This window comes from Pseudomonas sp. BNK-7 (assembly GCF_048072025.1).
Classification (GTDB): Bacteria; Pseudomonadota; Gammaproteobacteria; order Pseudomonadales; family Pseudomonadaceae; genus Aquipseudomonas; species Aquipseudomonas danubii.
In genome coordinates this window covers 5,351,285-5,464,288 of record NZ_CP182252.1, presented here as the reverse complement: position 1 = coordinate 5,464,288, position 113,004 = coordinate 5,351,285, and the positions used below count along the sequence as shown (strand labels likewise).

The following is a 113,004-nucleotide window of genomic DNA, read 5'->3' as shown; positions in this document are numbered from 1 at the left end:
CGTGGCGCTGTCGTCGCGGCTGCCGTTGCGCAGGGCCACCAGGCCTTCGAGCTTGGTCTGGATCAGCGGGGTAATGGTGTGCAGGTACTCGCGCATGCGCGTGTCGCGCACGTTGCGGTCCAGGCGTTGCAGGGCGGCTTCGATCTGCGGGCGGGCCTGGAGGTAGGCGGGCAGGAAGTCCTCGCTGCGGGTCAGCAGGTAGCCGCGCACGCTGGCCGCGGCCTCGGCCAGCAGGGTGTGCACGGTCTGGATGTCACCCTGCACCAGCAGCACCCGGCGCACGTCTTCTTCGGCGCGGGCGGTCTGGCGTTCGGCGCTGTAGATCAGCACCAGGGACAGCAGCAGGATCACCAGGGGCAGGGAGATCACCACCAGCGCCTTGCCCCGCAGCGGCAGGTCGGCCCAGCGCCGGGCGCTGCGCAGGTTCATGGCCACTGCCCGCTGGGCTGGGCCACCAGTCCCAGGGCGATCCCACGCACCGCCGCCTGGGTGCGGTCGGAGGCGCCGAGCTTGCCGATCACCCGCTCGACGTGGGCCTTGGCGGTGCCGGTGGTGATGCCAAGCTTTTCGCCGATCTCGCGGTTGCTGAAGCCGCCGGCCACCAGCCCCAGCACCTGGCGCTCGCGGGCGGTCAGGGCCTGGGCCTGGGGTATCTGGCCGCTGCCGCGTTCGGTCATGCGCCGCAGCAGGCGCGCACTGACCGCACTGTTGAGGGCTTCCTCGCCCTGGGCCACCCGCTGCAGGGCGCCGATCACTTCGTCGCGGCTGGCGTCCTTGAGCAGGTAGCCCACGGCGCCGGCGGTTATGGCCGCTTCCAGGTGATCGGGGCTGTCGTCCATGGTGAAGATCACCACCTTGACCTCGGGCTGGCGTTGCTGGAGAAGGCGCGCGGCCCCCAGGCCATTGAGCCGCGGCATGCGGATGTCGAGGATGGCGATGTCCGGGCGCAGTTGCTCGCACAGGGCCAGGGCTTCTTCACCGTCCCTGGCCTGGCCCACCACCTCGAACTCCGGGTTGCCCGCCAGCAGGGCGACGAAGCCGGTGCGGGTCACTTCATGGTCGTCCGCCAGGACCAGGCGTATCAGGCTACTCATGGCGCTTGCTCCAAGGGTTGCACGGGCACGCTGGCCAGCAGCCGGGTGCCGCTGCCGGGCCGGCTGTCGCAGCTGAAATGGCCGCCCAGCAGATGGGCGCGCTCATGCATGGCGACCTGACCCAACTGCTCGGCCACCGGGGCCGGCGAGCTGACGAATCCGCAACCGTCATCGTTGACCCCGAGCAGCGCCAGGCCGTCTTCCAGGGCCAGGCTCAGGTGCACCTGCGAGGCCCGGGCGTGCTTGAGGATGTTGTTGATGGCTTCCTGGGCGATGCGGAACAGGGCGATTTCCACCGCGTCGGGCAGGCGCTGCGGCGCGCGCTGCCCCCAGTACACCAGCAGACCGGCGTCGCGCAGGCGGTCGGCCTCGCGGTCGATGGCCCGCAGCAGGCCGAAGTCGTCGAGCACGTGGGGGCGCAAGCCGCCGATCAGTTGCCGGCCTTCGCCGACGCAGCCCTGGGCCAGTTGCAGGATGGTCTGCAGGTCCTGGTGCAGCTCGGCGGGCAACGGCGGACAACGCCCGGCGAAGCCCTGCAGGCGCTGGTGCAGCCCGGCCAGGGTTTGCGCCAGGCCGTCGTGCAGGTCATAGGCGACCCGCTTGCGTTCGTCTTCCTGGGCGCTGAACAGGCGTTGCACCAGCTCCGACATGCTGCGCTCCCGGGCTTGCAGGTCGCGCAGCAGACGATGGTTTTCCAGGTGCGCCGCCAGCAGGGTGGCCAGCAGTTGCAGGGATTCCAGGTCTTCGCTGTCCGGCGGGCTGATGGGCACGCTGTTGGCCAGCAGCAGGGCGCCGAAGGCGCGGCCGTCGGCGCGGTGCAAGAGTACGCGCAGCACGGCGCTGTCCGGGGTCGGCGGCGGCTCCGGCCATTGCGGGTGATCGGCCAGGGCGCGCAGGCCTTGCAGGCGTTCTTCATGACCCAGGGCGGCGCGGGTGTGGACCACGCCATCCTCGGCCCATTCCAGCAGCAGCCCGTGGTCCATGGCGGCAAAGGCGCAGGCCCGTTGCACCACCCGCTGGCGCATCTGCTCGGGGGGCAGTTGCAACAGTTCCTGGCCGGTGTCCACCAGCAGTCGCAGGCGCGCGGCGCGGCTCTGGGACTGTCGATACTGGCTGCGCAGGGCCAGGGCGCTGGCGGGGTCGAAGGATGGGGTGGACATGGCGTTGCTCCAGTGCGGCGGCGCTACGGTTGAACAAAAGCGGGCATTAGACCCGCTGCTGCACGTCACGCCTATCTGCCGAATGGCATAGGCCGAAAGCTCCAGTTGGCCGATGGCGCGGACGACGGCGATGGGCAAAGTGTGGCTCATTGAAACCCACTGGAGAAATCGTATGAAACTGAAAACCACTGCCCTGGCCCTGTTTTTCGCCTTCACCGCTCCACTGGCTGTGGCCGCCGAGGTCAAGCCCTATGTCTACAGCGCCGTTGCCGAGCAGCCGCAAGCGGCCCAGGACCGTGAGATCGCCGGCCTGTTCGATCGCTGGAACAGCGCCTTGCAGACCGGCAACCCGCAGTCGGTGGTGAGCCTGTATGCGCCGAACGCAGTGTTGCAGCCGACCGTGTCCAACCAGGTGCGCAGCACTCACGCACAGATCCAGGACTACTTCGAGCACTTCCTGGCGTCCAAGCCGGTAGGTCAGATCAACTACCGTGAAATCCGTCACCTGGGCCCGGATGCCGCCCTGGACAGCGGCGTCTACACCTTCACCCTGACCGACGCGTCCGGCAAGAGCGAGAAGGTCCAGGCGCGCTACACCTTCCTGTACGAGCGCATCGATGGCCAGTGGAAGATCCTCAACCATCACTCCTCGGCCATGCCGCAAGTCCAGCCGCAGCTGGCCGCTCACTGATCCACCTTGCGTTCCCTTCACGCCGAGCTTTCGCTCGGCGTTGTCGTTTCCCGCGGCTCACTGCTCGCGGTAGCGCCCCGGGGTCATGCCGAACCAGCGCAGGCAGGCCTTGTGAAAGCTGCTCTGGTCGCGAAAGCCCAATAGCGCACCGATGTACTTGACGCTGCGCATGGAGTTGCGCAGGAAGCTGTGGGCCAGCATCAAGCGGGCTTCGTCCAGCAAGGCCGAGAAATGCACGTCTTCGTGTCCCAGGCGGCGTTGCAGGCTGCGGGTGCTGACCCCGACGATCTGGGCGATGTTCGGCAGGTCGCTCGGTGCACCCTGGGCCAGGCGTTCGGACAACGCTCGACGGACCCGGGCGGTCATCGAACCGTTGTGCAGCAGGTTGAGGCGATTGCGCGCGTACTCCAGGTGCAGCACATCCAGGGCCGGGTCGGCGGTGGGCAGGGCAATGGCGCAATCCTGGCTGCTGAAGGACAGGCTGTTGTAGGGCGCGCAAAACTGCAGGTTGTCTCCCAGCAACTGGCGCAGGGACCCGGTGTCCAGCGGCTCCTCGTAGGTGAAGGTGGCCGCCAGGGGCTGCACTTTGTGCTGCGGCAACAGCCAGTGCAGCAGGCCCAGGGTCTGGGCCGCGCCGGCGTCGATAAAGGCCCGGGGCATCATCGAGGGTTCGCTGGCCACGTCGAAGCCGATCAGGGTCAGCATCTGCGGTTTGCGCTCCAGGCACATGCAGAAGCCGTTGCTGATCAGCGCGTGGTAATCCACCAGGCGTTGCAGCGCGATGCCCAGGGTGGCGCAGGACATCACCGCATAGCCCAATGCCTCCAGGTTGGCCGGATGGGCCTTGCTGTAGGCCAGCAGGCCCAGGTCCGGCTTGCCGGTGCGGCGCACCGCTTCCTGTATCACCTGATAGACCAGTTCCAGCCTCACGCCCTTGGGGTTTTCATACACATCCCGCAGGCTGCTGCCCAATTGCTTGAGCAAGGTTTCGACGTGGGCGCCGCCCTCATTCATGACATCGGCAAGCACCCGAAAGCTGGCGCTGGTCATTCTATGCATAGGTCTTCCTGGACTGATGGCTTAGTGATATCGGAGAGGCCGTTGGCATGATTGCAATAAACACGGGGCCACAGACGATTCGGCAGTGCCGCGCGTTTCCGAGGACAAGCGAAAGGTATCCAGGAACACTTCCTCAAGGCCTGTGCCGGGGTCGATCATGTTCGGCCAGGGCCCTTGGAAAGGGTGACGGCCAGCGCGTCGCATCCGGTTCGCCGCGAGGGTGCCGTTGTCTTGCCCGGGGAGTTGTCATGCAAAGCGTCAGAGACTTTTATCGTGAACTGGCCCAGGGCCGCCTGATGCTGGCGTTCCAGCCGGTGGTGTGGCTGCCCGACAGCAGCCGGGTGCTGTACCACGAAAGCTTGCTGCGCCACATCGATGCTCAGGGCGGCGAAGTCTATCCTCTGGCGCTGCTGGAAAAACACCAACTGATGCGCGAGCTCGATCAAAGCGTGGTGCGCTGCGTGATCGATGCGCTGCAGCGTGATGAACGCCTGCGCCTGGGGTGCAATATTTCCGCCCAGAGCGCGATCATCGACGGCTTCTGGTTGCCGATTCTGCAGGTGCTGCGCGACTCACCCTCAGTGGCCGCGCGCCTGGTGATCGAGATCACCGAAAGCGCCACGCCGCCGAGCATTGAGGCGGCCAGCGAGTTCGTCCTGTGCCTGCGGGAGCTGGGCTGCCGGGTGGCCATCGACGATTTCGGCGCGGGCCTGGGCACCCTGGAATTCATCCGTCAGACCCGGCCGGACATCGTCAAGATCGACAAGGGCTACATCCAGCGCGCCCGCGGTGAACTCAACAGCGCCCAGACCCTCAGCCACCTGGTGCAGCTGTGCAAGACCCTGGCGCCGTGCGTGATCATCGAAGGGGTGGAGACGGACAGCGACCAGAACCTGGCCACCGCCTGTGGTGGCGAGTGGGGGCAGGGCTATCTGTTCGGTCGCCCGCAGGTGGATCGGCTGGGGCGGCGCTGCTGCCTGGAGCAGCAGATGGCGCCGCGGTGTGCGCTGGATCAGGCCTAGCCCGGTGGCGCCATGACACGGCGCGAGCCCGCCTGACGGGGTTCAATCAACCTGCGGGGTGATGGGCGGGGTGTCGGCCGTCGGGTCTTGCACCTCGGCACTGATGGGCAATGCCGGCAGCTCTTCCTCGGGAATCTCCTTCATGTCCACGTGCCTGTTGCGCTGGGGCCGTTCCGGCTGGAACGCGTCGTAGGGCAGCAGCACGGTGTCGAGCGCCGCATCCAGGGGCAGGCTGGCCACCAGCAGGATCGGGCACACCACCGTCACCCAGCAGCCGCCGGTGATCATGCGTGCGTAGCCCATGTCATAGCCGGTGAGTACTTGGGCATTGGTCTTGACGCTGCGGTAGTAGCGGTCGTCGCGAAAGTCCAGGGCATTGCCGCGAGTCATGTAGGTGCCGCAGCCGGACAGCAGCAGGGTGTTGAGCAACAACAGGTAATGGAGGATTCGGATGATCGGGCTTCCACGCAGGGGCGAAACAGGGTCGGGCGCGAATCAGTGATTCATCGCGTCATAGGGCAGCAGCGCGGTGTCGGCCACGGCATCCACCGGCAGGCTGACGATGGCCACCACCGGGCAGACGATGCTGACCCAGCAGAAGACCGTGGCGTAGCCGTCGTAGCCACTGGAGCCACGCATGGTCAGCAGCTCGATATTGGCCTGGGTGCCTTTGTAGTAGTCGTAGCCGCTATGGGCGTTGGGCGTGCGGGCGATCAGGGTGCCGCAGCCCGTCAGGGATATTGCGGATAACAGAAGTACAGCGTTGAGGGCTTTGATGATGCCATTCCTTAGCGAGCAGATTTTTGCCGTGCGCATCGTCGCAGAAGCCTGGGGCGCACGCTAGATAGGCTCGAATAAATAGTCGGCACCCGATCAGAGCGCTGATGGAATCAACAGCAACAGATCGGTATCGCCGATGTCCACGCCGGCTTGGGTCAGCAGGGTGCTGGCCTGGCCCCGGTGATGGGTCTGATGATTGAAAAAATGCACCAGCAGGGCATACACATTGCGCTCGGCGACCACGCCCCGGGTGTTGGCGTAATGCAGGCTGCTGTCCAGGTCGGTCTCGCTCAGGGACTGGCTGAAGTCGAGGATCAACTGGTCCAGCCATTGGCGTTGTTGCCAGAGCCCGTCGAGGTTTGGGTACAGCAGGGTCTTGAGGTCCTGGGGCAGGGCCACCTGCTGCAGCGGGGCCAGCGCCGGATGCTGCGTCGGGTGTTGGGCAAAGCGCTTGAGCCAGATGGTGTCACCGGCCAGCAGGTGATTGAGGGTGCCGAGGATCGAGCCGAAAAACGCCTGGCGATCGAGGACGATCTGCCCCTCGGGCAGGCTCATGGCGGCGTTGTACAGCTTGGCGTTCATCCATTGGTTGTAGCGGGCCATCAGGCCCAGGTGCTCGGTGCGGTTCATGGCCGTTCCTGGTGGTGTGGGGCGCTCGATCAGGCGGTCGTCAGCTTCGCAAGGTGGATGGCCGGCGCGCAAGGGTGGCTTGAAAATCTCCGCGCGATGGGCGTTTTCCCGGTCGGCGAGGCATTAAAAAAACCGCCCCTTTGGCCCCGATAACATCGTTTCTCGGGGCTTGGGCTTTTCTCTATATTGGCCACCAGATCCAGCGCGGCAACAGGCCGCGCGCCCTCTATGGTGAGCCGTTGCAATGAATAAAAAACCTGAACGCACAGGGCTGGAAAATCCCGGGACCGCCACTCGAGTGGTCTGGGGCGGAGAGCAAGTCCGTCACCCCTACAACGCCACGCAAACCCCGATTGTCGCCAGCGCCGCCTACGGCTACGACGACATCGACCAGTGGTACGACGTGGCCCTGGGCAAGGCCCCGGGCTTCATCTACAGCCGCATGAGCAACCCCACGGTGGAAACCCTGGAAGCCAAATTGTGCGACCTGGAAAACGCCGAGTCGGCGGTGGCCTTCAGCAGCGGCATGGCGGCCATCAGCGGCGTGCTCTACAGCTTCCTGCGCCACGGCCAGCGGGTGGTGTCAACCAAGGACAGCTACGGCGGCACCAACAAGATTTTCGAAGAGTTCCTGCCGCGCATGGGCGTGGCCGTGACCCTCTGCGAAACCTTCGACCAGCAGCAGATCGAAGCCGAGATCGCCCAGGGTTGCGACCTGCTGTACCTGGAGACCCCGACCAACCCGACCCTGAAGATCGTCGACATCCAGCGTCTGGTCACCGCAGCGAAACAGGTCGGCGCCCTGGTGGTGGCGGACAACACCTTCGCCACGCCGCTGAACCAGAACCCCCTGGCCCTGGGCGTGGATGTGGTGATCCACAGCGCCACCAAGTTCCTCAGCGGTCACGGCGACGTGCTCGGTGGCGTGGCCTGCGGCAGCGAGGCGCTGATGAGCCAGGTGCGTCACTACCGGGAAATCAACGGTGCCAGCCTCGATCCGTTCTCGGCCTACCTGATCATCCGCGGGATCAAGACCCTGGCCCTGCGCATGCGCCAGCAACAGCACAGCGCGGCGCAGCTGGCGCAGTTCCTGCTCAACGAACCGCTGGTGGAGTCGGTGAACTACCCGGGCCTGCCGAGCCACCCGAATCACGCCGTGGCCTGTGCGCAGATGCGCGGTTTCGGCGCCATCGTCAGTTTTGTCCTGGTGGGCGGCATGGACAGCGTCAAGCTGCTGTTACCGCGCCTGCGCTACGCGCACTGCGCCGGCAACCTGGGGGCGGTGGAAACCATCTACGGCCCGGCGCGCACCACCAGCCATGTGGAGAACACCCTGGAAGAGCGCCAGGCCCTGGGCATTTCCGAAGGCCTGGTGCGGATCTCGGTGGGCATCGAAGACACCGATGATCTGCTGGCGGATCTGCAACAGGCCTTTGCCTGGCTGCGCCAATCCCTCAAGCACAATCCGGCGCCCGGCGCCGTCCCTTCCCTGAATGCCCGGGTCGAGGTGGCCCACTGAAAGAGCGTGCAATACCCCCACAGCAAGGCAGCCCGTGGGGGCTTCATGAAGAGGAATAACAATAAAAACCTGGCGGCATCCGATTTGTTTTCTGCCCATTTCCACAGTCGCAGAAATTGAGACTTGCCCTGACAACTTTCATGAGAACCATCATGTCCCTACAAGAACAACAGACCGACTTGCGCGGCGGCTTCAAGCAAGAAATGCAGACCCGGCACATCGTCATGCTCGCCCTTGGCGGGGTGATCGGCACCGGGCTGTTCCTCACCTCCGGCTACACGGTGAACCAGGCCGGCCCGCTGGGTGCGGTGATCGCCTACATCATCGGCGCGCTGATGGTGTACATGGTGATGATGTGCCTCGGCGAGCTGGCGGTGCAGATGCCCGAGACCGGCTCCTTCAGCACCTACGCCACGCGCTTTCTCGGCCCTGGCACCGGCTACACCGTGGCCTGGCTGTACTGGCTGACCTGGACCGTGGCCATTGGCTCGGAATTCACCGCCGCCGGTATCCTCATGACCCGCTGGTTTCCCGACACCCCGGTGTGGATCTGGAGCGCGCTGTTCGCCCTGGTGGTGTTTTTGTCCAACGTGGTCTCGGTGCGGTTGTTCGCCGAGACCGAGTTCTGGCTGTCGCTGGTCAAGGTGATCACCGTGCTGGTGTTCCTGGTGGTGGGTGGCGGGGCAATCCTGGGCCTGTTGAACATCGATCAGGCCCACAGCATCGGCTTGAGCAACTTCACCCGCGAGGGGTTGTTCCCCACCGGCTTCATGCCGATTGCCATGACCCTGCTGGCGGTGTCCTTCGCCTTCTCCGGCACTGAGCTGATCGGCATTGCTGCCGGTGAAACCCGCGACCCGCAACGCAATGTGCCACGGGCGATCCGCACCACGGTGCTGCGCCTGGCGATCTTCTTCGTCGGCACCATCTTCGTCCTCGCCACCCTGTTGCCCCGGGAGCAGGCCGGTTTGGTGGAAAGTCCGTTCGTCACGGTGTTCACCTACATCGGCATTCCGTACTCGGCCGACATCATGAACTTCGTGATCATCAGCGCGCTGCTGTCCGCCGCCAACTCCGGGTTGTACGCCGCCTCGCGGATGCTCTGGACCCTGAGCGACCAGGGCCATCTGCCCAAGCAGTTCTCGGCCCTGACCCGCATGGGCACGCCGCTCAACGCGATCATCGTGAGCATGGCCGGCGGTGCGGCCTCGCTGCTCAGTAGTGTGTTCGCGCCGGACACCATCTACCTGGCCCTGGTGTCGATTTCCGGGCTGGCGGTGGTGGTGGTGTGGATGAGCATCGCCGCCAGCCAGATCGCCTTCCGCCGTCACTACGTGGCCAATGGCGGTGATGTGCGCGAGCTCAAGTTCCGTGTCCGCGGCTACCCCTGGGTGCCGCTGGGGGCCTTGTTCTGCTGCGCCCTGGCCTGTGTCGGCATCGGCTTCGACCCCGAGCAGCGAGTGGCCCTGTACTTCGGTGTGCCCTTCATCGCCTGGTGCTACTTCGTGTATTACATTACCCGCAGTAGCCGCCAGCGGCGCCTGGCCCTGGCACCTCTGGCACGCTCGTCCGATGCCCTTCAGGGCTGAAGAACGGGAGCGGTCTCCAGGGTGTCCATGAGAGTCAGGCCATGAAGCAGAAAAGCTTGCCCCCGCTGAACTGGCTGCGCGCCTTCGAAGTGTCCGCCCGCTGCCTGAACTTCACCCACGCCGCCGAGGAACTGTTCCTCACCCAGGGGGCGGTGAGCCAGCAGATCCGCCAGCTGGAAAGCCACCTCGGGGTGGCGCTGTTCAAGCGCCTGCCCCGGGGCCTGGACCTGACCGAGGAGGGGCGCTCCTACCTGCCGGTGGTGCAGGACGCCATTACCCGGCTGGCGGTGGGCACCAACGAGATCTTCGGCCAGCACCAGCACCGGCCGATCAAGGTGCGCGGCAGCCTGGCGTTCTTCGTCCACTGGCTGGCGCCCAAGCTGGTGACCTTCCAGCAGGCCCAGCCCCAAGTGGACCTTCGCTACATCAGCAATATCTGGGTCAAGGAACTGGACGGCGAGGACGACATGGAGATCCGCTGGGGTCGCGGTCATTGGCCGGGGCTGGTGGCCCAGCGCCTGACCTGGGACAGCCTGTTCCCGGTCTGCGCCCCGGCCTTGCTGGCGCGCTTGCCGCTGCAGGTGCCGGACGATCTGGCTCGGCATCAACTGCTGCATGTACTGGGCTATGAGGAGGGCTGGGGCTACTGGCTCAAGCGCGCCGGCGCCAGAGGCGTGGACTCGTCCCGGGGCATGCAGTTCGACACCCTGATCTCGACCCTGCGCATGGCCGAACTGGGCCAGGGCGTGGCCCTGGCCCGTTCCTCGATGGTCGCTGAAATGCTGGCCGACGGGCGCCTGGTGGAGCCTTTCGAGCAGCGTATCGAGGCCAGCGAATCCTTTTATCTGGTGCGCGGCGCCGATGCCGAGCAACACCCCGATGCGCTGAAGTTCTCCACCTGGCTGGTGGAGCAGGCCCATCGCTATAAATGACTGGCCGGAGCCAAGCATGCGCTATGTGAGTACTCGCAGTGCCACCGAACAGGTGGATTTTGCATCCGTGGTTTTGTCCGGCGTGGCCGCCGATGGCGGGCTGTATGTGCCGCAGCGGCTGCCGTGTTTCAGCCCCCAGGAAATCGCCAACTGGTCGACCCTGGATTACCCCGAACTGGCCTTTCGCGTGCTCAGCCCCTTTGTCGGCGACAGCCTGCCCGAGGCTGACTTCAAGGCGTTGCTGCACCGGGCCTACAGCGGTTTTGGCCATCGTGCGGTGGCGCCTTTGCGGCAGATTGATCGCAACGAATGGCTGCTGGAGCTGTTTCACGGTCCCAGCGGTTCGGCCAAGGACTTTGCCGCACGCCTGCAGGCCCAGCTGGTGAGCTACTTTCTCCAGCGCCGGCAGCGTCGCGGGGTGCTGGTGGGCGCCAGCAACGGCGACACCGGGCTGGCGGCGATCGACGCCTTCAAGGATTGCCCGCAGACCCAGGTGCTGGTGTTCTACCCGCAGCACGGTGTGCCCGAGCAGCAGGGGCGGCAGTTGCAGGCGGCGCATCACCCGGGGTTGTGGCGCTTTGCGGTGCAGGGCAGTTTCGACGACTGCCAGACCCTGGTCAGCCGCCTGCTGCGCCAGTGGCCTTTGCCCGAGCACGAGGCGATCGGCTTCAACTCCAGCAACTGGGTAGGGGTCATGGCCCAGTTGGTGCTGTATTTCCATGCCGTGCTGCAACTGGGCGGCGGTCAGCGGCCCATCGGCTTCAGCGTGCCGGCGGCGAGTTTTGCCGAAGTCTATGCCGGCTACATCGTGCAGAAGATGGGCCTGCCGATCACCCAGATGATTGTCGCCACCAATAGCAATGACGCGCTGCATCAGCTGTTCCTGAAGAACCGCTACTCCCGCGGGCAGGCCCGCCAGAGCCTGTCGCCGGCCATGGACCTGTCGCTGTTCGCCAACCTGGAGCGCCTGGTCTGGGAGCTGTATGGCCAGGACCCGCAGGCGGTGGCGGCGCTGATGCGGGGGTTCGAGGACAGCGGCGAGATGAGCCTGAACAACGAGGCCTGGCTGCAGGCGCGGATGATCATCGACTCCTATTCGGTCAGCGACGAAGAGACCGGCAAGGAGATCGTCAGCCTGTACCGGGACACCGGCTACGTCATCGATCCCCACGCCGCCACCGGGGTGCTGGCGGCGCGCCTGTACCGCCGCAGTCTGGTGGCACCGATGGTCACCCTGGGGGAAATCGCACCGGCCAAGTCGGCGCGGCTGCTGGGCTCGCTGGGCATTCCCGGGGTGGTCCCGCCACCGGTGGCAGCGCCCTCGACGCAGCAGTGGCAGACCCTGGCGGCGGATGATTTTGCCGCATTGCTGCATTGCCTGAAGGCACTGTGATGGACCGGTTCAAGGGGGCTGTATGAAGCGGATTCTGGATCCTCTGGACGAGCGCATCCTGGCCGAGCTGAGCGTCAATGCCCGGGCGGCTCATGCCGAGCTGGCGGCCAAGGTCAACCTGTCGCGCAATGCCGTGCGCCAGCGCATCGAACGCCTGGAGCGCGACGGCGCGATCCAGGGCTACACCATTCGCGTGGGCGAAGGGCGCGGGGCGGATACCCGGATCAATGCGCTGATCTTCGTCTACCGCTACGACCGCATGCGCGGCGCCGAGGTGTTGCAGGCCCTGCGGGCGATGCCGGAGATCGTCCAGTGCGAAGTGCTCAGCGGCGAGTTCGATGTACTGGTGCGGGTCAGCGCCGCCACCGCGGAGCGGGTGCACCGGGTGTGGAATGACATCGCCGCCTTGCCCGGGGTGGAAAACACCGTGACTTCCTTTGTCTTGTCCTCCGTGGCCTGAGCGCAGAGCCGGATCTTCTGGCCTCCTGTAGCCGCTGGCGCAGCCTGCGAAAAGGCCCGAGGGGGCTTCAGCGTGGGTGGGGTCGCTGCGTGCCCAAGGCCCGTTCGCAGCCTTCGGCAGCGGCTACACGATCTAGAGCCCCAGCAATCCCTGTAGCCGCTGCCGAGCCTTTGGCGAGGCTGCGAAAAGGGCCGAAGGACCTTCCTGCGCCGTCAATCAGCATGTTGCGATGAATGGAACCCTGTGTGTTGTCCTGATGGACCGCACCGCCAGGTTTGGCGTCTCCTGCGGAGCCGATCGCAGCCTTCGGCAGCGGCTACAGGGGGCAGTCTTGGTTGCGGGTTTTGCGTAGCCAGTGCCTGTGAGCGCAGCCTTCGGCAGCTGTCACGGGCGCTGGGCAAAATGCTCAGCAAATACAGCAAAACGGCATATTTCACTGCCCGGGCCAGCCCCCTAACCTTGTCTCCATCAGCTTCTTCAACCCGGATGGAACACAACAAAAATGACTGAATACAACATCGCCCTGGTGGGCTTCGGCGGGGTCAATCGGGCCCTGGCGCAACTGATTGCCGAGCGCAATCAGGCATGGAAAAAACAGCTGGGTTTCAGTTTGAAAATCGTCGGCATCAGCGATCTGTTCCTCGGTTCCATCGTGGCTCCCCAGGGGCTGGATGCCGGTCTGCTGAGCAAGCTGCCGGCAACCAAAGGCGCGTTGGCGCAACTGCCGGGCGGTCAGGTGGAGGCGCTCAACGAACAGGTGATCAAGGACTCCGGCGCCGACATCATCGCCGAGGCCACCTTCACCAATCCGGTGGACGGCGAGCCGGCCAGCACCTTCTGTCGCTGGGCCCTGGAGCAGGGCAAGCACGTGGTGACCACCAACAAGGGGCCGATCGCACTGCACGGCGCCGAGCTCAAGGCCCTGGCCCAGCGCAATCAGGCGGCGTTCGAGTACGAAGGCGCGGTGATGAGCGGCACCCCGGTGATCCGCATGGCCAAGCAGTCCCTGGCCGGCAGCGAGCTGCTGGGTTTCGAGGGCATTCTCAATGGCACCTCGAATTTTGTGCTGACCCGCATGGACGCCGGCCTGGGCTTTGCCGAGGCGGTGGCCGAGGCTCAGGCACTGGGGTATGCCGAGGCTGATCCGACGGCGGATGTCGAAGGCTTTGATGTGCGCTTGAAGGTGGTGATCCTGGCCAATGAGCTGCTCGGTGCACAGCTGACCGTCAGCGATATCAGCTGCCGGGGCATCTCCGGCCTGACAGCGGCCGACCTGGAGCAGGCTCGGGCCGAGGGTGCGCGCTGGAAGCTGATCGGTTCGGCCCGGCGCCTGGCCGATGGCTCGCTGCAGGCCAGTGTCGAGCCGCGGTTGTTGCCCCTGGCTCATCCGCTGGCGGGTATTGGCGGGGCGATCAACGCGGTGTCGTTCAACACCGAACTGCTGGGCGCGGTGACGGTGTCCGGGCCGGGCGCCGGGCGCATCGAGACGGCCTTTGCCTTGCTCTCGGACATCATCCACATCCACCAGTCGCGCACCAGCCGCTAGGAGCCTGTCCATGAATCTGTCACGTCTGGCGCCGGTCGCCGATTCGATTGACGTCTACAGCCCCTTCGATGGTCGCCTGATCGGGACCGTGCCACGCCTTGACGCCTGTGCCGTGCCCTACCTGTTGCAGCAGGCGCGCCAGGGCGTGAACGACTGCGCCGCGTTGCCGCGCCATCAGCGGGCACGGATTCTGGAGCGGGCGGCCTTGAACATCGAGCGCGACGCCGAGCACTTTGCCCGGCTGATCGTCGATGAAGCGGGCAAGACCCTGAAACAGGCGCAGAAGGAGGTCAAGCGCTGCGTCAACACCCTCAAGCTCTCGGCCGAAGAGGCCAAGCGCAATGCCGGCGAGGTGCTGCCCTTCGATGCTTACGAAGGTTCGGAGAACCGCCAGGGCTGGTTCTCTCGCGAGCCTCTGGGGTTGATCCTGGCGATCACCCCCTACAACGATCCGCTGAACCTGGTGGCGCACAAGCTGGGCCCGGCCATTGCCGGGGGCAACGGGGTGATCCTCAAGCCGTCGGAGCTGGCGCCGCTGTCGGCCATCAAACTGGTGGACTACTTGCGTGATGCCGGGCTGCCGACTTCGGTGGTGACCCTGGCCACCGGCGGCGCGGAATTGGGCAAGGCCCTGGTGGCGGCCCGCGAGGTGCGGATGATTTCCTTCACCGGTGGCTTTGTCACCGGCGAGCAAATCGCCCGCAGCGCCGGCCTGAAGAAGCTGGCCATGGACCTGGGGGGCAACGCGCCGGTGATCGTCATGGCCGACTGTGACCTGGCGGCGACGGTGGAAAGCTGCGTGTCCGGGGCGTTCTGGGCGGCGGGGCAGAACTGCATCGGCACCCAGCGCCTGCTGGTCCAGGCCTCGATCTATGAGGCGTTTCGCGAGGCCTTTGTGCGCCTGGCCCGGGAGCAGGTCAGTGGCGATCCATCGGCCGACAGCACGGATATCGGGCCGATGATCAGCCTGCAGGCCGCGCAGAACGCGCAGAAGGTCGTGGATGAAGCACTGCAGCAGGGCGCACGGTTGCTCTGCGGGCATCAGCGCCGGGGTTCGTGCTACGCCGCCACGGTGCTGGAGAATGTCGACCATGGCAGCCGCCTGTGGCAGGACGAGGTCTTTGCGCCAGTGGTGGTGTTGCAGGCGTTCGACGATCTGGATCAGGCCATCGCCCTGGCCAACCAGCCCGAATACAGCCTGCATGCGGGGATCTTCACCAACGATCTGCGCACCGCCATGGACGCCGCGCGGCGGATCGAGGCGGGCGGGGTGATGATCAACGATTCGTCCGATTACCGTTTCGATGCCATGCCGTTTGGCGGCTTCAAGTACGGCAGCCTGGGCCGCGAAGGGGTGCGTTTCGCCTATGAGGAAATGACCCAGCCCAAGGTGGTGTGCCTCAACAGCCTGAGCTGAGGCCGATTGCAGCAACACGACAGGTCGTCGGGCACCGGGCAGGTTTGGTCACCTGCCCGGTGTTTTTTTGTCTGCGCGGCAGCGGATCGAATCGACCCAGGGAGCGGTGGTGGTAGAGTCCGCCCACCCAGGATGAAGGATGCAGGAAGCGCGAATGATCAAGCTGTTGTGGCAACAAGGGCGCGGGCTGTGGCTGGCGTTGTTTCTCGGGCTGCTGCTGCCGGCGCAGGGCTACGCCGAGCCGGTGCCACCGGGGTTGGCGAGGATTGAGCTGGACCGGCGGATCATCGATCTGAGCGGCACGCTGGACGCGGCGCAGCAGCAGCGCATGAGCGAGAAACTCGCGGCCCTGGAACAGCGCCGCGGTGCGCAGATCGCGGTGATGCTGGTGCCCAGCCTCGGCCAGCAAAGCATCGAGGTCCTGAGCAATCAGCTGTTTCGTGCCTGGAAGCTGGGGCGCAAGGGGGTCGATGACGGCCTCCTGCTGCTGGTGGCGAAGAACGATCGCCAGGTGCGCATCGAGGTGGGTTATGGCCTGGAGCCGGTGGTCACCGACCTGCTGGCCGGACAGATCATCGCCCGGGACCTGGCCCCGGCCTTTCGCCGGGGGGATTTCGCCGCAGGCATCGAACAGGCCCTGGATGACCTGATTGTGCTGGTGGACGGTGGCGAACTGGCGGAACCGGCGCCCTTGCAGATCCCCTTGCAGATCCCCCTCGAAGTCTATGCCTTGCTGCTGGCCTTCATCATCGGGGCGGTGGCGGGAGTGATGCTGGCCGCGGGCTGGAAGTGGCGCCGGGTCCTGGCCGCTCTGGTGCTGCTGGTGGCGTTGCTGGTGGCGTTGCTGGTGGGCGCGGTCGGCGGTCGCGAGTGGCTGGTGCAATTGTTCCTGGTGCCGCTGTGCATGCTGGTGGGTGGCGCGACGTTCGCCGGGCTGTGGCAGGCGCGCCGGGTGTTCTACGGGGTGCTGGGGCTGCTGCTGTACATCGCCGTGCTGACCCTGCTCAGTCGGTTCCTGGGCCGTTCGACCTTCCTCTACGGGCTGGCCTGGCCGGCCGGCGTGCTGCTGGTGCTGGGAGGGCATTGGCTGCTCTATCGCATGATGCGCAACCGCTGGCGCAAGAGCCCCAAGGGCTTTGCGTGGCGACTGGGGGCGCTGCTGGTGCTGATCCTGCTGATGGCCTGGGGTGTCGACGCCTGGAGTACGGCCCGGCAGTGGCTGACGCTGTTGCCGTTCGCCTACTTCCTCGGTTTCATGCTGTTTGCCAGTACCGGCGGTTTTCACTGGACCAGCGGCGGTGCCAGTGGTGGTGCCAGTAGTGGCGGCGGTAGTGCTGGCAGTTCGAGCTCGGGAGGCGGGTTCTCCGGAGGCGGCGGTTCCAGTGGCGGCGGTGGAGCGTCGGGCAGTTGGTGATGCGCCTGTTGGCCTTTCCCATGGCGGACGGACCGGCCCAGGCGCTGCCGTGTCCGTCCGAGTTTGTGGATCAGACGACTTCGTCGATCAACGAGGTTTTTGGCGCCGTGACCGGTGGCTGAGGCTGTTCCTTGGCCTTGTCTCTGAGTTTTTCCAGCGCCTCTTTCTGTTCCGCCGTCAGGGGCGGTGGGGTCAGCACCTTGCCCGAGTCAGGCAGCTTGATGCCGGGCTGAGAGCCGCCGGCGGTCAGGGGGGAAGGGGACGGTTGTTTATTTCCATGTCACTGCATCCTTGAGTGGGGTGAATAAAAGATAACGACCGCTTTGCGCTGATCTTTAGAGCCAATGCTCTAGGCCGCCAGCTGAACCTTCTTTCGAGGGGAGGGCTTGATTTGATGTTGATAATTATTCTTGTTTGCAAATAAGATATGTTATTACGTTTTGAAATCACCCCAAGGAGTCTCTCCCATGAAAGTCCTGTCCTCCCTCAAAGAAGCCAAGAACCGTCACCGCGACTGCCAGATCGTCAAGCGTCGCGGGCGGATCTACGTGATCTGCAAATCCAATCCTCGCTTCAAGGCGCGCCAGGGCGGGGCGAAAAACCGCAACAAGGGCTGATCCGCCGCTTGCTCCTGTCCAGGACAGGGCGCCCGATACGTGGCAAGCACCGTCGGGCGCGTTGGCGGCTTATCTGCCGAGGCGGGCGATCAGGGGCTCAAGCGTCGGGCGTTTGCTCTGCCACTCCGCTTTGGTGATGCCCAGCAGGACCACGTCCATGCGTTGGCCATCCTTGAGGATGTTCTGGCGCCGCAGCCCCTCCTGTTGGAAGCCGAATTTCAGGTGCATGTTGATCACCGCAGGGTTGCTGGCCAGTACCTCGCAGTTGAGTTTTTCAAGACCGGCTTCGGTGAAGGCGTAGTCCAGCATCCAGAACTCGATCAGGCTGCCCAGGCCCTTGCCTTGCTGCTTGGCGTCCAGGTAGAACGCCCAGTCGGCGGTCTTCTGTCGGGCATTGATGGCATTCAGCGAAACGATGCCCAAGGCCTGGCCTTCGTCCATGACGACAAACACCGCCTGGGCCGGATTGTCCTGCAAGGAACTCAGCCAGCGCTGGTGTTCCTGCTCACTGATTTCGTGGGAGGTGTACATGTACTGGCGCACCTCTTTCTGGTTGCGCAGCGTGCGTACATGGGCCTGGGTGGCGGGGTCGGCATCGACCAGGGGGATGAACTGCATCCTGATGTCCTTCTCGGATGGGTAAGCGGTGGTGGCGCATGATGGCATATCCACGGCCGTTGCATGGATTTGTCTCGCGGGACAAGAACCGGTAGAAAGAGCCCTCGCATTCAGAAAACAGATACCTGCATGAGCAACATCGAGAAACCCAATAGCCGCCTGTTCGACCTCGACTTGCTGCGGGCCATTGTCACGGTGGCCGATTGCGGCAGTTTCACCACGGCGGCCAGTCGCCTGCATTCGACTCAGTCCACCGTCAGCCAGAAGATCCGCCGCCTGGAGGAGATGGCCGGGCACCGCCTGCTGGAGCGTGGCAATCGCGATGTCCTGCCCACCGATGCCGGCGCCACGCTGCTGGGGTATGCCCGGCGCCTGCTGGCGCTGAACGACGAGATGCTTGAGGCGCTGTCCGGCGCCACGGTGGCGCTGACGGTGCGGATCGGCGTACCGGATGACTTTGCCGCGGGGCGCACCACCGAGCAGTTGGCCGCCTTCAATCGCCGCTATCCCCAGGTCAAGCTGGAAGTCACCAGCGGCATGAGTCGCGACCTGAGCGCCAGCTATGACCGCGGCGAACTGGACCTGGTGGTGCTCAAACAACTGCGCAACAGCCGCGAGGCCCTGGGCTGCTGGCCGGAGAAGACCCGCTGGGTGGACAGCGCGAAAAACCCCTGCATCGACCTCGACCCGCTGCCCATCGTCACCTTCCCGCCGCGTGGGGTGTACCGCGATGAAATGATCAATGCCCTGGAGTCCATCGGCCGGCGCTGGCACATCAGTTTCACCAGCTCCAGTCTCAGCGGCCTGCAGTCGGCGATTGCCGATGGCATGGGCATCGGCCTGCTGCCGCTGCGCGCGGTGACGGCGGGGCATCAGGTCCTGGCCCGCAGCAGCGGGTTGCCGTCGGTGGATGTGTTCGAGGTGGCGTTGCTGCACCGTCCGGCGGCGGATCCCATGGTCAAGGAGCTGGCCCGGGTATTGTCACGGGTGCTGGCCCAGGACACCCGTGGCTGAGTCTGTTTGCTATTTGATAAATGAATATACCGGATTCCGGTATTTAATTTGTGCATGAAGGCGGCGCTGGATATCGTGATGGCCAGCAGCGATCCGCAGCATTGCCTGGCGCGTCGCTCCGCAGATTTGTTCACCCCGGCGGCGCTGCTGCACGGGGTAGCAAAACAACAATGAGGAGAGTCTCGATGTCCAAAACCACTTATTACGCACCCCACGGCGGGCACCCGGCGCAGACCGAAATGCTCACCGACCGTGCCATGTTCACCGAAGCCTATGCCGTGATCCCCAAGGGCGTGATGCGTGACATCGTCACCAGTCACCTGCCGCACTGGGACAACATGCGCATGTGGGTGATTGCCCGTCCGCTGTCGGGTTTTGCCGAAACCTTTTCCCAGTACATCGTTGAAGTGGGCGCCAATGGCGGCAGCGACAAGCCCGAGCAGGACCCCAACGCCGAAGCGGTGCTGTTCGTCGTCGAAGGCGAAGTCAACCTGACCCTGCAGGGCCAGGAGCACGTCCTCAAGCCCGGTGGTTATGCCTTCATCCCGCCGGCGGCCGACTGGAAGCTGCGCAACACCAGCGGCACCGAGGCGCGTTTCCACTGGATCCGCAAGCACTACCAGAAAGTCGACGGCGTGCCGTACCCGGACGCGTTCGTCACCAACGAGCAGGACATCGAGCCGCGGGTGATGCCGGACACCGAAGGTCGCTGGAGCACCACCCGGTTTGTCGACATGAGCGACATGCGCCACGACATGCACGTCAACATCGTCAACTTCGAGCCGGGCGGCGTGATTCCGTTCGCCGAGACTCATGTCATGGAGCACGGCCTGTATGTTCTGGAAGGCAAGGCGGTGTATCGCCTGAACCAGGACTGGGTCGAAGTCGAGGCTGGCGACTTCATGTGGCTGCGCGCCTTCTGCCCGCAGGCCTGCTACTCCGGCGGCCCAGGTCGCTTCCGCTACCTGCTGTACAAGGATGTGAACCGCCAGATGCGCCTGACCCTGAACGCGCCGCATTGATACTAAGGTGGGGCAGGGGCGCTCAAGGCCTCTGCAGCAGCGAGGGATGAAAACCGGCGAATATTCGCCGGTTTTTTTTGCTTCGCAGCAAGGCAGGCACCGGATGGTCGCGCCAGGTTGTTTCGCGTCGAGGTTCACTTAGCGATTGATGATTAGCACGACCTGTCGAACTGAGGGCCGAAAGTGGGCTCGGACAAGTAAAGGGCTATTCAGGGGAGTTGCAACTTATCAACGTTGAGCCAAGGCCGCCGAAGGCAGCCTTGGCTGCTGTTAGTGCCTTAGGCGACCGGGTGAATAGTCTCACCGTGGTCTTTCACGGTGCTGCTATCAACTTCGATCTTGCTCGTGGCCTGGACATAGTAAGGCGCCTGGGTGCCGTTCCTTTTCAGGGACAGCACAAAGCCACGGTCGTCCGATCTGTCCCAGCTTTCCTGCTTGCCGCTGTCGATTCCAAAGAAGGTGGTGTCGCCGTCGCTGCCCCATTTGTTGACCGAGACTTCAATCTTTTTCGATGATTTGTTGGTAACGGTAATACCCATCTCTATATTCCTTTTAGATTGAGGTTTAGTTGATCTGGCTATTGACTGCTATCCAATGCTTACAGTCGTTATGTCGTTCCATACAACCTAACTAGAACTGCCAGTCAATGCAGGTGAAGCGCCTTGAAGTCTAGATACTATTTTGCTATCAGCAAGGCTGCACTCCTGGAGCTTCCTCAATGAATCGCCAATGCCCATCTCGCCTTGTCACAACGCCTCCAGCTGTGCCGGGCAACGACGATTTTGCTCCTCACCCACCTATTTGGCAGCAAGATCCGGACTTGCCGATCATGGGCAGCGCTGCATCGGCCATCATGGGGTTCTGCTTCTTGGTGCTTTGGTCCTTGCCGGTCTTGGTGCTGACGATATTGCTCCTTCTGGGGGCCGAAGCGATGCTAGGTGAACCGCGCAGCGATGGGTCGAGTTTCACAACGGCGCTTCTCATCCAGTTCCTGCTGGGCTTTATCGTGCTCATGGGACTGGTCTTCGCGTGGATTTTCTCTGTGCCCAGAGTGCTGGCCTTCACGTTCGACGAAAACCAGCAACTGCTGACCCTTACCGTCAGCCGGCGCGGCCGTAAGCCCACCGAAGTACGGGTGCCATATAGCGACATCATTGGCATCTACCCTTACGTGTTCGCCAGTTATGACCGCGATGGCCATTTCAGCGTTTTGTGTCAGGGGCCAAGAGGCAAGCAGTCGCTGTACCGATTGGCCGAGGGTACTTCTCTGGAAGAAATGGAGTTTCATTCGGCGTGGTTGCGAGGAGCGTTAGGCGAACGGATGCATAACCTGGCGGATCTGGACAAATGAACCAAGCGCGCCCATCCCGCCACTTCTTCGGGCGTTTATCCGCTCGAGGCATTGGGGGAGGTGGTACATGATCCTTGAATTCATGGCGCGTGGTTGATTGGGGTGAGGGTGTTATGGGGGACCTGATAGGGGAGGCGTTGTTTCATGCGACCTGTCTGGAGCGGCCGGCCAATAAGGGTGAAGCGCATTGGCGTCCAGACAGTTTCTTGCTGTCGGCAAGGCAGTGGACGGCAACCTGGCTGAGGTGTCGTCAGTTCAACTATGTGCAACTTGAGCCTTGAAGGAAAAGAGGACGCCACTTGTCGAACAGCCTGTGCGCGGCGTCTCTTGGTTGTTCAATGCACGCTGCGGGCGGCCTTCCAGAGGTCTTGCGCACCCAGGCCGGCCTGCCAGGCTTCGAAGCAGGATCGCCATTGTTCAAAAGCCGGGCCCAGGGGATGACGGGGGGCGCCGCTGAGTGAATAGGCCATACCCTCGATCAGCCCTGATGCCTGGCGTTGCCCGCCGGTGGTTGACCTTGAGCCAATGGTGATCTGGGCGAGGTGGTTGACCTTGCCAAGACCATCCGTGAAGTGTCGATGCGGTCGAGCATGGTCACCGGCAAGGTGAGGTGCTGTTCATTGGCGACGCCGGCAAGGCTTGGGAACTAGGTCAGATTCAACCCGCCGTCCGAGAGGAGTATCTCGCCGGTCAAGTAATCCGACTCGACCAGCATGATCACGGCGTGGGCGATGTCATCTGGGCTGGCGGCCCTGCGCATCGGGGCGCGAGTTCGCCACAACTCTTGGGCATCGGTCCACTCTGCGGTCATGGGCGTGTCGACCAAGCCTGGCGCCACAGCGTTTACGCGAATGTCTGGCCCCAGCGATAACGCGAGCAAGCGGGTCATGTGATTCAGCGCGGCTTTGCTGACCGCATAGGGAATCGATGCGCCTTTAGGACGGATACCGGCATGTGAACTGATGTTCACGACACAACCCGCTCGCCGCTGACGGGCGGCATCGCGCAATGCCGACTCGGCCAATGTGACGAGGTGGAACGGTGCCACGACATTCACCTCGTTCAATTCGTGCCACACCATCGAGTTGGCCGAGGCAAGGTCGCCGTGGGGAATGACTCTGCTAATACCAGCGTTATTGACCAATACATCGAGCTGCCCCCACGCGGCGATCGCCTCGTTAACAAGCCTGACTCTGTCAGCTTCGACAGCAAGATCGGCTTGTACATAAACAGCCTGCTTCATTTCAGCGGCCATAGCGCGTCCCGTATCCGCAGAAGTTCGCGAATGGAGCACCACCGCATAGCCTGCCTGGCTGAGTGCACGTGCAATGGCTGCACCGATGCCGGAAGTGGATCCTGTCACCAACGCGACGCGTAATCCGTTATCGATTGTCGGATTGGGGGTCATATGGACTTCTCTGAGGGGTTGCTGGAAAGCCGTTATCGGAGCACCAAGCGGGCAAGGTTGGAACGGGTCGGCGTAACCAGGCACGCGCCTTGTTCATCAGCGTCTATTTCCCTGAGGGCCGAGTAGAGCGCCGCATGATAAGGGCTGCCGATTCCAAGTCCAGCATTCTGTCCGTTGGGCAGGTCGACGGGAGCCCTGTATGCGCAAAGATGGGAGCAGGGTTGCCGTTGAATCCGACGCCTGTTAGACAGCCGGCCCAAAGTGTCGCCAAGGACTGCAATCAATGTTTCTGCTAATGATGGTTCTCTCGCTCTGGGCGGAGGATCCCGCCTATGTCGTCAACGAAGAACACTGCAAATTCGGGCATTTTGTTGAGTTACCGAAGGACAAGAGACAGGGGCGGCTGATCAAGGCGTGCATCTATCGAATGGAAGGTAAAACCCCGCCTCTTTTTGAACGCGTGCAGGCCAATCCTGTTCGGCCACTGACAGAACTCATGAAGGCGCCTGCTGAATTACGCTAACGCGGCTTGGCTAACCGTCCGCTGGAACTTGAGGAAAGTGCTGTGGGGAGGCTGATTTTATTTCAGGCATGACTTTGATGAAGTCCTGTGCCGCTGCACGTTATGCCAAGAGAACAGACTTCAGAGCGTAGTAGCGATTGCCAGGGCCAGTTGTTCGTCGGTCATGTACGGCGGGCCATAGGCCGAGTGGTAGTAGCGAACGGCTTGCTCGAATTGAGCGCCGCGAATCTCGCCATCTGAGCCTACGAATGCCAGTGCATCAGCCTTGGCAGGCTGGAATTGCTTCACCGCCAGCTCAGATAGTCCGGTTGTTCCTGAAAGAAGCAAGGTTGGAGCCAGCGTTATCATCATCATCGAGTTTTGATAGGAGCCCTTGTTTTCCGCCGCGGCTTGAGCACCGGTCAATGCCAGGATAACGAACACTAGAGTTTTCCATTTATGCATTCCTCACCGCTTCCTTGCTGCCTGCCGAATAGTGGTGCAACGATACCAAGGTGGGTCGCTGTATAGATAGAAGAATCCCGGTGCCGGGCCGGGCTCGATACGGAGGCCTGTCAATCATCAGCCGTTGTTCACCACATCGCCCCCGGCGGGTTTGGTCGTAGGCTCTATCAGTTCCGCCCCGTGGTTCCTGACGTTGCCGATGGCGGTGCTGACTTTGAACCATTCGAAGGCGTCGGCGGGCTCACCCTGGTGCAAGGCCATCTGTTCGGCGCGCTCCTTCGGCGTGGCCGGATCGAGCCATTCCCGGGCCTGCTCCGGCGCCAGGACCACCGGCCGGCGGTCGTGAATATCGACCATGCCACCTTGGGCGTCGGCAGTGATGATCACAAAGCCGTCGTGCTCTGCGCGGCCTCGCTTTGGATCCGGAAGTTGTCCGATCGAGGCACAGAGGATGGGGGAGCCGTCGCGGTGCCGGATCAGGTAGGGCTGCTTCTTCGCGCCGCCTTCATCCACCCACTCGAACCAGTTGTCGATCGGGCATAGGGCTCGTTGCGGCCAGATCTGGCGGAAGAACGGACCGTGGGCCACTTTTTCGACCCGGGCATTGACCGGGGTTGCGCGATCATCCGCCCAGTGCGGCCGCCAGCCCCAGCGCACGGCGTCGGCATGCAACGCTTCGCCGGCAACATGGAAGAGGGCAAGCTGCATTGTCGGCGCTGCGTTGTAGCGCCCCAGGGGCTGGTCGCCAACGCTGTTGACCAGTGCCCCTGGCATGCTCAGGGCAGCGACGAAGTCGTGGATACCGCGATACTGAGAAAGTCTTCCGCACATTGCTGTGCCCTCACGCTAGGAGCGTAAGCATAGCGCCGCCTGTGGGCTTCTATTCATCAGCGCGCTCAGTGGTGAAGAGATTTGGCATGGCGCAGTTTGGCTTGGACATCAATGGCGTTGAGGAAGTTGATGGGGCCCTCTATGCGCCAGCGTGGTGGTACCGCGTCGAGTAGCGATGTGGTGTGTTTTTTTGTTCGGCAGGACGCCGGAGGAGGGCTGGTTAGGGAACACGTCCACAATAGTGATGGAACGCTTTGAGTGGAATGGCACCAAACCTGGACGCCAGACACAAAAAAGCCCTGAAAAATCAGGGCTTTCTCGTTGAGATTTGGCGGAGGCGTAGAGATTCGAACTCTAGGACCTGTTACAGTCGGCGGTTTTCAAGACCGCTGCCTTAAACCACTCGGCCACACCTCCAGATCGCATTGCGGGCGCCATAATACCCGAATGAAACACACTGTCAAACTCTCTGCATCGCGAGTTACAGAGCCTCTGTTATCATCCTTGCCACTAAATGTTTCCCCCAACAGGAGTGTCGCCATGCGCGAACAGGATTACGCAGTTAACAACGGCGTGCAGGCCGAGCAGCTAGAGGTTAGCCGCGTCCTGCGCAACACTTATGGCTTGCTGGCCCTGACCCTCGCGTTCAGCGGTGTCATGGCTTATGTGGCGCAGCAGATGCGGGTCGGTTACCCGAACATCTTCGTGGTGCTGATCGGCTTTTACGGTCTGTTCTTCCTCACCAACAAACTCCGTGACTCGGCCTGGGGCCTGGTCTCGGCGTTCGCCCTGACCGGCTTCATGGGCTTTTTGCTCGGCCCGATCCTCAACCGTTACCTGGGCATGCAGGGCGGCGCTGAAGTCGTTAGCTCGGCCTTCGCCATGACGGCGCTGGTGTTTGGTGGTCTGTCGGCCTATGTGCTGATCACCCGCAAGGACATGAGCTTCCTCGGTGGTTTCATCACCGCCGGTTTCTTCGTGTTGATGGGCGCCGTGCTGGCCAGCCTGTTCTTCCAGATCAGCGGTCTGCAGTTGGCGATCAGCGCCGGTTTCGTGCTGTTCTCCTCGGTGTGCATCCTGTTCCAGACCAGCGCCATCATCCATGGCGGCGAACGCAACTACATCATGGCCACCATCAGCCTGTATGTATCGATCTACAACCTGTTCGTCAGCCTGCTGCAGCTGTTCGGCATCATGGGCCGCGATGACTGAATCCGGTTGTTGAGCCAATAAAAAAAGCCCGCTTCGGCGGGCTTTTTGTTGTCCAGGTTTCAAGCGTGACAAGGTTTCAAGGGCTGTGCAGCTGCAAGCGTGCGCTGGCCATGGCGTCCTTGTTGACCTCGATGGAGAACGACAGCACGGCGACTTGCTGCTGCTCCAACTGGTCGATCCAGGTGATCAGGCCGTTGAGAGGCCCCTCCAGACTGAGGTTGACCCGCCCTTCATCCTCCTGGTCCATGCGTTCCAGGTTGAGCCCGGCCTGGCTGCTGGAGCGTGCCAGCATGCCCGGCAGGGCATCACCGGAAATGACTGGGCCACGAAGTGCGGAAGTGCTGACGGGCAGCCGTTGTAGATCTAAAAGCAATTGCGTTTCCTCGGTATAGCGTTGCTCGGCCAGGGCCAGAGCCTGTTGTTGCGGTTGCCAGAGTAGATAGAGGCTGGTCAGGCCAGCGAAGACCACCAGGGCTTGTACCGCCCGTTGTTCGCGCTTTGCCAGACGCTGCCAGCGTTGTCGGAGTGGGTTCGCCAGGGCGGTTCTGGTCGGAGTCGTGGCGCTGGATGGATTCACGTCTTACTCCTTGATTTGAAAACGCGCGGAGACGCCTTGAGCGTCCCGCACGGATGAGTCGGTGCTGACGCTCAGGCCCTGGTTGATCAGGCCCTCGCGCAGCATTTGCAGATCGGCAAAGGCCGGGGCGCTCACTTGCAGGCTCCAGCCTTCCTCGGCCTGGTAATCCAGACGCTGGATCATCGACAGCGCGCCGCCACTGGCGACCCATTGCTCCGCCAGTTGCGACAGACGCAGGGCTACGCCCGGTGTTTCCTGCACCTGTTGGCGTTGCTTGAGCCGCACCTGACGCGCCAGATCGGCGGTAACCGGTTCATCGGCAAAGCGCTCTTGCCACAGACTCTGACTGGCGGCGTGCAACTGGTCGCTGCGTTGCTCCAGGTACAGCCGGTGCCCGATGTTCTGCAACAGATGGGCGCCGCCGGCAATCGCCAGCACCAGTAGCGTCAGGCGCCAGGGCTTCGCTTTACGGGTGCGGCGCTGGAATTGGCCCTGGCACAGGTCGATTGCCTGCAGGCTGCCCTGGCTGAGCACTTGCCAAGGCTGCTCTTCGACCTGCCAGTGCTGCGGTTCCAGGCCGTCGATGCCCGGGGCCTGGGCGCCTTGCCACAGTAGCCCGTCCGGCACCAACCGGCTCAGGTCGCCGAGCTCCTGGTCGCTGAGGGTCAGGCGCAGTGGGGCGCTGCCGCCCAACAGCCAGCGGCCGTCCCAGGTCAGGGCTCGTGGCCGGTCCTGGGGCAGGCAGTCGGCATCGATGTGCATGCGCGCCGGGTGCAGTCCGTGTTCGGCCAGGCGCTTGAGGCAACGCTGCAGGCGCTCGCGATTGATGACCAGCACCGAGCAGTGACGTCGCTCGCGCAATGGGCCATGGGCCATGTGCAAGTGCTCGACGTCGTCGATCAGGTGTTCTTCCAGGGCACTGTGCAGCGCCTGGCGCAACCAGCGACCGCTGCGGGCCGGGACGCTGACTTGATGAAAACTGGCCATTTCCATCGGCAGCAGCAGGACAAATCCATGCTCGCGAAGCTGTTCGGCGGCCTGTTCCAGGCTGCCTTGCTGGGGCGTGCTGCCGGCTGACCACCAGTGGCAACGCCACGGGGTGTCGCCGGTGGTATGGGGCGAAAGGTAAAGCCAATGGCTCATCAATGGTTACTCGGTAAGCAGATGGGCGTTGGACGGTCCGGGGAGCAGCGTGCGCTGTTGCACCCGGACCTGTTCAGCGTTCATGACGCGCAGGTCGCTGACCAGGCGTAGGCGTCGGCCATGCAGTTCAACGTCGATGGTGGCGCGGAACTGGCGACTGTTGACGCTCAGCCCGCGAGGGGTAATGTCCCGGCCCTGGAGCATGGGGTTGGCGAGGAACGCGGCGACCGTGGGATAGCCCTTGCTCGGGCGCGATTGGGCCAGGGTCTGGGCGGTCGGCAGGTCGATGCCTTCGATGCTGGCCAGCACCAGGGCGCTGGCGGTATTGAGGTTGATGTGGGCTTGTTCATAGGCCGCGACCAGTGGCGACAGGCGTTGCAGGGTGGCGCGATCGACTTCCGGCAATTGTCGCAGCTCGCTGATGTCGCTCAGGGGTAATGGGCGGCCCAGGCGATCAAGAGGGCGCGACAGCGCCGCCGGGTCGTGGGGCTTGATCTGGGCCAGGGCCAGCAGCCGCTGGTAGCGGGCACGGGGGATGACATCGTCCTGCACCAGCGCGCTGTTGAGGTTGAAGCGCGCGCCCAGATCGACGATCTGGATCGCCATCCTGCCCCCTTCGATCGGGAACGCCGGGGCCGGTCGGGCCCAATGCTGGCCCAGATGGGTCACCAGCAGGCCGCCTTCGCTGCGGGCATCTTCCTGCAACTGGCTACGGGCCCAGCTTTCGCCACTCAGGGCCAGTTGCCAGAGCTGCTGGTGTTGCACCAGGTGGCTGCTGCTGGCGAGGCTGAGCCGCTGGCGGGCGAGCATATTGCTCACCACCAGGGTCACCAGCGCGGTGATCAGCAACACGCTGAGCAAGGCAACGCCGCGCTGTGCACGAGGCTTATTCACGGGGGGCGTCCTCGTCCACTTCGGCGCCGCCGGGCAGCAGAATGACCCGGCGGATATGCGGGAAGCCGGGCGCGCTCAGCTCAATGTCCACGGCGGCCGGCAGGCTCAGGGCCTCGCTGCCGATGGGCCAGCTGTCATGGGGCAGGCCCAGGGCGTCGATGAAGCGCAAGTGGACCAGCTCGACCCCACTGAGCAAGGGTTGCACCTGGCTAGGGCTGCCTTGTTCCAGGCCCCGGGTTTCGCGAATCCACTCGCCGTCGCTCAAGCGATGGTTGACCTGCAACAGATCGCTGCGCGGAGCGTCCAGGGGGTTGCGCCAGCCGCCGCGCAGCAGGCGCAGCCCCTGGTGCTGGCTGATCAGCGCCTGGCTATGGCTGTGGTCGTCCTTGAGGGCGTGACGCTGTACTTGCACCAGATCACGCTCCAGCAGACTCAGGGCCCGTTGCAGGTGGCGCAACTGCTGTTCCTGGGTCTGGATGCGCTGGTCGCTGCGCATCACCCGATCCAGCAACTGATAGGTCGCCAACCCCAGGAGACTGAAGATGGCGATGGCCACCACCACTTCCAGCAAGGTGAAGCCGCGCTGGTTCATGGGTTGGCCTCGACGTAACCCAGCAGCTGCGCGCGGCTGTATTGCCGGGCCCGTTGCGGGTCTTGCTCGGCCGAGACCCGCAGGCTGACCTTGAGCAACCGCGAGTCCGGGGCCGCCTCAATCTCGCTGAACAGCCACCAGTTGCGCCCGCCAAACTCGACCTGCCGTTGCTGGCGCCCAAGGGTGCGCGGCTGCATGCCGCTGCGCAGTTCATTGAGGTAGTTGTCGGCAATCCAAGTGGCTTGGGTGCGTTCGGCCAGATTGCCGCTGTTGATGGCCACATGCTGGATCGCACTGAACAGCGCAATCGACACCGTGGCGAAAATCGCCAGTGCCACCATCACTTCCAGCAGGGTAAAACCCCGCTCAGTTCGCGGTTTCAAGTCGGGGCTCCTGTATGCCGTCGCTGGACAGGGTCAGCAACGGAGTGTTGCGGTGCTCGATCCACAGGGTGAAGGCGCTGGTTTCATCGCTGGACAGCACCAGCAGTTGGGGCAGGGCCCTGCGACTAACCGCCTGGCCCAGGGCCGGGTCGGCTTCGGCAACCTCAAGGCGCAGGCGCAGGTTGTCGGGCAGGCTCTGGGCCCGCCAGTCGCGGTCGGCCAGCCACTGTCCCTGTTCATCCAGGCGCAGCACGGAGTAGGCGTCGGGTTCGATGCGCAGGCCGTAGTCGCTGTTGCTCAACACCGCCTGCTGGCGCAGCAGTTGCAGCAGCGCCAGCAGACGATCGCCTTCACGGCGCGCCTGGCGGCTGGCGGAGTCGGGGTTGATCAGGCCGATCATGCCCGCGGACAGGGCGATGATTAGCACCACCACCAGTACTTCGACCAGAGTGAAGCCCTTGGCGTGGGAGCGTTGCACCGCTCAGCGGTCCCAGTTGCCGATCTCGGCGTTCAGGCCGTCACCGCCGAGCTTGCCGTCGGCGCCAAAGGAGAACAGGTCATAGCCCGTACCGCGGGCGCCTGGCACGCGGTATTGGTAGGCATTGCCCCAGGGATCGATGGGCAGGCGCTTGAGGTAGCCGTCGGGGTTCCAGTTGCGTGCCGGCGGGTTGCCGCTGGGCTTGCTGACCAGGGCTTCGAGCCCTTGCTGGCTGCTGGGGTACTGATGGTTGTCGAGCTTGTAGATGTCCAGGGCCATGGCAATGGCCTTGATATCGCTCTGGGCGGCGGCGCCCTTGGCCTGGTCGGGACGGCTCATGATCTGGGGCACCACCAGGGCCGCGAGGACCCCGAGAATGACCACCACCACCATGATTTCAATCAGGGTAAAACCGCGTTGTTTGTTCTGAGTCTGCACGTAGGGGGTTCCGCATTCAGGTAATCAATTGGTTCAGGCTGAGGATCGGCATCAGGATCGCCAGCACGATGATCAGCACCGAGGCGCCCATGAACACCAGCATCGCCGGTTCGAACAGGCCCACCAGCAAGGCAATGCGGTTGGCCAGTTGTTCTTCCTGCTGCTTGGCGGCGCGTTCGAGCATGCTGTCCAGCTCGCCGGAGCGTTCACCGCTGGCGATCATGTAGAGCATCATCGGCGGGAAACTGCCGTTGAGTTCCAGGGCTCGGGTGAGGCTGATACCTTCGCGCACCCCCCGGACGATGTCTTTCAGACCGGTACGAATTTTCTGATTGGCCACCACTTCGCTGGCGATGGACAGGGCGTCCAGCAGTGGCACGCCGCTGCGTCCAAGAATCGCCAGGGTGCTGACAAACCGCGTGCAGTTGCTGGCCCGGATCAGCCGGCCCAGCAGCGGCAGTTGCAGCACCAGGGCATGCCAGCGCTCGCGGGTGGCCGGGTTGCGGACGGCGGCGCGGGCGGCCAGTACCAGGGCCGCCACCAGCAGCAGCATGAGCAGGCCATAGTCCTGCAGGAAGGCGCTGCTGGCGATCAGGCCCCGGGTCAGCAGCGGCAGTTCCTGGCCACTGTCGATGAACACCTTGACCACGTCGGGCACCACGAAGCCCAGCAGGAAGCCGACGATGCTGACGGCCGCCAGCATCAGGATGCTCGGGTAGAGCATGGCCAGCTGGATCTGCTGACGGGCCGCTTGCTGGGCTTCGGTGTAGTCGGCCAGGTTCATCAGCACCTGACCCAGGTGTCCGGAGCGTTCGCCGGCGGCCACCGTGGCCCGGTACAGATCCGGGAAGGCCCGCGGGTAGGCCGCCAGGGCCACCGCCAGGCTATAGCCCTCCAGGACCCGGGAGCGGATGGCCAGGAGCATGCTCTTGATCCGCTGTTTCTCGCACTGCGCGGCGACCGCGGCCAGCACCTCCTCCAGGGGCAGGGCGGCTTGGACCAGGGTCGACAACTGGCGGGTGAGCAAGGCCAGTTCGGCGCTGCTCAAGCCGCCTCCGGACACCTGCAGCAAGCCTTTGCCACGCACGCGCTTGCTCTGCGCGGCGCTGACCTTGAGGATCACCAGCTGGCGCTCGCGCAACAGTTGCCGGGCATGGCGCGGGCTGTCGGCCTCCACCACGCCGGTGGATTTTTTGCCGGCGGCGCACATGGCCAGGTATTCGTAAGCGGCCATGATCAGTCCCTCTGGGTCACGCGTAGCAGTTCTTCCAGGCTGGTCTGCCCTTGCAACACCATGGCCTGGCCGTCGTCGAACAGGCTGGCGCTGTGCCGGCGCGCATGCTCCAGCAGTTGGTACTCGCCGGCGCCGGTGTGGATCAGCTGGCGCAAGGTGTCGTCGAACAGCACCAGTTCATAGATGCCCCGGCGCCCGCGATACCCCGAGTGCTGGCAGGCGCTGCAGCCCTTGGGCCGGTACAGCAGCGGCGCTACGTCGGCGCTCAGGCCCAGGCGTTCGCAGGCGGCGGCATCGGCGCTGTGGGGCTCCTTGCACTCCGGGCACAGCAGGCGCACCAGGCGCTGGGACAACACCCCCAGCAGCGAGGTACAGAGCAGGAAGGGTTCGATGCCCATGTCCACCAGGCGGGTCACCGCGCCGATGGCGCTGTTGGTGTGCAGGGTCGAGAGCACCAGGTGTCCGGTGAGGGAAGCCTGCACGGCGATTTCCGCGGTTTCGCGGTCGCGGATCTCGCCCACCATCACCACGTCCGGGTCCTGACGCAGGATGGCCCGCAAGCCCCGGGCGAAGGTCATGTCGACCTTGGCGTTGACCTGGGTCTGACCGATCCCGGTCAGGTGGTATTCCACCGGGTCCTCGATGGTCAGGATGTTGCGTTCCAGGCTGTTGAGGCTGGCCAGCCCGGCGTACAGCGTGGTGGTCTTGCCGGAACCGGTGGGGCCGGTGACCAGGAGAATACCGTGGGGTTTGTGCAGGGCGATTTCCAGGCGCTGGCGCACCGTCTCATTCATCCCCAGGTGGCTCAGGTCGAGGCGCCCGGCCTGTTTGTCCAGGAGGCGCATCACCACCCGTTCGCCATGACTGGAGGGCAGGGTCGAAACCCGCACATCCACCTCGTGGCCGGCGATGCGCAAGGCGATCCGGCCGTCCTGGGGAATACGCTTCTCGGCGATGTCCAGCTTGGCCATGACCTTGATCCGCGACACCAGCAGGGTCGCCAGCTCGCGGCGCGGGCGCAGCACTTCACGCAGCAGGCCGTCGACCCGCAGGCGCACCGACAGGTGTTCTTCGAAGGCTTCCAGGTGCACGTCGGAGGCCTTGCTCTTGACCGCCTCGCTGAGGATCGCGTTGATCAGGCGGATGATCGGCGCGTCATCCTCCTGTTCCAGCAGGTCAGTGGTCTTGGGCAGTTGCTCGGCCAGGCTGTTGAGATCGAACTCTTCGTCGAACTGCTCGCCCAGGCCGTCGGCCACCTGCTTGGCGCCGTTCTGTCCGTCGCGGTAGTGAGCGGCCAGGCGCTGGGCGAAGGCTTCGTCGTCCAGCACCTGGCTGCGCAGCAACGCGCCGTTGAAACGGCGCACTTCGGCCACCACCGACAGCGGCGTACTGGCGCGGCAATACAGCACCGCGCCGTCTGCCTGATGGTCCAGCACCACGCCGTGGCGGCGCGCGTAGGCAAAGGCCAGACGCGCGTCTTCGTGGGTGGCGATCATGGCTGGCGCTGGGCGCCGGGGGCGCGCATGTCGATCAGGCCTGCATCGCCATCGCGCTGGGCGTCGAACAGGCGGTGGGCGTCGGCAGGCAACTGGCCGCCGGTCTTGCCGTCCGGGCTGCGCAGCGAGCGCATGTTGTTGTACTTGTGCTGGCTCATCTGCTCGGTGCTGGCGGCGTTGCGCAGCAGGGTCGGACGCAGGAACACCATCAGGTTGGTCTTCTCGTTGACTTCCTTGCTGCTGCTGAACAGACGGCCGACCCAGGGAATGTCCCCCAGCAGCGGCACCTTGCTGACCTGGACCTTGACGTTGTCCTTGATCAGCCCGCCGAGGACGATGATCTGCCCGTCGTTGGCCAGGATGGTGCTCTTGACCGAGCGCTTGTTGGTGATCACGTCGCTGGTGTTGATGCCCGGCGGCGCGGCGGCCAGCTCGGAGCTTTCCTGCTCGACATTCAGGCGCAGGAAGTTGCCTTCATTGATATGCGGCGTGACCTTGAGGGTGATCCCCACATCCTTGCGCTCCACCGTGGTGAAGGGGTTGCTGGCGCCGGCGGTGTCGGTGGTGTAGGAGCCGGTCTGGAACGGCACGTTCTGGCCGACGAGGATTTCCGCCGCCTCGTTGTCCAGGGTCAGCAGGCTCGGGGTGGACAGCAGGTTGTTGTTGGAGTCGCTGGACAGGGCGGTGATCAGCGCGCCGAAGTTGCTGCCGCCGATGCCGATGATCGCGCCATCGGGCAGGTTCGGGCGCTTTTCGTCCTGCAGGCTGTTGAGCAGGGTGCCGATGGACAGTCCAGCGCTATTGAAGTTGGCGGCGGCGGACAGCTTGCCGCGGTTGCCGGCCCATTGCACGCCGAGGGCCTGGTTGATGTCGCCGCTGACTTCGACGATCGCCGCTTCCACCAGCACCTGGGCCCGGGGCCGATCCAGCTCGTTGATGATGCTTTCGAAGGTCGCCAGCTGGGCCGGCGAGGCCATCAGCACCAGGGCGTTCTGGCTGGTGTCGGCGCTGACCAGCACCGGGCTGTCGGGTTTCTGGCTGTCGCCGCCACGGTTGCCGGACTCCATGCGCTTGCCAATGCCGCTGAGCAGTTCTTCGAGCTTCTTCGCATCGCTGTGGTTGAGCCGACGCACCCGCGCGGTGTCGCCGACATTGGTCGGCACATCCAGGCTCTGCGCCAGACGCTGCATCTGCTGGCGGACCGGCGCCGGGCCCACCAGGATCAGGCGGTTGCTGCGCGAGTCGCCAATGGCCTTGGCGCTGGTCATGGCACTGTTGCTGTCGGCCAGGCTGTCGGTCAGGGTCTTGGCCACTTCGGTGGCCCAGGCGTGCTTGAGCTGCACGATGCTGAACTGCCGGCCACCGGCGTTATCCAGCTCGTTGATCACCAGGCGCACCCGCTCGACGTTGTTGGCGCTGTCGGAAATCACCAGGGCATTGGAGGTGGTGGAGGGCGCCATGTAGGCGTCCGCGGCCACCAGCGGGCGCACCGCGCTGGCCACTTCGCTGGCGTTGGCGTTGTTCAGTTCGATGACCTGGGTCACGAACTCTTCGCTGGCGCCGCTGGGCTCGGCGTGGGCCTTGGTCTTGGCTTCGGCCACCGGCAGGATCAACACCCGGTCGCCCTGGTCCATGGCGACAAAACCCTGGCTGCGCAGGGCGGTGAGAAACAGCGAGTAGATGCCCTGCTGATCCATGGCGGTGCTCGATTGCACCGTGACCTTGCCGTTCAGGCGCGGGTCCAGAATCATCGTCTTGCCGGTGATCTGGCCCACTTCGTTGACCAGGTCGCGCAGCTCGGCGTCCTTCATGTTCAGGGTCCATTGCTGGGCCGCGGCGGTTTTTTCCGTGGCGTACACGGGATTGATCAGGGTGCCCAGGGTCAGCAGGGACCCGGCGATAAAGGCTCGATTCATGATGCTCCAGGGGATTGCACAGACGGTTGCAGCAGGCTCCCGCTGCCTGGCTGTGGATGGGGTTGGGCCGCGGCGGCGTCCTCTGCCTGCGGGGTCAGCAACGGCGTTGCGTGCTGGGGCAGGCTCAGGATCAGTTCCTCGCCGAAGCGTTGCACCCGCACTTGGTCGGTGCCGATCTGACGCAGGCTGCCCCCGCCCGGCAGGGGCTCGCCGATGCCATAGAAGCGGCTGCCTTCCGGCGATTCGATCAGGGCCCGGGACTGCTCCGGGTGAGCGGCCACCAGGCTGGCCAGCAGGCTCAGCGGCACCCGGGGCAGGTCGCTTGGGTGCTCTTGCAACTGGACGCCGAACAGCCGGGCGATGGCTTGCGGGTCGGGCTGGGACCGGGGGGCCGCCGGCACCACGGCGGGCGCCTGCTGGCTCGCCGGGTTCAGGCTTTGCCGGAACTGCCAGCTGCCGTACGCCAGCCACGCCAGCCAGGCCGCCAGAAACGACAAGGCGCCGACCAGCAGGCCAGCGCGAAGCGAGGGGCGAAGGGCGCTCATAAGCACAGGCGCCTCGGCAGGTTTTCACCCTGCCGGAGCAGGGTTCTTGAATAGGGGGTTGAGCTCATGGGGGGCTTGACCGCTAACAAGGAGCGTGGCGCCGTGGCGCCACGCTCGGGTGGTTGACGCTATGGCTTACTTGGCGTTCCAGGCCGACTGCCAGGCGAAACCTACGCCCGGCTCGTAGGCGTTGGAGCCGCTGGTCCACTGGGTGCACCAGCCGGCGACGGCGCCAGGCTTGCACTCATAGGTCTTGCCGTCCTTGGGTTGCAGGACCACGGTGCCGGCCTTGTAGGATTTCAGGCCATTGGGGAACACGTAGTCGTACTTGGCGCCGCCTTCACCGCCGTTGCCGCCTTCGTTGCCACCTTCACCACTGCCGGCTTCGGCCTTGAGGGTGAAGCGGGCGGACTTTTGCAGTACTTCGCCTTTCTTCGAGGTGGCCACGACCACCAGGTCGTAGACCCCGGGGCTGACATTGTTCAGCGGCATGGAGAAGTGCGGGGTGTTGCCGGCCGGCGCTTGCTGGAAGGTCACGCTTTCGCCTTTGGCGTTGAACACGGTGGCCTTCACGGTGTAGTCGCCGTTCTTGGCGATGGCGTTGAAGTGCAGTTCGGTCTTGCCGTCTTTCAGGGTGTATTCGGACTGCATGCCGGTGATGGACAGCTCGCCCGGTTTGGCGGCCTGTTCCTTGTCGATCATCACGTTGACGATGTCGCTGCCTTTCTTGACCAGGATTTCGTTCCTGCCGAAGTTCGGCACCACTTCGTCCTTGTCGTTGAGCAGGCCCATCTGGTAGCCCTGCTTGGCGGCATTGACCTTCTTCGCCAGCTCGCGCGGCCAGACGTCGGCCTTGGCCAGTTCGGCGCTATCGATGTTCAGCACCACTTGCTTGGCGTGGAGCTCGCCCTGTGCGTTGAAGACGCGAGTCTTGACCTTGTCGCCGATGCTCAGGGCTTCAGGTTGTACCGCGCCCACGGTGTTCCAGTTCGACGGGATGACCGCGCCATTGTCGATGTTCAGGTCGACCACGCTGTAGAAGGTGGCGTCGGTGTCGTTGACTTTCCAGGTGGCCAGCAGCACGTGGTAACCGGAGCGATCAGACGGGATGTCCACGGTGTGATGGGTTTTGCCTTCGGACGGGGCCGGGACGGTGCCGGACGGCCATGGCTGATCCAGCAGCGGGGTCATTTCAAACGAGTCGCGGGTCAGTGGCTGGTTCGGGTTCCAGTCTTTTTTGGTGATGTAGAACTGCCAGTAGCGAGTGGCGTGACCGGCTTTGTAGTGCCAGGTGAAGTTCTGCGGGCCCGGCTTGATGGTGGTCTTGGCCCAGCGGGTAGCACTCTGCTCGTTGATCGGGGAGAAACGCACCAGGCCGCCGGCGGCGATGGTGCCGTTAGCCGGGCCGCATACCTTGAAGTCGCCGGTGCAGGCCTGGGCGTTGCTTGGAAAGTGCTCGAGATCGTTACGGCCGGGCACGCCGATGTACTCGGTGCTTTGTGGCTCGTACATCACTGGACCGCAGTTGACGTTCAGTCTGCCGCCATCGGAACTGCACATGAAGGCGCGGGACTTGGGGCTTTCGATGTAACCGTGGGCCGAGGCTTGCTGGGCGGCCAGTCCCGCCGTCGCCATGGCGATGACGATCGGCAGTTTGAGGAAGGAGCGAGTCCGGTTGGAGTTGATCATGCTGTATGCCTTGAGCAATTGAAAAATGAGTGTTGAAGCGCTGCGAGGAGCCGGTGATGGGAGAATGGGACACCTTGGAGGTCCGCTGTTCCGGCAGCCTTGCCAGCGAGCACAGGCTACGTGCTGCTTCCGGGTGTTCCCATGGGACGAGTACGAGAGTCAAAGGGCTCTAGAACAAGCTTTTGCTGGACTCTTGGCGGATCGGTGCGACCCGTCTGACGGGCCTTTGCAGGCGTGCAAAAGCGCGCCGGCCGGATAAAAAATGAGCGTGACGCTTGCGCGTCACGCCCCAAGGAGCAACTGGGGAGTTGCCGGGTTACTTGAGAATCCAGGCCATCTGCCAGTGAGAGCCGGTGCCGGGTTCGTACTGGGTCACGCCGGCCTTCCACTGCACGCAGTAGCCGCTGTACGGGAACGGCTTGCACTGGTAGGTCTTGCCGTTCTTGGGCTGCAGCACCAGGGTGCCGGCCTTGTAGGATTTCAGGCCTTCAGGGAACACGTGGTCGTACTTGGCCGGCGTCTCGGGAGTGGTGCCGCCCTCGTTGCCACCGCCGCCCGGGGTTTCCTCAACCTCTGGCTCGGCCTTGAGCTTGAAGCTGATGGTCTCTTGCAGCAGCTCGCCTTTCTTCGACTTGGCCACCACCACCAGATCGTATTGGCCCGCTGTCACGCCTTTGAGCGCGAGGCTGAAGTGCGGCGCATTGTTGCCACTGTCGGCTTGCTGGTGAGCAACGGTTTCGCCCTTGGCATTGACCACGCTGGCGGTGATGGTGAAGTCGCCGTTCAGAGCGATGGCGTTGAAGTGCAGGTCGACCTTGCCGTCCTTCAGGCTGTACTCGGACTGCATGCCGGAGACCTTGAGTTCAGCTGGCTTGGCGGCTTGTTCCTTGGCGATCAGCACGCTGTTGATATCGCTGTTCTTGTTGACAAAGATGCTGTTCTTGCCGAACTGCGGCACCACCTGGTCCTTGTCGTTGAGTTCGCCGATCTGGTAGCCGAGCTTGGCCTGGTTGACCTTTTCCGCCAGCGCCTTGGGCCAGTTGCTTTCCTTGGCCAGTTCCGCGCTGTCGATGTTCAGGGTGACCTGCTTGGCCGACTGTTCGCCCTGGTCGTTGAACACCCGGGTCATGACCTTGTCGCCGATGCTCAGGGCCTCGGGCTGAACGGCACCGATGTTCTTCCAGCTCGAAGGCGCGACTTCGCTGTTCTCGATGTTCACGTCCACCACCTGATAGAAGGTGTTGGTGTTGTCGCCCACCATCCAGGTGGCCAGGACGATGTGGTAGCCGCTGCGGTCGGCCGGAATGTTGACCTTGTGGCTGGTGAGGCCGCCGGTCTTGGTCGGCAGGGTGTTGTTCCAGTTGTCGGTCAGCAGCGGCGCCGCTTCGAACGAATCACGGGTCAGTGGCTGGTTGGGGTTCCAGTCTTTCTTGGTGATGTAGAACTGCCAGTTGCGCGTGGCGTGTACCGCGGTGTAGCGCCAGTCGAAGGTGTTCAGCCCGGGCTTGATGCTCATCTTGGTCCAGCGGCTGGCGGTCTGTTCGTTGAGTTTGGCGAAATGGCGCAGGCCACCGGCGGCAATGGTGCCGTTGGCTGGGCCGCAGCGGGTGAACTCACCGTGGCAGGCTTGGGCGGTGCTGGGGAAACCGTCGCGGCTGGCGTTGGCCAGGTATTCGACGCTCTGTGGCTCGTAGGCTACCGGGCCGCAGTTGGTGTTCAGGTTGCCGCCCTTGGCGCTACACATGTACGAGCGGGACTTGGGGTTTTCGATATAGCCGTGCGCGGCCGCTTGTTGTGCGCTGAGCGCGGCCATGCTGATGGCCATTGCCAGAGGAAGTTTGAGGAATGAACGGGCTTTGTGCAGCGTGATCATCGCTTAATCCTTGGTTGTGCGTTATTGGGGTCAACAGGCATCGATTGACAGTGCGGTTACTCGCAGTGAGCTCGGCGGGGGATGGTCAGTGCTCGATGGCCGTGGCCAGAGTAAGAGGCCGTCTTCGGCGCTTGAATGGGACCAGTACGAGAGTGTGCGGGCAGGACTGGGGCTACAGAGGGAGCAGAAAAACGTGGCGCCGGGGCGCCACGTTCAAGGGGTTGGCAATCAGTGTTTACTGGCGCGTCCAGCCCCATTCCCAGGCACTGCCGACGCCCGGCTCGAACACGTTCATGTTGCTCGTCCACTGCTTGCAGTAGCTGCTGGAAGGCAGCGGCTTGCATTCATAGACCTGGCCGTCCTTGGGTTGCAGAACCAGCGTTCCGGCCTGGTAGGACTGCAGTCCCTGAGGGAAGACGTAGTCATACTGGGCGCTGACATCCGCCGGATTTTCCGGCTTCTGCTCGACGACCTCAGGCGTGACCTTGAAGCTGGCGGTCTTCTGCAACAGGCGGCCTTTCTTGGAGCTGGCCACAATGACCAGGTCGTATTGGCCGGGCTGGATGTCCTTCAGCGTGGTGGCGAAGTGGGGGGCGAGGTTGCCGACATCGCCGTATGCCTGCTGGATACGCTTGCCTGCTGCGTCATAGATTTCCAGGGACACGAAGTAACTGTCGTTCGGGTCGGTGTGTTCGAGCACGGCATTGAGGTGCAGCTCGACCTGGCCGTTCTTGATCGGGTACTCCTTATGCAGGCTCAGAACGCTCAGTTCAGTGGTGCGCTCGGCAAGGGTGCGGTTCACCAGGACGCTGGTGATGCCGCTGTCTTTCTTGGCGAAGATGGTGTTCTTGCCCAGTACCGCAACCACCTGGTCCTTGGCGTTCAGATCACCCATCTGGTAGCCGAGGTTGGCGGCGTTGACCTTCTTCGCCAGTTCCCGGGTCCAGGTGTTCTTGTCCGCCATGGCGGGCGAGGTAATGTCCAGGGTCACCTGTTTGGCCAGTTGTTCGCCTTGCGCGGTAAAGACCCGGGTCCTGACCTTGTCGCCGACTCCCAGTGCTTCGGGCTGCACCGAACCGATATCGGTCCAGATCGACTTCGCGACTTCGGCCTCGGGCTTGGCAGGCGCGCCGGCGTTATCGATGTTCAGGTCCACCACTTGATAGAAGGTGTTGCTGTTGTCAGCCACCATCCAGGTAGCCAGGACGATGTGATAGCCGCTGCGATCAGCCGGGATGTTCACCTTGTGGCTGGTTTTACCCCCGGCCTTGGCCGGCATGGTGTTGTTCCAGGTATCGGTGAGCAACGGCGTTGACTCGAACGAGTCGCGAGTCAATGGCTGGTTGGGGTTCCAGTTCTTCTTGGTGATGTAGAACTGCCAGTTGCGCGTGGCGTGTGCCGCGGTGTAGCGCCAGTCGAAGGTGTTCAGCCCAGGCTTGACGGTGACTTTTTTCCAGCGCGTGGAGGTTTGTTCGTTGAGCTTGGCAAAGGCGGCCAGTCCACCCGCGGCGATGGTGCCGTTGGCTGGGCCGCATTGGGTAAAGGCGCCGTGGCAGGACTGCCCGGCGCGTGGGAAGTCCGCGCGGCTGCCGCCTGTCAGGTACTCGATGCTCTGCGGTTCATACGTTGCGCTGCCGCAGTCCTTGTTCAGGTTGCCACCGGCATTGCTGCACAGGAATGCCCGGGATTTCGGGCTTTCGATGTAGCCGTGTGCACCTGCCTGTTGCGAAGCCAGAGCCGCCATGCCCATGGCGATGACCAGAGGCAGTTTAAGGTGGGTGCGAGCTCTTTGTGAGGTAACCATCTGGTATTGATCCTTACCTTGAAATAGTGGGTGTCACTGGGTAGTCAAAAAGGGGAGAGGTTGCTGTGCTGCCGCCTGGCCTGAACACGAGTGTCAGTTCCCATTGCGTTGGCGGCCGCTACAGCCGGTCAAGAGCAGGTGGCGCTTGCGCGCCACGCTCAAGGCTTTGAAACACCGGGTTTAACGGCGTATCCAGCCCCATTCCCAGGAGCTGCCGACACCTGGTTCGAACACGTTCATGCCGGTCGTGAACTGCTTGCAGTAGCTGCTGAACGGCAGCGGCTTGCATTCATAGACCTGGCCGTCCTTGGGTTGCAGAACCAGCGTTCCGGCCTTGTAGGACTGCAGTCCCTGAGGGAAGACGTAGTCATACTGGGCGCTGACATCCTCCGGATTTTCCGGCTTCTGCTCGACGACCTCAGGCGTGACCTTGAAGCTGGCGGTCTTCTGCAACAGGTGGCCTTTCTTGGAGCTGGACACGATGACCAGGTCGTATTGGCCGGGGTTGATGTCTTTGAGCGTCGTCGAGAACTGCGGGTTGAGGCTGCCGACATCGCCGTATGCCACCTGGACGCGCTTGCCTGCTGCGTCATAGATCTCCATGGACAGGAAGTAGCTGTCGCTTGGGTCCGTGGCCTCAAGGCTGGCCTTCACTTGCAGCTCGACCTGGCCATCCTTGATCGGGTACTGCGCTTGCAGTCCGGCGATTTTCAGTTCGGTTGGGCTGACGGCCAGGGTCCTGTCGATCAGCACGCTGGTGATGCCGCTGTCTTTCTTGGCGAAGATGGTGTTCTTGCCCAGTACGGCAACCACTTGGTCCTTGGCGTTCAGATCACCCATCTGGTAGCCGAGGTTGGCGGCGTTGACCTTCTTCGCCAGTTCCCGGGTCCAGGTGTTCTTGTCCGCCATGGCGGCCGAGGTAATGTCCAGGGTCACCTGTTTGGCCAGTTGTTCGCCTTGCGCGGTAAAGACCCGGGTCCTGACCTTGTCGCCGACTCCCAGTGCTTCGGGCTGCACCGAACCGATATCGGTCCAGGCCGACTCCGCGACGGGGTCCGGCTGGCTAGCCGCCCCCGGGTTGTCGATGTTCAGGTCCACCACCTGGTAGAAGGAGTTGCGGTTGTCATCGACTTTCCAGACAGCGAGCAATACGTGATAGCCGCTACGGTCGGCAGGGATATTCACGGTGTGTCGGGTTTTTGCGTTCGGCATGCGACCGCCCCACGGTTCGTCGAGAAGAGGTGTCATCTCGAAGGAGTCGCGGGTCAGCGGCTGGTTCGGGTTCCAGTCCTTTTTGGTGATGTAGAACTGGTAATTGCGGGTCTTGTGATAGGCGGTGTAGTGCCAAGTGAAGGTGTTCGGGCCGGGTTTGATGGTGTTCTTCTTCCAGCGACTGGTGGTTTGCTCGTCCAGTTTGCCGAAGCTGCCCAGGCCGGCAGACGCGATTCGGCCGTTGGCCGGACCGCAGGTGCGGAAGTCGCCATCACAGGCTTGTGCGTTGCTCGGGTAGCTGGTGTGGCCGTACCCAGTGGAGGCGAAGTACTCGATGCCCTGAGGCACGTAGGTGGCAACGCCGCAACCCGTGTTTTGGCCTTTGTTGCACAGGAACACGCGCGATGCCGGACTCTCAATGTAGCCGTGAGCAGCGGCTTGCTGAGCCGTGATCGAGGCCAGGCCGATGGCTAGAGCCAGGGGCAGCTTGAGAAAGGTACGCGCACGCTGTAGCGAGATCATCTCTTGATCCTTAGTTGGTTTTTTAATGGATTCAACAGGCAATCAAGTGAGGGGGGAGCCACTTTCGGTCGTACTGGCGCCTCTGTCTGGCACCCCCCTCTCCGAAAGCAACGGGCAGGATAGGGTGCGCTGTGTCAGGGCTATATGGGACGGGTACTAGATTGCGTTTGGAGCGCCTCGGGCGGTGTATCGGTGGGCTGTGGCGGCGGCTCGCGCAGGCTGGCGAGCTGCTGCCTGGCTTGTTGGTAAACCTGCTCCATGGCGCTGAGCAGCGCTTGCTGGCAGTTGCGCACGGACGGCAGATGGGTCACGTCGACCTTTCTCAGGGCCTCACAGGTTCTGACCATTTCCTGGGCGTTGATCAGGCAGGCCACGCCGCTCAGGCGATGGGTCAGGTCGTTGATCAGATGCGGGGTATTGGCCAGGACGCAGGTGCGCAGTTCGGCGATTTCCTGCTGCAGGTTCTTGGTCAGTTCGTTGAGGATGCGCCGATGCAGGGTCGGACTGTTTTCCCCCAGGTCCCTGAGGTGGTCGATGTCGAAGGCGCGCACCCGCTCTTCGCCGGCACCGCTGTGACTGCCCAGGACTTCCTGCAGCCGGGCCAGGGTCACCGGCTTGATCATCAGATCGTTCATCCCGGCGTTGGAGCATTGGGTCGCTTCGTTGCTCAGGGCGCTGGCGGTATAGCCGACGATCAGCCGCGGCTTGGCACCGCTCTGTTGTTCGGCTTCACGCACCGCACGGGCCAGGCTGTAGCCGTCCATGCCCGGCATGTTGCAGTCGCTGATCAACACGTCGTAGTGGCGGTGGCGCAGCAGCTGCAGGGCTTCTTCGCCACTGCTGACGTGTTCGGCCACGTGACCGATGCGCTCCAGCTGCAGGGTCAGCACCAGGCCGTTGGTGGAGACGTCGTCCACCACCAGCACCCGCAAGGCTTTGCCGGTGATCGGCGGCACTTCCGGTTTTTCCGCCACTTCCGCGTTTGCTGTCTGCCAGCTCACCGGCAGTTCGACGTGGATGCAGCAGCCTTGTCCGGGTTCGCTTTCCAGCCAGATGCGGCCGCCCATCAGTTGCACCAGCTGGTGGCAGATGCTCAGGCCCAGGCCCGATCCGCCGTACAGGTGGGCGGTGCGCGCGGTGGCCTGGCGATAGGGCTCGAAAATCCCCGCCTGGTTGGCCAGGGGAATGCCGATGCCGGTATCGCGCACGCTCAGGGTCAGCAGGCTGTTGCTGTCCTGCACATGGGTTTCGCGCAGGGTGACCTGGATGTGGCCGCGGTCGGTGAACTTCAAGGCATTGCTCAAGAGGTTGTGCAGGATCTGCTGCAGGCGTAGCGAGTCGACCCAGTACAGCCGGTTGGGGCTGGCCTGATAGTCGAAGTTCAGTTGCAGGCGTTTCTCCCGGGCTTGCACGGCAAACAGTCCCAGGCCGTTGGCGAGCAGGGGTTCCAGGGCGGTGGGGTGGGGTGCCAGTTGCATCAGGCCACTCTCTATTTTGTCCAGATCCAGAATGTTGCCGATCAGGTCGATCATCGAGGTCGCCGATTGCTGGGCCACCCGCAGGTTGTGCGACGGCGCCTGGCTGGCGCTGGTCTCCAGTTCCAGCAGACCGACCAGGGCATTGAGCGGGGTGCGCAGTTCGTGGCTCATGGAGGCGAGGAACTCGCTTTTGGCGGCACTGGCTTTTTGCGCAACCTGCTTGGCTTCGCGCAATTTGAGTTCCAGGTTCTTGCGCTCGGAGATGTCCAGCCAGCCCCCCAGCAGCCCCTGCAGGACCCCGCGGGCGTTGTAGAACGGCACCAGCCACTGATAGAGGCAGTACTGCTGCTCCTTGATCCACAGGCTGGTGTCGAGAAAGCGTGGCCGGTGATTGGCCAGCAGCAGCTGATGCTCCTCTTGCAGCACCTCGGCGAAGTCGCGCGGCATGTTCGGCTGCTCGGTGGGCAGGCAGCCCTCGACCTGCTCCTGGGAGGTGGCGAAGAACTCCTCATAGGCGCGGTTGCAGGTGCTCAACCGGCCATTCAGGTCGCAGACATACAGCGGCGTCGGCAGGCCGTTGAGCAGGGAGAACTGGAAGGCCAGCTTGTCCTGCAGGCGGGTCTGCACGCAGATGGTTTCCCGCACCTGGATCTTCAGGCGCCAGTTCCAGATCAGCGACAGTACGAAGATGATCAGGATCACCACGCCCACATGCCAGGCCTGCTCGGCGACCCAGCTCCAGAGCGCGGCGCTGGAATGTTGTTCGGCGATCAGCTGGATGTCGCTTTGCGGGTTCCTGGCCATGGAGTCCAGCAGCTTGTCGAGCACGCTCAGCAACTCCCTGGCACCTGGGGCCGCGGCAAAGCGGTGGGGCGTGGGCAGGGCGTCGAAGGCCAGGCCGAACTGCAGTCCTGAACCGGACAGCGCCTCGGTGCCCACCGGGGTGTCCAGGGTCGCGTCGACCTGACGTTGCAGCACCAGGTTCAGGGCCTGGCGATGATCCTCGGTGAGCACCAGATGGATGTCCGGGTAGCGCTGTTTCAGGTGTTCGAGCAGCGGGTGGTTGCGCGGTAGCGCCAGGTGTCGCCCGAGCATGGCGTCCAGGGAACTGGGAGAACTGTCGCCATGGCGCACCACAAAGGCCCAGTTGCGAGTGCCGTAGCTCTGGCTCAGGCCGATGCCCCTGGCATTGCCGGGCAGACCCAGGTCGCGGGTGGTCAGATCGGCGTTGCCGGCGGCCAGTTGTTCCAGGTCATCGGTCCTGGAGCGACTGGGTTGAATGTTGAGCTGCAGACGGAACGAGTCGGCCAGGGTGCGCAGGATATCGATGCTCAGTCCGGCCCACTGGCCCTCGGCATTGCGGTAGATGTAGGGCGGCGCTTCCTCCGCCAGCAGATTGATCTGCCGGTGCGCGGTGAGCCAGTTCAGTTCGCTGGGGGTCAGGGAAAACGACTCGGTCGGCGCGAAGGGAAAGGGCTCCTGGCTCGACTGGTTCTGGATCCGCCGCTTGTGCTCCTCGGGAATGGCGTTGAGCACGTAGTCGATCAGCGCTCGCAGGGTGGCATCCTCGCGCCGCACGGCAAAGGCGAAGCCGGCGTCGGGCAACTGTGGATAGAACTTGCTGTGCAACCGCAGGTCGGGGCGGGCCTGCATGTACAGGGTGGTGCGGAAACGGTCGCTGATAAAGGCGTCGGCCTGTTTGCCGGCCAGTTGCTCAAGGGCCAGGGCGGTGGTGTGCACGCCGCTGACGTCGGCCCGTGGATAGGTCTTGCGGACGATCTTGAGGTCCAAGTAGTTGTCCAGCACCAGCACCCGCTTGTCTTCCAGGTCCGGTGGCAGGCTCTGGTCGTTGATGCGCCCGACGATGATCGGCTGGTTGTTCAGGTACGGACGGCTGAGGGACAGGCCGGGGGTCTGTGCTTCAAGCGCGGTGGCCCGGGGCAGCAGGTCGATACGGTGTTCGAGCAGGGCGCGGATCGCGTCCTGGGGCGAGGCCAGCTCGACGTACTCGAAGCGCAGGCCCAGCTGCTTGCCGATCAGCTTGAGGTATTCGTCGGAGATCACCTTGAGCACCTGGTTGCCGGCGCTTTCCAAGGGCCGCTCGGGGGGCACGATGGTCGCTACCCGCAGCACCTTGTGGGGCAGGGTGCTGCGCATGTCCAGCAGCCGGGCCAATGACGGATTACCCGGCTCTTGCGACTCGGCGCAGTGGGCGGGCAGGCTGAAAAACAGGCTGACCAGGACCATGAAGCTGAACAGCAGGCAGACACGGATCAGCCTCCAGAACTGGGGGGGGCGGGAAATCAGGGGCATAGGGGGGAAGCTCCGGAGTTTTGAGGACCGCTCAGCTCAGGCCGTGTTCCTGGATGTACAGGAACAGGCTGGCCGAGGTGTCCAGGCCAAGCTTGCGCATGGCGCTGCTCTTTTGCGTGCTGATGGTCTGTTTGCTGCGGCACAGGTGCTGGGCGATGGCGCCGATGCTCATGCCGGTGCCGTACAGACGCAGCACCTCGATCTCTCTGGCCGACAACTGCTCGGGCTGCAGCAGCGGCTTGCCATGCAAGGCGGTGCTGGTGTCCAGCAGATGCTGGATCGACGGCGACACGAAAGGTGCCCGCGAGTGGGCGGCAATCGCCTTGGGCAGGTCGTTGAGCAAGCCGCGCTTGCTCACCAGGCCCTGGATTCCGAGTTTGAGCAGGCTGCTGATCAGCGCCGGGTTGTCGAGCATGGTGATCACCACGATGGCCAGCTCCGGGTAGCGTGAGCGCAGGCGTCTGATCAGACGAATCCCATCCACCTGATCGCCACCGGGCATCATCAGGTCGGTCAGCAGCAGGTCGCAGGGCTGGCGCTGCAGGTTTTCCAACAAGGCTTCCACGCTGTGGGCCTGGGCAACGATTTCCAGTTCGGCGCGGTTTTCCAGCAGGGTATGAATCCCAATCAGGGTCAAGGGATGGTCATCGGCTATCTGCACGCGGATCGGCATGGGTTCTTGTACTCGGCTTTTCGACAGGCATGAGCCCACAACAATGCGCAGCTTCCGCAAAGGAGCAGGCATTTTGCTAGTGGGGTCGTCAGAGGATTCGCAGGGTATCACTGAAATTGACGCCAAAAAGACGTCTGGGGGATTTTAAGAATCGTCTTATGCCTAAGGGGAAACTTTCTGAAAAGAGCTCGAGAAGTCAGCTGGTTTTTTGTAAGAAACGCCTCTGGAACGGCCTTTTCACCCCTCAGTTGCAGGCCGTTTTCAGGGGCTTTTTCGACGGTGAAAAAGCCCATTTCACGGGGTCAATTCATGGGCGGCAACCGCCGCTTGATCGGCGATTTCTTGATGATCGCGGTGTTGGTTTCGGCGAAATGGTTGAGGTGGTCCAGCAGGCTGTCCAGCTGTTCCATGGAGCGCACTTGAAGGCGGGCGATAAAGCAGTCGTCACCGGTGACCTTGTCGCATTCGGTGAACTCGGCAATTGCCAGGATCTGCCGTTCCACTTCCTGCAGTTTGCCCGGCAAGGGGCGAATGCGGACGATGGCCTGCAACTGGTAGCCCAGAAGTCTTGCATCGATCTCCAGGGTATAAGCGCTGATCACGCCGCGTTCTTCCAATCTTTTCAAACGTTCGGCGACGCTGGGGGCGGACAGCCCACTGATCTGCGCCAGGGCCTTGAGGGAGCGGCGGGAGTCCTGCATCAGGGCACTGATCAGTGCCTGGTCGATGGCATCAAGCATGGTGATCTCGTTAGGTAGGATGGCTGTTTCGCCTTGATAAAAAAGGTCTTGATTGAGTCTAGCCTAGGTTTTGAACTGGCGATGGGCAGGTTGCGCTGGGCATAATTTGGCCACTGTTAGAGGAGATTGATGATGGATGCACTGACACGCCGCGGATCGCTGGAAATGACCGCCGCCATGCTGATTTCCGGAACCATCGGCTGGTTCGTCCTGGTGTCCGGGCAGCCGGTGCTGGACGTGGTGTTCTGGCGTTGCCTGTTCGGCGCCGGGACTTTGCTACTTATTTGTGGCTCTTTCGGTTTTCTTCGTAAGAACATTCTGACCAAGCGCGCGCTGATCCTGGCGGTGCTCAGCGGCGTGGCCATTGTCGGTAACTGGGTGCTGTTGTTCGGCTCCTATTCCCGAGCCTCGATCGCCATCGGCACCGCGGTGTACAACGTCCAGCCTTTTATCCTGGTGGCCCTGGGGGCGCTGTTCCTGGGGGAGAAGATCACCTCGCAGAAGCTGTTCTGGCTGTGCCTGTCCTTTGCCGGGATGCTGGCCATCGTCAGCGCCCACGGCACCCAGGGCGAAACCGGCAACGACTACCTGCTGGGCATCGCCCTGGCCCTGGGCGCGGCATTGCTCTATGCCTTCGCCGCGCTGCTGATCAAGCGCCTGAGCGGTACGCCGCCGCACCTGATCGCGCTGATCCAGGTCTGCACCGGGGTCCTGCTGCTGGCGCCCTGGGCCAACCTCGCCGAGCCACCCCAGCAGGCCACGGCCTGGGCCAGCCTGCTGACCCTGGGCATCGTGCATACCGGGGTGATGTATGTGCTGTTGTACGGGGCGATCCAGAAGCTGCCGACCGCGCTGACCGGCGCCTTGTCCTTCATCTATCCGATCGCGGCGATCTTCGTCGACTGGCTGGCCTTCGGGCATCGCCTGGGACTGCTGCAATGGGTGGGCGTCGGCGCGATTCTGCTGGCCGCCGCCGGCATGCAGCAGGGCTGGACCCTGAAGCGTCGGCGCAGCGTTTTGCAATGAGCGCGGGGGGGGGGCGCTGGGCGGGGACCTGCAAAGGGTTTCACGCCAGCCTTCCAGCGGCAGCAAGCGCCCTCGCCACGGCCACAATCTGCTATTTTCCTGTCGGTGATTTTTCCGACCGCAGCCTGTGGAAACCATAATGACCCAGCCTTACTCCCTGGCCGAGCGCAAGCCTGAGCCGCAAGCCATCTGCAACCCCATCACCCGTAGCGCCATCTTTATCGTCGCCACCCTGGCCCCCGGCGCCAGCGCGGCGAAAACCGTGCGTGAGTGGTGCGCCGATGTCGCCGCCCTGACCCGTTCGGTGGGCAAGCGCGTGCCGGGGGGCAATCTGTCCTGTGTCTGCGGTTTTGGCTCCAGTGCCTGGGACCGGCTGTTCGGCGGCCCGCGTCCGGCTTCGTTGCACGACTTTCGTGAAGTGGGCGTGGAAGGGCGCCGCGCGCCATCCACCCCGGGCGACCTGCTGCTGCACATCCGCGCCGAGCAGATGGACCTGTGCTTCGAGCTGGCCACGCAACTGCTCAAGCCCCTGGGCGATGCAGTCACGGTGGTGGACGAGGTCCAGGGCTTCCGCTATTTCGACATGCGCAGCATGGTCGGCTTCGTCGACGGCACCGAGAACCCGGAAGGTCGCGAGGCGGTGGATTTCACCCTGATCGGCGACGAAGACCCGTCGTTCTGCAACGGCAGCTACGTGCTGGTGCAGAAGTACCTGCACAACATGGCGGCCTGGAACGAGCTGACGGTGGAGGCTCAGGAACGCATCATCGGCCGCACCAAGCTGTCGGATATCGAGCTGGATGATTCAGTCAAACCCAGCTGTTCCCACAGCTCCCTGACCACCCTGGAAGAGAACGGCGAGGAGGTGAAGATCCTGCGCGACAACATGCCCTTTGGCCGTCCGGGCGCCGGGGAGTTCGGCACCTACTTCATTGGCTACGCCCGTTCGCCACGGCCGGTGGAGCAGATGCTGGAGAACATGTTCGTCGGTCGCCCGGCGGGCAACTACGATCGCCTGCTGGATTTCAGTACGGCGGTCACCGGCGGGCTGTTCTTCGTGCCATCTGCCGATCTGCTGGAGGACCTGGCCGAGCGCGCTGCCGCCGGCCCGTAAACGGCAAAACCCCGGCCCGCTGCTGCGGGCCGGGGTTCCAGGCGTTATACCCATCCTCAGTGGCTGTGCATTCCGGCGGCCTGCATCAGCAACCGCAACAGGCCGGCCACCAGTCCCAGACCGATCACACTGGCCAGCCAGATGCCGAGCATCCACAGCAGGCGCTGCCAGCCGGGTGCTGCTTGGGTCGTGACCTTATCCATGAGCCAGCTCCAGCATCTGTGCGCCGCTGCAGGCGAGCATCAGCAGCGCGCCGATGAACAGCAGGCTCAGGTGCGCCACTTGCCGGTGCCAGGGCTGGGGGGCCAGGGACTGCGCTCGATCAATGGTAGCCATCGCCAATCCTCACTTTGCCGCGGAACACGTAGTAGCTCCAGCAGGTGTACATCAGGATGATCGGCAGGATGAACAGGGTGCCGATCAGGATGAACAGCTGGCTGGTCAGAGGCGATGCCGCGTCCCACAGGCTGATGGACGGCGGCACGATGTTCGGCCAGATACTGAATGCCAGGCCGATGTAGCCGAGGAACACCAGCACCAGGGTGAACACGAACGGCCAGTGGGAATGATGCTGGCGCAAAGTGCCCAGCAGCCCGCACAACGCCAGCAGACCCAGCACCAGCAGCACACCGAAGATCACGATATGGGCATGGCTGAACCAGCGGGTGGCAATCTCCGGGTGCAGCAGCGGGGTCCAGACGCACAACACCGCCACCACCGCCATCAGCGCGAACGCCAGGGGCCGGGTGTAGTGGCGCATGCGCGCTTCGAGCATGCCCTCGGTCTTGACCAGCAGCCAGGTGCTGCCCAGCAGCGCGTAGGCCACGATCAGCCCCAGGCCGCAAAACAGCGGGAACGGCGCCAGCCAGTCCAGGGAGCCGCCGGCGAACTGCCGGTTGAGCACCGGGATGCCGGAAATGTAAGTGCCGATCACGATGCCCTGGCACAGGGTCGCCAGCAGCGAGCCGCCGATAAAGGCCCAGTCCCAGATGTGGCGCTGCTGCGGGCTGGCCTTGAAGCGGAACTCGAAGGCCACGCCGCGGAAGATCAGCCCCGCCAGCATGAAGATCAGCGGCAGGTACAGGGCTTCGAGAATCACCGAGTAGGCCAGGGGAAAGGCCCCGTACAGCGCTGCGCCGCCGAGGATCAGCCAGGTCTCGTTACCGTCCCAGACCGGGGCCACGGTGTTCATCATCACGTCCCGTTCCCGGGCATCGGGGATCAGCGGGAAGAGAATCCCCAGCCCCAGGTCGAAGCCGTCCATGATCACGTACATCATCACCCCGAAGGCAATGATCACGCCCCAGATCAACGACAGGTCTATGCCTTGAATCGTCATGTCGATATCCCTTGTTTCAGTGGTGGTGGTCGCTGGACGCAAAGGTCTCGGCGATGGCGGACAGAGGACGGCGCGGCGTTGGCTCCTGGCCGACAGGGTGGGTCGGCGGGTGCTCGTGGTGGGGCTGCGGGCCCTTGCGCACCAGCTTCATCATGTAGCCGATGCCCACCGCGAACACCGAGAAGTAGATCACCACGAACAGCGCCAGGGAGATGCTCAGTTGGGTCACGCTGTGGTTGGACGCGGCGTCGCTGGTGCGCAGCAGGCCGTACACCACCCAGGGCTGGCGCCCGACTTCGGTGGTGATCCAGCCCGCCAGCATGGCGATCAGGCCGGTGGGGCCCATCCACAGCACCAGGCGCAGGAACAGGCGGTTGCGGTACAGCGCGCCGTTACGCCGCAACAGCAGGCCCAGCACCCCGGTGAGGATCATCAACATGCCCAGCCCGGCCATGATGCGGAAACTGAAAAACACGATGGCCGAGTTGGGACGGTCTTCCTTGGGGAAGCTCTTGAGCGCAGGGATCTGCTTGTCCAGGCTGTGGGTCAGGATCAGGCTGCCCAGGTAGGGCACTTCCACGGCGTAGTCGGTTTTTTCGCCGTCCATGTTGGGAATGCCGAACAGCACCAGGGGCGAGGGTTCGCTGCCGTGGTTTTCCCAGTGGCCTTCGATGGCGGCGATTTTTGCCGGTTGATGTTCCAGGGTGTTGAGGCCGTGGGCGTCACCGACCACCGCCTGGATCGGCGCCACGATCAGCGCCATCCACAGCGCCATGGACAACATCTTGCGCACTGGCGGCGTGTTGTTGCCCCGCAGCAGGTGCCAGGCGGCGCTTGATCCGACGAAGAACGCCGTGGCGACGAACGCGGCAATCGCCATGTGCGCCAGGCGGAAGGGGAACGACGGGTTGAAGACGATTGCCAGCCAGTCCATGGGCATGATCCGCCCATCGACGATGGAGAAGCCCTGGGGCGTCTGCATCCAGCTGTTGGAGGCGAGAATCCAGAAGGTCGAGATCAGGGTGCCGATGGCCACCATCACCGTGGCGAAGAAGTGCAGCCCGCGGCCGACCCGGTTCCAGCCGAACAGCATGACCCCGAGAAAGCCCGCTTCAAGGAAGAACGCGGTCAGCACCTCATAGGTCAGCAGCGGCCCGGTGATGCTCCCGGCAAAGTCCGAAAAGCGGCTCCAGTTGGTGCCGAACTCATAAGCCATGACCAGCCCGGAGACCACGCCCATGCCGAAGTTGACGGCGAAGATCTTCGACCAGAAGTGATACAGGTCCTTGTAAGTGCTGTTGTGGGTCTTGAGCCACAGCCCTTCGAGCACCGCCAGGAAACTGGCCAGGCCGATGGTGATGGCGGGAAAGATGATGTGGAACGAGACCGTGAACGCGAACTGGATGCGTGCAAGGTCGAGCGCCTGTAGATGAAACATGACGATACCCTCGTAATGGCTTGATGCCCGAGCAGGCACTGCGCGGCCGTCGCGAACCCGTGGGCTCGCGGCGGGGGCAGGGGCACTGCACAGGTAAAGGCTGGGGTGGCGATAGCACCGCCCCAGGCTGGATCACACGCCAACGGACTGGATCAGGTTGCTGGCCGCAGCCGGCTCCAGGCGGATGGCGATGAACTTGGACGTCGGCGTATAGGTGCGGTCGCCATAGCTTTCCAGGGGCACCAGGGGGTTGGTCTCCGGGTAGTAGGCGGCAGACTGGCCGGCGGGAATGTCATAGGCAATCAGGGTGAAACCGCTGACCCGACGCTCCCGGCCGTCGTCCCACAGCGAGACGATGTCGACCTTCTGCCCCGGCTCGAAGCCCAGCTGGCGAATGTCCTGCTCGTTGGCGAACAGCACCTCGCGCATGCCGTAGACCCCGCGATAGCGGTCGTCCAGGCCATACAGGGTGGTGTTGTACTGGTCGTGGGAACGCATGGTCTGCAGGATCAGGTCCGGCTTGACCTTGAGCTTGCGCACCCCGGCGCTGACCAGGTGCTCCGGCAGCACGCTGGGAATGAAGCGCGCCTTGCCGGTGGCGGTGTTCCAGCGCCGCTGGGTGGCGTCGTTGCCCAGGTGGAAACCGCCGGGGTGCAGCAGCTTGAGATTGAAGTCCTCGAACCCCGGGATGGTGTCGGCGATCAGGTCGCGGATGCGTCCGTAGTCTTCGATGGTCCACAGCCAGTCGATGGGGTGCTGGCCCAGGGTGGCGTTGGCGATGCCGGCAATGATTGCCGGTTCCGAGCGCAGGTGCGGCGACTTGGGTTTCAGTTGGCCATGGGAGATGTGCACCATGCTGAAGGTGTCTTCCACGGTGATGCCTTGGGGGCCATTGGCCTGGATATCGATATCGGTGCGGCCCAGGCACGGCAGGATCAGCGCCTCACGACCGGTCACCAGATGGCTGCGGTTGAGCTTGGTGGCAATGTGCACAGTGAGCTCGCAGTTGCGCAGGGCGGCGTGGGTGCGCGGGGTGTCCGGGGTGGCCTGGGCGAAGTTGCCCCCCAGGCCGATGAACACCTTGGCCCGGCCCTGTTCCATGGCCGAGATCGCCATCACTGTGTTGTGCCCGTGCTCCCGTGGCGGCTTGAAGCCAAAGCGCGCCTCCAGGGCATCCAGCAGCTCGGTGGGCGCCAGTTCGTTGATGCCCATGGTGCGGTCGCCCTGCACGTTGCTGTGGCCGCGCACCGGCGACAGGCCGGCGCCGGGGCGGCCGATGTTGCCCCGCAGCAACAGCACGTTGATCACTTCCTGGATGGTCGGCACCGAATGGGTGTGCTGGGTCAGGCCCATGGCCCAGCACATGATTGCGCGCTTGGCCTTGCGGTACATGCGCGCCGCCAGCTCGATGTCGGCCAGCGTCAGCCCGGACTGCTCGACGATGTGGTTCCAGGACGTGGCATCGACCTCGGCCAGGTAGCTGTCCAGGCCCGAGGTGTGCTCGGCGATAAAGGCCCGGTCGAACACCGCTTCGCCATTGTTGGCCAGGGCCTCGCGCTCCCAGCGCAGGAGGAACTTGGCGATGCCGCGAAAGGCCGCCATGTCGCCGCCCAGGGCCGGGCGGAAGTAGGCCGAGGAGGTGGGTTCGGAGCCGTTGGTGAGCATCTCCAGCGGGTGCTGCGGATGCTGGAAGCGTTCCAGGCCACGCTCTTTGAGCGGGTTGAAGCAGATCACCTGGGCACCGCGTTTCACCGCCTCGCGCAGCGGCTCCAGCATCCGTGGGTGGTTGGTGCCGGGGTTCTGGCCGATGACGAAGATCGCGTCGGCTTCTTCCAGGTCATGGAACACCACCGTGCCCTTGCCCACGCCGACGCTTTCGAACATGCCCACGGCACTGGCCTCGTGGCACATGTTCGAGCAGTCGGGAAAGTTGTTGGTGCCATAGGCGCGCACGAACAGCTGATACAGGTACGCCGCCTCGTTGCTGGCCCGGCCCGAGGTGTAGAACTCCGCCTGGTTCGGCGAGTCCAGCCTTTTGAGGTGGCTGGCGATCAGCTCGAAGGCCTCGTCCCAGGTGGTTTCCACATAGCGGTCCTGGGTGGCGTCGTAGCGCATCGGGTGGGTCAGGCGGCCCTGGTATTCAAGCCAGTAGTCGCTCTGCGCGGCCAGGGCCGAGACCGTGTATTTGTTGAAGAAGGCCGGGTTCACCAGGCGCCCGGTGGCTTCCCAGTTGACCGCCTTGGCGCCGTTCTCGCAGAACTTGACCATGCCGTTTTCCGGCGACTCGCCCCAGGCGCAGCCCGGGCAGTCGAAGCCGCCGTTCTGGTTGGTCTTGAGCATGGCGCGGATGTTCTTGAAGGCGTTTTCACTGCCCAGCCAGTTCCTGGTCACCGCGATCAGTGCCCCCCAACCGGCGGCCGCCCCCTTGTAGGGTTTATATCGATCAACTTCGCTCATGATATTTCTCCAATACAGCGCACGCAGGCAACCGCCCGACAAATAATCGATGTCAGTGATTGTTTAACTGCACAGGCTAAATGCGGTTTTGTGGTGACGCCGTTTAAGTTCGGATCTGTTTGGGGCAACGGAGTCACTTATAGGGCCCGTTTCATGGGCCACGAATAAAGCCTATTCGGCGCTTGTATGGGCTGTCTAATCGCAATTAATGACTGGCTGATCGAAAGCCTCTATCAAGAATTAAAAGCCATGATAATCAATGAGTTAAGTTGAATTTTTGTTGCTGATTGTGGGCGGTTTTTTCGTTGATAGAGTGCGTTGATCAATCAGTTGTAAATAGCGATTGGACGCAACTTCTAATCGCTCTTAGTCTTGCCGGCAACAACTCCTTAACGGTCGTTTGTGGCCGCGAATTACAACTAAGACCTATAGGTCGCAAGCGTCGACAGAGGCTGTGATGTCAGATCAAGTATTGGTGGATGGCTTTGCTCGACGGGTCGACTATTTACGTATGTCGGTGACCGACCGTTGCGATTTTCGTTGCGTGTATTGCATGGCCGAGGACATGCAGTTCCTGCCGCGCCAACGCATCCTGACCCTGGAAGAGCTGTACCAGCTGGCGCAGCGTTTCGTCGCCCTGGGTACGCGCAAGATCCGCCTCACCGGTGGCGAGCCGCTGATCCGTCCCGGGGTGGTGCAACTGTGCGAGCGCATCGGGCAATTGCCGGGGCTGCGGGAGCTGTGCATGACCACCAATGGCTCGCAACTGGGCAAGCTGGCAGCGCCGCTGTTCGAGGCCGGGGTCAAGCGCCTGAACATCAGCCTCGACAGCCTGGACCCGACGCTGTTTCGTCAGCTGACCCGCACCGGTGACCTGTCCCAGGTCATCGCCGGCATCGACGCGGCGATTGCCGCGGGCTTCGAGCGCACCAAGCTCAACTGCGTGGTGATGAAAGGGCGCAACGACCGCGAGATCAACGAACTGGTGGCGTTTGCCATCGACCGCAGCCTGGACCTCTCGTTTATCGAGGAGATGCCCCTGGGCACCATCAGCGAGCACAGCCGCCGCGATGCATTCTTTTCCAGCGCCCAGGTCCGTGAGCGGATCGCCGAGCACTACACCCTGATGGAGTCCGCCGAGTCGACCCAGGGGCCGTCGCGCTACTGGCGCCTGGCCGAGGCGCCGCAGATCCGCCTGGGCTTCATCTCGCCCCACAGCCACAACTTCTGCGGCACCTGCAACCGCGTACGGCTGACAGTGGAAGGGCGCTTGCTGCTGTGCCTGGGCAACGAACACTCGGTGGACCTCAAGGCCGTGCTGCGCGCCCACCCCGGTGACGCCGAGCGCCTGCAGCGGGCCATTGTCGAGGCGATGAAGCTCAAGCCCTATCGCCACCATTTCGAGCTCAACGATGAGCTCCAGGTGGTGCGTTTCATGAACATGACCGGCGGCTGAGCCGCCGCTCATTGCTCCCTTCTTATCGTGCAAAGGTTTCGCCCCGATGATCGTCAGATCCAAACCCAACCTGATCAGCGTGCTGATCTCCCTCAAGGGGTCGATCGCCAAGCGCATTGCTTTGCGCAGCCTGCTGGTGACCCTGCTGGCCTCGGCCATCGTGCTGATCGAAACCCTGCACCCGGCCTACTTTTCCAAGGTCAATGCCACGCCTTTCACCTTGCTCGGGTTGTCGCTGTCGATCTTCATGAGCTTTCGCAACAACGCCTGTTACGACCGCTGGTACGAAGGGCGCAAGGCCCTGGGCGCGGTGCTCACCGAGGTGCGCTCGCTAATCCGCGAAACCCAGGTGCTCGGCGATGCCCAGGCCCGCAGCAGCATCCTGCGGGACCTGTGCGGTTTCGCCCACGCCCTCAAGGCCCGGCTGCGCCAGGAAGACGAGCTCAGCGCGGCAGGCACCTGGCTCAGCCATTGGCCGGCGGCCCGGACGCCGAACCTGCCGGACAGCGTCCTGCGCCAGGTGTCGCGCCAGTGCTCGGCCCTGGCGACTTCGGGCGTGATCAGCGAGTGGCGCTACCTGCTGATCGCCAATCTGCTGTCCGGGATCACCGCCGCGCAAACCACCTGCGAGCGGATCAAGGGCACGCCGCTGCCGTTCCCCTACACCTTGCTGCTGCACCGCACCAGCTACATGTTCTGCATCCTCTTGCCCTTTGCCATGGCCGAGCCCCTGGGCTGGCTGACGCCGATCTTCACCGCCATCGTCAGTTACACCTTCTTTGGCCTGGACGCCATTGGCGACGAGCTGGAAGACCCCTTTGGCCACGACGAGAACGACCTGCCGATGGACGCCCTGGTGCGTACCCTCGAACGCGAGATTCTCGACGCCCTGGGGGCTACTGAACTGCCGCCGGCCCTGGTGCCGGTGGACTATGTCCTGAGCTGATCCACTGTCTTTATCCGAGGTTGCACATGAACGAACTCACTCACCTGGACGCCCAGGGCCGGGCCAGCATGGTGGATGTCACCTGCAAGGCCGTAACCGAGCGCGAAGCCCAGGCCCAGGCCTGGGTGCGCATGCTCCCGGCCACCCTGCAACTGATCCAGGACCAGGGGCACCCCAAGGGCGACGTGTTCGCCGTGGCGCGCATCGCCGGGATCATGGCGGCGAAGAAGACCCACGAACTGATCCCCCTGTGCCACCCGTTGCTGCTCAGCGGCATCCACGTCGAACTGCAAGCGCTGCCGCCAGACCGGGTGCAGATCACCACCTGCTGCCGACTCAATGGCGCCACCGGGGTCGAACTGGAAGCCATGACCGCCGCCAGCGTGGCGGCGCTGACGATCTACGACATGTGCAAGGCGGTGGACCGGGGCATGGTCATCGAGGGCCTGCAACTGCTGAAGAAGCAGGGCGGCAAATCAGGGCTGTTCATCGCTGGAGAAACGCAATGATTCTGGTCAATTACTTTGCCCGCTACCGCGAACAGCTGGGCAGCGGCGGCGAGAAACTGCCCCTGGACGCCGACCTGCACACCGTCGATGACGTGCGCCAGTTGCTGATGGCCCGGGGTGAAACCTGGGCCACGGTGCTGGGGGAAAGCAGCCTGATGTGCGCGCTGAACCAGGACCTGTGCAAGCTCGATGCGGTCATCGAGGACTTCGATGAAATCGCCTTCTTTCCTCAAGTGACCGGGGGCTGAGGCATGAGCATTCAGGTGCAGACCCAGGCCTTCAACCTTGATCAACTCAACGCCGGCCTGCAGGCCGGCGATAGCCGTGTCGGCGCGGTGGTGACCTTTGTCGGTTATGTGCGCGACCTCAACCTGGGGGAGGCGGTACAGAGCCTGTACCTGGAACACTACCCGGGCATGACCGAGCGCTCGCTGCAGGGCATCGTGCAACAGGCCCGGGAGCGTTGGCCGCTGAACCGGGTGAGCCTGGTGCATCGGGTGGGGTTGTTGCAGGTGGGCGAGCCCATCGTTTTTGTCGGCGTGGCCAGTGCCCACCGGCAAGCCGCCTTCGAGGCCTGCGCCTTCATCATGGATTACCTCAAGACCCGCGCACCGTTCTGGAAGCGCGAAGTCACCCCCGGTGGCGAACGCTGGATCGACGGACGTGAGAGCGACCGGCAGGCTGCCGAACGTTGGGTTGCAGAACGTTGAGCTGATGCCGGTGAGTGAGGCTTGAGGGAAGGTGGGGAACAACGCCGGATGCCTGTCTTCCGGCGTTGTGCATTTACACCGGGCTGTAGATCCGCGGGGCGTTGCGATGGGGCACGTGGATCAGGTTCAGGTGGTGCTTGTTGGCCCATTGCACCGTCAGGGCGGTGGGCGCCGACAGGCTGACCAGGGTGCCGAGGCGGGCGCGCACGGCTTTGTGGATCAGTTCCAAGCTGCAGCGGCTGGTGACCACGGTGAAGCCCTGGCGGCCATCGATCCCGGCGTTCAGCAGGGCGCCGATCAGCTTGTCCAGGGCGTTGTGGCGGCCGATGTCTTCCTGGCATAGGCGCACCTCGCCCTGTTCGTCGATATACAGCGCCGCGTGCAGGGCGCCGCTGCTGCGGGCCATGTGCTGGGCCTGTTCGATGCGCTCGCGCAGGCCCTGCAGATGCTCGGCGGGGGGCAGCGGCGAAGGTTCGAGGCTCTGCAGTTGCGGCAGCGCCTGTTCCAGGGCTTCCACGCCGCATAACCCGCAGCCGCTGGTCCCGGCCATTTGCCGGCGATGGTCCTTGAGGGCCCAGAAGGCCCGGCTGGAAATCTGCACATCGGCCTGGCAGGCCTGGGGAAAGTGGCTCAGGCGGATGTCGTAGATTTCGCTGAGGTCGCTGACGATGTCGTTGGTGATGCTGAAGCCGCGAATGAAATCCTCCAGGTTGCCGGGAGACACCATCATCACCGCCTGGCTCAGACCGTTGTAGGTGATGGCCAGAGCAATCTCGGCGGCCAGCGGCGCCTCGGCCACTCCGCCCTCGGAGCTGTATTCGCGATAGGTCACGCGCTGCGGCGCGGGGGCCGGTGCATTGGCCTCGGGCTGTTGCTCCGATTGTTCGATACGGCAAACCATGACGACACCTCAATACAGTCGATTCACTCCGGGGCACGCTGGCTCCGGGGGCGTTCATTCGCCCTTGATGGCAAAGAGTTTCCTGGCTTCGGCGAAGCACTTTTCGGCAATCGCCGAGCGCGGTTCGGTCTTGCGCATCACCAGGCCCAGGGGCGCCAGCACGCTGGCATCCGGCAGCTGGATAAAGGCCAGGTTGTCGATGGGCGAATCCAGGCCGCTGTCCAGGGGCATGATCGAGCAGCAGAAGCCCTCGTGGATCGCCTGGAACAGCTGGTAGGTGGAATCGCTCTCCAGGATCGGCGTCGGGTTCAGGCCGCGGCTGCGAAAGCTCAGGTCGATGGACTTGCGATAGTGCATGCCGGTGCTGAGCATGCCCAGGGGCAGCTCGGCGGCGTCCTCCCAACTCATCTCGCTGCCTTCGAAATGAAAGTGCCGGGTGTCGTAGAGCAGGCCGACCCGGGTCTCGCCGATCTCGAAGAAGTCCAGGTAGTTGGGGTTGACGTGGTCCAGGTAGCAGACCCCCAGGTCCAGCTGGTTGTTGCCGATGTCCTCGATGATCCGGTCGGAGCTGGCGGACGACAGGCTGAACTTGAGCTCGGGAAAGCTCGCCGAGAGCTTCTGCACATAGCTGATGGGGTTGAAGCCGCTCAGCGGCACCAGGCCCAGGCGCAGGTTACCCACCAGTTGCCCGCGGCAGGCGGCGGCCTCGGCGAACAGCCCGTCATGGGCCGCCAGCAGGGTCTTGGCCCAGGCCAGGACCCGCTCGCCGGCCTCGGTGAAGCCTTCGAAGCGCTGGCCGCGGGTCACCAGGATCAGGTCCAGCTCATCCTCCAGGTTGCGCAGGCGCATGGACAGGGTCGGCTGGGTAATGTGGCAGCGCGCGGCAGCCTGGCCGAAGTGCCGGGTCTGCTCCAGGGCGATCAGAAACTTGAGTTGCTTGATGTCCACAATGGCACCTGTGGTGAAGGGAATCGGAGTCAGTATTAACGCAGGTGTCCGGTTCGTGGAAAGACGTTCAGTCTTCCCGGGCCGAACCCTCGGGGCACACCGTCGGCGTTCAGGCCACGGGCCCGGGGTCTGTTTCAGACAGTAGTTCAGGGGTGTTGAAGTTGCTCAGCCGCGGATCGTCGGCGGCGCAGGGCAAAGGTTTCAGGCCATGGGCGGTGAGGGCCCGCAGCAGGCTGCGCTCGCCGCGCTCCCAGGCGGCGCGCAAGCGGGCTGCCAGGGCTGTGGGTATCAGGCTGAACATGGGTTGCCACTGTCCGTCCTGCTGCACCATCAACGGGCTGAGGGTGTCCGCCGGGCGGGCATCCAGCAGCGCCTGGATCAGCGCGCCGTCGATCCGCGGCGCGTCGCAGGCCAGCACCAGCAGCCAGGGGTGCCGGGCCACTGCCAGGCCCGCCAGCACGCCGGCCATGGGGCCGGGAAAGTCTGCCTGCTCATCCGCCACCAGGCGATCGGCATAGGGCCGGTACTGCTCGGCGTTGCGGTTGCAGGAAATGATCAGGTCGTCGCTGAAGGGCCGCACCGTGGCCTGCACATGGGCAATCAAGGGCCGGCCCTGCCAGGTCACCAGGCCCTTGTCGCGACCGCCCATGCGCGAGCCGCGGCCACCGGCCAGCAGCAGGATCGAGCAGGGCGGGGAGGCAGTTGGGGCAGAGCGGGTCGGGGTCATGGTCTGGCGCATGTCGGGTGGGTGGCGCAAACGATGGCATTGTCCTTCGGGCGCGTCCAATCGGAAGTGTTGAATGGACGATTGATGGGCTTTATCAACCGCCACGCCAAACCGCGGTTGACGATAGAGCGCCTCGATAATCCGGTCAGCCAGAACGATTAGACAGCCGCGGTTTCGGGCCTTTAGCCTGCATCCATGATTTTTATCTTGCCGGTCGGAGAATGACATGAGCGTGAAGTCGGATGCGTTGTTTGTACCCTTGAACATAGCCGTGCTGACAGTCAGCGATACCCGGGAATACGCCACGGACACCTCCGGGCAACTGCTGGTCAGTCGCCTGCTGGAAGCCGGTCACACCCTGAGCGAGCGCAACCTGCTCAAGGACGACCTGTACAAGATCCGCGCCCAGGTGGCGGCCTGGATCGCTGACGAGCGCATCCAGGTGGTGTTGATCACCGGCGGCACCGGCTTCACCGGTCGCGACAGCACCCCCGAAGCCGTGAGTTGCCTGCTGGACAAGCACATCGACGGCTTTGGCGAGCTGTTTCGCGCCATCTCGATCCTCGATATCGGCACCTCCACGGTACAGAGCCGGGCCCTGGCCGGGCTGGCCAATGGCACCCTGGTGTGTTGCCTGCCGGGCTCCACCGGGGCCTGCCGCACCGCCTGGGAAGGCATCCTCGCCGAGCAACTGGATGCCCGCCATCGGCCGTGCAATTTCGTGCCGCACCTCAAGCCGGTGCAGGCCTGCGAGTCCCGGGGATGAGCCAGGGCCACTTGATGCCGCTGGAAGAAGCACTGGCCAGCCTGCTGGCCATGGCCGATACCCAACGTCTGACGCAAAGCGAAACCCTGGCCCTGGACCATGCCCGGCAACGGGTGCTGGCCACTGACCTGGTGGCGACCCTGGACCTGCCGCCCTGGGCCAACAGCGCCATGGACGGTTACGCCCTCAACCTGCAGCACTGGGACGGCCAGCCACTGGCGGTGTCACAGACGATCTTTGCCGGTCAGCCCGGCGCCCCCTTGCAGCCGGGCACCTGTGCGCGGATCTTCACCGGCGCCCCGGTGCCTGCCGGCGCTGACTGCGTGGAGATGCAGGAGAACGTCGAGTTGCTGGAGGATGGCCGGGCGCGCTTCACCCAGGCGCTGAAACCGGGACAGAACATCCGCCCTCAAGGCCAGGAGAACCGGGCTGGTGATGTGCTGTTGCAAGCCGGCAAGCGCCTGGGGCCTTTCGAACTGGCGGTGGCCGCCGCTCAGGGCTGCACCGAGCTGCAAGTGGTGCGCCGTCCGCGGGTGGCGTTGCTGTCCACCGGCGATGAGTTGCTGGAACCGGGCATGCCCATGCGCCCGGGTTGCATCTACAACAGCAACCGCACCTTGCTCCGCCACTGGCTCGACAGCCTGGGCTGCGAGGTCATCGACGCCGGGATTCTTCCCGACCAGCCACAGCAGACCCGGCTCAGGCTGGAACAGTTGCAGCATGGCGCGGACCTGATCCTGACCACTGGCGGGGTCTCGGCGGGGGATGCCGATTGCCTGGGCCAGGTGCTGAGGAACAACGGCCGACCGCTGTTCTGGAAGCTCGCCATCAAACCCGGAAAACCGCTGACGGTGGGCCACTTCGGCCAGGTGCCGGTGATCGGCCTGCCGGGCAATCCGGCCTCGGCCCTGGTGACCTTCGGCCTGCTGGCCCGGGCCTACCTGTTGCGGATTCAGGGAGTGGAGCAGGTTGCGCCCTTGAGTGTGCCGGTCAGCGTGGCCTTCAACTGGGCCAAGGCCGGCAGCCGCCGGGAATACCTGCGGGCGCGCCTGGAAAACGGCCGCGCCGTGCTCTACCCGAATCAGAGCTCTGGGGTATTGCTGGGAGCCTCCTGGGCCGATGGCCTGGTGGAGATCCTTGAAGGCCACACCCTGCAGGTGGGCGAGGCGGCGCGTTTCATTCCCTTTAGCGAGTTGTTTTAAATCTTCCAGTGCCGGGCGCTTTTGGCCAGTCGCTGGCGCATTTCGCCCAGGGTCGCGGCCAACTGCCGGGTGAGCAGTCGGTAACCGTCAAGGGGCGAATACACCGGCGCCTCCAGGGCCTTGTCGGCATGGCCTTCCAGGGGTTTGTCCAGGCGCTGGGTGCCCCCCGTTTGCAGGGCCCGGGCCATGCCGATCAACTGCACGCGGATCTGCCGGTGCTCGGCCTTGAGTGCCAGTTGCATCTGTGCCATGGCCTGCCGGTCGCTGGCATCGGGGCGGGTGTTGCCGAGGATCTCCAGGGTGCTGATGCACATCCGCAGATTGCGCTGGATGGCGTCCAGTTCGGTCATGGAAATCCGCACTTCCTTGGACACCGACGGCATCAGCGAACGCAGTTGCAGCATGGCGGCGTTGACCCGGCCCAGGAGCTTGAGGTGTTCGTCGTCGGTCACCGACTGGCCCTGGATGATCCGTCCGTACAACTGGGCGCAGTCGCGCAGGGCGCTGGCCAGGGTGTAGCGCCAGGAATATACCGCGTACAGCGGAATGGCGAAGGAAAACGCCAGGGCCAGGGCAATGCCGATGAGGATGTCCACCGCGCGCCACAGGCCGTCGCTGATCTGGTTGTCGCCATGGCCGGCGACGATGAACACGGTGATCGCCGCCAGCAGCGCGGTATACCCGCCCTTGCCGATGGCGTGGTAGGAAAAGTAGCCGCACACCGCCGACATGCCCAGGTAGGTCAGCCAGGGATGGCCGAAGTACGCCTGCTGCACCACCAGCACCAGGCCGACCCCGGCGCCCACCAGGGTGCCGATGGCCCGCTCGGCGGCCTTCTTGCCGATGTTGCCGTGGTGCTGCAGGCCGCCGATCACCACCAGCATGGTCACCGACGCCCACTCGCCGTGGGGCAGGTTGAGGCCGGTGGTCAGGAGAATGGTGGCGATCAGGCCGAGGGCGACCCGCACCGCGTGGATCAGGCGGGCGTGACGGTAGCGCCGGTACGGGTCCAGCAGGGGACGCAGCAGGCGCTGCAGCAAGGGCGGCAGGTGGATGCCCCGCAGGTGTTTGAACGGGCCCAGACCGGTTTCTCCAATAGCTGATGAGTGGCTGAATCAGTAGCCGCGACTCGCCGCGTGGCGAGCCCCGGCCAGGCGCTTTTAGAAAATGTAGTCGGTGGTCAGGAAGCTGGAGTCGCGGTTGCGGATGATGTCACTGATCAGCTCCTTGTTGCGCTCCTGGAACTTGGTCGCCACCAGGGTGCGGATCGAGAAGGTGCGCAACGCATCATGCACCGACAGCGTGCCCTCGGCGGAGTTCTTGCGACCGTTGAAGGGGAAGGTGTCCGGGCCGCGCTGGCACTGGGCGTTGATGTTGATCCGCCCGACCTGGTTGGCGAAGGTGTCCACCAGCCGGCCGATCACCGCCGGGTCGCTGCCGAACAGGCTCAGTTGCTGGCCGAAGTCCGACTCCAGGACGTAGTCGATCACCGTGTCCAGGTCGCGGTAGGGCACGATGGGCACCACCGGGCCGAACTGTTCCTCGTGGTAGACGCGCATCTGCGGGTTCACCGGGTACAGCACCGCCGGGTAGAAGAACGACGCCCGCGACTCGCCGCCATGGGGGTTCACCACCTGGGCGCCGTGGGCCTGGGCATCGGCTACCAGGGCGTGCAGGTAATCGACCTTGGTGTTTTCCGGCAGTGGCGTCAGGGCCACGCCCGGCTCCCAGGGCATGCCCGGCTTGAGGCCTTGCAGCTTGGCGTTGAACTGCTGGATAAAGCGCTCCACCACGCTTTCATGGACGAACAGGATCTTCAGCGCGGTGCAGCGCTGGCCGTTGAACGACAGCGCGCCGGTAACGGCCTCGCTGACCGCGTTGTCCAGGTCGGCATCGGGCAGCACGATTCCCGGGTTCTTCGCGTCCAGGCCCAGGGCCGCGCGCAGGCGGTGCGGCTTGGGGTGGAGTTTCTTCAGGTCGCTGGCGGCCTTGTTGGTGCCGATGAAGGCGAAGATGTCGATCTTGCCGCTGGCCATCAGCGCGCTGACGGTCTCGCGGCCGCTGCCGTAGATGACGTTGATCACCCCGGCCGGGAAGCTGTCGCGGAAGGCTTCGAGCAGCGGGCGGATCAGCAGCACGCCGAGCTTGGCCGGCTTGAACACCACGGTGTTGCCCATGATCAGTGCCGGGATCAGGGTGGTGAAGGTTTCGTTCAGCGGGTAGTTGTAGGGGCCCATGCACAGGGCCACGCCCAGGGGCACGCGGCGGATCTGGCCGAGGGTGTCCTGCTCCAGTTCGAAGCGGCTGGAGCGCCGGTCCAGTTCCTTGAGCGCGCCGATGGTGTCGACGATGTAGTCGCAGGTGCGGTCGAACTCTTTCTCCGAGTCCTTGAGGTTCTTGCCGATTTCCCACATCAGCAACTTGACCACTGCTGTGCGCTGTTCGCGCATGCGCGCCAGGAAAGCTTCCACGTGCTGGATGCGCTCAGCCACGCGCATCGTTGGCCAGGCGCCCTGGCCGCGGTCGTAGGCGCGCACGGCGGCGTCCAGGGCGGTGAGGGCGGTATCAGCGTCCAGCAGCGGTGTGCTGCCGAGAATCACTTGCTGGTCGCCGTCGGCGCCGCTCAAGTAGATCGGGCTGCGGAGCTGGGCCAGGGGGCCGTTCCAGGTGCGCAGTTCACCGTCTACCAGGTAGTCGCGCTGCTCCACCGGATCGGGCAGGCGATAGGCTTCGGGGATGTCGGCGGCAGCAGGAAACAGGTTGTTGAGGACATTGGCTGTGGTCATGACTCTACCCCGTGTTGGAAATGGCTCCGGCGCGGATGACAGTGGCGCCATCGCTCCAAGGTTTATACGCCTGAATGGCCTGCGGCTTTAGCGCTTTGTGCAGTTGGCACACCCGCGGTCATGGTTCGAGGTTAAACGTTTCAGCTGTCGCCCAGCAACTGCCGGATCAGGGTTGGGGTGCTGCCGGTCCAGCGCTTGAAGGAGCGGCGGAAGTTGGCCGGGTCATTGAAGTTCAGGTACTCGGCCACTGCCTCGTTGCTCCAGCCCCTGATCTGGTACAGGTACAGCGCTACCTGCTTGCGCACCCGGTCCACCTGCTGCTGGTAGCCGCTGTGGTGCTTGCTCAACTTGCGCTTGAGGGTCGCCGGGCTCATGGCGAAGGCCTGGGCGGTCTGTTCCAGGCTCGGCGCATGCCGCACGTTGGCTTGCAGGTAGCGGTCCAGGGCATCGAGAAAACTCCCGGAAAAACCCAGCTGGCGCAGGTGTTCGTCGGCTTCCAGGCGCGCCACCTGGCCGGCGGTGGCCGAGGCCCCGGGCCAGGGCCGGGTCAGGTATTGCCGGGGGATGCGCATCAGGTCCAGGGGGCGCCGGAACTGGGTCTGTTCCCCCAGGTGCACCCAGTACTGCTCGACGTAGCGCGGCTCGGCATGGCTGAAGCTGCATTCCCAGGGCAGGCGCTGGCCGCTGAGCCACTGACTCATGGCCACCAGCGAAGTCATGCTGGCTTCCAGCAGGAAGCGCCCGTGCTCGCCGGCGCCGCAGCTGTCCAGCCAGTAGCAATAGGCATGCTGCTCATCCAGCACCAGGCGTAGGCTCAGCAGGGGGCTGAGCAGGGCCTGCTGCTGCACCAGGGTGTCCAGGGCCTGATGCAGGTTCTGGGCATGGCGCAAGGCATGGCTGGCGGCGCCGTAGTGCCCGGGCAGCAGGCGCTGGCCAAACAGGAAACTGCTGTCGTCGGCGTCCAGCAGGCGCCGGCTGTTGCCGATCAGCGCCAGGAACTGCTGCGGGCTGAGACGGGTCTGTCCGGCCAGGATGTCCTCGTGGAACAGCCCGGTGCCGCGCAGCAGGCGATGGCTGTCGATGTCCCGCGACAGCGCCAGGTCGATCAGCGCCGCCGGTTGATAGTGCCCGGGGATGAAGCGGGTATCGGCTTCGTACCAGTGGGTCTTCACGGTCATGACGGCGCCTCAGGCGGTTTTCGCCAGGGGCTGCTTGGCCCGGGCCAGGGCCAGGTTGAGGCGTTTGAGCAGGACCTCCGGGGTCTCCTCCAGGGCCATCACCACCGCGGTGCTGGCCGCCAGGTGCAGGCGCTCGCCGTGTTGCCGGGTCTTGTGCGCCAGGCCCTGCACCGCCTGTTGCAGTTCCAGGGCCAGCAGTCGGGCCTGGCTCTCGCCGGTGTTGGGCAAGAGCACCACGAAGCGGTCGCCGGCCAGTCGGCACAGCAGGTCCTGGCGCCGCAGGTTGAGCAGCAGCACATGGCTCAGGGCTTGCAGCACCGCATCCCCTTCGGCGTGGCCGTAGTCCTGGTTGATCGCGGCGAAATGGTCCAGGTCCAGGGCCAGCAACGACAACGGCTGCTGCTGGCGGCGACTGTCCTCCAGGCTGGCGGCCAGCTCGCGCTTGAGGTAGTCGGCGCCGGCCAGGGGCGTGAGCTTGTCGAACTGCCGGTGCTCGCGAAACAGCCGTTCCTTCTTTTCCATCTGCGCGCTGATGGCCAGCTGTTCGCGGTGCCAGTGGTAGATGCCGATGGTCAGCAGGATCATGCCGATGGGCATCGGCCCGGACTCCAGCCAGTGGTCCCAGGTGATGCTGGCGGGCAGGCGGATGAACTCGTCGAGGCTGTCGATCCACCAGGAAAAGAAAATGCAGCTCAGGCCCAGGGCCAGGTAGTTGGTGACCCGGCCGGCGGGGCGGCTCTTGAGCACCAGTGCGAGCCAGACCAGGGCCAGCAGTGCCGAGCCGCCTTCGCCGATGATGTCCAGCCATTGCCACTCGCTGACCGATTTCAGGCTGCCGCAAGCCAGGTGCAGCAACAGCCCGGCATTGGCCGCCAGCAACAGCGCGGCGAGTTTCCAGCGGTGGGGTTTGAGCACGCAGAACATGGCCGCGATCCTTTTTGCCAGGAGTGAGAGGGCGCCAGCACAGCAGATGTTTGTGACGGTGGGGTGACAGCGGAAAAAACCGTCGAGGGGTCGAATCAGCTCAGGGTTCAGGCGTTTTTTTTTTGCTGGATGGGGCCGCCTCGAGGGCCTCTTCGCGGGCAAGCCCACTCCTACGGGGCGGCGGGGGCGCCACGGATGTGTAGGAGCCGGCTTGCCGGCAATGGGGCCCGCAAGACCTGCGCCCGACGGGTGATGGCTTTTGCCGGCAAGCCCGCTCCCGCAGGGGTCAATTCAGCTCATTTGCCGGGGCGAAACCCGGGAAAACGACTGTTTTGGCGACCTGCCGACCAGGCCTGTCACAGAACCGTCATTCGCCAACCCTAGCGTGCCCTCCCAGTTGCCGGGCCCCTTGCCCGGCGTTGGCGGACTCTTGGGGAGGAACCTCATGTACAAGCGCAGCAGTCCCGGGCTGGTCAGCTTTACCTTGACCGCGCTGGCCATGGCCATCGCCAGTGAACGCTTGAGCGCCGCCGAAACGGCCGCCACCGAGCACGTCCAAGTGGTGGGCCAGGCGGCCAGCATCGATCAGGCGCTCAAGGAACAACGGCGTTCGGACAGCATCCAGAGCGTGGTACACGCCGACGGCGTGGCCCAGTTGCCGGACCAGAACGCCGCCGAAGCGGCGCAGCGCCTGCCGGGCATCAGCATCGAGCGTGACCAGGGCGAAGGGCGCTTTGTCAGCGTCCGCGGCCTGGGCCCGGACCTCAACAGCGTGACCATCAACGGCACCCTGGTGCCGTCCCCGGAAAGCGCGCGCCGCGCCGTGGCCCTGGATGTGCTGCCCTCGGAGCTGGTGCAGTCGCTGTCGGTGATCAAGACCCTGACCCCGGACATGGACGCCAACTCCCTGGGCGGCACCGTGGACGTGAAAAGCCTCTCGGCCTTCGACCACAAGGGCCTGTTCTACAGCGGCAGCAGCGAGGCCAGCTACGACCAGAACACCCGCCAGACCAGCCCGAAATTCTCCGGCGCGGCGAGCAACCGCTTCAGCCTCGGCGACGGCATCGACAACTTCGGCGTGGCCGCGGCCCTGAGCTGGCAGAAGCGCGATTTCGGCTCCGACAACGTCGAGACCGGCGGCGCCTGGGACTTCGAGCGCGGCGCCAGGCTGCAGGAGTTCGAGCAGCGCGACTACGCCATCAGCCGCGAGCGGGCCGGCGGCGGCCTGAACTTCGACTACAAGCCCGACGACAGCAGCAGCTACTACCTGCGCACCCTCTACAGCCGCTACAAGGACAGCGAGACGCGCAACTCCACCAGCATCGAGTTCGCCGACCCGCTGGCGGCCGGGGAACGCGGCGACGCCGAGGCCAAGCGCAAGCTCAAGCAGCGCGAGGAAACCCAGGAGATCCAGTCCTACGTGTTCGGCGGCGAGCGCCAGTTGGGCCTGTGGACCCTCAGCGGCCAGACCGGCTACAGCCGCTCCAGCGAAGACAGCCCGGCGCATATCGCCGGGGCCACCTTCAAGGGCAACAGCGACTTTTCCGACAGCGGCTTCTACGACAACGGCAAGCCGCGCCCGGTGATTGGCTCAGGCTTCTTTGACGCGGCCAACTTCACCCTGGACAAGGTCGACTGGGAAAAGCAGAACACCACCGACACCGAAAAGAACCTGCGCCTGGACCTGGCCCGGGACTATGACCTCAGTGGCTACGCCGCGCAGTTCAAGTTCGGTGGCAAAGTCAGCCGGCGCAACAAGGACAACGACCTGGAAGCCTGGGTCTACAAGGACTTCGACACCCTGGGCTTCACCGACCAGCAGCTCAACCTCGGGCAGTTCCAGAAGGGCCGCGTGGACTATTCCCTGGGCCGCTTCGGCCCGGGCATCAGCGGCAGCGCCATCAAGCAACTGATCGGCGGCCTGAATCCGGCGGCCTTCTACGACGAGGAAGAATCCCGGGTCAACGACTTCAAGATCCGCGAAGACATCAACGCCGGCTACTTCATGAACACCCTGGACATCGACGACTGGCGCTTCATTGCCGGCCTGCGCTACGAGGGCACCGAGTTCGAGGCCAAGGGCACCGGGGTCACCGACGGCGCCTTCACCGCCACCGACACCAAGCGCCGCTACCAGCACTGGCTGCCGGGGTTGCACGCGCGCTACCAGCTGGACAAGAACACCCAACTGCGCGCGGCCTGGACCAAGAGCGTGGTGCGCCCGACCTTCGGCCAGCTGGCCCCGGGCTTTGTCATCGACGGCGACGAGGCGACCTTCGGCAACCCGGACCTCAAGCCCCTGGAGTCGAGCAACCTGGACCTGGGCATCGAGCACTACATGGGCCGCGCCGGCAGCGTCTCGGCCTTCGTGTTCTACAAGGACATCCAGAACTTCGTCTACAACACCGACCTGGCCGGCACCGGCGCCTGGAGCGGGTTCTCCGAGGCGCACACCTTCGCCAATGGCGACAGCGCCAAGCTGTATGGCCTGGAGCTGGCCTACTCGCAGAAGTTCGACTGGCTGCCGGCGCCGTGGAACGGCCTGCTGCTGGGCGCCAACAGCACCTTCAGCCGCTCCAGCGCGAGCATCGAAGGCTTCGACCAGAAGGCCGGGGTCAACCGCAAGCGCGACATCGACCTGCCCAACCAGTCGGACACCGTGGGCAACCTGATGCTCGGTTGGGAAGACGACAAGCTCAGTCTGCGCCTGTCGGCCAACTACAAGTCGGCCTACCTCTATGAGCTGGCCTCGATCGGCGACAAGGCCCACGACCTGCACGTGGACGCCCAGACCTTCGTCGATTTCAGCGCCAAGTATTCCCTGAGCAAGAACCTGCAACTGAGCTTCGAGGCGCAGAACCTCACCGACCAGCCGTACTTCGTCTACACCGGCAACCGCTCCTACAACGCCCAGTACGAGGAATACGGCCCGACCTACAAGCTCGGCCTGACCTTCACCCATTTCTAAGTACCGGGCCGCTGCCCGACTGCACCTCCAAGGATTGTGATGAGCACTGTATCGACCGCGAAAACCACCCTGCTGGCGCTGTGCATTGGCCTGGCCAGCAGTGCTGCCCAGGCCGCCCCCAGCGTGCCGGGCCTGACCCTCAAACCCTGGGCCGAGCAGACCCCGGGCGTCACCGGGCTGGGCTTCGTGCCCGCCGGCACAGGCGCCGACCGGCTGCTGGCCAGCGAGCGCGAAGGCCTGTTGCTGCTGGATGAACAGGGTCGCCAGCTGGCCCGCTTCAAGGGCTCGTTCAACGGCCTGGACAGCCGCGCCGCCGGCCAGCAACTGCTGGTGGCCAGCCTGGACAACGAACGCCAGCAGGCACTGCTGCTGAGCCTCGACCCGAAGGCCCGGCATTGGGGCCAGCCGCTGTACCTGCCGCCCCGCGACTTCCCGGTCAACGGCCTGTGCCTGTACCGCGACGAGGCCAGCAACCTGTTCCTGTTCCTGGTGGGCGAGGAGGGCAAGGGCGAGCAGTGGCTGGTGGGCCACGGCGCACAACTGAGCGCCGAGCCGCGACGGGTGCGTGGCCTGCCGCTGCCGCCGGAGGCCAAGTTCTGCCAGGTGGACGACGCCGCCCAGCAACTGCTGGTCAATGAACAGAACGTCGGCTGGTGGGCCTACCCGGCCCACGCCGAAGCCGACACCGCACGCCAGCCGGTGGCCCTGCGCGCGCCCTTTGGCGAGATCAGGAAAAGCGCCGGAGCCATGGCCCTGGTGCCGGGCGGGGTAATGGGCCTGGACCCGAAAGCCGCGCAACTGCATCTCTATCAGCAGCAGGAGCAGGGCTGGTCGGCCCAGGCCAGCTTGCCCCTGAGCGGCCTCAAGGAACCGGAAAACATCGCCCTGCGCGCCAGCGCCAAGGGCCTGCAAGTGTTGCTGCGCGATGACGAGGATGGCCGCCTGTACCAGGGCCAGCTGGACTGGCAGGCCCACGCGCCGGCCCTGCCGCCGGTATTGCCCAACGTGCAGGCGGCGGTGCAGAGCGAACCGGTGGGGCGCCAGGGCGATGCCGCCGATGACCCGGCGATCTGGGTCCACCCGCAGCAGCCGTCCCTGAGCCGGGTGCTGGGCACCAACAAGAAGCAGGGCCTGCTGGCCTACGACCTGCAGGGCAAGCTGTTGCAGGAACTGGCGGTGGGGCGCCTGAACAACGTCGACGTGCGCCCCAACTTCAAGCTGGGCCAGCAGACCGTGGACCTGGCCGTGGCCAGCAACCGCGACCGCAACAGCCTCAGCCTGTTCGCCATCGACCGTGCCAGCGGCGAGCTGCGCGAGGCCGGGGAGATCCCCACGCCACTCAAGGCGATCTACGGCCTGTGCCTGTTCCAGCCCGCCAGCGGCGAGATCTATGCGATTGCCAACGACAAGGACGGCACCTTCGTCCAGTACCGCCTGAGTGCGCCGTCCGGCAGTGCCCAGGGCGAGCTGGTGCGCCAGTTCAAGGTGGCCAGCCAGCCCGAAGGTTGCGTCGCCGACGACCAGCGCCAGCGGCTGTTCCTGGGGGAAGAGGACGTCGGGGTCTGGGCCCTGGACGCCCGCCCCGAACAACCGGCGACCCTGCACAGCGTGATCAAGGTCGGCGGCCTGTTGCAGGCCGATGTCGAGGGCCTGGCCCTGTACCAGAGCAACGCCCGCGACTACCTGGTGATTTCCAGCCAGGGCAACGACAGCTATCTGGTGCTGGACGCCGAGCCGCCGTTCGCTTCCCACGGTGCCTTCCGGGTCGGCCTCAACGCCGCGGCGGGGATCGACGGCGCCTCGGAAACCGACGGCCTGGAAGTCACCTCGGCCAACCTCGGCGGGCCCTGGAGCCAGGGCCTGCTGGTGGTCCAGGACGGGCGCAAGCGCATGCCCGAGCAGACCCAGAACTTCAAGTTCGTGCCCTGGGCCGACGTCACCCGGGCCCTGAAGCTGCCCTGAGCGGCTGTCATCACCCGGTCATCGGCATGTCATCGAATAGCCCCGCCGGCACGGCTCAGGCCCCGGCGGGCACCCGCGAAGGAGTTTCACCATGCAAGCCACACTCGAACACATGAGCATCTGGGGGCTGATCAGCGATGCCAGCCTGTTGGTCAAGGCGGTGATGCTGACCCTGCTCCTGGCATCCCTGCTCAGCTGGTACCTGATCATCCAGCGCGGCGCCGTGCTGCGCGGCCGTGAGCGCCGTTGCAACGCCTTCATCCAGCGCTTTCGCGCCGCCCCCGAACTCTTGCCGCTGTACCGCGAAGTGGCCCGCAAGGCCGACGGCGAAGGCGGCGTGGAGCCGATCTTTGTCGCCGGCTATGAGGAATTCGGCCACCTGCACGGCGCGGCCGGCGGCGCCGCTGAAGGCGTGCTGGAGGGTGTGGAACGGGCCTTGTACGTGGCCATCAGCGAGCAGGAAACCCGCCTGGAAAAGGGCCTGCAGTTTCTTGCCACCGTGGGCTCGGTCAGCCCCTATATCGGTCTGTTCGGCACCGTGTGGGGGATCATGAACTCCTTCCTCGGCCTGTCCCAGGTGCAGCAGGCGACCCTGTCCACCGTGGCCCCGGGCATTGCCGAGGCGCTGATCGCCACCGCCATCGGCCTGTTCGCGGCGATTCCCGCGGTGATCGCCTACAACCGCTTCTCGGCCCGCAGCCAGACCCTGCTGACCCGCTACTACGCCTTTGGCAACGAACTGCAGGTGCGCCTGCACCGCACCTTGCAGGGCACCCCGAGCCACCTGGCCGTGGCCGCCTGAGAGAAGGAGCAAGCCGATGTTAGTCAGGCCGCAACGCAAGCACGGACCCAAGGCGGAAATGAACGTGGTGCCCTACATCGACGTGATGCTGGTGCTGCTGGTGATCTTCATGGTCACCGCGCCGATGCTCACCCAAGGGGTGAAGATCCAATTGCCCAAGGTCGCCAGCCAGGCCCTGGCCACCGACAGCCGCCAGCAGATCCTCACCCTGTCGGTGAAGGCCGAGGGCGGCTACTACTGGAACCTGGGCAGCGAACTCGACACCCGGCACCAGACCGACAGCGCCGTGGACCTGGAGCAGATGCGCGCCAAGGTGGCCCAGGTGATTGCCCAGCGCGGCGACACCCAGGTGTACATCCGTGCCGACCAGGACGCCGCCTACGCCAGCGTGGTGGCGGCCATGGCCGCGTTGCAGCAGGGCGGGGTGCACAACCTGGGGCTGGTGACCGAGGCCCCGCAATGACGGCGATGATCATCCACAGCCCCACAGTGCTGCCCATGGGGCCCGAGGCCTCCGGCTTCTGGCGCAACAGCCTGGCGGCGACCCTGGCCCTGGCCCTGCACGCCGGGGTGCTGGCGGCGCTGGTGCTGGGCTGGTCGGTGGACAAACCCCAGGTCGAGGCCCCGGCGGTGCTGACCACCCAACTGGTGATGCTGGCGCCTCCCGTCGCCCCCGCCGACCCCCTGCCGGCGGTGGCCGAGGTGGCACCGCCACCACCGCCCGCGCCAGCGGCTCCGCCGCCGAGTCAACCCCAGGTAGACCCCCAGGTGCAGGCGCAGAAGCTGGAACAGGCGGCCCTGGCGCGCAAGCGTGTGGACGACAAGAAGCGTGAGCAGGCGCAGGAGCAGCAACGCCAGCAGCGCGAGCGCCTGGACGCCGAACAGCGCCAGCGCGACGCCGAGCAACGCCTGGCCCAGGAACAAGCCCAGGTCCAGCGCGCCGAACAGTCGCGGCTGGCCGCCGAGCGCGCGCGCCAGCAGGCGGCCCAGGCCGCCGCCGACAGCCGCCAGTACCAGCCCCTGAGCAAGGAGGCCCCGGACTACCCGCAGCGAGCCCTGGACAAGAACCTGGAAGGCGACTGCACCGTGGAATACAGCGTCAACCCCCAGGGCCGGGTGGAGAACCCCAAGGTCATCGACGGCTGCCACCCGCTGTTCATGCGCCCATCCCTGGCGGCGGTGGCAACCTTCCGCTACCAGCCTCGGCTGATCGACGGTCGGGCAGTGACGGTGCCGGCGGTGCGCAACACCTTTCACTATCGGATCCACTAGGGGCGCCCCGGCTTCGCCCGCCAGCGGCTGCCGGGCGGGCCGGGCAGTCCCTTGGCGCAGGCCGGAGCTGTGCTGTTGCCGCCGGTTGCCAATCCGTTGCGCAACGGCACTGACGCCTGCGCCGCACAGCGGTAAACTCCCCGCCTTTATTCAGGAGTTCCCATGAGTTACTACCAGCCCGGCATCCTCGCTGCACCCGTTCCGTCCCAGGCCCGTCATTTGTTCTTTGCCCTTGAGTCCCTTGAGGCGCTGCCCCAGGCCCTCGACCAGTTGCTGGCGCGGGTGGACGGCGCAACGGCGGTGGCCGGCTTTGGCGCATCGCTGGTCAAGGCCCTGGGCGCCCGGGTGCAAGGGCTCAAGGCGTTCCCGGCGCTGACCGGCGTCGGTGTCGACAACCCTTCGACCCAGCACGCGCTGTGGGTCTGGCTGCACGGTGAGGAGCGCGGCGAACTGATGCACCGCAGCAACGAGCTGGAGGCCGCGCTGGCCCCGGCCTTTCGTCTGGTCGGCATGCAGGAAGCCTTCCGCCACAAGAGCGGTCACGACCTGACCGGTTATGAAGATGGCACCGAGAACCCTCATGAAGAGGCCGCCGTGGCTGCGGCGCTGGCCGAGGGTGAAGACGGCCTGCGCGGTGGCAGCTTTGCCGCGATCCAGCAGTGGCAGCACGACTTCAAGGGCTTTGCCGCGATGCACCAGCAAGAGCGCGACCACATCATCGGCCGGCGCCTGAGCGATAACGAAGAGCTGGACGACGCGCCGGAATCGGCCCACGTCAAGCGCACCGCCCAGGAAAGCTTCACCCCTGAGGCCTTCATGGTGCGTCGTTCGATGCCCTGGATCGAAGGTGACAAGGGCGGCCTGATGTTCCTCGCCTTCGGTCACAGCCTGAACGCCTTCGAAGTCCAGCTGCGGCGCATGAGCGGCCTGGAGGACGGCATCGTCGACGGCCTGTACCGCATGAGCCGGCCGATCACCGGTGGCTACTACTGGTGCCCGCCGCTGCACAACGGTCAGCTCGACCTGCGCGCGCTGCAAGCGGCGAAATGAGCACCGAGGCCGGGCCGCTGCGCACCGTGCGCTGGGGCATGATCGGATGCGGCAGCGTCACCGAGCGCAAGAGCGGCCCGGCCTTCTACAAGGTCCCGGGTTCGGCGCTGGTGGCGGTGATGGGCCGCCGCCCCGAGGCGGTGCGCGACTATGCGCAGCGCCACGGCATTGCCCGTTACTACACCGATGCCCAGGCCCTGATCGATGACCCCGAGGTGGACGCGGTGTACATCGCCACGCCCCCCGACAGCCATTACGCCTACAGCCTGCAAGTGGCTGCCGCCGGCAAGCATTGCTGCGTGGAAAAGCCCATGGCCCTGCATGCCGGGCAAAGCCTGGCCATGCAGCAGGCCTTCGAGCAGGCCGGGCTGCACTTGTTCGTGGCCTATTACCGGCGTTCCCTGCCGCGCTTTGCCCAGGTGCGGCAATGGCTGGCGGACGGGCGCATCGGTGAGGTCCGGCACCTGCACTGGAGCCTGAGCAAGGCCGCTTCCGAGGCTGACCGCAGCGGCGCGGCCAACTGGCGGACCGACCCACGGATTGCCGGTGGCGGTTATTTCGCCGACCTGGCCAGCCATGGCCTGGACCTGTTCCAGTACCTGCTGGGGGACATCGTCGAGGTGGCCGGCATCAGCACTCGCCAGGCCGGGCTGTATGCCGCCGAGGACGCGGTCAGCGCCAGCTGGCGCTTCGCCTGCGGGGCCCTGGGCAGCGGCGCCTGGAACTTCGTCGCCGACCGCCGGGTGGACCGGGTGGAGATCATCGGCAGCCAGGGGCGCATCAGCTTTTCCGTGTTCGACGAGCATCCGCTGCAACTCGACGCCGAAGAGCCCCTGAGCCTGGTTATCGAGCACCCCGAGCACATCCAGTGGCATCACGTGCAGGGCATGAACGCCCATATCCGCGGCGAGTCCCGGCACCCGGCCCTGGCCAGCGAAGCCCTGAAGACCGATTGGGTGATGGATCGGATTCTGCAGCGCGGCTGAGCCAATGGCGGCGGTCTTTCGGGCCGCTTCGCCGGCAAGCCGGCTCTGCAGGAGGCACCGATCATTGGGCAGGCAGGTGCAACTGAACCTCCATGGCGTCATGCAGCAACCTGACCACTTCGATCAGGCTGTCATCGATCACTCGATAAAACAGGACATGTCGTGGTTTCTTGACCTGGGCTTGAGGGGGCCTGGAGTGTTGGCGGGAATAGAACAGGTGGTAGCTGCGAAGGCCCGGTGCGATGTCGTCACGCTCTTGGCTGCCAACGTGCTGGGGGTTGCTGGCGAGATCGTGTAGGGCTCGCAGGATCAAGGCCTGATAGCGAACCCGGGCAGCTTCGCCAAAGTGTCTTTGGGAAAACCGCAGAGCGTCGACGATGTCGGTTCGGGCTGCATTGGAAATCCGGTACTGGACCACCTCAGTGTTTCTCTTGATCCGTGGCGACGGCTTCCAGTCCCAGCTCATCCAGGTAGTGCTGCAGGTTTTCTTCCCGCACCTGGCTGAAGCGTCCTTGTTGCAGGTCCGCGATACCGATCGCAGCGGCTTGGCGCAATGCCTCGATTTTCGCCGCGTCCTCGGCAACCCGTTGTTCCAGCAGACGCAAACCTTCGCGCATGACCTCGCTGGCGTTCTGGTAACGACCGGATTTGACCAGGTTGTTGATGAGCTGCTCTTGATGGGCGGTGAGGACAACGTTTCGCGTTGGCATGCCGTGCTCCTGGGCTGGGCGTGTGAGGAAAGGCGTTGGCATATTATGCCAAGTGGTGGGCGGATTCAGCCTTGACGGGCGCCTGACGACAGGCGGTTGCGGGCGTTCATCGGCATCGACGATGGTTTTCTGGCAGGACTGATTGGCGGTTCTTGTCAGATAAATCCGAGAGGAGTACAAATGTACTCCATGACGACTTTATCCCCCCGCCGCAGTGCCATCCTGACCTTTATCCGCGAACGCATCGCCGATCATGGCCAGCCCCCAAGCCTCGCTGAAATCAGCGAGGCGTTCGGTTTTGCCTCGCGCAGCGTGGCGCGCAAGCATGTGCTGGCGCTGACCGAGGCCGGGTTCATCGAGGTCAACCCCCATCAGGCCCGGGGCATTCGCCTGCTCAATCAGCCGCGGCGCCCGGAGCTGCTGGAGATCCCGGTGCTGGGGCGGGTGGCCGCCGGTGCGCCGATTGGCGTCGATGCCGACATACACGGCCAGTTGTGGCTGGACCCGGGGATGTTCTCCCGCACTCCGGATTATTTGCTGCGGGTCCAGGGCGATTCGATGATTGATGACGGCATCCTCGACGGCGATCTGGTGGCGGTGCGCCGCAGCAGTGAGGTGCGTAACGGCCAGACGGTGATCGCCCGCCTGGACGGCGAGGTCACCATCAAGCGTTTCGAGCGCAAGGGGCAGGGCATTCGCCTGTTGCCGCGCAACCCGGCCTATCAGCCGATCGAGGTTACCGACGACCACGAACTGTTTATCGAAGGTGTGTTCTGCGGTCTGGTGAGGCCAGGCTGATGGGCGCCGTGGTCGCACTGGATACCCTGTTCAATGGCGGACGGGTATGGAAAGGCCGCCCGGCGGCCGCGTCGGCCAGCCTGCAGCCGACGGGGCATGCTGCTTTGGATGCGGTGCTGCCCACCGGCGGCTGGCCGGAGGCGGCGCTGACGGAAATCCTCATCGCCGCCCAGGGCCTGGGCGAGCTGCAGTTGCTGTGGCCGAGCCTGGCGCGGCTGACCGCGGCGGGGGAGCGGGTGGTGCTGGTGGCGCCACCCTTCGTGCCCTATCCCCAGGCCTGGCAGAACGCCGGGGTGGATGTGCGCCAGCTGTCGATCATCCAGGCCGGGGAGCGCGATGCCTTGTGGGCCGCTGAGCAATGCCTGCGTTCCGGCAGTTGCGGCGCGGTGCTGTGCTGGCCGCAACAAGTCGACGACCGCGCCCTGCGGCGCTTGCAGGTGGCGGCGGAAAGCGGCCAGACCCTGGCCTTCGCCTACCGGCCCCTGGACGCCGCGCACAACCCGTCGCCGGCGGCCCTGAGGATCAGCGTGCAGGGTCGCCCCGTGCAGTTGCGGGTACTCAAGTGCCGGGGCGGGCTGGCCCATCCGGCCCCGATTGCCTGGCCCGCCGGGCACTGAGGTTGGCATGCGCTGGGTGTGCATTCTGTTCCCGCAATTGGCGCTGGACGCCGTGCTGCGTCAGCGCGCCGAACCCGAGGCGCCCCTGGCGCTGCTCAGTGGCACCCCGCAGCGCCGGGTGATCCAGGCGGTGAATGGCGCCGCCCGCGAGCTGGGCCTGCGCCCCGGGCAATCGCTGACCGCCGCCCAGGCCCTGACCAAGGCCTTTGCCAGCGCCGAATACGACCCGCAGCAGATCGAGCACTGGCAGCAGTTTCTTGCCGCCTGGGCCTACGGTTTCAGCTCCCAGGTCAGCGTGGCCTACCCCCGTACCCTGGTGCTGGAGATCGAGTCCAGCCTGGGCCTGTTCGGCCCCTGGCCGCAGTTGGAGGCGCGCCTGCGCCGGGAGTTGCAGGCCCTGGGCTTTCGTCATCGCATCGTCGCCGCGCCCAATCCGGCGGCGGCTCGGGTCCTGGCCAATGCCTATGACGGCTTGGCGGTGGCCGACGGCGAGGCCCTGGCCAGGGCCCTGGGAGCGATGCCCATCGAGCGCCTGGGCCTGGCCCCGGAGCAGGCCACGGCCCTGTCGCGCATGGGAGTGCGCAGCTTCCAGCAGTTGCGGGAGCTGCCCCGGTCTAGCTTGGCCCGGCGTTTTGACGGCAGCCTGCTCAAGCACCTGGATACCCTGCTCGGTGAGCGTCCGCTGGGGCTGGCGTTCTATCAGCCGCCGGACCGTTTCGACCTGCGCATCGAGCTGAATTTCGATGTGCTGTCCCATCAGGCGCTGCTGTTTCCCCTGCGCCGGCTGACTGCCGATCTGGCGGCCTTTCTCTGTGGCCGCGACAGCGGGGTGCAGCGTTTTGCCCTGCACCTGGAACATGCCGAAGGCGCCGACACCCTGATCCCGGTGGGCCTGCTCAGCGCCGAGCGCGATCCGGCGATGCTGTTTGAACTGGCCCGCGGGCGCCTGGAGCAGATCCAGGTGCCGGCGCCGGTGCGCAACCTGCGGCTGGTGGCCGAGGACTTGCCGCTGTTCGTGCCCCAGCACACTGAACTGTTCGATCCGCGTCCGCAGCAGAACCTGCCCTGGGAGCAGTTGCGCGAACGCCTGCGGGCACGCCTGGGGGATGACGCGGTGCAGGGCCTGGGGCATCGCGCTGATCATCGACCGGAGCGCAGTTGGCAGACTCAGACTGATCCGCGCCCCTGTCCGGCCAGCCCCGGATTGCGCCGTCCTGGCTGGCTGTTCACTGAACCCCAGGCCCTGAACGAAGGCAGCGTGCGGATTCTCATGGGCCCGGAGCGCATCGAGTCCGGCTGGTGGGACGGCGCCGACGTGCGCCGTGACTACTACCTGATCGAAACCTGCGCCGGCCAGCAGGGCTGGGCCTATCGTCAGGTCGGCGAGCCCGGGCCCTTGCTGCTGCAAGGCTGGTTCGCATGAGGGCTTACGCCGAGCTGCACTGCCTGTCCAACTTCAGTTTCCAGCGCGGAGCTTCCAGCGCTCAGGAACTGTTCCAGCGCGCCAAGGCCCTGGACTATCAGGCCCTGGCGATCACTGATGAATGCACCCTGGCGGGAATCGTCCGTGCCTGGCAGGCCTCACGCGATACTGGCCTCAAGCTGATCATCGGCAGCGAAATGCAGGTCGAGGACGGTCCGCGCCTGGTGCTGCTGGTGGAGGACCTGGCGGGTTACCAGGGCCTGTGCCGGTTGATCACCCGGGCCCGGCGCCGGGCGGAGAAGGGCAGTTATCGCCTGCTGCGCGAGGACTTCGCCGAACCCTTGCCGGGGCTGCTGGCCCTGTGGCTGACGGACGATGGCCCGGCGACGGACCACAGCCACTGGCTGCGCCAGATATTCCCCGAGCGCCTATGGCTGGCGCTGGAACTGCATTGCGGCCAGGACGATGCCCGGCACCTGCAACAGCGGCTGGCCCTGGCCCGGCAACTGGGGCTGCCGGCCGTGGCCTGTGGCGATGTGCACATGCACGTGCGCGGGCGCCGGGCCTTGCAGGACACCATGACCGCGATCCGCCATCACCTGCCGGTGGCCGAGGCCGGGCAGCGCCTGTTCGCCAACGGCGAGCGTCACCTGCGCCCCATCGAGGTGCTGCAAGGCCTGTACCCGCAGGCCTTGCTCGACGAATCGCTGGTCATCGCCGGACGCTGCGTTTTCGACCTCGGCCAGTTGCGCTACCAATACCCCCGGGAGCTGGTGCCCGACGGCCATGACGCCGGCTCCTGGCTGCGGGTGCTGACCCAGCGCGGCATTCTGCGGCGCTGGCCCGGTGGAGCCCGGGCCGAGGTGCTGCAGCAGATCGAGCATGAGCTGACGTTGATCAGCGACCTGGGCTACGAGAGCTACTTTCTTACCGTGCACGACATCGTCGATTTTGCCCGGCGCCAGCACATTCTCTGCCAGGGCCGGGGTTCGGCGGCCAACTCGGTGGTGTGTTTCGTCCTCGGCATCACCGAGATCGACCCGGACCGCTCGACCCTGTTGTTCGAGCGCTTCCTGTCCAGGGAACGCAACGAGCCGCCGGACATCGACGTCGACTTCGAACACGAGCGCCGCGAAGAGGTGCTGCAGTACGTGTTCCAGCGTTACGGCCGGCACCGCGCGGCGCTGACCGCGGTGGTCAGTACCTACCACAGCGCCGGGGCGGTGCGCGATGTGGCCAAGGCCCTGGGCTTGTCGCCGGATCAGGTCAACGCCCTGGCCGACTGCTGCGGCCACTGGAGCGATACGCCGCCCAGCGTCGAGCGTCTGCAGGAGGCCGGCTTCGACCCCGAGAGCCCGGTGCTGCGCCGGGTCCTGAGCCTGACCGGGCAGTTGATCGGCTTTCCCCGGCACCTGTCCCAGCACCCCGGCGGCTTCGTGATTTCCGAGCAGCCCCTGGACCATCTGGTGCCGGTGGAAAACGCGAGCATGGCCGAGCGCACGGTGATCCAGTGGGACAAGGACGACCTGGACATGGTCGGCCTGCTCAAGGTGGACATCCTCGCACTGGGCATGCTCAGCGCCATCCGCCGCTGTTTCGACCTGATCCACGGCTATCGCGGCCAGCGCTACAGCCTCACCAGCATTCCGGCCGAAGACCCGGCCACTTACCAGATGATCGGTCGCGCTGACACCATCGGTGTGTTCCAGATCGAGTCCCGGGCGCAGATGTCGATGCTGCCCCGGCTCAAGCCACAGAACTTCTATGACCTGGTGATCGAGGTGGCCATCGTCCGCCCCGGGCCGATCCAGGGCGGCATGGTCCATCCCTACCTGCGTCGGCGTAACCGTGAAGAGCCGGAGACGTATCCGTCGCCGAAGTTGGAAGCGGTGCTCAAGCGAACTCTGGGCGTGCCGCTGTTTCAGGAGCAGGTGATGCAGATCGCCATTGTCGCCGCCGACTACACCCCGGGCGAGGCCGACCAGTTGCGCCGTTCCATGGCCGCCTGGAAGCGCCACGGCGGCCTGGAGCCGCACCGCGAACGGCTGCGCCAGGGCATGCGCAAGAACGGTTACAGCGACGAGTTCGCGGCGCAGATCTTCGAGCAGATCAAGGGCTTTGGCAGCTATGGCTTTCCCGAATCCCATGCCGCCAGTTTTGCCTTGCTGACCTACGCCAGTTGCTGGCTCAAGTGCCACGAACCGGCGGCCTTTGCCTGCGCCCTGATCAACAGCTGGCCCATGGGCTTCTACAGTCCGGACCAGATCCTCCAGGACGCCCGGCGCCACGGTCTGCAGATCCTGCCGGTGGAGGTGAGCGCCAGTGACTGGGACTGCAGCCTGGAGCCGCTCCCTGCCCAACCCGGACGGGCTGAAAAGGGCCTGTCCGGGCAGCCGGCCGTGCGCCTGGGGCTGCGCATGATCAAGGGCTTTCGCCAGGAGGACGGCCAACGCATCGAGAGCGCACGCCGGCAGCGGGGCTTTGTCGATATTGCCGACCTGGCCGAGCGCGCCCGGCTGGACGTCCGCGCCCAGGAGCTGCTGGCGGATGCCGGAGCCCTGCGGGCGCTGGCCGGGGATCGCTACCGGGCACGCTGGGAAGTGGCCGGGGTGGAGAAGCAACTGGGGCTGTTTGCCGAGCTGCCACGCCAGGAGGAAGCCCCGGTGAGCCTGCCCCGGCCCAGCGTCGGCGAAGACTTACAGGCCGATTACCACAGCCTCGGCACCACCCTGGGGCCCCATCCTCTGGCGCTGCTGCGTGCGCAGCTCAAGGCCCGGCGCTGCCGCAGTTCCCGGGAACTGCTGGAGGTGGAGCACGGGCGTTCGGTGAGCGTGGCCGGGCTGGTCACCGGGCGCCAGCGCCCGGGCACCGCCAGCGGGGTGACCTTCGTCACCCTGGAAGACGAGTTCGGCAACGTCAACGTGGTGGTCTGGCGCGACCTGGCCGAACGCCAGCGTCGGGTACTGGTGGGTTCGCAGTTGCTCAAGGTCGACGGCACCCTGGAAACCGAGGGCGAAGTGCGCCACCTGATTGCCGGACGCCTGACGGATCTGAGCCCGTTGCTGGCTGGCATCAGCGTGCGCAGTCGGGATTTTTGCTGACTGCCGCCGAGCCTCTGGCGGTCTCAAGATTTTGCGTCTCCTGCGTCGGAATGCCGCCCAAGCCGTTCGCAGCCTGCGGCAGCGGCTACAAAGCCTGGCTCGGCACTGGCCTGTAGCCGCTGCCGAGCCCTGGCGAGGCTGCGCAAAGGCCCGCAGGGCCTTGCTTGGCGATCTGCCGCCGAGCCTCTAGCGGTCTCAGGACTTTGCGTCTCCTACGTCGGAATGCCGCCCAAGCCGTTCGCAGCCTGCGGCAGCGGCTACAAAAGCCTGGCTCGGCACTGGCCTGTAGCCGCTGCCGAGCCCTGGCGAGGCTGCGCAAAGGCCCGCAGGGCCTTGCTTGGCGATCTCCTGCCGAGCCTCTAGCGGTCTCAGGACTTTTGCGTCTCCTGCGGAGCCGTTCGCAGCCTGCGGCAGCGGCTACAAAAGTCAGGCTCGGCACTGGCCTGTAGCCGCTGCCGAGCCCTGGCGAGGCTGCGCAAAGGCCCGCAGGGCCTTGCTTGGCGATCTCCTGCCGAGCCTCTAGCGGTCTCAGGACTTTTGCGTCTCCTGCGTCGGAATGCCGCCCAAGCCGTTCGCAGCCTGCGGCAGCGGCGACACAGCTCCCGGCCCCGAGGTTTTGCGAGCGGACACAGGTGGACGCTGATGATTTTTTATTCCTTTTCGGTATGGTGGCGCTTTGGCATAATCGCCGCCGATGATGCCCCCTGCATCAAGTTTCAGAACGTCCCGCCGATGCTTTTCCAGCCCCCACAGACTGGGGCCAGAGGCTTACGGCAGGGCGAAAGTGCATCGAGACGGTGCACCCAAATGGATACTCAAAAAGGAACCTAGAGTGAGAGTGATCTCGAAGTTGATGTTGTCCGGCGCAGCACTGGCGGTGCTGACGGGCATGAGCGGTTGTGCCACTGAAAGCTCCCGCGCCTTGCCGGTGGAGAAGGTCCAGAGCGCCAGCCAGGTGTGGACCGGGGCCCGGGTGGCGATGGCGGTGGGCAAGTTCGATAACCGTTCCAGCTACATGCGCGGGATTTTCTCCGACGGCGTCGACCGCCTCGGCGGCCAGGCCAAGACCATCCTCATCACCCACCTGCAGCAGACCAACCGTTTTAACGTGCTGGACCGCGACAACATGGGCGAGATCCAGCAGGAAGCCGCGATCAAGGGCCAGGCGCAGAAACTCAAGGGCGCGGATTTCGTGGTCACCGGCGACGTCACCGAGTTCGGCCGCAAGGAAACCGGCGACCACCAGCTGTTCGGCATTCTCGGTCGCGGCAAGACCCAGGTGGCCTACGCCAAGGTGGCGTTGAACATCGTCAATATCAGCACTTCCGAAGTGGTGTATTCGACCCAGGGCGCCGGCGAGTACGCCCTGTCCAACCGTGAAGTGATCGGCTTCGGCGGCACCGCTTCCTACGACTCGACCCTCAACGGCAAGGTGCTGGACCTGGCCATGCGCGAGGCGGTCAACCGCATGGTCGAAGCCATCGATGCCGGGGCCTGGAAACCCGGCCGCTGATCAATACTGCTGACAGGGAGACGTAAGCATGTTCAAGACCTTCACCGCGCGGCCACTGCTGGCCGGCGCCTTGCTGGGCAGCGTTTTGCTGGCCGGCTGCAGCGGGCCGAAGACGCTGTACCAGTGGGAAACCTACCAGGCCCAGACCTACGAATACTTCAAGGGCGAGGAAGCCCGCGAGGCCCAGGTCGAGGCGCTGGAGCGCGACCTGCAGAAGATCAAGTCCACCGGCAAGGCGGTGCCGCCGGGTTACCACGCCCACCTGGGCATGCTCTACGCGGGCCTGGGCAAGGATGACCAGATGGTGCAGCAGTTCAATACCGAGAAGGCGCTGTTCCCCGAGTCCGCCTCGTACATGGACTTTCTGTTGAAGAACGCCAAGCAGGGAGCCGCAAAATGAACTTCACCACCTTGCGCAATCTCCTGGGCCTGTTGAGCGTCAGCCTGCTGGTGGGCTGCGCCGCGCCCAAGACCGTGGACTATTCGGCCTACAAGCAGGCCCGGCCGAAGTCGATCCTGGTGCTGCCGCCACTCAATGAGTCGCCGGACGTCAAGGCCACCTACAGCATGCTGTCCCAGGTGACCTTTCCCCTGGCCGAAGCCGGTTACTACGTGATGCCGATTGCCGTGGTGGATGAAACCTTCCGCCACAACGGCCTGACCAACCCGGCGGACATCCATGGCCTGTCGCCGGCCAAGCTCAACCAGATCTTCGGTGCCGACGCCGGGCTGTACATCACGGTCAAGGAATATGGCACCAGCTACATGTTGATCAGCAGCGAGACCGTGGTCACCGCCAGCGCCACCCTGGTAGACCTCAAGACCGGCACCACCCTGTGGACCGGCAGCGCTCGCGCCTCCAGCGAGGAAGGCAACAGCGGCAACAGCGGCGGCCTGGTGGGCATGCTGATCACTGCCGCGGTGAAGCAGATCATCAACACCTCCACCGACGCCGGGCACCCGATCGCCGGCATCACCAGCCAGCGCCTGCTGTCGGCCGGGCAACGCACCGGTCTGCTGTACGGTCCGCGCTCGCCGAAATACGGCACCGACTGAGGCCTTGCGGGCGGGCAATCCGCCCTTTGCCAGGGGGGCGCTTAGCGGCGTCCTCCTGGACTGGCCGGGATCGCCTATTCTGTGTGTTCAGTGCTGTTGAACCGGGCGTGTCCAGGTTTTCCGGTCCAGGGCTGAAAACCGTGAAACCATCCGCCCGGGCCGTGCTCAAAGGCTCTGGAGGCTGTGCGCAACCTCTTGAAAACCCATGCTGTATCACGTTTTTCGTAGAGTCCGTTCATGCCGTTCTTATCAGATCATCACGGGTGCCAGGGGTGGAAAGGCGAGATGGCCGAACGCATCCGTGCCTTCGACTGGTCCGTCACCAGCCTGGGTTCATTGCAGCACTGGAGCCATAGCCTGCGCAGCACGGTGCAACTGATGCTCGGCTCGCCGGTGCCGATGGTGATGCTCTGGGGGCCGCTGGGCTACATGATCTACAACGATGCCTACGCGGTGTTCGCTGGCGGGCGCCACCCTTATCTGCTGGGCTGCGCGGTGGAGCTGGGCTGGCCGGAAGTGGCCGAGTTCAATCGCGGCGTGATGAACACCTGCCTCAGTGGCGGCACCTTGTCCTATCGCAACAAGGAACTGGTGCTGCTGCGCAACGGCGAACCGGAAAACGTCTGGCTGGACCTCTACGACAGCCCGGTGGCCGGTGATGACCAGGCACCCGCCGGGGTCATTGCGATCGTCGTGGAAACCACCGCCCATGTGATTTCCGAACAGCGCCGGCAGGCCGCCGAGGATGATCTGCGGCAAATGACCCGCAACCTCGAGCAGCGGGTGCTGGAAGAGGTCAATGCACGGCTGAGCGCCGAGGAGCAGTTGCGTCAGGCACAGAAGCTTGAAGCCATTGGCGGCCTCACCGGTGGCGTGGCCCATGACTTCAATAACCTGCTGCAAGTGATTTCCGGCAACCTGCACCTGCTGGCCCGCCATGAGCCGGACAACGCCAATGTGCAGCGCCGTACCGGGGCTGCACTGGCGGCGGTGGAGCGCGGGGCCAAGCTGTCGACCCAACTGTTGGCCTTTGCCCGACGCCAGCCGTTGTCGCCGGCGATCTACAACCCGCACCATCTGTACGAGGGGCTGGGTGAACTGCTGCAGCGTGCCCTGGGTGAAACCATTGCTATCAAGGTGCAACTGCCCGACCAGCCCTGGTGCATTCATGTGGACCGCAATCAGTTGGAAAACGCCGTGCTCAACCTGGCAATCAATGCCCGGGACGCCATGGGCGGCGAGGGCACCATCAGCATCAGCGCGGAGAATCTGCTGCTGGACCGCAGCTTCTGTACCGGCAAGGACATCATCCCCGGCGAGTACCTGCGCCTGACCGTGGCCGACAGCGGCAGCGGCATGTCCCCTGAAGTGCTCAAGCAGGCTTTCGAGCCGTTTTTCACCACCAAGTCCGACGGCCATGGCACCGGCCTGGGCCTGAGCATGGTGTTCGGGTTCGTCAAGCAGAGCGGCGGCCATATCGACATCCTCAGCCTTCCCGGGCAGGGCACCCGGGTGCAGATGTATTTCGCCCGCAGTGCCGCTCAGGAGGCCCAGCGTGCGCCGGCCTGCCCGGCGCGTGGGCCAGGAGGGCAGGCGTGCATCCTGGTGGTGGAGGACAACGCCGATGTGCGCAGTGCAGCGGTGGAAATGCTCAAGCACGAGGGCTATCAGGTGCGTGCCGCGACCAATGGCGATGCCGCCATGCAATTGCTGATGGCAGGGCTCAAGGTCGACCTGATCTTCACCGATGTGGTGATGCCCGGTCTGATCAAGAGCACCGATCTGGCCACCTGGGCCAGGACCCAGGCACCGCCGATTGCGGTGCTGTTCACCTCGGGGCACACCCGGGACATGATTTCGCGCAATCATCAGCTCAGCCCGGACACTCATCTGTTGAGCAAGCCTTACGGCCCCGAGGACCTGAGCGCCATGGTGCGCTCCTTGCTGGGGGCCTGAGTCCTTTGCGCACCGCCGCTTCAGGGCTTGCCCCGGCACCGCCGATTGCGGTGCTGTTCACCTCGGGGCACACCCGGGACATGATTTCGCGCAATCATCAGCTCAGCCCGGACACTCATCTGTTGAGCAAGCCTTACGGCCCCGAGGACCTGAGCGCCATGGTGCGCTCCTTGCTGGGGGCCTGAGTCCTTTGCGCACCGCCGCTTCAGGGCTTGCCCCGGCACCTGCAGGTTGTGTGATGATCGCCGCTCGCGCCGTTTGCGACACTTCCCGAATTTCGACTCCAGGCAGGTCCATGACTTCTTCGCGCAACGCCCCCCATGATCCTCTGACGAGCACGCTGCCCACCCACAGTTCCGGTTTTGTCCGGGTGCGTGGCGCCCGCGAACACAACCTGAAGAATGTCGACGTGGACATTCCCCGGGATGCCCTGGTGGTGTTCAGTGGGGTGTCCGGCTCGGGCAAGTCGTCCCTGGCCTTCTCGACCCTGTACGCCGAGGCCCAGCGCCGCTATTTCGAATCGGTGGCGCCCTATGCCCGACGGCTGATCGATCAGGTGGGGGTGCCGGATGTGGACCGGATCGACGGCCTGCCGCCGGCGGTGGCCCTGCAACAGCAGCGCGGTACGCCGAGCACGCGTTCTTCGGTGGGCAGCGTGACCACCTTGTCCAGCCTGGTGCGCATGCTCTATTCCCGGGCCGGCAGTTACCCGCCGGGGCAGGCGATGCTGTATGCCGAGGACTTCTCGCCGAACACACCCCAGGGTGCCTGCCCCGAGTGTCACGGCCTGGGCCGGGTGTATGAGGTCAACGAAGCGACCATGGTCCCGGACCCTTCGCTGACCATCCGCCAGCGCGCCGTGGCTTCCTGGCCCCTGGCCTGGCAGGGGCAGAACCTGCGGGACATCCTGGTGACCCTGGGCTACGACGTGGACATTCCCTGGCGCGAACTGCCGAAAAAGCAGCGCGACTGGATTCTCTTCACCGAGGAAACCCCCACGGTGCCGGTGTACGCCGGGCTGACGCCGGAGCAGACCCGTGAAGCCCTCAAGCGTCAACAGGAGCCCAGCTACATGGGCACCTTCAGTGGTGCTCGGCGCTACGTGTTGCACACCTTCACCCACACCATGAGCGCGCTGATGAAAAAGCGCGTGTCGCAATTCATGCGCGGCAGCCCGTGCCCGCTGTGCGCAGGCAAGCGCCTCAAGCGCGAGGCGCTGTCGGTGACCTTTGCCGGGCTGGATATTGGCGAACTGTCGCGCCTGCCGTTGCTGCAACTGGCCGAGGTGCTCAGGCCCGTGGCGGCGGCCGACTACCTGGAGCAGGCGGCGGCCGGTGATGAGGTGCTGAGCCAGGCGCAGACCCGGGCTGCGCGTCAGCAGCGCCATGCCCAGGGTGCCCCGGAGCACCGTGGCGCGCCGGATGTGCGGCATACCCCCAACCTGTCCCTGGAGAAGCGCCTGGCCGCGCAACGCATCGCCCAGGATCTGCTGGAACGGGTCAGCACCCTGACCGACCTGGGGCTGGGTTACCTGGCCCTGGAGCGCAGCACCCCGACCCTGTCGTCCGGCGAGTTGCAGCGCCTGCGCCTGGCCACGCAATTGGGGTCGCAGTTGTTCGGGGTGATCTATGTACTGGATGAGCCTTCGGCGGGCCTGCACCCGGCGGACGCGCAGGCCCTGTTCGAGGCCTTGCAACGACTCAAGGCCGCGGGCAACTCAGTGTTTGTGGTGGAGCACGATGTGCAGACCATGCGCCGCGCCGACTGGCTGGTGGACGTTGGCCCGGCGGCGGGGGAGCGCGGCGGCCAGGTGCTGTATAGCGGGCCGCCAGCGGGGTTGGTCGCCATCGAAGCCTCCCAGACCCGGGCCTATCTGTTTGCCGAACAGGCCCCGACCCGGCGTACTCCGCGCCAGCCCCGGGGCTGGCTGCGCCTGGAGGGCATCACCCGCAATAACCTCAAGGACCTGGACGCGGCGTTTCCCCTGGGCTGTTTCACCGCCGTGACCGGGGTTTCCGGTTCCGGTAAATCCAGCCTGGTGAGTCAGGCCCTGCTGGAACTGGTGGGGGCCCACCTGGGTAAGGTGGCCGGCGGCGAGGAGGCGCCGCAGCTGGACCTGGAAGACGACGAGCCGCAGAGCAGCGGCGGCCGGGTCAGTGCCGGCCTGGAGCAGATCAAGCGCCTGGTGCAGGTGGACCAGAAACCCATCGGCCGTACCCCGCGCTCCAATCTGGCGACCTACACCGGGTTGTTCGATCAGGTGCGCAAGTTGTTTGCCGCCACCCCCGCCGCCCGGGAGCGCGGCTTTGACGCCGGGCAGTTTTCCTTCAACGTGGCCAAGGGCCGTTGCTCGGCCTGCGAGGGCGAAGGCTTTGTCAGCGTCGAGTTGCTGTTCATGCCCAGCGTCTTCGCCCCGTGCCCGACTTGCCAGGGGGCCCGTTACCACCCCGAGACTCTGGCCGTGACCTGGCAGGGCCTGAACATCGCCCAGGTACTGCAACTGAGTGTCGAACAGGCCTTGCCGGTGTTCGCGCAACAGCCCGGCATCCGTCGCGCTTTGCAAGTGCTGCGCGACATCGGCCTGGACTACCTGCGCCTGGGCCAGCCGGCCACCGAGCTCTCCGGCGGCGAGGCCCAGCGCATCAAGCTGGCCACCGAGCTGCAACGCAATGCCCGGGGCGCCACCCTGTACGTGCTGGACGAACCCACCACCGGCCTGCACCCACGGGATGTGGACCGTCTGCTGGAACAGTTGGACAAACTGGTGGAGGCGGGCCACAGCGTGGTGGTGGTCGAGCATGACATGCGCCTGGTGGCCCAGGCCGACTGGGTCATGGACATCGGCCCGGGCGCGGGCGACCAGGGCGGCACTCTGGTGGCCTGCGGCACGCCGGCGCATGTGGCCACGCAGCGCAACAGCCGTACCGCGGCGTTCCTGGCCCAGGCCCTGGCCGGAAATTGATCCAGAACAGGTGCCCGTGACGAACGGTGACCGCTGGTCTGATTGGCGGTCGACAGACCCGGGGCGCCGAGCCCATTCTGATCACTGGCAGGGGCGTAATGAAGCCCTTGTTGCCATCAACCACGGAGGTGTTCCATGCCGGTGATCCACGACCTTTACCAGGACCTGAGCTGCAGCAAAGAGGACATTCAACAGCGTCGGGCCAGTGACCCCCACCTGAATGCGCTGTTCGACAAGTACACCAGCATCGACAACCAGGTGCTCAAGGCCGAAGCAGCCGCCGCCGCGGACGACGAACTGAGGAAACTCAAGGAAAAGCGCCTGCTGATCAAGGACGAAATCTCCGAGAAACTCACCGCCCGTTCCTGAGTCCCCCCTGTGACAAGGGCCTGACAACGTCAGCAATCCTTCGCGCAATGACAGCGGCCCTAATCGATAGTGAGCCGCTGGCAGGGGCAAGGTAGCCAGTGGACTTGTACCTCTCAGGTCGCAGAGCTGATAGCCGGATCGCAACAAAATATGCTGCAGCGCATCATCTACGGCGGCATCCAATCTGGGAGGGATAGTGACTTCCACCACTTGCTGCAGTAGGTCGCGCTGGTGATGCTCTGGAACCAGCTTGACGAGGGTGTAACGTCCGTAACGGACCACGGGCACGTTACTCTGGATCGCTTCCTTGATTGTTTTGAATGGAACAATGTCGGCTGAAGATGATGGGAACTGAAGTGCCACGCATCCGGACAGCAAGCACAAGCGGGGTAATGGGATGAGTGAGCGAAAGGCGAAGGTGCACATGCGGCAAATCCCTGGGGTCGGTGATGTGCCACCATCGCTCTCTATGTGTTAGTCATCAGTAAACAATGGGTATTTCTGATGATCCGGATTATTGCCATGGGACTGGAGGGGGCGTACGAGCACTAGCTGATTACGGAACCCTTGGGGCCACTCGCAATTAAGCTGGCGCCACAAGCGGTTTTCATACCGTCCAGAGCTACAGGTGTACCGTCCACGCTGTAGGTACTGCTGCCTTCTGCTATGGGGAATACGCCCTTGCATAATGGGCAGCTCACCATGTGACCAACGCCCGCTATGGGCTTCCCATTGAGGTTGGTTTGGGAGAAGGCTCCAAGTACCGTTCCACCGTGGGTGGTGGAGTCGCCTAAGCGGATAATATTTTTCATAGCCATATTTTTCCTCTGTCAGTCATTTTATATCAGCGGCGGTTACATTCGGTTTATTGCGGCCGCTGTTTGTTATTTTTAGTTAATTGCTGACTTTAAGGCACGTAGGGAGTTGTAGAAATCTTCGTAAGCAGGGTCGGTTTCTGAAAGGTTATTTCCAGCGCTTAAGAATTTTTCTATTCCAGAATCAAGGGCCTTAAGGAAAATATTGAAATCATATTTTCCAAAGCATTTTTTTTTGCGTGAGATTATTATTTTGTCTTTCTCTAGCTTGAAGTCTACTGAGAACGATGAGTCTACAGCTACAAATTTAAGCGATCTTCCTTTCTTGAGTTTTAATAAGCTGTAGATCAGTAGACTAAGTGTTAGGTAGATCATCATTGATAGTTTGCTATTTTCCATTGAAGATATTTCGTCTTTCTCAAAAGCCAGCTCTATGTCCCCTAAGTCGAAGCCTGAAACTTCTCCAGAATCTCGTCTATAAATATTGAATTCAAGCATGATTTACTCGCTCCTAACAGGGAATACTGTAATGGTTCGATTGTTGTCTTGGGAGTCAAATACTCCACGTACTCTGTCTGGTTGACCATTCACCTTCATACGTTTTTCAAAGATCTGAATTCGTTGGTTTGGATCGGTGAGTCGTACTCCTTTTTTCACAAGGCATTCACATGCTTTCTGAACTTGATCTTGTGTTGTTCCAGATGGGAACAAGTCGCCGGCCCCATTTGCATGAGTTCCACTTATATGACGCTCGTCAATATGCTGCCAACCTTCTCTATGGTTGCCAGGTTCAATTCGAGGTTTACTTGTTTTTCGACCAGCTAAACCAAATGGGTCGATCCAAGTCAGCGGATTATTAGCATATTGGAACAGGTTCAACCCACCCGCATACCCAATCGGGTCCTTACTAACAAACCGCCCCACCTCCGGATCATAGTACCTATACCGGTTGTAATGCAGCCCAGTCTCTGGATCGTGATACTGCCCCTGGAACCTGAGCGGGTTGGCAATCCCTTGCTGCAAAGCGTTGCTTGATCGCTCTTCTTTGATCCCACCCCAAGCCTTGTACTGTGCACTCCAGACCACTTCACCCGTCTGATCAGTCAGCTCTTGCGGTGTTCCCAGGTGGTCGCACTGATACCAGGCCAGTGCATCGATCTCCATGGGTTTTGGCGCATCGGCCCAAAGCGGGTCGTTTTCCTGTTGGTAAAACGCTCCGTATTCGGGCTCCGGGATCAGCGGAATAAATCGCTTGTGCACTGCCTGGGCCACTGGCACAAAACTGCCCGGTTCATAGAGGTAGTGGGTGGTGCGTGCACCTTCTCCGGCCTTGTCCGGTGCCCGGCTTTCCCAGGCGAGGGTATCGCCATCCCAACCGTACAGCGTCACGCCGCAATCGAACTGACGATTGCGTTTCAGGCGCTCAAGCCGGTTCAGTTCGGAACCATCCTCCGGCCGGTCCTGGTAGTGAGCCTCGGTCTGTTTGTACAACCGTCGGCCCAGAGCGTCGTAGGCATAGTTGGCTTGTAGACGGTCGTCGCGGTAGCTCACCAGGCGGTCGAACAGGTCCCAGGTGAAGTGGCTGCGCTGGCCGTCACGCAGGCGTTGGGCGAGGTTGCCACGATCGTCGTACTGGTAGTGGGTGCCGGCGTACTCGCGCAGCAGGTTGTCCAGCAAGCGGCTGCGGGGCAGGCCGCGTTGTGGAAGATCCGCTGTTTTGGGGTCGAGGAGGTTGCTGGCGGGGTCGAAGGCAAAGGTCTCTTGCCCAAGGCGCGAGGTTGCGCTGAGCAGGCGACCCACTGGGTCGTATTGGTAGCTCAGCGTGCCGCGGCGGCTGTCGTCGATTTGCAGCAGTTGGCCGATAGCGTCGTATTGGTAACCACGCTTGATCAATGTGCTCTTGCCGTCGCCGCTGCCCAGCCATTGTTCCTGGAGACGTCCGAGCGGGTCCCACTTTTGCGTCTGGAGCAGTTGGTTGCCCTGGTGTCGGGCGACTTCGCGGTGCAGGTCGTCGCGTTCGTAGGCCAGTAGTTCATGCGCGTCCAGGCGCATGCCGAGCAGGTGCCCGCTGCCATAGGTCAACCAACTGACCTTGTGGCCATCAGGGCGGACGGTGGCGATGCGCTGGTTGAGGGCGTCGTACTGGTGCTGCCAGACCGCGACCTGAGGTTGTTTCAGGCAGCTGTAGTGTTGATGCTCGCGTGTCAGGTTGCCGGCGGCATCGTGGAAGAACTGCAACTTGCTGTCGTTGTTGCTGGCCAGCAGCAGGTTGCCATTGCCATCGTAGGCATAGCGTTCAAGCTGCTCCTTGGCTTTCGAAGAGTCGGCGCCGTCAACGCTGAGGCTGGCCCGGCGTTCGGTCAGTCGGCCCATGGGGTCGAACTCGAGGCTGATGACGCGCTGGCCATCGATGGTCCGGGCGAGTCGGCCTGTTTCAGGGGCGTATTCATAGCGGGTGTTGTGCCCGTCGAAACCTGCTTCTTTAAGCAGGCGACCGACCGGGTCATAAACGAAAGTGGCGTATTGCTCGTTTTCGTTTTGCAGGCGCTGCAGTCGCCCGAGCCGGTCCCATTGATAACGCAGGGTTTGTCCGGCGGCATCGATGCGTTCGGTCAGCAGTCCCGCTTCGCTGTAGGACCAGGAAGTGGCTTGACCCAGGGCGTCGATATGACCGAGTAGCCGGCCCTCGGCATCGCGCTCAAAGCGTTCCTCGGTCTTGTCGGGATGAACAATGACGGCCAACTGGCCGGCGTCATAGTGGTAGCTGGTTTTTTGACCCAGGGCGTCGGTGAAACAGATCAGTTGACCTCGGGCATCGTATTCCCAGGCACTGGCTTTGCCGGAGCAGTCGACATAGTCGGTGAGCTGCCCGCTGTCGTTGTACTTCAGCTTTTTTTCATTGCCATTGGCATCGGTAATGGCAGTGGGCAGGCCCATCTGGTTGTACTTGTATTCGGTCTTGTTGCCGAGGGGATCGACGGCCTCGGTGAGGTTGCCGCGCAAGTCGTAGTCACGGCTCCATTGACCCCCTTCGGCGTCGCTGATCTTGATCAGTTGGTCCTGGGCATCCCAGGCGTAGTGCACGGTGTTGCCATCTGCTTGCGTATGCTCAAGCAGGTTGACCCCTCGCTCGTCATAGGCATAGCGATCCTCGCTACCGTCGGTGTGAACGTGACGAACGACGTTCTTGGCATCGTCGCGGAAGAACCATTCCGAGAGACCGTCCGGGTGTAGAACACGATAGGGGTAGCCGAGGCTGTCGTAGTAGTGCCAGGTTTCGTGGCCATTGGCGTCTGTGACGTAGGTCAGACGGATATTGCGGTCCCACTCCAGGCGCGTTTCGAAACTGCCATCGTCGGCCCATTCATGGATGGCGCGAGCATTGGGGCCTTCGCCTTGCCAGCGCAAGTTCATTCCGCGGCCGCTACGGTCCGTGTAGCGGGTAATGAGGTGGTGCTGGTACTGGTAGGTCCAGGTCGCGGCGTTCTCGTCCTGGGCGAGGATCAGGTCCCCGGCGGCATCGTATTGATAAAGACTCAGGCGACGCTGGGGTTCTTTTTCACCCATCAGCCACAAGCCAGTAATACGCCCGTCTTCATCCACCAGTGTGCCGAGGTGGGTATGAACCTGACCGGGCTCGTCCTGATAGGTCATCAAGTCGGACAGCACAGCCTTTTTGCCCATGCGGTGTTCATAGCCCAGCAGCATGCCGGCACCGCCACGCAGTTCGATTTGCACGAGCAAAAAACGCTCGCCATCGCGGCGATAGGTTTCCCGCCGGTCGAAGCCGCGACATAGGGCAATTTGCACATCGCTGACGCGAATCAGCGTAAGGTTTTCCACTCGATCATCGTGGGCCTCACCCACCTTGGGCAGTGGGTAGTCGAAACTGCGCCCATCGGCCGCGTGGTAGCGCAAACCATCACCAATCAGGTCCAGGCGTGTGGTGAAGGGGGTGATCCAGCGTGCGCCCAGTTCATCGTCATCGTACGCGCTCAGGCTGGAGCGGTACGTCCGGGTCCAGTCGATGGGGAAGGGGCCGGGCAAGGTGAAATCGGTATGGGAAATGATCTCGCTGCCCATGGCAAAACTGATGCTGCCGCAGGTGCCGGTGCAGGTACCGGCCTTTTGAGGGGATGGGTCCTGGGTGGCCGGCCCTTGCCGGGATTGCCCTTCCAACTGGTTGCCACTGCGCTGATCCCGAGCCTCGCTGCTTCCCTTGGGCTTGATGTTGGTGCTGTGTCCATGGGCGCCGCGGCTACGCCAGGCAGTCACGGATGCGGAGAGAATCTTCAGCAGGTTGCCGATGCTATTGACTGTCTCGGGGTCACCCAGGCTGGCCACCTGCTCGCGCAATTCAGGAGCGAACTCCCGCAGTGCCCTGGTTTTGCTCAGTGCCAGTTGTCGTTGTTTTTCGTCGAGCAGGTTTTTCGCGGCGGTGTTTGCTGCGGCTTTGCCGACGGCCTTGTAAGCGCTCCAGACTGCGCCGAAGAAGTTGCTGATACTGGTCTTGGGATCATGTAACAACTGGTCGCCAGCCTCGCGCATTTGCTGCGCTGCAGCCTCGGCATCTCCTTTGGCATCAAGTTTTCCCTGAACCAGAGCTTCGAGTCCGCTGGCAATTTCGACAACGGTATTTTGCCCGAGCTCGCCGGCATCACTGAGGATGCCGCTGATCTTGCCCTCGGCTTGCTGCACGAAGTCGTCGATTTCACCGACGATGGTCGCGTTGAGGTGAGCCAGGATCACGCCAATCAATGCATCGCCAACCAGGCTCTTGCCGGTGGCCTTGAGTTCCTGACGCACCAGAAACAGGCTGGGACGCAGGCTCATGCGAGCCGCCGCCATGGTCGGTGGCGTGGGGAGCACGCCGATCAGGTTGATCCCCAGGCTGACCCAGTCGAGCATCTCGCGCTTGCTGGCCCGGCTGAGGGTGACGATGTCCCCCAATGCATCGACCAGCGCAATGATGTTGCCCACCACAGGCAGTGCACCGGCAACGCTGCGGATGCGCTCCAGGGTGACAGTGTCATTGCTCATGGCGCGTAGCCAGGCGTCGAATTGGGCGGCGCCTTGGCCCACGTCGGCGGCGTCAATGGTGTTCAACGGCGCGACGGCAATCTGCGGTTCGCGAGGGGCTTGTTCTTGATCGGTGCTGTCCATGCTGCTTACTCAAGGGATGAGAAGGGCTTGGCCGCATCCATCTGGCGATGGCGGCCTTGCTGAGTTGCAAAAAGGAGAGGGGGCAGGATTAGGGCGGTGCTGGCTGACGCTGTTGCACACCTTTGCTCCAGAGCAAAGTGCCAACCTTGAGCGCTTCGCAGAGGATCAGAAGGCTGATGCCGAACACCGGATTGCTCGTAGCCGCTAGCGGCACAATCCAGGGGATGAAGGGCAATGACGGTATGACGAAAATCAGTCGAAATGGCACTTGGACATAGGCCAGTGCACGAGCAAAACGACTGCCACTGAGAAACAGCCAGGCCGAGACGATTATCGAAACCATCGTCAGAAGTCCAAGGCTGAACATTGGCAGGGCCAGTGGGCCGGGTTCGCTCAACTGTACTTGTTGAAATGCCAGAACATCGTTGTAGATCGGGATTCGGCCCTTGGCTAGGTTGACCCAGACATGGTGAGCGACGTAAAGCAGGTCCATGCATCCCCAGAAGACGAAAGTTGCTGTTCGCTTGCTCACGGTTTCTCCTTGGGCTCGAACACTTGGTCGGCGGTCACCGGTTGCCAGTGCCACGAGCGGCCTTCGACACGCAATGGATCGTCACCTTCAAGGTAACGTTGCTTGATCTTCCGGGTTTCGCCATAGGTATGAGTGGCCGAGTTGTCGGTGGCCCACTTGTTTGCATCCCCAGGAAGTGGTTGCCACTCCTGGATTTTGTCCCGTGTGGTGTTCATGTAGTCCTTGCCATCGGAGCCGAATAAACGACCTTCATCACCCATTGAGGTGAGTCGGTTGATCAGCATGACGCCGAGGTTCTGGGTGCCATGATAGTCATTGTCGATGGTGACCCATTGTCCCGGCCCTTCTTTGGGGGCTGCTTGCAGGGCCTGTGCTATCAGTGTCTTGGTCTGTTCCGAAGCCGCGTTCGGCGGTGTGTGTGGCCAGTCCTGGGTGCCGATGAAGCTCCCTTCGGACCATGTGTCTGCGGGGTCCATGCCGAATGTGACGCGTGCAGGTCCCGGCGCGGCGCCCGCTACCAGCGCGTGCCCACTGGCGTCCAGCTTCCCTTTGAAAATTTTTCCCAATGCATCTTCGACCTGAAAGCTACCGCCCTGAACCGCTCTTCTGTTGGCCGTGTAGTTGTTGAACAGCTCAAGCTCGCCCTTGCCGGGTTTGGGGGGGGCAGGGAAACGCGCAGCCCGACTTTTAGGGCCGCTATAGCTGAAGTCGGCGGCATGGGCTTTGTACTGGCCAGTGGTCTGGTGGGTGATGCCTCCTGCGTTGTAAACGGTGGCACTGCCGCCGCCGTTGATGACCAGCTCGGTCTTGGCGGTGATGGTGATGCGGTCGGCGGTTTGAGTGATATCGAGCTTGGCCAGCAGGTTGATGCTGTCCTTGAGTGCGCGAATGTCGATGTTTCCTGCCGCGGCGACCAGTCGCCAGCCCATGTTCTGCACAAACAAGCGCATGCCCCGACTGGCGCTGGCCAGCAGCCGGTTGCCGATGGACAGGCTGGTGTGTTCGGTGCTGCTCAGTGCCAGGTGCTTGCCACTGGCAATGTGCGTGGAGCCTGGGGTGGATGAAGCGATTCCCGCCGGGCTGGCGAGCACCAGGTGAGGGTCCTCGAACTCAGGGTAGTCGTTGGCTTCAGCTCGTCCTGGAGCATCCCTGAGGATGCCTTTGTTTTGCGCTTTGAGGGCTTTGGCGACGGTGTCCTGATCCCCTGATTCCTGGGCTTGTACCTCGCGGGCCATGATGCCGAAACCGTCCTGCTGGTTCTCTGCCACGTCCAGACGCAGGGCGGTTTCCTTGAGGTCCTTGTGGTGCTGCGAAGCATGATGCCGAGGCTCGGTGGTCAGCAGCAGGCCGGCTGCGGCACGTACCGCGCCGTGTCTGTCGGTGCGCAGCTCAAAGCCTTCGCCCCGGGGTTTGCCGCCACTGGGGCGCGGATGGGTCAGGTAGCCCAGGTTCAAGGCGCTGGCCGCGTGATCGCTCATCAGCGCCGCGCTGATCTCGCCGGTGGTGTCGTCGATCCGCAGTTCGTTGGCCCGAGCCCCTTTGTGCTCATGGCTCTTGATGGTGGTCAGGGTTTTGAAGTGGGGCAATTTGTAGGGCGTGGGGTGAGTCGCCGGGTAGGCGCGCCCGGTAATGATGGGTTGGTCCGGGTCACCGTTGAGGTGGCTGACGATGACCTCATGGCCAATCCGGGGGATCGCCATATGCCCCCAGTTTTGCCCCGCCCAGTTCTGGGATACGCGAACCCAGCAGGAACTGTGGTCGTCGTGCTTGCCTTCGCGGTCCCACGGATATTGAATTTTGACCCTGCTGAATTCATCACAGAAAATTTCCTCTCCGGCCGGGCCTACCACTGTGGCAATCAGCGGGCCATCGATTCTGGGCTTGGGAGGGGAGGCGGGTCGCCACTCGATATGGTCAGGGATGAGCTCCGCTACATAGCTGTAGTGAGTGCTCTGCTGGGCGTCGGCGCTTTCTTCCTGCTGGCTGGTGTACTGCTTGCCGCTATGGACCATGCTCACGGTGCGCCAGCCACGGTTCATGTCTGCGCGTGGGTGTCCGCTCAGGTCAAAGGCCAGGCCCGGCAGCAAACGAGGATCGTCGCCTTCGACCCTTGCGGTTCTGGCATCACGGCGCAGAGCCAAAAGCCGGGTGTTGGTAAACGGCTTGCCGATTTGGTCGGTTTTGTAACGCCCGGGATAGTCGTAGCGTTCATACTCGTCCTGGTGCTCCAGCTCGCTGGCCTCACGCTCTTGGTGCTGCTCGTAGCGGGGCTGCTTGAAGGTGTAATCACGCTGCACCTGGCGCGAGGTGCGGACTTTTTCCTGGTATTCGAAGCGCCGTAGCGCGGGCTCCTGCTGGGCGCCTCCTGGCTGGTGGTTGTACAACACAGCACCGCCGGTGATGGCTCCATGTACGTAAAGGCGGTCGCCATGGATCAGCCGGTGGCCTTGGGGCGAGTGACTGAAGGCATAGAAAAACCCCTCTTCTGCGGCCAACCGATCAAGAAACGTCAGGTCGGTTTCATCAGCCTGGACACAGTACTCGCGGGGCACGTGGTGCGATTGGGTGACGACTTTGTCGTAGTCGGTAATGCCGTGGGTCTTGAGTATGAACTGTATGATTTCCGGCACTGACTTGTGCTGGAAAACCCGCCAATCCGAGCACAGGGCCGTTCGTGCCAACTGGGGTTCGACGGCTGCACGGTAGCGGGTGCGTCGAAAGCCCGTGGTGCCCTGGCTGAATTCGCTCACCAGTCCGTGAACGTAGCGTATCGGTTGTGTCCCCTGCCAGATGGTCAGCAGCGCTGTCTGATCCAGAACCTTGGCAAAGTCGATGGCCGGATTGCTGCTGGCCAGCTCAAGGTCCAGGCGATACAGGTCGCAAAGCCCTTCTTCCAACCTGAACTCGACGACATCAAGCTCCATGCCGTTGATGTCGAAGGTAAAGCGCAGATCGATTTGATGTGACACGAGATTCCTCCCTGGCTAGAGCGTCGGCTGTTTGCCGGTGCGCATTGGCCATTCGTAAGCTTCCTTGCTACGGCTATTGATGACTTTCAATAGGTGAAAGGAGTGTTTGCTGGCGTACATGGCGAAGAAGTGGCTGAGCACCGTGGCGAACAGAAAAAGGTCGCCGTCCCCGGCAAAGCCTGCCGGGTCCATGTGCAACACAGTCTTGTAGCCCCGCACAGGGTTTCCGCGAATCAACCGGTCGATGGTCTGGGTGTTGACGGGGCCAATGCTGTGCAGCCGTCCTTTGAGCTGACGGGCGTGCTCAATGTTGTGCCCAGAGCAAAGGTCGTAGGCTTCGAGGACTTCGCGCATCGGAGCACTGTCGGCCAGTGACTGCTGATTGAGGGCGAAATTGGAGATCAGTTGCCACTGCTGCTGACCATCGAGCACTGGCCTGTAGGTGGGAGTGGGCGCAGTGATGTTGCTGAAGTTTGCGATCACCGGCGTTTCGCTGGTGGGCAAACAGATGTCGCCAATACCCAGTGCCGCTGGCAGGTTGTTGTTGGTGCAAGTCAGTGTCAGCGAGGCAATTTCAGTCTCGGCGTGGTAAGGACGACCGTCGCCATGAACGAAAGCCACGTAGTGCAGTGCCTGCTGGGAGACCAGATCGGATTCGATACGTTCCTGGTAGTAAAGATCGACCTTGTCACGCTTTTCATCGCGGGAAATATCGTGAAAAGCCTGGAACAGGTAGACCGGCATATCGTCTTCGGCGTCGTGTTCGCGCTGCATCCCCTGGGCTTGATCAATACTGAAAATTTCACATGCATCCACCGGCAGATCCGCTGGTTGGACGAGTTGCTCCCGATCCAATTCGCCTAATGCCAAGGGGATAGCATCGTGCTGGAATAAGTTGATGGCAGGTACGCAGTACAGGGCCAGGTCATCAATGTTCAGATGCAGATCAGCCGGCATCGGTCGATTGAAACGAAACTCAAAGCGAACTTGCTCGGTCTGTTCGGCAGGCCATAGGTTTTTCAGGTTGATCAACCGAAAACAGAGGAAGCGTTCGGGAAAGGTGAAGTAGTCCTGGATGATGCGATAGCCGTCGAGGCTTGCGTCTGGTGCGGGTAACAGGGCGTCGTCAGGAGCAAAGCCGGGAAACTCGACATGCTGTGCTGTGACGCTGGTGGCCCTGCCGTTGAATTCCACGCGAATCTCGCTCAGATACCTGGCCAGCCACAAATACACCTGCAGTGCCGTGGCCTTGTCCCCCGTGAACTGGAACTCCAGTTGATCGCAGTTGAAATCGCCCAGGCTCAGCTTGCCGTTTGGTCCCAGGTCAATATGCAAGAGTGAGTGATCGTGTGAGTGAGTCTCCCTGACCTGATCAATGCGCAGTGGATACAGAATCAAGTCCTTGCAGGTACGAAATTCGCACTGAACGTCACGGATCGGTCGGGACATCAGACGTGTCCCTTTGGGAATGATGTGTTGTTGGTCGAGTGCCCCCTCGACTGGGTTAAAGCGGATCAGGGCTGTGCTGGGGAACGGGCGCAGATATTGAGGCCATATCCGCTGAAGCAGCGGGTGGGTCAGCTCCGGGAGAGGGGCATCAAGGGTCAGGTGCAGGCGTGCAGCGAGAAAGGAGAAGCCCTCAATCAGGCGCTCGACATCTTTGTCGACGCCTCTGGTGCTGAGGAAGGGAGCAAGCGCCGGATTCCTGGCGACCAACGTCCGGCCGAATCGACGCAGGCTGTCCATTTCCTTGAGGAATGAATCCTTTAGCGGCACTGACTGCCCCTCCTTGGGACCTATACCTAGATACGTCTATCGATCTGAATGTGTTGTGGACCCAGAATCAAAAAGCCGCGTAATTGAAGATAGGCTGTACTTAACCCACGGTTGGTCGATATAGGAGAAGTCCGAAACTTACCTAGGTGGGTTCTGGTTTGATTGCTACGCGGGAGGGTGAAACTGCACTCGTCTGAAAGTCACCCTATAAGGCCTCTGGCCCTGTGATAGGGAACAGGCTTCACCTCCTACAAAACAGCGCGCTTATTCAGGTCTCTACTGGCAACGCGTTTCGTGCAATTTCATGGATTTGGAAAGTGAGCAGCGGCTGTTCGCTGTAGCAAGGAGGCTTGTTGTGGCAAGGGAGCTTGCTCCCGCTGGGCGGCATAGCCGCCCTGACGTCCGCCGCGCTGTCCCCATTGCAGGCTACAGCGCATCGCTTTCATCCCCTCAAGGCGCCAGCGCCTCCTTCAATGGCAGCCGCGCCATGTGGCTGGCACTCAAGGAGCCCAGGTACAAGTCATCTCCATACTCGCGCACCGTGGTGATCGGCGAGTAGTTGCCGCTGCTGCCGTCCTGCAGGTTGGCAATCACCCGGCCCTGGGTATCCAGACCCAGGACAAAGCCGCGCTTTTCCACCGGCTTGGGCAGCACGGTCATGGCCCGTACCAGCATCTTGCGCACCAGGGGATAGGCCGCGGTGCCATCGAGCAGGGCATTGCGCGGCGCATACAGGGCCACCCAGAAGCGCTCCCGGCCATTGAAACTGAGGTTGTCCGGCAGCCCCGGCAGGTTGTCGATGAACAGGTCGTGGCTGCCGGCCTTGTCGCCCTTGAGCCAGTAACGACTGATGCGGTAGGCCCCGGTTTCATTGACCAGGACAAACGCCTCGTCCGGTCCCAGGGCAATGCCGTTGGCAAATTCCAGGCCTTCCAGCAGCACCTCGGTGGTGCCGCTCTGGAAGTCGTAGCGCAACAGGCGGCCGTCGCCGCCATGCTCGATCACCGCCTCGCCGTCGTGGCCATAGCCCCAGCGGCTGCTGGCGTCGCTGAAGTAGGCATAGCGCCCGGCGGCGTCCACCGCCACGTCGTCGGTGAAACCGAAGTTCAGGCCATTGGCTTCGGTGCTCAGGGTCTGCAATTGGCCTTGCGGGTCCAGGCTCAGCAGGCCCTTGATGGCATCAGCGATGATCAGGCGTCCATCCGGATGCCGGGCCAGGCCCAGGGGCCGGCCGCCGGTGTTGACCAGCACCTTGAGGGCGCTGCCGTCGAGGCTGGTTTGGATCACCCGACCGTCATGCAGGCCGGTGATCAGTTGGTCCTTCTCCAGAAGCAGGGCCTCGGGCCCGTCGATGTCCCGAGCGCCCACGGGTTGCACCGCCTTGAGCTTGTGGTTCTCGGCATAGGTGCCCTGGCTCAGTGAGGGGGCGGGGGCCGGGGTCCAGGCCACCGGCTGGACCCGGGTCGGTGCCAGTAGCAGGAACGCCAGGATCGCGACCACCAGCAGCAGGAGGATGCGGGCGGGGGAGAAGCGTCGGGGGGCAATCTGATTCATGCAAGGACTCCTGTCAGGGTCGGCTTCAGGATGGGCTGCTGGCCGGGGCGGTGGTTGTCAGCGGGATGGCCTGTTGGGCCGTCTCGCACAATGCCAGCAATGACGCGGCGGATTCTCGCTCTATCCGCCGTTTGAATAACAGCTGATTGCCCAGGCGCATCAGCAGGTTGTCGAAGCGGTATTCCAGGGTCCGCACAAAGCGCGTGCGTTCGCCCGTCAGCGCTTGGCACTCATAGGTCACTTGCAGCTCCAGGCCATGATCGCCCCGGGCGGTGGCACGCCAGCGGTGCCCCGGCAGGTACTCCCGGACCTGCCAGCTCAGGTGGCCGCTGCGTCCGCCGGCATGGATGTCTTCCTCGAAAACCTGCCCGGCGAACAGGGGGCCATCGTCACCCAACACGTTGAGAGAGGATGGATGCCATTGTGGCCAGCAGCGTGGGCTGGCGGCGTAGGCCAGGGTGGCGGCGGCGCTGCGCGGGATCTCGATCTGATGCTGCATGCGGGTCATGGGCGTGGACTCGTCAGGAAAGGGAGCGGGGGCCGGTACTTCTTCCGGTTGCCAGTGCAAGGTGCCGAACAGCCAGTCCATCAGCGGCAGGACGATATTGAAATTGCGCGTCTGCATCAGCTCGCGGCGGTGATGCAGCTCATGCAGACGGCGCATTTGCCGCACCCAGGGCAGGCGCGCCAGGGGATGACTGGCGGGCAAGTGCTCACAGGCATGGAAAACTTCATAGGCCAGGTAGCCGACCAAGGTGCAACTGGCGAACAGCGCCGCGATGTTGCCGTTCCACAGGCGCAGCAGCGCCCACAGCGGCAGGGCGAACAGCAGGCTGTGGACCACGATCAGCCAGGCCGGAAACAGGATCACCCGCCAGTCTTTGCGCTCTTCATAGGTCATCAGTCCCGGGGTGAAGAAACTGTGGTGGTCGCCGGTATGCCGGGCATAGAACAGCCGGGCGAAAGGCTGCTTGTGATGCCCCAGCCAGCGATGCACCACGTAGATGCACAGGTTGAAGAACAGCAGCGACACCGGCACCGCCAGCCATTCCGTGGGCTGTACCCGCTCCAGGGTGCTGCACAGCACCGCAATGCACAGCGCGCCGTAGGCAAGCACGAAGCCGCCATGCAGCCAGGGGTTGTAGCGCGGACTGACCGCGGCTCGATACTGCTCGCGAAAGTGTTGGGTGGTGGTTCGCACAGCGCTGTTTCCCGTTGTTGTTCTTGTGGGCAGCAGCGTAGCCGTCGCCCCTTTATCCGGCCAATGGACAGTGGGATTGAGCGGTATTCATCAAGCTGAACCGGCGGTGAAAAGCGGTCCGGGAAAAGGGGGGGCGAGGCGGTAGCGGGGTGAATGAAAGATTGACGCCAGAATAGTGGCTATTTAGTATTTTGCCATCAAATTGATATCACTTTTGCTGATGTTCTGTTTCTTTTGACCCGCTTTTCTCTGCTGCGGATCGATGGATTACCAGTTCGATCTTGCCTCGCGAAATCAATTATCGCTCGCCGTGGGCCTTCGGGATGAAGGCCTTTGGGGTTTTTTGCTCCTGCATTGTTGAGAGACTGACATGGACGTTCGCCAACTCGCCTTTATGGCCCGCCAGCCTTCGGCTGCCCTGCAATCGCGTGACTCTTTCTGCGGCTTTTCCAAGCGCAGCCTGGCGTTCATTCTCGCCAACATGATGTTCTGGCAGCCGCTGGTGGTGATGGCCGACGGCATCGTGGTCAACGGCAGCGGCACCACACTGGGTCAGGCCGGCAATGGCGTGCCCATCGTCAACATTGCCGCCCCCAATGGCAGCGGTCTGTCCCATAACCAGTTCAGCGATTACAACGTCGGCCAGCAGGGGGTGATCCTCAACAACGCCACCAACCGTACCCAGTCCACCCAATTGGGGGGGATCATCCTCGGCAACCCCAACCTGGGTGGCCGCGCGGCCAATGTGATCCTCAACGAGGTCAACGGCGGCAGCCCCAGCCAGCTCAAGGGCTACACCGAAGTGGCTGGACAGTCGGCCCATGTCATCGTTGCCAACCCTTACGGGGTGAGCTGCAACGGCTGCGGCTTCATCAACACCCCGAAAGCCACCCTGACCACCGGCAAACCGGTGATCGAGAACGGCCAGCTCCAGCGTTACCAGGTGGATCAAGGCAGCGTCGCCATTGAAGGCGCGGGGCTCAACGCGAGCAATATCGACCAGTTCGAAATCATCACCCGCAGCGCGAAAATCAACGCCGAGATCCAGGCCCAGCACCTGGCGGTGATCGCCGGGGCCAACGATGTCGACGCCAAGACCTTGAACGCCACGGCCCGCACCGCTAACCCGGCGGATGCGCCGCAACTGGCGATCGACTCATCCGCCCTGGGCGGCATGTACGCCGGGGCCATCAAGCTGGTGGGCACCGAGGCCGGGGTCGGGGTCAAGCTCGACGGCAAGCTGATCGCCAGTGGCGGTGATATCCAACTGGATGCCAACGGCCAGTTGCGCATGGCCGACGCCACCGCCGAAAAGGGCGCGGTGGCGATCAAGGCCGGCAGCCTCGATGCCCAGGGCGCGGTCTACGCCGGCAGCGAGCTCAAGGTGCAGACTCGGGGCGACCTGAGCAGCCAGAAAACCCTCGCCGCCCGGGACCGCATCAGCCTCGACAGCGGTGGCCAGTTGAGCAACCAGGGCATCATCGAGGCCGGGGTCAATGCCGACAACAGCCGCAACCCCGACGCGGACATCACCCTCACCGCCCAGAATCTGGACAACCGCGGCAAGAGCATCGTCGCCAGCCGCGATCTGACGGTCACGACCAGGCAGACCCTGGACAATCGGGGCGGGACCTTGAGCGGGCAACGTCAGGTGACGCTCGGTGCCGGCACCCTGGACAACCAGAATCAGGGCCGGGTGCTCAGTAGCGATGCGTTGGTGCTGCAAGCCGGGCAACTGCTGAATCACAACGCCTTGGTCACCAGTGATGGCGAGCTCAAGGCCCATGTCGGCCACCTGGGCAATGACCATGGTGAGCTGAGCAGCCTGACCCAACTCACCCTGCAAGTGACCTCGCTGGACAACGTCGCCGGGCTGGTGATGGCGGGCGACACCCTGGACATCAGCGCCAGCGGGAAGATCAGCAACCAGGGCGGGGCCCTGGGGGCGGAGCAGCTGCTGAAGGTGCGCGCGGGGGACCTGGACAACAGCAAGGCCGGCAATCTGCGCAGCGAGGGGCGCCTCAGTGCCGAGGTCGCCGGGCGTCTCGACAATCAGGACAAGGGACTGATCCAGGCCACCGGAGTCGTTGAGGTACAGGCCGGGCATCTGGATAACCGCAAGGGCAGGGTTTCCGCCGGCGACACCTTGCAGGTCAGTGGCGAGACGGCGGACAACCGCGGCGGGGTGATGCGGGCGGACCAGGCCCTGAACCTGCTGAGCCGCGAGCTGGACAACCGGGACAAGGGCCGCCTGGAAAGCCAGGCCGCGGTGAGGGTAGAAGGTCGCCGGCTGGACAACAGCGGCGGCCTGCTCAGCGCCACCTCCGGCCTGGCGCTCAAGACCCGGGAAGTGCTCAACAACGGTGGCCGTATCGCCAGCAAGAGCGACCTGCAGGCCCAGGTCGACAGCCTGCGCCAGCAGGGCGGCGAACTGGTGGCCGAGGGCGACCTGCACCTCACAGGCCAGCACCTGGACAACCGCGACAAAGGCCTGGTGGCGTCCCTCAAGGCCCTGACCCTGGACGTCGCGGAAGTGGACAACCGTGGCGGTGCGCTGTCGGGCCGGGGCGAGCTGCAGATCAACGGCCAGGGGCTGAACAACAGCGACGGCGGCAAGGTCCTGGCCGATGATCGCCTGTTGCTCAAGGTGGCCCGGGTGATCAACCAGAACCAGGGGCTGCTGTTCAGCAAGCAGGGGCTGAATCTCAGCGGCAGTAGCCTGGACAACAGCGGCGGCCAGCTGGTGAGTCAGCAGCCCTTGCTGCTGACCCTGAGCGCAGCCCTGGACAACCAGCGAGGCCTGATCAGCGGCGAAGACCTGCTGACCCTCAAGGTGGGCAGCCTGGACAACCGGGGTGGCCGCCTGACCGGCGCCCAGGCCCTGAGCATCGACAGCCGCGGGGCGCTGCTCAACCAGGCTGGCGCCATCGTCGCCGAGCAAGGCCTGGCCCTGGACAGCACCAGCCTGAACAACAGCGGCAAGGGCGTGATCAGCGCCAAGGCCGACGCGCGCCTGAGCACCGGGGACTTCGACAACAGCCAGGGCGGCAGCTTCACCAGTGCCGGGCAGTTGACCCTGACCACCGCACAACTGACGAACCACCAGGGTCGGATCGGCAGCGATCAGGCACTGAGCGCCAGTGTCAGCGGTCTGGATCAGCAGGGCGGCGAGCTGTTCAGCAACGCTGACCTGACCCTGGACCTCAATCACGGACAGTTGAACAACCAGGGCGGCAACCTGCACACCCCCGGGCAACTGCTGTTGCGCAACCTCGATCAGGTGGACAACCGCGGTGGCGAGATCTCCGGGGCCAAGGCCTTCAGCCTGAACGCGCGGCAACTGGACAACAGTGGCGGCAAGGTCCTGAGCAACCAGGCGCTGACCCTGCGCATCGAACAGGCCCTGGTCAACGTCAAGGGCCTGATGGCGGCAGCGGCGCTGGACAGTCGCAGCACTCGACTGGACAACCGCGAGGGCGAGCTGCACAGCCGTGGCGACCTGCAGTTGCAGGTCACCGAGGCGGCCGACAACCAGGGCGGAGTGATCCTGGCCGACGCCCAACTGACTCTCAAGGCCGGCACCCTGGATAACCGCCAGCACGGCCTGCTGGGGGCGACCCGGCAGCTTGACCTGAACATCGGGCAACTGGACAACCGTGGCGGTGAGCTGTCCAGCCAGCAGATCGGCCTGGTCGGCGAGCGCCTGGACAACAGTGCTGCCGGGCGGGTACTGGCCAGCGGCGACCTGACGCTGACCGTGGCCCAGGTCATCAACCAGAGCCTGGGGCTGATTAGCGCGGACCAGGGCCTGAGCCTCAACGGCACGAGCCTGGACAACCAGGGCGGGGATCTGGTGGGGCGGCAGCGCCTGGACCTGGCGCTTGCCGGCGACCTCGACAACCATCAAGGCCGCATCAGCAGCGAAGGCGGCCTGGACATTCAGGTGCGCAACCTCGGCAATCGCCAGGGCAGTCTGTCCAGCGCGGGCGCCCTGCAGATCAGCGCCCGGGAGACCCTGGACAACCGCGGCGGCAAGCTGCTGAGCGACGCTGCGCTGACCCTGTCCAGCGCGCGCCTGGACAACCAGCAACAGGGCGTTATCAGCAGCAAGGCCAAGCTGGCACTGGACACTGGCGAACTGGACAACAGCCAGGGCGGCAACCTCAACAGCGGTGATGCACTGAACCTGACCGCGACCCAGGTCAACAACGACCAGGGCAGCATCGGCAGCGCCAAGGCCTTGCAGGCCTCGGTCAGTGGCCTGCAGCAGCAAGGCGGCAAGCTGTTCAGCAAGACTGCCCTGAGCCTGGACCTCAATCACGGCACGCTGAACAACCAGGGCGGCTTCATCAACGCCCCCGGTCCACTGGTGCTGAGCAACCTGGGCACGGTGAACAACCGCCAGGGTGAAATCTCCAGCGAGCAGGCCTTCGAGCTGGCGGCGCAAAGCCTGGACAACAGCGCCGGGCAACTGCTCAGCCATCAGGCGCTGACCCTGCGTATCGACGGCGCGCTGACCGCGCTCAAGGGCAAGATTGCCGCTGCCGCCCTGCAGATCGATGCCGGCAGCCTGGACAACAGCGGCTCGCTACTCAGCGACCACGACCTGGGCCTGAGGGTCGCCGGTGCGCTGCACAACCAGGGGCTGATCCAGTCCGCCGGGCACTTGCAACTCAGCGCCAAGGGCCTGGGCAATCAGGGCGGCAAGCTATTGGGTGGCACGGGATTGAGCATCGACCTGGGACCGCAGACCTCGGACCTGGACAACCGCCAGGGCCTGATCAACACCCAGGGCGTGCTGAGCATCGCCCACCTGCGGGACCTGCAGAACCGCGAAGGTGAAATCTCCAGCGCCCAGGGCTTCAACCTGGCCGGGCGCAACCTGGACAACAGCGCCGGCACGCTGATCAGCAACCAGCAGCTAGGGGTCGAGGCTGCGCAGCTGACCAACCAGCAGGGGCTGGTCTCCGGCTGGCAGGGGCTCAACCTCAGCGGTGGCAGCCTGGACAACCGCCAGCAGGGCACCCTGTCGAGCCTGCTGGGGGAGCTGAATATCGACCTCAGCGGTGCTTTGCTCAACAGTGCGCAAGGCGGGCTGGCCAGCCAGGGTCGGCTGACCCTCAAGGCCGCCAGCCTGGACAACAGCGACAAGGGCATCGTCACCAGCAAGGGCGAGCAGCAACTGACCCTCGGCAGTGGCGGTTTGAACAACGCCCGGGGCGGGCTGATTGAAAGCAGCGCCAGCCTCGACATCGGCGCCGGCGACCTGGACAACCAGGGCGGCCGTCTCAGCGCCGCGGGTGCCCTGAGCTTCACCGGCAACAGCCTGAACAACCAGGGTGGCAGCCTGCGCAGCGAAGGCGCGGTGACCCTCGACCTGCTGGGCGCCCTGGTCAATGCCCAGGGCCAGCTGGCCGCCAGTGGTCCGCTGCTGCTCAAGCGTTCGAGCCGGATCGACAACCAGGGCGGGCAACTGATCAGCCAGAACCTGATGACCCTGTTCAGCGCCAGCCTGGACAACAGCAACCGCGGCACCCTGGCCGCCAACGGTGCGCTGCAAGTCACCACCACTGGCCAATTGAGCAACCAGGGTGATGGCCTGATCTATAGCCGCGATGCCGGTTTGAGTCTCAATGCCGGCAGCCTGAACAATGCCCAGGGAGCGATCCAGAGCGCCAAGGCCCAGACCCTGGCCATGACCGGGGCCATCGACAACCAGGGCGGCAAGCTGATCGCCGAAGACGGCGACCTGCGTATCCAGGGCGCCAACCTGGACAGCCGCGGCGGGGTGCTGTCGAGCCTCAAGGGGCTGTTTGAGGCACGTGTCTTGGGGCAACTGAACAACCATGGCGGCCAGGTCGAGGCCCGGAGCCTGGACCTGCAGGCCCTGGCCGGGATCGATAACGGTGGCGGGCGCATGGCGGCCAAGGGCGGCGATCTGCTGCTCAACAGCGGTGGCGCGGGAGTGGATAACAGCAACGGCGGGCTGTACGCCAGCGGGCGGGTCAAGGCCAGTGGCCATTCGCTGAACAACAGTGTGGGGCAGATCAACGGCCAGCACATCGACCTGGACTTCAAGGGGCCAGTGAACAACCGTGGCGGCCTGATTGAAAGCCGCGAGAGCCTGGCCCTGCGAGGCGCCAGCCTCGACAACCAGGGCGGCAAGCTGCGGGCCCTGGCGACCGGGGGCAAGACCGAACTGCAGATCGGTGGCCAGTTCGACAACCGCAACGGCCTGCTGGAAACCGCCAACACCGACCTGACCCTGGCGGCGTCGGACTTCCTCAATCAGGGCGGCAGCCTGCTGCACCTGGGAGAAGGCAACTTCGATATCGCCACCGGTAATGTGATCAATGCTGGCGGCAGCCTGATCACCCGTGGCGGCCTGACCCTCACTGCCGACAGCTGGACCAACAGCAGCGTGATCCAGGCCGGACGCTTGAACCTCAACGTCAACCAATTCGCCCAGACCGCCAGCGGCCAGCTGCTGGCCAGCCAGCACTTGCAGGCCCGGGGCGGCAACTGGAGCAACGACGGGTTGCTGGCCAGCGATGGCAGCCTGGACCTGCAGATCGGCGGCACCTATTCCGGCAATGGCCGGGTGTCCAGCCTGGGTGACATGACCTTCGCTGCTGCCCAGGTGAACCTGGGCAGTGCCGGCAGCATCGCCGGCGGCGCTGATACCCGGGTCAACATCGGCGGGCAACTGAACAACGCCGGGCGCCTGACTTCCAACGCCACACTCACGGTGAATGCCGGCGGTGTGCTCAACACCGGCACCCTGGGCGGCGCCCAGGACCTGAGCCTGACCACCCCGACCCTGGTCAACGACCATGGATTTGTCTTCAGCGGCCAGAACGCCAGCCTCAACGTCAACACCCTGACCAACAGCTATGGCGAGTTCTACAGCCTGGGCGGCCTGACCGTGGCCGGCATGGCGGCCGGCACCTCGGCCCAAAGCCTGAAGAACATCTCCGGCAACATCCAGAGCGGTGGCGATATCAATATTGCTGCCCTGGATCTGGTCAACGATCGTGAAAAATACGAGGCCAGCCAGCAGATTACCGATGGCCGCATGACCATCCGCTGCGCCCAGCACTGTGGCGGCGGCGCCAGTTGGGTCCGGGGGCCGGTGTTTATCTACCGGACAGTGGAAGGGGTGGTGAGCAGCGACTCGCCGCAGTCGACCCTGAATGCGGGAGGCAACCTGACGGTCAACAGCAGCAGTTTCCTCAACCGCTACAGCACCGTGTCGGCAGGCAATGACCTGACCATC

General features: G+C 64.0%; 98 protein-coding genes, 1 tRNA gene and 1 pseudogene (2 of these 100 only partly in view). 44 read left to right on the top strand and 56 right to left on the bottom strand.

Annotated elements, in window-relative coordinates; translation table 11 throughout:
- The 3 genes in view from ACMGF8_RS24620 to ACMGF8_RS24610 are tightly spaced (each overlapping or abutting the next) and all read right to left on the bottom strand, a layout consistent with a single transcriptional unit that may run on beyond the window.
- A protein-coding gene (locus tag ACMGF8_RS24620; RefSeq protein WP_060840075.1) for an ATP-binding protein crosses the window boundary here: on the bottom strand, positions 1-429 show its beginning. 1,899 nt of this gene lie to the left of the window's left edge; only the first 429 of its 2,328 coding nucleotides appear in the window; it begins with the start codon at positions 427-429; its stop codon lies off the left edge, out of view.
- A complete protein-coding gene (locus ACMGF8_RS24615; RefSeq protein ID WP_416757506.1) occupies positions 426-1,094 on the bottom strand; it encodes a response regulator in 669 nt (222 codons plus the stop codon). Before ACMGF8_RS24615 ends, ACMGF8_RS24620 begins: the two co-directional genes overlap by 4 nt.
- Positions 1,091-2,254 carry a sensor histidine kinase gene (locus tag ACMGF8_RS24610; protein WP_115580456.1) on the bottom strand — a complete coding sequence of 388 codons (1,164 nt, stop codon included), beginning with the start codon at positions 2,252-2,254 and terminating at the stop codon, positions 1,091-1,093. The genes ACMGF8_RS24615 and ACMGF8_RS24610 overlap by 4 nt, the downstream gene beginning before the upstream one ends.
- Positions 2,255-2,426: 172 nt before the next feature.
- On the opposite strand from ACMGF8_RS24610, the gene ACMGF8_RS24605 reads away from it, so the two are divergent.
- A complete protein-coding gene (locus tag ACMGF8_RS24605; protein ID WP_102864778.1) occupies positions 2,427-2,945 on the top strand; it encodes an SgcJ/EcaC family oxidoreductase in 519 nt (172 codons plus the stop codon).
- A gap of 57 nt (positions 2,946-3,002) precedes the next feature.
- On the opposite strand, the gene ACMGF8_RS24600 is transcribed toward ACMGF8_RS24605, so the two are convergent.
- Positions 3,003-4,004 (bottom strand): AraC family transcriptional regulator, encoded by a 1,002-nt coding sequence (locus ACMGF8_RS24600; RefSeq protein ID WP_102864779.1) that lies wholly within the window; start codon positions 4,002-4,004, stop codon positions 3,003-3,005.
- 248 nt (positions 4,005-4,252) lie between these two features.
- Here ACMGF8_RS24600 and ACMGF8_RS24595 point away from each other — a divergent pair, with 248 nt between their 5' ends.
- Positions 4,253-5,026 (top strand): EAL domain-containing protein, encoded by a 774-nt coding sequence (locus ACMGF8_RS24595; protein ID WP_115580454.1) that lies wholly within the window; start codon positions 4,253-4,255, stop codon positions 5,024-5,026.
- A gap of 42 nt (positions 5,027-5,068) precedes the next feature.
- Here the strand turns inward: ACMGF8_RS24595 and ACMGF8_RS24590 are convergent, their stop codons facing one another.
- The 3 genes from ACMGF8_RS24590 to ACMGF8_RS24580 all read right to left on the bottom strand — a co-directional run bounded on the left by ACMGF8_RS24590 (position 5,069) and on the right by ACMGF8_RS24580 (position 6,436).
- Complete coding sequence (locus ACMGF8_RS24590; RefSeq protein ID WP_416757502.1) at positions 5,069-5,458, bottom strand: hypothetical protein; 390 nt, start codon at positions 5,456-5,458, stop codon at positions 5,069-5,071.
- Positions 5,459-5,521: 63 nt separating this feature from the next.
- The gene (locus ACMGF8_RS24585; protein WP_102864782.1) at positions 5,522-5,842 is read right to left on the bottom strand and encodes a YceK/YidQ family lipoprotein; all 321 of its coding nucleotides are present in this window, start codon (positions 5,840-5,842) and stop codon (positions 5,522-5,524) included.
- 57 nt (positions 5,843-5,899) lie between these two features.
- Positions 5,900-6,436 carry a DinB family protein gene (locus ACMGF8_RS24580; protein ID WP_207166187.1) on the bottom strand — a complete coding sequence of 179 codons (537 nt, stop codon included), beginning with the start codon at positions 6,434-6,436 and terminating at the stop codon, positions 5,900-5,902.
- Between the two features lie 244 nt (positions 6,437-6,680).
- Here ACMGF8_RS24580 and ACMGF8_RS24575 point away from each other — a divergent pair, with 244 nt between their 5' ends.
- The 8 genes from ACMGF8_RS24575 to ACMGF8_RS24540 all read left to right on the top strand — a co-directional run bounded on the left by ACMGF8_RS24575 (position 6,681) and on the right by ACMGF8_RS24540 (position 16,706).
- Positions 6,681-7,955: a cystathionine gamma-synthase family protein gene (locus tag ACMGF8_RS24575; RefSeq protein WP_102864784.1), complete on the top strand. Its 1,275-nt coding sequence runs from the start codon at positions 6,681-6,683 to the stop codon at positions 7,953-7,955.
- A gap of 152 nt (positions 7,956-8,107) precedes the next feature.
- Positions 8,108-9,544: an amino acid permease gene (locus ACMGF8_RS24570; RefSeq protein ID WP_102864785.1), complete on the top strand. Its 1,437-nt coding sequence runs from the start codon at positions 8,108-8,110 to the stop codon at positions 9,542-9,544.
- Positions 9,545-9,585: 41 nt separating this feature from the next.
- Entirely contained in the window at positions 9,586-10,476 is an 891-nt protein-coding gene (locus ACMGF8_RS24565) for a LysR substrate-binding domain-containing protein (protein ID WP_115580450.1), read from the top strand.
- Between the two features lie 16 nt (positions 10,477-10,492).
- Complete coding sequence (gene thrC / locus ACMGF8_RS24560; protein ID WP_416757498.1) at positions 10,493-11,869, top strand: threonine synthase; 1,377 nt, start codon at positions 10,493-10,495, stop codon at positions 11,867-11,869.
- A 22-nt stretch (positions 11,870-11,891) separates the two neighbouring features.
- Entirely contained in the window at positions 11,892-12,329 is a 438-nt protein-coding gene (locus tag ACMGF8_RS24555; protein WP_102864788.1) for an Lrp/AsnC family transcriptional regulator, read from the top strand.
- Between the two features lie 502 nt (positions 12,330-12,831).
- A complete protein-coding gene (locus ACMGF8_RS24550) occupies positions 12,832-13,875 on the top strand; it encodes a homoserine dehydrogenase (RefSeq protein WP_250330105.1) in 1,044 nt (347 codons plus the stop codon).
- A gap of 10 nt (positions 13,876-13,885) precedes the next feature.
- Positions 13,886-15,292: an aldehyde dehydrogenase family protein gene (locus ACMGF8_RS24545; RefSeq protein ID WP_250330106.1), complete on the top strand. Its 1,407-nt coding sequence runs from the start codon at positions 13,886-13,888 to the stop codon at positions 15,290-15,292.
- A 154-nt stretch (positions 15,293-15,446) separates the two neighbouring features.
- Positions 15,447-16,706: a TPM domain-containing protein gene (locus ACMGF8_RS24540; RefSeq protein ID WP_416757495.1), complete on the top strand. Its 1,260-nt coding sequence runs from the start codon at positions 15,447-15,449 to the stop codon at positions 16,704-16,706.
- Between the two features lie 70 nt (positions 16,707-16,776).
- On the opposite strand, the gene ACMGF8_RS24535 is transcribed toward ACMGF8_RS24540, so the two are convergent.
- A complete protein-coding gene (locus ACMGF8_RS24535; RefSeq protein WP_416757493.1) occupies positions 16,777-16,905 on the bottom strand; it encodes a hypothetical protein in 129 nt (42 codons plus the stop codon).
- Between the two features lie 268 nt (positions 16,906-17,173).
- On the opposite strand from ACMGF8_RS24535, the gene ykgO reads away from it, so the two are divergent.
- Positions 17,174-17,323 carry a type B 50S ribosomal protein L36 gene (ykgO, locus tag ACMGF8_RS24530; RefSeq protein WP_011062095.1) on the top strand — a complete coding sequence of 50 codons (150 nt, stop codon included), beginning with the start codon at positions 17,174-17,176 and terminating at the stop codon, positions 17,321-17,323.
- Between the two features lie 69 nt (positions 17,324-17,392).
- On the opposite strand, the gene pseH is transcribed toward ykgO, so the two are convergent.
- Entirely contained in the window at positions 17,393-17,941 is a 549-nt protein-coding gene (gene pseH, locus ACMGF8_RS24525) for a UDP-4-amino-4,6-dideoxy-N-acetyl-beta-L-altrosamine N-acetyltransferase (protein ID WP_102864791.1), read from the bottom strand.
- Between the two features lie 129 nt (positions 17,942-18,070).
- Between pseH and ACMGF8_RS24520 the strand changes: the two genes are divergently transcribed.
- Positions 18,071-18,955, top strand: coding sequence for a LysR family transcriptional regulator (locus tag ACMGF8_RS24520; protein ID WP_102864792.1), 885 nt, complete (start codon positions 18,071-18,073; stop codon positions 18,953-18,955).
- A gap of 185 nt (positions 18,956-19,140) precedes the next feature.
- The gene (locus ACMGF8_RS24515) at positions 19,141-19,977 is read left to right on the top strand and encodes a bifunctional allantoicase/(S)-ureidoglycine aminohydrolase (RefSeq protein ID WP_047305085.1); all 837 of its coding nucleotides are present in this window, start codon (positions 19,141-19,143) and stop codon (positions 19,975-19,977) included.
- A gap of 278 nt (positions 19,978-20,255) precedes the next feature.
- Here the strand turns inward: ACMGF8_RS24515 and ACMGF8_RS24510 are convergent, their stop codons facing one another.
- Positions 20,256-20,516 (bottom strand): hypothetical protein, encoded by a 261-nt coding sequence (locus ACMGF8_RS24510; RefSeq protein WP_102864793.1) that lies wholly within the window; start codon positions 20,514-20,516, stop codon positions 20,256-20,258.
- Positions 20,517-20,695: 179 nt separating this feature from the next.
- Between ACMGF8_RS24510 and ACMGF8_RS24505 the strand changes: the two genes are divergently transcribed.
- Entirely contained in the window at positions 20,696-21,328 is a 633-nt protein-coding gene (locus ACMGF8_RS24505) for a hypothetical protein (RefSeq protein ID WP_242553877.1), read from the top strand.
- A gap of 335 nt (positions 21,329-21,663) precedes the next feature.
- Here the strand turns inward: ACMGF8_RS24505 and ACMGF8_RS24500 are convergent, their stop codons facing one another.
- Together ACMGF8_RS24500 and ACMGF8_RS24495 are read right to left on the bottom strand one after the other, a co-directional pair.
- Positions 21,664-21,798: a hypothetical protein gene (locus ACMGF8_RS24500; RefSeq protein ID WP_416757489.1), complete on the bottom strand. Its 135-nt coding sequence runs from the start codon at positions 21,796-21,798 to the stop codon at positions 21,664-21,666.
- A gap of 176 nt (positions 21,799-21,974) precedes the next feature.
- Positions 21,975-22,736: an SDR family NAD(P)-dependent oxidoreductase gene (locus tag ACMGF8_RS24495; protein ID WP_102864794.1), complete on the bottom strand. Its 762-nt coding sequence runs from the start codon at positions 22,734-22,736 to the stop codon at positions 21,975-21,977.
- Positions 22,737-23,019: 283 nt separating this feature from the next.
- Between ACMGF8_RS24495 and ACMGF8_RS24490 the strand changes: the two genes are divergently transcribed.
- Complete coding sequence (locus ACMGF8_RS24490; protein WP_102864795.1) at positions 23,020-23,259, top strand: hypothetical protein; 240 nt, start codon at positions 23,020-23,022, stop codon at positions 23,257-23,259.
- 120 nt (positions 23,260-23,379) lie between these two features.
- Here the strand turns inward: ACMGF8_RS24490 and ACMGF8_RS24485 are convergent, their stop codons facing one another.
- The 3 genes from ACMGF8_RS24485 to ACMGF8_RS24475 form a co-directional block, all read right to left on the bottom strand.
- Positions 23,380-23,703, bottom strand: a complete 324-nt coding sequence (locus tag ACMGF8_RS24485) for a DUF2388 domain-containing protein (RefSeq protein WP_102864796.1) — start codon at positions 23,701-23,703, stop codon at positions 23,380-23,382.
- Positions 23,704-23,820: 117 nt separating this feature from the next.
- Entirely contained in the window at positions 23,821-24,534 is a 714-nt protein-coding gene (locus tag ACMGF8_RS24480) for an SOS response-associated peptidase family protein (RefSeq protein WP_102864797.1), read from the bottom strand.
- A gap of 329 nt (positions 24,535-24,863) precedes the next feature.
- Positions 24,864-24,951, bottom strand: a tRNA-Ser gene (locus tag ACMGF8_RS24475).
- Positions 24,952-25,074: 123 nt separating this feature from the next.
- Between ACMGF8_RS24475 and ACMGF8_RS24470 the strand changes: the two genes are divergently transcribed.
- Positions 25,075-25,746 (top strand): Bax inhibitor-1/YccA family protein, encoded by a 672-nt coding sequence (locus tag ACMGF8_RS24470; protein WP_011062013.1) that lies wholly within the window; start codon positions 25,075-25,077, stop codon positions 25,744-25,746.
- 76 nt (positions 25,747-25,822) lie between these two features.
- Here the strand turns inward: ACMGF8_RS24470 and gspM are convergent, their stop codons facing one another.
- The 18 genes from gspM to ACMGF8_RS24380 form a co-directional block, all read right to left on the bottom strand.
- Positions 25,823-26,323 (bottom strand): type II secretion system protein GspM, encoded by a 501-nt coding sequence (gene gspM, locus ACMGF8_RS24465; protein WP_242553876.1) that lies wholly within the window; start codon positions 26,321-26,323, stop codon positions 25,823-25,825.
- A 3-nt stretch (positions 26,324-26,326) separates the two neighbouring features.
- Positions 26,327-27,466, bottom strand: a complete 1,140-nt coding sequence (gene gspL / locus ACMGF8_RS24460; protein WP_250330117.1) for a type II secretion system protein GspL — start codon at positions 27,464-27,466, stop codon at positions 26,327-26,329.
- A gap of 6 nt (positions 27,467-27,472) precedes the next feature.
- A complete protein-coding gene (gene gspK / locus ACMGF8_RS24455) occupies positions 27,473-28,360 on the bottom strand; it encodes a type II secretion system minor pseudopilin GspK (protein WP_162884070.1) in 888 nt (295 codons plus the stop codon).
- Positions 28,353-28,952 (bottom strand): type II secretion system minor pseudopilin GspJ, encoded by a 600-nt coding sequence (gene gspJ / locus ACMGF8_RS24450; RefSeq protein ID WP_250330118.1) that lies wholly within the window; start codon positions 28,950-28,952, stop codon positions 28,353-28,355. Before gspJ ends, gspK begins: the two co-directional genes overlap by 8 nt.
- Entirely contained in the window at positions 28,949-29,335 is a 387-nt protein-coding gene (gene gspI, locus ACMGF8_RS24445; protein WP_240322028.1) for a type II secretion system minor pseudopilin GspI, read from the bottom strand. Before gspI ends, gspJ begins: the two co-directional genes overlap by 4 nt.
- The gene (gene gspH / locus ACMGF8_RS24440; protein WP_250330119.1) at positions 29,319-29,813 is read right to left on the bottom strand and encodes a type II secretion system minor pseudopilin GspH; all 495 of its coding nucleotides are present in this window, start codon (positions 29,811-29,813) and stop codon (positions 29,319-29,321) included. Before gspH ends, gspI begins: the two co-directional genes overlap by 17 nt.
- Positions 29,814-29,816: 3 nt before the next feature.
- Positions 29,817-30,251: a type II secretion system major pseudopilin GspG gene (gene gspG, locus ACMGF8_RS24435; protein ID WP_102864804.1), complete on the bottom strand. Its 435-nt coding sequence runs from the start codon at positions 30,249-30,251 to the stop codon at positions 29,817-29,819.
- A gap of 16 nt (positions 30,252-30,267) precedes the next feature.
- Complete coding sequence (gspF, locus tag ACMGF8_RS24430) at positions 30,268-31,485, bottom strand: type II secretion system inner membrane protein GspF (RefSeq protein ID WP_207815932.1); 1,218 nt, start codon at positions 31,483-31,485, stop codon at positions 30,268-30,270.
- 2 nt (positions 31,486-31,487) lie between these two features.
- Positions 31,488-32,981 (bottom strand): type II secretion system ATPase GspE, encoded by a 1,494-nt coding sequence (gene gspE / locus ACMGF8_RS24425; RefSeq protein WP_250330120.1) that lies wholly within the window; start codon positions 32,979-32,981, stop codon positions 31,488-31,490.
- Positions 32,978-34,897, bottom strand: coding sequence for a type II secretion system secretin GspD (gene gspD / locus ACMGF8_RS24420; protein ID WP_060844044.1), 1,920 nt, complete (start codon positions 34,895-34,897; stop codon positions 32,978-32,980). The genes gspE and gspD overlap by 4 nt, the downstream gene beginning before the upstream one ends.
- Positions 34,894-35,442, bottom strand: coding sequence for a type II secretion system protein N (locus ACMGF8_RS24415; RefSeq protein ID WP_250330121.1), 549 nt, complete (start codon positions 35,440-35,442; stop codon positions 34,894-34,896). The genes gspD and ACMGF8_RS24415 overlap by 4 nt, the downstream gene beginning before the upstream one ends.
- Before the next feature lie 135 nt (positions 35,443-35,577).
- A complete protein-coding gene (gene gbpA / locus ACMGF8_RS24410) occupies positions 35,578-37,131 on the bottom strand; it encodes an N-acetylglucosamine-binding protein GbpA (RefSeq protein ID WP_102864808.1) in 1,554 nt (517 codons plus the stop codon).
- 316 nt (positions 37,132-37,447) lie between these two features.
- Positions 37,448-39,004: an N-acetylglucosamine-binding protein GbpA gene (gbpA, locus tag ACMGF8_RS24405; protein WP_207166174.1), complete on the bottom strand. Its 1,557-nt coding sequence runs from the start codon at positions 39,002-39,004 to the stop codon at positions 37,448-37,450.
- Between the two features lie 235 nt (positions 39,005-39,239).
- A complete protein-coding gene (gene gbpA / locus ACMGF8_RS24400) occupies positions 39,240-40,808 on the bottom strand; it encodes an N-acetylglucosamine-binding protein GbpA (protein ID WP_416757480.1) in 1,569 nt (522 codons plus the stop codon).
- A 180-nt stretch (positions 40,809-40,988) separates the two neighbouring features.
- A complete protein-coding gene (gene gbpA / locus ACMGF8_RS24395) occupies positions 40,989-42,542 on the bottom strand; it encodes an N-acetylglucosamine-binding protein GbpA (protein WP_102864811.1) in 1,554 nt (517 codons plus the stop codon).
- Between the two features lie 140 nt (positions 42,543-42,682).
- Complete coding sequence (locus tag ACMGF8_RS24390; protein WP_250330123.1) at positions 42,683-46,333, bottom strand: ATP-binding protein; 3,651 nt, start codon at positions 46,331-46,333, stop codon at positions 42,683-42,685.
- 31 nt (positions 46,334-46,364) lie between these two features.
- Positions 46,365-47,006 (bottom strand): response regulator transcription factor, encoded by a 642-nt coding sequence (locus ACMGF8_RS24385; RefSeq protein ID WP_102864813.1) that lies wholly within the window; start codon positions 47,004-47,006, stop codon positions 46,365-46,367.
- A 302-nt stretch (positions 47,007-47,308) separates the two neighbouring features.
- The gene (locus ACMGF8_RS24380) at positions 47,309-47,746 is read right to left on the bottom strand and encodes an Lrp/AsnC family transcriptional regulator (protein WP_250330124.1); all 438 of its coding nucleotides are present in this window, start codon (positions 47,744-47,746) and stop codon (positions 47,309-47,311) included.
- A 132-nt stretch (positions 47,747-47,878) separates the two neighbouring features.
- On the opposite strand from ACMGF8_RS24380, the gene ACMGF8_RS24375 reads away from it, so the two are divergent.
- Positions 47,879-48,772 (top strand): DMT family transporter, encoded by an 894-nt coding sequence (locus ACMGF8_RS24375; protein ID WP_102864815.1) that lies wholly within the window; start codon positions 47,879-47,881, stop codon positions 48,770-48,772.
- A 139-nt stretch (positions 48,773-48,911) separates the two neighbouring features.
- Positions 48,912-49,886: a Dyp-type peroxidase gene (locus ACMGF8_RS24370; protein WP_250330125.1), complete on the top strand. Its 975-nt coding sequence runs from the start codon at positions 48,912-48,914 to the stop codon at positions 49,884-49,886.
- A 56-nt stretch (positions 49,887-49,942) separates the two neighbouring features.
- Here the strand turns inward: ACMGF8_RS24370 and ACMGF8_RS24365 are convergent, their stop codons facing one another.
- The 5 genes from ACMGF8_RS24365 to ACMGF8_RS24345 all read right to left on the bottom strand — a co-directional run bounded on the left by ACMGF8_RS24365 (position 49,943) and on the right by ACMGF8_RS24345 (position 55,120).
- Entirely contained in the window at positions 49,943-50,089 is a 147-nt protein-coding gene (locus ACMGF8_RS24365) for a DUF2474 domain-containing protein (RefSeq protein ID WP_102864817.1), read from the bottom strand.
- Entirely contained in the window at positions 50,082-50,222 is a 141-nt protein-coding gene (locus tag ACMGF8_RS24360; RefSeq protein ID WP_250330126.1) for a hypothetical protein, read from the bottom strand. Before ACMGF8_RS24360 ends, ACMGF8_RS24365 begins: the two co-directional genes overlap by 8 nt.
- The gene (gene cydB, locus ACMGF8_RS24355; RefSeq protein ID WP_416757475.1) at positions 50,209-51,225 is read right to left on the bottom strand and encodes a cytochrome d ubiquinol oxidase subunit II; all 1,017 of its coding nucleotides are present in this window, start codon (positions 51,223-51,225) and stop codon (positions 50,209-50,211) included. The genes ACMGF8_RS24360 and cydB overlap by 14 nt, the downstream gene beginning before the upstream one ends.
- 16 nt (positions 51,226-51,241) lie before the next feature.
- On the bottom strand, positions 51,242-52,663 hold the full coding sequence (locus ACMGF8_RS24350) for a cytochrome ubiquinol oxidase subunit I (RefSeq protein WP_170003139.1): 1,422 nt from the start codon (positions 52,661-52,663) through the stop codon (positions 51,242-51,244).
- A 132-nt stretch (positions 52,664-52,795) separates the two neighbouring features.
- Positions 52,796-55,120 carry an FdhF/YdeP family oxidoreductase gene (locus ACMGF8_RS24345; protein ID WP_416757473.1) on the bottom strand — a complete coding sequence of 775 codons (2,325 nt, stop codon included), beginning with the start codon at positions 55,118-55,120 and terminating at the stop codon, positions 52,796-52,798.
- A 457-nt stretch (positions 55,121-55,577) separates the two neighbouring features.
- On the opposite strand from ACMGF8_RS24345, the gene moaA reads away from it, so the two are divergent.
- Genes moaA through moaE form a run of 5 tightly spaced genes read left to right on the top strand, consistent with a single transcriptional unit; the run spans position 55,578 to position 58,741 of the window.
- Positions 55,578-56,576, top strand: a complete 999-nt coding sequence (moaA, locus tag ACMGF8_RS24340; protein WP_416757471.1) for a GTP 3',8-cyclase MoaA — start codon at positions 55,578-55,580, stop codon at positions 56,574-56,576.
- 46 nt (positions 56,577-56,622) lie between these two features.
- Positions 56,623-57,522 carry a bestrophin family protein gene (locus ACMGF8_RS24335; RefSeq protein ID WP_115580426.1) on the top strand — a complete coding sequence of 300 codons (900 nt, stop codon included), beginning with the start codon at positions 56,623-56,625 and terminating at the stop codon, positions 57,520-57,522.
- Positions 57,523-57,548: 26 nt separating this feature from the next.
- Positions 57,549-58,031: a cyclic pyranopterin monophosphate synthase MoaC gene (gene moaC, locus ACMGF8_RS24330; protein ID WP_115580425.1), complete on the top strand. Its 483-nt coding sequence runs from the start codon at positions 57,549-57,551 to the stop codon at positions 58,029-58,031.
- Positions 58,028-58,279 (top strand): MoaD/ThiS family protein, encoded by a 252-nt coding sequence (locus ACMGF8_RS24325; RefSeq protein WP_102864824.1) that lies wholly within the window; start codon positions 58,028-58,030, stop codon positions 58,277-58,279. Before moaC ends, ACMGF8_RS24325 begins: the two co-directional genes overlap by 4 nt.
- A gap of 3 nt (positions 58,280-58,282) precedes the next feature.
- Entirely contained in the window at positions 58,283-58,741 is a 459-nt protein-coding gene (gene moaE, locus ACMGF8_RS24320) for a molybdopterin synthase catalytic subunit MoaE (RefSeq protein WP_102864825.1), read from the top strand.
- Positions 58,742-58,814: 73 nt separating this feature from the next.
- Here moaE and fdhD read toward each other — a convergent pair whose 3' ends face one another.
- From fdhD to mobA, 3 genes are all read right to left on the bottom strand, one after another.
- A complete protein-coding gene (fdhD, locus tag ACMGF8_RS24315) occupies positions 58,815-59,642 on the bottom strand; it encodes a formate dehydrogenase accessory sulfurtransferase FdhD (RefSeq protein ID WP_250330128.1) in 828 nt (275 codons plus the stop codon).
- A 54-nt stretch (positions 59,643-59,696) separates the two neighbouring features.
- Entirely contained in the window at positions 59,697-60,590 is an 894-nt protein-coding gene (locus ACMGF8_RS24310; RefSeq protein WP_102864827.1) for a LysR family transcriptional regulator, read from the bottom strand.
- Between the two features lie 109 nt (positions 60,591-60,699).
- The gene (gene mobA / locus ACMGF8_RS24305; RefSeq protein WP_250330173.1) at positions 60,700-61,317 is read right to left on the bottom strand and encodes a molybdenum cofactor guanylyltransferase MobA; all 618 of its coding nucleotides are present in this window, start codon (positions 61,315-61,317) and stop codon (positions 60,700-60,702) included.
- 226 nt (positions 61,318-61,543) lie between these two features.
- On the opposite strand from mobA, the gene moaB reads away from it, so the two are divergent.
- Together moaB and glp are read left to right on the top strand one after the other, a co-directional pair.
- A complete protein-coding gene (gene moaB, locus ACMGF8_RS24300) occupies positions 61,544-62,083 on the top strand; it encodes a molybdenum cofactor biosynthesis protein B (RefSeq protein ID WP_060840020.1) in 540 nt (179 codons plus the stop codon).
- Positions 62,080-63,285 carry a gephyrin-like molybdotransferase Glp gene (gene glp, locus ACMGF8_RS24295; RefSeq protein ID WP_250330129.1) on the top strand — a complete coding sequence of 402 codons (1,206 nt, stop codon included), beginning with the start codon at positions 62,080-62,082 and terminating at the stop codon, positions 63,283-63,285. Before moaB ends, glp begins: the two co-directional genes overlap by 4 nt.
- Here glp and ACMGF8_RS24290 read toward each other — a convergent pair.
- From ACMGF8_RS24290 to ACMGF8_RS24275, 4 genes are all read right to left on the bottom strand, one after another.
- Positions 63,282-64,322 (bottom strand): FUSC family protein, encoded by a 1,041-nt coding sequence (locus ACMGF8_RS24290; protein WP_180988475.1) that lies wholly within the window; start codon positions 64,320-64,322, stop codon positions 63,282-63,284. The genes glp and ACMGF8_RS24290 overlap by 4 nt on opposite strands.
- A gap of 123 nt (positions 64,323-64,445) precedes the next feature.
- Positions 64,446-66,071 (bottom strand): NADP-dependent glyceraldehyde-3-phosphate dehydrogenase, encoded by a 1,626-nt coding sequence (locus ACMGF8_RS24285; RefSeq protein ID WP_416757466.1) that lies wholly within the window; start codon positions 66,069-66,071, stop codon positions 64,446-64,448.
- Positions 66,072-66,211: 140 nt separating this feature from the next.
- On the bottom strand, positions 66,212-67,249 hold the full coding sequence (locus tag ACMGF8_RS24280; RefSeq protein WP_416757464.1) for an AraC family transcriptional regulator ligand-binding domain-containing protein: 1,038 nt from the start codon (positions 67,247-67,249) through the stop codon (positions 66,212-66,214).
- Positions 67,250-67,258: 9 nt separating this feature from the next.
- Positions 67,259-68,173: a GGDEF domain-containing protein gene (locus tag ACMGF8_RS24275; RefSeq protein ID WP_102864833.1), complete on the bottom strand. Its 915-nt coding sequence runs from the start codon at positions 68,171-68,173 to the stop codon at positions 67,259-67,261.
- A gap of 445 nt (positions 68,174-68,618) precedes the next feature.
- Between ACMGF8_RS24275 and ACMGF8_RS24270 the strand changes: the two genes are divergently transcribed.
- From ACMGF8_RS24270 to ACMGF8_RS24240, 7 genes are all read left to right on the top strand, one after another.
- Positions 68,619-71,141 carry a TonB-dependent receptor gene (locus ACMGF8_RS24270; RefSeq protein ID WP_060844029.1) on the top strand — a complete coding sequence of 841 codons (2,523 nt, stop codon included), beginning with the start codon at positions 68,619-68,621 and terminating at the stop codon, positions 71,139-71,141.
- Positions 71,142-71,180: 39 nt separating this feature from the next.
- Positions 71,181-73,103 (top strand): phytase, encoded by a 1,923-nt coding sequence (locus tag ACMGF8_RS24265; RefSeq protein WP_416757461.1) that lies wholly within the window; start codon positions 71,181-71,183, stop codon positions 73,101-73,103.
- Positions 73,104-73,194: 91 nt separating this feature from the next.
- Positions 73,195-73,905 (top strand): protein TolQ, encoded by a 711-nt coding sequence (gene tolQ / locus ACMGF8_RS24260; protein ID WP_108545627.1) that lies wholly within the window; start codon positions 73,195-73,197, stop codon positions 73,903-73,905.
- 16 nt (positions 73,906-73,921) lie between these two features.
- Complete coding sequence (gene tolR / locus ACMGF8_RS24255; RefSeq protein WP_060840012.1) at positions 73,922-74,368, top strand: protein TolR; 447 nt, start codon at positions 73,922-73,924, stop codon at positions 74,366-74,368.
- A complete protein-coding gene (locus ACMGF8_RS24250; RefSeq protein ID WP_416757458.1) occupies positions 74,365-75,177 on the top strand; it encodes an energy transducer TonB in 813 nt (270 codons plus the stop codon). Before tolR ends, ACMGF8_RS24250 begins: the two co-directional genes overlap by 4 nt.
- Before the next feature lie 162 nt (positions 75,178-75,339).
- Positions 75,340-76,227: a Dyp-type peroxidase gene (locus ACMGF8_RS24245; protein ID WP_060840010.1), complete on the top strand. Its 888-nt coding sequence runs from the start codon at positions 75,340-75,342 to the stop codon at positions 76,225-76,227.
- 17 nt (positions 76,228-76,244) lie between these two features.
- Entirely contained in the window at positions 76,245-77,213 is a 969-nt protein-coding gene (locus ACMGF8_RS24240; protein ID WP_416760367.1) for a Gfo/Idh/MocA family protein, read from the top strand.
- 61 nt (positions 77,214-77,274) lie between these two features.
- Here ACMGF8_RS24240 and ACMGF8_RS24235 read toward each other — a convergent pair whose 3' ends face one another.
- Together ACMGF8_RS24235 and ACMGF8_RS24230 are read right to left on the bottom strand one after the other, a co-directional pair.
- On the bottom strand, positions 77,275-77,631 hold the full coding sequence (locus ACMGF8_RS24235) for a type II toxin-antitoxin system RelE/ParE family toxin (protein ID WP_102864839.1): 357 nt from the start codon (positions 77,629-77,631) through the stop codon (positions 77,275-77,277).
- A 1-nt stretch (position 77,632) separates the two neighbouring features.
- Positions 77,633-77,923, bottom strand: coding sequence for a type II toxin-antitoxin system ParD family antitoxin (locus ACMGF8_RS24230; RefSeq protein WP_102864840.1), 291 nt, complete (start codon positions 77,921-77,923; stop codon positions 77,633-77,635).
- Between the two features lie 180 nt (positions 77,924-78,103).
- Between ACMGF8_RS24230 and lexA the strand changes: the two genes are divergently transcribed.
- The 11 genes from lexA (at position 78,104) to ACMGF8_RS24175 (ending at position 91,718) form a co-directional block, all read left to right on the top strand.
- Positions 78,104-78,721, top strand: coding sequence for a transcriptional repressor LexA (gene lexA, locus ACMGF8_RS24225; RefSeq protein ID WP_016965813.1), 618 nt, complete (start codon positions 78,104-78,106; stop codon positions 78,719-78,721).
- Positions 78,721-79,338 (top strand): translesion DNA synthesis-associated protein ImuA, encoded by a 618-nt coding sequence (imuA, locus tag ACMGF8_RS24220; protein ID WP_416757455.1) that lies wholly within the window; start codon positions 78,721-78,723, stop codon positions 79,336-79,338. The genes lexA and imuA overlap by 1 nt, the downstream gene beginning before the upstream one ends.
- 7 nt (positions 79,339-79,345) lie before the next feature.
- A complete protein-coding gene (locus ACMGF8_RS24215) occupies positions 79,346-80,761 on the top strand; it encodes a Y-family DNA polymerase (RefSeq protein WP_250330136.1) in 1,416 nt (471 codons plus the stop codon).
- On the top strand, positions 80,758-83,862 hold the full coding sequence (locus ACMGF8_RS24210) for an error-prone DNA polymerase (RefSeq protein WP_416757452.1): 3,105 nt from the start codon (positions 80,758-80,760) through the stop codon (positions 83,860-83,862). The genes ACMGF8_RS24215 and ACMGF8_RS24210 overlap by 4 nt, the downstream gene beginning before the upstream one ends.
- An 853-nt stretch (positions 83,863-84,715) precedes the next feature.
- Complete coding sequence (locus ACMGF8_RS24205) at positions 84,716-85,375, top strand: CsgG/HfaB family protein (RefSeq protein WP_416760365.1); 660 nt, start codon at positions 84,716-84,718, stop codon at positions 85,373-85,375.
- Positions 85,376-85,403: 28 nt separating this feature from the next.
- Positions 85,404-85,775 (top strand): DUF4810 domain-containing protein, encoded by a 372-nt coding sequence (locus ACMGF8_RS24200; protein WP_102864845.1) that lies wholly within the window; start codon positions 85,404-85,406, stop codon positions 85,773-85,775.
- The gene (locus tag ACMGF8_RS24195; RefSeq protein ID WP_102864846.1) at positions 85,772-86,431 is read left to right on the top strand and encodes a DUF799 domain-containing protein; all 660 of its coding nucleotides are present in this window, start codon (positions 85,772-85,774) and stop codon (positions 86,429-86,431) included. The genes ACMGF8_RS24200 and ACMGF8_RS24195 overlap by 4 nt, the downstream gene beginning before the upstream one ends.
- A 237-nt stretch (positions 86,432-86,668) precedes the next feature.
- Positions 86,669-88,387 (top strand): ATP-binding protein, encoded by a 1,719-nt coding sequence (locus ACMGF8_RS24190; RefSeq protein WP_416757450.1) that lies wholly within the window; start codon positions 86,669-86,671, stop codon positions 88,385-88,387.
- 5 nt (positions 88,388-88,392) lie between these two features.
- The gene (locus ACMGF8_RS24185) at positions 88,393-88,572 is read left to right on the top strand and encodes a hypothetical protein (RefSeq protein ID WP_416757448.1); all 180 of its coding nucleotides are present in this window, start codon (positions 88,393-88,395) and stop codon (positions 88,570-88,572) included.
- Positions 88,573-88,682: 110 nt separating this feature from the next.
- Positions 88,683-91,349, top strand: coding sequence for an ATP-binding cassette domain-containing protein (locus ACMGF8_RS24180; protein ID WP_115580407.1), 2,667 nt, complete (start codon positions 88,683-88,685; stop codon positions 91,347-91,349).
- A 135-nt stretch (positions 91,350-91,484) separates the two neighbouring features.
- Positions 91,485-91,718, top strand: coding sequence for a DUF465 domain-containing protein (locus tag ACMGF8_RS24175; protein ID WP_416757444.1), 234 nt, complete (start codon positions 91,485-91,487; stop codon positions 91,716-91,718).
- An 18-nt stretch (positions 91,719-91,736) separates the two neighbouring features.
- Here ACMGF8_RS24175 and ACMGF8_RS24170 read toward each other — a convergent pair.
- From ACMGF8_RS24170 to ACMGF8_RS24130, 9 genes and pseudogenes are all read right to left on the bottom strand, one after another.
- Positions 91,737-92,144, bottom strand: a pseudogene (locus tag ACMGF8_RS24170) (pilus assembly protein PilL); the annotation flags it as partial.
- A gap of 122 nt (positions 92,145-92,266) precedes the next feature.
- Complete coding sequence (locus tag ACMGF8_RS24165) at positions 92,267-92,530, bottom strand: PAAR domain-containing protein (RefSeq protein WP_416757442.1); 264 nt, start codon at positions 92,528-92,530, stop codon at positions 92,267-92,269.
- 78 nt (positions 92,531-92,608) lie between these two features.
- Positions 92,609-93,031: a hypothetical protein gene (locus tag ACMGF8_RS24160; protein WP_416757440.1), complete on the bottom strand. Its 423-nt coding sequence runs from the start codon at positions 93,029-93,031 to the stop codon at positions 92,609-92,611.
- A 3-nt stretch (positions 93,032-93,034) separates the two neighbouring features.
- Positions 93,035-97,696: an RHS repeat-associated core domain-containing protein gene (locus tag ACMGF8_RS24155; RefSeq protein ID WP_416757438.1), complete on the bottom strand. Its 4,662-nt coding sequence runs from the start codon at positions 97,694-97,696 to the stop codon at positions 93,035-93,037.
- Positions 97,697-97,784: 88 nt separating this feature from the next.
- Positions 97,785-98,228: a hypothetical protein gene (locus ACMGF8_RS24150; RefSeq protein ID WP_416757436.1), complete on the bottom strand. Its 444-nt coding sequence runs from the start codon at positions 98,226-98,228 to the stop codon at positions 97,785-97,787.
- Positions 98,225-101,197: a type VI secretion system Vgr family protein gene (locus tag ACMGF8_RS24145; protein ID WP_102864853.1), complete on the bottom strand. Its 2,973-nt coding sequence runs from the start codon at positions 101,195-101,197 to the stop codon at positions 98,225-98,227. The genes ACMGF8_RS24150 and ACMGF8_RS24145 overlap by 4 nt, the downstream gene beginning before the upstream one ends.
- A gap of 15 nt (positions 101,198-101,212) precedes the next feature.
- Entirely contained in the window at positions 101,213-102,973 is a 1,761-nt protein-coding gene (tssF, locus tag ACMGF8_RS24140) for a type VI secretion system baseplate subunit TssF (RefSeq protein WP_207166146.1), read from the bottom strand.
- Positions 102,974-103,423: 450 nt separating this feature from the next.
- Positions 103,424-104,527 carry an SMP-30/gluconolactonase/LRE family protein gene (locus ACMGF8_RS24135; RefSeq protein WP_207166145.1) on the bottom strand — a complete coding sequence of 368 codons (1,104 nt, stop codon included), beginning with the start codon at positions 104,525-104,527 and terminating at the stop codon, positions 103,424-103,426.
- 25 nt (positions 104,528-104,552) lie between these two features.
- A complete protein-coding gene (locus tag ACMGF8_RS24130) occupies positions 104,553-105,728 on the bottom strand; it encodes an SRPBCC family protein (protein WP_102864856.1) in 1,176 nt (391 codons plus the stop codon).
- A 370-nt stretch (positions 105,729-106,098) separates the two neighbouring features.
- Between ACMGF8_RS24130 and ACMGF8_RS24125 the strand changes: the two genes are divergently transcribed.
- Positions 106,099-113,004 carry the 5' portion of a DUF637 domain-containing protein gene (locus ACMGF8_RS24125; protein ID WP_416757432.1) on the top strand. 4,161 nt of this gene lie beyond the right edge of the window, so only the first 6,906 of its 11,067 coding nucleotides appear in the window; its start codon is at positions 106,099-106,101; its stop codon lies beyond the right edge, outside the window.

What these genes read in the sequence shown, in the direction of transcription:
- ACMGF8_RS24615 (WP_416757506.1), bottom strand. Translation starts at nt 1,094, where the DNA reads ATGAGTAGCCTGATACGCCTGGTCCTGGCGGACGACCATGAAGTGACC.
- ACMGF8_RS24610 (WP_115580456.1), bottom strand. Translation starts at nt 2,254, where the DNA reads ATGTCCACCCCATCCTTCGACCCCGCCAGCGCCCTGGCCCTGCGCAGC.
- ACMGF8_RS24605 (WP_102864778.1), top strand. Translation starts at nt 2,427, where the DNA reads ATGAAACTGAAAACCACTGCCCTGGCCCTGTTTTTCGCCTTCACCGCT.
- ACMGF8_RS24600 (WP_102864779.1), bottom strand. Translation starts at nt 4,004, where the DNA reads ATGCATAGAATGACCAGCGCCAGCTTTCGGGTGCTTGCCGATGTCATG.
- ACMGF8_RS24595 (WP_115580454.1), top strand. Translation starts at nt 4,253, where the DNA reads ATGCAAAGCGTCAGAGACTTTTATCGTGAACTGGCCCAGGGCCGCCTG.
- ACMGF8_RS24585 (WP_102864782.1), bottom strand. Translation starts at nt 5,842, where the DNA reads ATGCGCACGGCAAAAATCTGCTCGCTAAGGAATGGCATCATCAAAGCC.
- ACMGF8_RS24580 (WP_207166187.1), bottom strand. Translation starts at nt 6,436, where the DNA reads ATGAACCGCACCGAGCACCTGGGCCTGATGGCCCGCTACAACCAATGG.
- ACMGF8_RS24575 (WP_102864784.1), top strand. Translation starts at nt 6,681, where the DNA reads ATGAATAAAAAACCTGAACGCACAGGGCTGGAAAATCCCGGGACCGCC.
- ACMGF8_RS24570 (WP_102864785.1), top strand. Translation starts at nt 8,108, where the DNA reads ATGTCCCTACAAGAACAACAGACCGACTTGCGCGGCGGCTTCAAGCAA.
- ACMGF8_RS24565 (WP_115580450.1), top strand. Translation starts at nt 9,586, where the DNA reads ATGAAGCAGAAAAGCTTGCCCCCGCTGAACTGGCTGCGCGCCTTCGAA.
- thrC (WP_416757498.1), top strand. Translation starts at nt 10,493, where the DNA reads ATGCGCTATGTGAGTACTCGCAGTGCCACCGAACAGGTGGATTTTGCA.
- ACMGF8_RS24555 (WP_102864788.1), top strand. Translation starts at nt 11,892, where the DNA reads ATGAAGCGGATTCTGGATCCTCTGGACGAGCGCATCCTGGCCGAGCTG.
- ACMGF8_RS24550 (WP_250330105.1), top strand. Translation starts at nt 12,832, where the DNA reads ATGACTGAATACAACATCGCCCTGGTGGGCTTCGGCGGGGTCAATCGG.
- ACMGF8_RS24545 (WP_250330106.1), top strand. Translation starts at nt 13,886, where the DNA reads ATGAATCTGTCACGTCTGGCGCCGGTCGCCGATTCGATTGACGTCTAC.
- ACMGF8_RS24540 (WP_416757495.1), top strand. Translation starts at nt 15,447, where the DNA reads ATGATCAAGCTGTTGTGGCAACAAGGGCGCGGGCTGTGGCTGGCGTTG.
- ykgO (WP_011062095.1), top strand. Translation starts at nt 17,174, where the DNA reads ATGAAAGTCCTGTCCTCCCTCAAAGAAGCCAAGAACCGTCACCGCGAC.
- pseH (WP_102864791.1), bottom strand. Translation starts at nt 17,941, where the DNA reads ATGCAGTTCATCCCCCTGGTCGATGCCGACCCCGCCACCCAGGCCCAT.
- ACMGF8_RS24520 (WP_102864792.1), top strand. Translation starts at nt 18,071, where the DNA reads ATGAGCAACATCGAGAAACCCAATAGCCGCCTGTTCGACCTCGACTTG.
- ACMGF8_RS24515 (WP_047305085.1), top strand. Translation starts at nt 19,141, where the DNA reads ATGTCCAAAACCACTTATTACGCACCCCACGGCGGGCACCCGGCGCAG.
- ACMGF8_RS24510 (WP_102864793.1), bottom strand. Translation starts at nt 20,516, where the DNA reads ATGGGTATTACCGTTACCAACAAATCATCGAAAAAGATTGAAGTCTCG.
- ACMGF8_RS24505 (WP_242553877.1), top strand. Translation starts at nt 20,696, where the DNA reads ATGAATCGCCAATGCCCATCTCGCCTTGTCACAACGCCTCCAGCTGTG.
- ACMGF8_RS24500 (WP_416757489.1), bottom strand. Translation starts at nt 21,798, where the DNA reads ATGGCCTATTCACTCAGCGGCGCCCCCCGTCATCCCCTGGGCCCGGCT.
- ACMGF8_RS24495 (WP_102864794.1), bottom strand. Translation starts at nt 22,736, where the DNA reads ATGACCCCCAATCCGACAATCGATAACGGATTACGCGTCGCGTTGGTG.
- ACMGF8_RS24490 (WP_102864795.1), top strand. Translation starts at nt 23,020, where the DNA reads ATGTTTCTGCTAATGATGGTTCTCTCGCTCTGGGCGGAGGATCCCGCC.
- ACMGF8_RS24485 (WP_102864796.1), bottom strand. Translation starts at nt 23,703, where the DNA reads ATGCATAAATGGAAAACTCTAGTGTTCGTTATCCTGGCATTGACCGGT.
- ACMGF8_RS24480 (WP_102864797.1), bottom strand. Translation starts at nt 24,534, where the DNA reads ATGTGCGGAAGACTTTCTCAGTATCGCGGTATCCACGACTTCGTCGCT.
- ACMGF8_RS24470 (WP_011062013.1), top strand. Translation starts at nt 25,075, where the DNA reads ATGCGCGAACAGGATTACGCAGTTAACAACGGCGTGCAGGCCGAGCAG.
- gspL (WP_250330117.1), bottom strand. Translation starts at nt 27,466, where the DNA reads ATGAGCCATTGGCTTTACCTTTCGCCCCATACCACCGGCGACACCCCG.
- gspJ (WP_250330118.1), bottom strand. Translation starts at nt 28,952, where the DNA reads ATGAACCAGCGCGGCTTCACCTTGCTGGAAGTGGTGGTGGCCATCGCC.
- gspF (WP_207815932.1), bottom strand. Translation starts at nt 31,485, where the DNA reads ATGGCCGCTTACGAATACCTGGCCATGTGCGCCGCCGGCAAAAAATCC.
- gspE (WP_250330120.1), bottom strand. Translation starts at nt 32,981, where the DNA reads ATGATCGCCACCCACGAAGACGCGCGTCTGGCCTTTGCCTACGCGCGC.
- gspD (WP_060844044.1), bottom strand. Translation starts at nt 34,897, where the DNA reads ATGAATCGAGCCTTTATCGCCGGGTCCCTGCTGACCCTGGGCACCCTG.
- ACMGF8_RS24415 (WP_250330121.1), bottom strand. Translation starts at nt 35,442, where the DNA reads ATGAGCGCCCTTCGCCCCTCGCTTCGCGCTGGCCTGCTGGTCGGCGCC.
- gbpA (WP_102864808.1), bottom strand. Translation starts at nt 37,131, where the DNA reads ATGATCAACTCCAACCGGACTCGCTCCTTCCTCAAACTGCCGATCGTC.
- gbpA (WP_207166174.1), bottom strand. Translation starts at nt 39,004, where the DNA reads ATGATCACGCTGCACAAAGCCCGTTCATTCCTCAAACTTCCTCTGGCA.
- gbpA (WP_416757480.1), bottom strand. Translation starts at nt 40,808, where the DNA reads ATGGTTACCTCACAAAGAGCTCGCACCCACCTTAAACTGCCTCTGGTC.
- gbpA (WP_102864811.1), bottom strand. Translation starts at nt 42,542, where the DNA reads ATGATCTCGCTACAGCGTGCGCGTACCTTTCTCAAGCTGCCCCTGGCT.
- ACMGF8_RS24390 (WP_250330123.1), bottom strand. Translation starts at nt 46,333, where the DNA reads ATGCCCCTGATTTCCCGCCCCCCCCAGTTCTGGAGGCTGATCCGTGTC.
- ACMGF8_RS24385 (WP_102864813.1), bottom strand. Translation starts at nt 47,006, where the DNA reads ATGCCGATCCGCGTGCAGATAGCCGATGACCATCCCTTGACCCTGATT.
- ACMGF8_RS24380 (WP_250330124.1), bottom strand. Translation starts at nt 47,746, where the DNA reads ATGCTTGATGCCATCGACCAGGCACTGATCAGTGCCCTGATGCAGGAC.
- ACMGF8_RS24375 (WP_102864815.1), top strand. Translation starts at nt 47,879, where the DNA reads ATGGATGCACTGACACGCCGCGGATCGCTGGAAATGACCGCCGCCATG.
- ACMGF8_RS24370 (WP_250330125.1), top strand. Translation starts at nt 48,912, where the DNA reads ATGACCCAGCCTTACTCCCTGGCCGAGCGCAAGCCTGAGCCGCAAGCC.
- ACMGF8_RS24365 (WP_102864817.1), bottom strand. Translation starts at nt 50,089, where the DNA reads ATGGATAAGGTCACGACCCAAGCAGCACCCGGCTGGCAGCGCCTGCTG.
- ACMGF8_RS24360 (WP_250330126.1), bottom strand. Translation starts at nt 50,222, where the DNA reads ATGGCTACCATTGATCGAGCGCAGTCCCTGGCCCCCCAGCCCTGGCAC.
- cydB (WP_416757475.1), bottom strand. Translation starts at nt 51,225, where the DNA reads ATGACGATTCAAGGCATAGACCTGTCGTTGATCTGGGGCGTGATCATT.
- ACMGF8_RS24350 (WP_170003139.1), bottom strand. Translation starts at nt 52,663, where the DNA reads ATGTTTCATCTACAGGCGCTCGACCTTGCACGCATCCAGTTCGCGTTC.
- ACMGF8_RS24345 (WP_416757473.1), bottom strand. Translation starts at nt 55,120, where the DNA reads ATGAGCGAAGTTGATCGATATAAACCCTACAAGGGGGCGGCCGCCGGT.
- moaA (WP_416757471.1), top strand. Translation starts at nt 55,578, where the DNA reads ATGTCAGATCAAGTATTGGTGGATGGCTTTGCTCGACGGGTCGACTAT.
- ACMGF8_RS24335 (WP_115580426.1), top strand. Translation starts at nt 56,623, where the DNA reads ATGATCGTCAGATCCAAACCCAACCTGATCAGCGTGCTGATCTCCCTC.
- moaC (WP_115580425.1), top strand. Translation starts at nt 57,549, where the DNA reads ATGAACGAACTCACTCACCTGGACGCCCAGGGCCGGGCCAGCATGGTG.
- ACMGF8_RS24325 (WP_102864824.1), top strand. Translation starts at nt 58,028, where the DNA reads ATGATTCTGGTCAATTACTTTGCCCGCTACCGCGAACAGCTGGGCAGC.
- moaE (WP_102864825.1), top strand. Translation starts at nt 58,283, where the DNA reads ATGAGCATTCAGGTGCAGACCCAGGCCTTCAACCTTGATCAACTCAAC.
- fdhD (WP_250330128.1), bottom strand. Translation starts at nt 59,642, where the DNA reads ATGGTTTGCCGTATCGAACAATCGGAGCAACAGCCCGAGGCCAATGCA.
- mobA (WP_250330173.1), bottom strand. Translation starts at nt 61,317, where the DNA reads ATGACCCCGACCCGCTCTGCCCCAACTGCCTCCCCGCCCTGCTCGATC.
- moaB (WP_060840020.1), top strand. Translation starts at nt 61,544, where the DNA reads ATGAGCGTGAAGTCGGATGCGTTGTTTGTACCCTTGAACATAGCCGTG.
- glp (WP_250330129.1), top strand. Translation starts at nt 62,080, where the DNA reads ATGAGCCAGGGCCACTTGATGCCGCTGGAAGAAGCACTGGCCAGCCTG.
- ACMGF8_RS24285 (WP_416757466.1), bottom strand. Translation starts at nt 66,071, where the DNA reads ATGACCACAGCCAATGTCCTCAACAACCTGTTTCCTGCTGCCGCCGAC.
- ACMGF8_RS24280 (WP_416757464.1), bottom strand. Translation starts at nt 67,249, where the DNA reads ATGACCGTGAAGACCCACTGGTACGAAGCCGATACCCGCTTCATCCCC.
- ACMGF8_RS24275 (WP_102864833.1), bottom strand. Translation starts at nt 68,173, where the DNA reads ATGTTCTGCGTGCTCAAACCCCACCGCTGGAAACTCGCCGCGCTGTTG.
- ACMGF8_RS24270 (WP_060844029.1), top strand. Translation starts at nt 68,619, where the DNA reads ATGTACAAGCGCAGCAGTCCCGGGCTGGTCAGCTTTACCTTGACCGCG.
- ACMGF8_RS24265 (WP_416757461.1), top strand. Translation starts at nt 71,181, where the DNA reads ATGAGCACTGTATCGACCGCGAAAACCACCCTGCTGGCGCTGTGCATT.
- tolQ (WP_108545627.1), top strand. Translation starts at nt 73,195, where the DNA reads ATGCAAGCCACACTCGAACACATGAGCATCTGGGGGCTGATCAGCGAT.
- tolR (WP_060840012.1), top strand. Translation starts at nt 73,922, where the DNA reads ATGTTAGTCAGGCCGCAACGCAAGCACGGACCCAAGGCGGAAATGAAC.
- ACMGF8_RS24250 (WP_416757458.1), top strand. Translation starts at nt 74,365, where the DNA reads ATGACGGCGATGATCATCCACAGCCCCACAGTGCTGCCCATGGGGCCC.
- ACMGF8_RS24245 (WP_060840010.1), top strand. Translation starts at nt 75,340, where the DNA reads ATGAGTTACTACCAGCCCGGCATCCTCGCTGCACCCGTTCCGTCCCAG.
- ACMGF8_RS24230 (WP_102864840.1), bottom strand. Translation starts at nt 77,923, where the DNA reads ATGCCAACGCGAAACGTTGTCCTCACCGCCCATCAAGAGCAGCTCATC.
- lexA (WP_016965813.1), top strand. Translation starts at nt 78,104, where the DNA reads ATGTACTCCATGACGACTTTATCCCCCCGCCGCAGTGCCATCCTGACC.
- imuA (WP_416757455.1), top strand. Translation starts at nt 78,721, where the DNA reads ATGGGCGCCGTGGTCGCACTGGATACCCTGTTCAATGGCGGACGGGTA.
- ACMGF8_RS24215 (WP_250330136.1), top strand. Translation starts at nt 79,346, where the DNA reads ATGCGCTGGGTGTGCATTCTGTTCCCGCAATTGGCGCTGGACGCCGTG.
- ACMGF8_RS24210 (WP_416757452.1), top strand. Translation starts at nt 80,758, where the DNA reads ATGAGGGCTTACGCCGAGCTGCACTGCCTGTCCAACTTCAGTTTCCAG.
- ACMGF8_RS24205 (WP_416760365.1), top strand. Translation starts at nt 84,716, where the DNA reads ATGTTGTCCGGCGCAGCACTGGCGGTGCTGACGGGCATGAGCGGTTGT.
- ACMGF8_RS24200 (WP_102864845.1), top strand. Translation starts at nt 85,404, where the DNA reads ATGTTCAAGACCTTCACCGCGCGGCCACTGCTGGCCGGCGCCTTGCTG.
- ACMGF8_RS24195 (WP_102864846.1), top strand. Translation starts at nt 85,772, where the DNA reads ATGAACTTCACCACCTTGCGCAATCTCCTGGGCCTGTTGAGCGTCAGC.
- ACMGF8_RS24190 (WP_416757450.1), top strand. Translation starts at nt 86,669, where the DNA reads ATGCCGTTCTTATCAGATCATCACGGGTGCCAGGGGTGGAAAGGCGAG.
- ACMGF8_RS24180 (WP_115580407.1), top strand. Translation starts at nt 88,683, where the DNA reads ATGACTTCTTCGCGCAACGCCCCCCATGATCCTCTGACGAGCACGCTG.
- ACMGF8_RS24175 (WP_416757444.1), top strand. Translation starts at nt 91,485, where the DNA reads ATGCCGGTGATCCACGACCTTTACCAGGACCTGAGCTGCAGCAAAGAG.
- ACMGF8_RS24165 (WP_416757442.1), bottom strand. Translation starts at nt 92,530, where the DNA reads ATGAAAAATATTATCCGCTTAGGCGACTCCACCACCCACGGTGGAACG.
- ACMGF8_RS24160 (WP_416757440.1), bottom strand. Translation starts at nt 93,031, where the DNA reads ATGCTTGAATTCAATATTTATAGACGAGATTCTGGAGAAGTTTCAGGC.
- ACMGF8_RS24155 (WP_416757438.1), bottom strand. Translation starts at nt 97,696, where the DNA reads ATGGACAGCACCGATCAAGAACAAGCCCCTCGCGAACCGCAGATTGCC.
- ACMGF8_RS24135 (WP_207166145.1), bottom strand. Translation starts at nt 104,527, where the DNA reads ATGAATCAGATTGCCCCCCGACGCTTCTCCCCCGCCCGCATCCTCCTG.